This is a genomic window from Erwinia persicina (assembly GCF_019844095.1).
GTDB classification, from domain to species: Bacteria; Pseudomonadota; Gammaproteobacteria; order Enterobacterales; family Enterobacteriaceae; genus Erwinia; species Erwinia persicina.
Map to the genome: position 1 here is coordinate 4252273 of NZ_CP082141.1, position 115343 is coordinate 4367615.

At 55.7% G+C, this 115343-nt stretch carries 87 protein-coding genes, 5 tRNA genes, 3 rRNA genes, 1 pseudogene and 2 riboswitches (1 of these 98 running past the window's edge); of the genes and pseudogenes, 27 read left to right on the forward strand and 69 right to left on the reverse strand.

Going from position 1 to position 115343, the window contains the following annotated elements:
• The 3 genes from K6L24_RS19670 to K6L24_RS19680 form a co-directional block, all read left to right on the forward strand.
• Nucleotides 1-420: the 3' portion of a lipid kinase gene (locus K6L24_RS19670; protein WP_404997986.1), read on the forward strand. Its footprint begins 483 nt before the window's first position; only the last 420 of its 903 coding nucleotides appear in the window; its start codon lies beyond the left edge, outside the window; the stop codon is at nt 418-420.
• 33 nt (nt 421-453) lie between these two features.
• Nucleotides 454-780, forward strand: a complete 327-nt coding sequence (locus K6L24_RS19675; protein WP_222681768.1) for a hypothetical protein — start codon at nt 454-456, stop codon at nt 778-780.
• A gap of 118 nt (nt 781-898) precedes the next feature.
• Nucleotides 899-1045, forward strand: a complete 147-nt coding sequence (locus K6L24_RS19680) for a hypothetical protein (RefSeq protein ID WP_222681769.1) — start codon at nt 899-901, stop codon at nt 1043-1045.
• A 49-nt stretch (nt 1046-1094) separates the two neighbouring features.
• On the opposite strand, the gene K6L24_RS19685 is transcribed toward K6L24_RS19680, so the two are convergent.
• The 4 genes from K6L24_RS19685 to K6L24_RS22340 form a co-directional block, all read right to left on the reverse strand.
• Nucleotides 1095-1370: a hypothetical protein gene (locus K6L24_RS19685; protein WP_062748138.1), complete on the reverse strand. Its 276-nt coding sequence runs from the start codon at nt 1368-1370 to the stop codon at nt 1095-1097.
• On the reverse strand, nt 1360-2583 hold the full coding sequence (locus K6L24_RS19690) for a VENN motif pre-toxin domain-containing protein (RefSeq protein ID WP_245006698.1): 1224 nt from the start codon (nt 2581-2583) through the stop codon (nt 1360-1362). Before K6L24_RS19690 ends, K6L24_RS19685 begins: the two co-directional genes overlap by 11 nt.
• Before the next feature lie 320 nt (nt 2584-2903).
• Nucleotides 2904-3284: a hypothetical protein gene (locus tag K6L24_RS19695; protein WP_245006699.1), complete on the reverse strand. Its 381-nt coding sequence runs from the start codon at nt 3282-3284 to the stop codon at nt 2904-2906.
• A gap of 198 nt (nt 3285-3482) precedes the next feature.
• Complete coding sequence (locus K6L24_RS22340; RefSeq protein ID WP_245006700.1) at nt 3483-4277, reverse strand: VENN motif pre-toxin domain-containing protein; 795 nt, start codon at nt 4275-4277, stop codon at nt 3483-3485.
• A 17-nt stretch (nt 4278-4294) separates the two neighbouring features.
• Here K6L24_RS22340 and K6L24_RS19710 point away from each other — a divergent pair, with 17 nt between their 5' ends.
• Nucleotides 4295-4753: a SymE family type I addiction module toxin gene (locus K6L24_RS19710; protein WP_191935742.1), complete on the forward strand. Its 459-nt coding sequence runs from the start codon at nt 4295-4297 to the stop codon at nt 4751-4753.
• A gap of 9 nt (nt 4754-4762) precedes the next feature.
• Here the strand turns inward: K6L24_RS19710 and K6L24_RS19715 are convergent.
• The 6 genes and pseudogenes from K6L24_RS19715 to ssb1 form a co-directional block, all read right to left on the reverse strand.
• Nucleotides 4763-5885 (reverse strand): annotated as a pseudogene (locus K6L24_RS19715) (IS3 family transposase).
• A gap of 130 nt (nt 5886-6015) precedes the next feature.
• Nucleotides 6016-6399 (reverse strand): DUF6911 family protein, encoded by a 384-nt coding sequence (locus tag K6L24_RS19720; RefSeq protein ID WP_137270307.1) that lies wholly within the window; start codon nt 6397-6399, stop codon nt 6016-6018.
• Nucleotides 6400-7308 carry a cytidine deaminase-like fold-containing protein gene (locus K6L24_RS19725; protein WP_245006701.1) on the reverse strand — a complete coding sequence of 303 codons (909 nt, stop codon included), beginning with the start codon at nt 7306-7308 and terminating at the stop codon, nt 6400-6402.
• A gap of 271 nt (nt 7309-7579) precedes the next feature.
• Nucleotides 7580-17800 carry a hemagglutinin repeat-containing protein gene (locus tag K6L24_RS19730; protein WP_222681770.1) on the reverse strand — a complete coding sequence of 3407 codons (10221 nt, stop codon included), beginning with the start codon at nt 17798-17800 and terminating at the stop codon, nt 7580-7582.
• 68 nt (nt 17801-17868) lie between these two features.
• Nucleotides 17869-19593 carry a ShlB/FhaC/HecB family hemolysin secretion/activation protein gene (locus K6L24_RS19735; protein WP_062748283.1) on the reverse strand — a complete coding sequence of 575 codons (1725 nt, stop codon included), beginning with the start codon at nt 19591-19593 and terminating at the stop codon, nt 17869-17871.
• 337 nt (nt 19594-19930) lie between these two features.
• The gene (gene ssb1, locus K6L24_RS19740) at nt 19931-20485 is read right to left on the reverse strand and encodes a single-stranded DNA-binding protein SSB1 (RefSeq protein WP_062748286.1); all 555 of its coding nucleotides are present in this window, start codon (nt 20483-20485) and stop codon (nt 19931-19933) included.
• A 251-nt stretch (nt 20486-20736) separates the two neighbouring features.
• Between ssb1 and uvrA the strand changes: the two genes are divergently transcribed.
• Both uvrA and K6L24_RS19750 read left to right on the forward strand, forming a co-directional pair.
• Nucleotides 20737-23565 carry an excinuclease ABC subunit UvrA gene (gene uvrA, locus K6L24_RS19745; RefSeq protein WP_062748288.1) on the forward strand — a complete coding sequence of 943 codons (2829 nt, stop codon included), beginning with the start codon at nt 20737-20739 and terminating at the stop codon, nt 23563-23565.
• A gap of 252 nt (nt 23566-23817) precedes the next feature.
• Nucleotides 23818-24870, forward strand: coding sequence for an NAD(P)-dependent alcohol dehydrogenase (locus K6L24_RS19750; RefSeq protein ID WP_062748290.1), 1053 nt, complete (start codon nt 23818-23820; stop codon nt 24868-24870).
• Nucleotides 24871-24960: 90 nt separating this feature from the next.
• On the opposite strand, the gene K6L24_RS19755 is transcribed toward K6L24_RS19750, so the two are convergent.
• On the reverse strand, nt 24961-25608 hold the full coding sequence (locus tag K6L24_RS19755; protein ID WP_062748292.1) for a TenA family protein: 648 nt from the start codon (nt 25606-25608) through the stop codon (nt 24961-24963).
• Complete coding sequence (locus K6L24_RS19760; protein ID WP_062748294.1) at nt 25605-26450, reverse strand: BtpA/SgcQ family protein; 846 nt, start codon at nt 26448-26450, stop codon at nt 25605-25607. The genes K6L24_RS19755 and K6L24_RS19760 overlap by 4 nt, the downstream gene beginning before the upstream one ends.
• Before the next feature lie 26 nt (nt 26451-26476).
• Here K6L24_RS19760 and K6L24_RS19765 point away from each other — a divergent pair, with 26 nt between their 5' ends.
• Nucleotides 26477-27358: a ribokinase gene (locus tag K6L24_RS19765; protein WP_222681771.1), complete on the forward strand. Its 882-nt coding sequence runs from the start codon at nt 26477-26479 to the stop codon at nt 27356-27358.
• On the opposite strand, the gene K6L24_RS19770 is transcribed toward K6L24_RS19765, so the two are convergent.
• Nucleotides 27351-28301, reverse strand: coding sequence for an ABC transporter substrate-binding protein (locus K6L24_RS19770; protein WP_137270019.1), 951 nt, complete (start codon nt 28299-28301; stop codon nt 27351-27353). The genes K6L24_RS19765 and K6L24_RS19770 overlap by 8 nt on opposite strands.
• A 344-nt stretch (nt 28302-28645) precedes the next feature.
• Here K6L24_RS19770 and K6L24_RS19775 point away from each other — a divergent pair, with 344 nt between their 5' ends.
• From K6L24_RS19775 to K6L24_RS19800, 6 genes are all read left to right on the forward strand, one after another.
• A complete protein-coding gene (locus tag K6L24_RS19775) occupies nt 28646-29668 on the forward strand; it encodes a LacI family DNA-binding transcriptional regulator (RefSeq protein ID WP_222681772.1) in 1023 nt (340 codons plus the stop codon).
• 376 nt (nt 29669-30044) lie between these two features.
• On the forward strand, nt 30045-30791 hold the full coding sequence (locus K6L24_RS19780) for an ATP-binding cassette domain-containing protein (RefSeq protein WP_161975976.1): 747 nt from the start codon (nt 30045-30047) through the stop codon (nt 30789-30791).
• An 18-nt stretch (nt 30792-30809) separates the two neighbouring features.
• Complete coding sequence (locus K6L24_RS19785; protein ID WP_161975975.1) at nt 30810-31811, forward strand: ABC transporter permease; 1002 nt, start codon at nt 30810-30812, stop codon at nt 31809-31811.
• A gap of 3 nt (nt 31812-31814) precedes the next feature.
• Nucleotides 31815-32894: a phosphotriesterase family protein gene (locus tag K6L24_RS19790; RefSeq protein WP_222681773.1), complete on the forward strand. Its 1080-nt coding sequence runs from the start codon at nt 31815-31817 to the stop codon at nt 32892-32894.
• Nucleotides 32895-32907: 13 nt separating this feature from the next.
• On the forward strand, nt 32908-33663 hold the full coding sequence (locus K6L24_RS19795; protein WP_062748306.1) for a glutamine amidotransferase: 756 nt from the start codon (nt 32908-32910) through the stop codon (nt 33661-33663).
• Nucleotides 33663-34784 carry a M20 family metallopeptidase gene (locus tag K6L24_RS19800; RefSeq protein ID WP_062748308.1) on the forward strand — a complete coding sequence of 374 codons (1122 nt, stop codon included), beginning with the start codon at nt 33663-33665 and terminating at the stop codon, nt 34782-34784. Before K6L24_RS19795 ends, K6L24_RS19800 begins: the two co-directional genes overlap by 1 nt.
• 72 nt (nt 34785-34856) lie before the next feature.
• On the opposite strand, the gene K6L24_RS19805 is transcribed toward K6L24_RS19800, so the two are convergent.
• From K6L24_RS19805 to dnaB, 6 genes are all read right to left on the reverse strand, one after another.
• Complete coding sequence (locus K6L24_RS19805; protein ID WP_062748311.1) at nt 34857-35174, reverse strand: MmcQ/YjbR family DNA-binding protein; 318 nt, start codon at nt 35172-35174, stop codon at nt 34857-34859.
• A gap of 2 nt (nt 35175-35176) precedes the next feature.
• Nucleotides 35177-35596, reverse strand: coding sequence for a secondary thiamine-phosphate synthase enzyme YjbQ (locus K6L24_RS19810; protein ID WP_062748313.1), 420 nt, complete (start codon nt 35594-35596; stop codon nt 35177-35179).
• A 115-nt stretch (nt 35597-35711) separates the two neighbouring features.
• Nucleotides 35712-36905: an amino acid aminotransferase gene (locus tag K6L24_RS19815; RefSeq protein WP_222681774.1), complete on the reverse strand. Its 1194-nt coding sequence runs from the start codon at nt 36903-36905 to the stop codon at nt 35712-35714.
• 74 nt (nt 36906-36979) lie between these two features.
• Nucleotides 36980-37597 carry a YitT family protein gene (locus K6L24_RS19820; protein ID WP_062748317.1) on the reverse strand — a complete coding sequence of 206 codons (618 nt, stop codon included), beginning with the start codon at nt 37595-37597 and terminating at the stop codon, nt 36980-36982.
• Between the two features lie 255 nt (nt 37598-37852).
• On the reverse strand, nt 37853-38332 hold the full coding sequence (locus K6L24_RS19825) for an Lrp/AsnC family transcriptional regulator (protein ID WP_062748319.1): 480 nt from the start codon (nt 38330-38332) through the stop codon (nt 37853-37855).
• A gap of 199 nt (nt 38333-38531) precedes the next feature.
• Nucleotides 38532-39959, reverse strand: a complete 1428-nt coding sequence (dnaB, locus tag K6L24_RS19830; protein WP_062748321.1) for a replicative DNA helicase — start codon at nt 39957-39959, stop codon at nt 38532-38534.
• Between the two features lie 101 nt (nt 39960-40060).
• Between dnaB and K6L24_RS19835 the strand changes: the two genes are divergently transcribed.
• Nucleotides 40061-41041, forward strand: coding sequence for a quinone oxidoreductase (locus K6L24_RS19835; RefSeq protein WP_062748323.1), 981 nt, complete (start codon nt 40061-40063; stop codon nt 41039-41041).
• A 225-nt stretch (nt 41042-41266) separates the two neighbouring features.
• Here the strand turns inward: K6L24_RS19835 and pspG are convergent, their stop codons facing one another.
• The 3 genes from pspG to K6L24_RS19850 form a co-directional block, all read right to left on the reverse strand.
• Nucleotides 41267-41500 (reverse strand): envelope stress response protein PspG, encoded by a 234-nt coding sequence (pspG, locus tag K6L24_RS19840; protein WP_062748325.1) that lies wholly within the window; start codon nt 41498-41500, stop codon nt 41267-41269.
• Between the two features lie 157 nt (nt 41501-41657).
• Entirely contained in the window at nt 41658-42653 is a 996-nt protein-coding gene (gene dusA / locus K6L24_RS19845; protein WP_222681775.1) for a tRNA dihydrouridine(20/20a) synthase DusA, read from the reverse strand.
• 244 nt (nt 42654-42897) lie between these two features.
• Nucleotides 42898-44139, reverse strand: a complete 1242-nt coding sequence (locus K6L24_RS19850; protein ID WP_118664965.1) for a conjugal transfer protein TraF — start codon at nt 44137-44139, stop codon at nt 42898-42900.
• 468 nt (nt 44140-44607) lie between these two features.
• On the opposite strand from K6L24_RS19850, the gene zur reads away from it, so the two are divergent.
• The gene (gene zur, locus K6L24_RS19855; protein WP_062748331.1) at nt 44608-45117 is read left to right on the forward strand and encodes a zinc uptake transcriptional repressor Zur; all 510 of its coding nucleotides are present in this window, start codon (nt 44608-44610) and stop codon (nt 45115-45117) included.
• Nucleotides 45118-45225: 108 nt separating this feature from the next.
• Here zur and K6L24_RS19860 read toward each other — a convergent pair whose 3' ends face one another.
• The 4 genes from K6L24_RS19860 to K6L24_RS19875 all read right to left on the reverse strand — a co-directional run bounded on the left by K6L24_RS19860 (nt 45226) and on the right by K6L24_RS19875 (nt 48142).
• On the reverse strand, nt 45226-45435 hold the full coding sequence (locus K6L24_RS19860; protein WP_062748333.1) for a CsbD family protein: 210 nt from the start codon (nt 45433-45435) through the stop codon (nt 45226-45228).
• A 214-nt stretch (nt 45436-45649) separates the two neighbouring features.
• Nucleotides 45650-46972 (reverse strand): MATE family efflux transporter DinF, encoded by a 1323-nt coding sequence (gene dinF / locus K6L24_RS19865; protein ID WP_062748335.1) that lies wholly within the window; start codon nt 46970-46972, stop codon nt 45650-45652.
• Nucleotides 46973-47058: 86 nt separating this feature from the next.
• Nucleotides 47059-47667, reverse strand: a complete 609-nt coding sequence (gene lexA / locus K6L24_RS19870; RefSeq protein ID WP_062748337.1) for a transcriptional repressor LexA — start codon at nt 47665-47667, stop codon at nt 47059-47061.
• A gap of 106 nt (nt 47668-47773) precedes the next feature.
• On the reverse strand, nt 47774-48142 hold the full coding sequence (locus tag K6L24_RS19875; RefSeq protein ID WP_062748339.1) for a diacylglycerol kinase: 369 nt from the start codon (nt 48140-48142) through the stop codon (nt 47774-47776).
• A gap of 127 nt (nt 48143-48269) precedes the next feature.
• Here K6L24_RS19875 and plsB point away from each other — a divergent pair, with 127 nt between their 5' ends.
• The gene (gene plsB, locus K6L24_RS19880; protein ID WP_062748385.1) at nt 48270-50693 is read left to right on the forward strand and encodes a glycerol-3-phosphate 1-O-acyltransferase PlsB; all 2424 of its coding nucleotides are present in this window, start codon (nt 48270-48272) and stop codon (nt 50691-50693) included.
• Nucleotides 50694-50746: 53 nt separating this feature from the next.
• On the opposite strand, the gene ubiA is transcribed toward plsB, so the two are convergent.
• The 8 genes from ubiA to pgi form a co-directional block, all read right to left on the reverse strand.
• Nucleotides 50747-51610 carry a 4-hydroxybenzoate octaprenyltransferase gene (ubiA, locus tag K6L24_RS19885; RefSeq protein ID WP_062748341.1) on the reverse strand — a complete coding sequence of 288 codons (864 nt, stop codon included), beginning with the start codon at nt 51608-51610 and terminating at the stop codon, nt 50747-50749.
• A 1-nt stretch (nt 51611) separates the two neighbouring features.
• Entirely contained in the window at nt 51612-52145 is a 534-nt protein-coding gene (gene ubiC, locus K6L24_RS19890) for a chorismate lyase (RefSeq protein ID WP_062748343.1), read from the reverse strand.
• Nucleotides 52146-52250: 105 nt separating this feature from the next.
• Nucleotides 52251-52667, reverse strand: a complete 417-nt coding sequence (gene psiE / locus K6L24_RS19895) for a phosphate-starvation-inducible protein PsiE (protein WP_062748345.1) — start codon at nt 52665-52667, stop codon at nt 52251-52253.
• A 146-nt stretch (nt 52668-52813) separates the two neighbouring features.
• Entirely contained in the window at nt 52814-54907 is a 2094-nt protein-coding gene (locus K6L24_RS19900) for a YjbH domain-containing protein (protein ID WP_118664969.1), read from the reverse strand.
• Nucleotides 54907-55662 carry a capsule biosynthesis GfcC D2 domain-containing protein gene (locus K6L24_RS19905; protein WP_118664971.1) on the reverse strand — a complete coding sequence of 252 codons (756 nt, stop codon included), beginning with the start codon at nt 55660-55662 and terminating at the stop codon, nt 54907-54909. The genes K6L24_RS19900 and K6L24_RS19905 overlap by 1 nt, the downstream gene beginning before the upstream one ends.
• Nucleotides 55659-56306: a YjbF family lipoprotein gene (locus tag K6L24_RS19910; RefSeq protein ID WP_062748351.1), complete on the reverse strand. Its 648-nt coding sequence runs from the start codon at nt 56304-56306 to the stop codon at nt 55659-55661. Before K6L24_RS19910 ends, K6L24_RS19905 begins: the two co-directional genes overlap by 4 nt.
• Before the next feature lie 77 nt (nt 56307-56383).
• A complete protein-coding gene (gene yjbE / locus K6L24_RS19915; RefSeq protein WP_062748354.1) occupies nt 56384-56650 on the reverse strand; it encodes an exopolysaccharide production protein YjbE in 267 nt (88 codons plus the stop codon).
• 648 nt (nt 56651-57298) lie between these two features.
• Entirely contained in the window at nt 57299-58942 is a 1644-nt protein-coding gene (pgi, locus tag K6L24_RS19920; RefSeq protein ID WP_062748357.1) for a glucose-6-phosphate isomerase, read from the reverse strand.
• A 369-nt stretch (nt 58943-59311) separates the two neighbouring features.
• A riboswitch (Lysine riboswitch) is annotated at nt 59312-59501 on the forward strand.
• Nucleotides 59502-59592: 91 nt separating this feature from the next.
• On the opposite strand from pgi, the gene lysC reads away from it, so the two are divergent.
• Both lysC and panS read left to right on the forward strand, forming a co-directional pair.
• Nucleotides 59593-60945 (forward strand): lysine-sensitive aspartokinase 3, encoded by a 1353-nt coding sequence (gene lysC / locus K6L24_RS19925; protein ID WP_062748359.1) that lies wholly within the window; start codon nt 59593-59595, stop codon nt 60943-60945.
• Nucleotides 60946-61158: 213 nt separating this feature from the next.
• Nucleotides 61159-62073, forward strand: coding sequence for a ketopantoate/pantoate/pantothenate transporter PanS (gene panS / locus K6L24_RS19930; RefSeq protein WP_062748362.1), 915 nt, complete (start codon nt 61159-61161; stop codon nt 62071-62073).
• Nucleotides 62074-62167: 94 nt separating this feature from the next.
• Here the strand turns inward: panS and K6L24_RS19935 are convergent, their stop codons facing one another.
• From K6L24_RS19935 to metH, 3 genes are all read right to left on the reverse strand, one after another.
• Nucleotides 62168-63793 carry a Na/Pi cotransporter family protein gene (locus K6L24_RS19935; protein ID WP_118664973.1) on the reverse strand — a complete coding sequence of 542 codons (1626 nt, stop codon included), beginning with the start codon at nt 63791-63793 and terminating at the stop codon, nt 62168-62170.
• A 181-nt stretch (nt 63794-63974) separates the two neighbouring features.
• Complete coding sequence (locus K6L24_RS19940) at nt 63975-64784, reverse strand: alkaline phosphatase family protein (RefSeq protein ID WP_062748366.1); 810 nt, start codon at nt 64782-64784, stop codon at nt 63975-63977.
• 189 nt (nt 64785-64973) lie between these two features.
• Nucleotides 64974-68657: a methionine synthase gene (gene metH / locus K6L24_RS19945; RefSeq protein WP_222681776.1), complete on the reverse strand. Its 3684-nt coding sequence runs from the start codon at nt 68655-68657 to the stop codon at nt 64974-64976.
• 197 nt (nt 68658-68854) lie between these two features.
• Between metH and iclR the strand changes: the two genes are divergently transcribed.
• Nucleotides 68855-69688 carry a glyoxylate bypass operon transcriptional repressor IclR gene (gene iclR / locus K6L24_RS19950; RefSeq protein ID WP_062748370.1) on the forward strand — a complete coding sequence of 278 codons (834 nt, stop codon included), beginning with the start codon at nt 68855-68857 and terminating at the stop codon, nt 69686-69688.
• Nucleotides 69689-69876: 188 nt separating this feature from the next.
• Here the strand turns inward: iclR and aceK are convergent, their stop codons facing one another.
• The 4 genes from aceK to metA all read right to left on the reverse strand — a co-directional run bounded on the left by aceK (nt 69877) and on the right by metA (nt 75817).
• Entirely contained in the window at nt 69877-71607 is a 1731-nt protein-coding gene (aceK, locus tag K6L24_RS19955; protein ID WP_222681777.1) for a bifunctional isocitrate dehydrogenase kinase/phosphatase, read from the reverse strand.
• Nucleotides 71608-71651: 44 nt separating this feature from the next.
• Nucleotides 71652-72956: an isocitrate lyase gene (gene aceA / locus K6L24_RS19960; protein WP_062748375.1), complete on the reverse strand. Its 1305-nt coding sequence runs from the start codon at nt 72954-72956 to the stop codon at nt 71652-71654.
• A 21-nt stretch (nt 72957-72977) separates the two neighbouring features.
• Nucleotides 72978-74576: a malate synthase A gene (gene aceB, locus K6L24_RS19965; RefSeq protein WP_191928032.1), complete on the reverse strand. Its 1599-nt coding sequence runs from the start codon at nt 74574-74576 to the stop codon at nt 72978-72980.
• A gap of 311 nt (nt 74577-74887) precedes the next feature.
• Nucleotides 74888-75817, reverse strand: a complete 930-nt coding sequence (metA, locus tag K6L24_RS19970) for a homoserine O-acetyltransferase MetA (protein WP_062748377.1) — start codon at nt 75815-75817, stop codon at nt 74888-74890.
• 241 nt (nt 75818-76058) lie between these two features.
• Here metA and K6L24_RS19975 point away from each other — a divergent pair, with 241 nt between their 5' ends.
• Nucleotides 76059-76643 (forward strand): hypothetical protein, encoded by a 585-nt coding sequence (locus K6L24_RS19975; protein WP_062748379.1) that lies wholly within the window; start codon nt 76059-76061, stop codon nt 76641-76643.
• A 46-nt stretch (nt 76644-76689) separates the two neighbouring features.
• Here the strand turns inward: K6L24_RS19975 and rrf are convergent.
• The 4 genes from rrf to K6L24_RS19995 form a co-directional block, all read right to left on the reverse strand.
• Nucleotides 76690-76805, reverse strand: a 5S ribosomal RNA gene (gene rrf, locus K6L24_RS19980).
• 117 nt (nt 76806-76922) lie between these two features.
• Nucleotides 76923-79827, reverse strand: a 23S ribosomal RNA gene (locus tag K6L24_RS19985).
• Nucleotides 79828-80048: 221 nt separating this feature from the next.
• A tRNA-Glu gene (locus tag K6L24_RS19990) sits at nt 80049-80124 on the reverse strand.
• Nucleotides 80125-80196: 72 nt separating this feature from the next.
• A 16S ribosomal RNA gene (locus tag K6L24_RS19995) occupies nt 80197-81737 on the reverse strand.
• Together the 16S, 23S and 5S rRNA genes with 1 tRNA gene alongside form the textbook arrangement of a ribosomal RNA operon.
• Nucleotides 81738-82372: 635 nt before the next feature.
• On the opposite strand from K6L24_RS19995, the gene purH reads away from it, so the two are divergent.
• Together purH and purD are read left to right on the forward strand one after the other, a co-directional pair.
• Nucleotides 82373-83962, forward strand: coding sequence for a bifunctional phosphoribosylaminoimidazolecarboxamide formyltransferase/IMP cyclohydrolase (gene purH / locus K6L24_RS20000; RefSeq protein WP_062749124.1), 1590 nt, complete (start codon nt 82373-82375; stop codon nt 83960-83962).
• A 14-nt stretch (nt 83963-83976) separates the two neighbouring features.
• Nucleotides 83977-85257 (forward strand): phosphoribosylamine--glycine ligase, encoded by a 1281-nt coding sequence (gene purD, locus K6L24_RS20005; protein WP_222681778.1) that lies wholly within the window; start codon nt 83977-83979, stop codon nt 85255-85257.
• Between the two features lie 75 nt (nt 85258-85332).
• On the opposite strand, the gene K6L24_RS20010 is transcribed toward purD, so the two are convergent.
• The 7 genes from K6L24_RS20010 to nudC all read right to left on the reverse strand — a co-directional run bounded on the left by K6L24_RS20010 (nt 85333) and on the right by nudC (nt 91043).
• Entirely contained in the window at nt 85333-85998 is a 666-nt protein-coding gene (locus K6L24_RS20010; RefSeq protein WP_222681779.1) for a DUF1481 domain-containing protein, read from the reverse strand.
• 164 nt (nt 85999-86162) lie between these two features.
• A complete protein-coding gene (hupA, locus tag K6L24_RS20015) occupies nt 86163-86435 on the reverse strand; it encodes a nucleoid-associated protein HU-alpha (RefSeq protein ID WP_002438605.1) in 273 nt (90 codons plus the stop codon).
• 188 nt (nt 86436-86623) lie between these two features.
• Nucleotides 86624-87214 (reverse strand): YjaG family protein, encoded by a 591-nt coding sequence (locus K6L24_RS20020; protein WP_118664981.1) that lies wholly within the window; start codon nt 87212-87214, stop codon nt 86624-86626.
• A 62-nt stretch (nt 87215-87276) separates the two neighbouring features.
• Complete coding sequence (gene nfi / locus K6L24_RS20025) at nt 87277-87942, reverse strand: deoxyribonuclease V (protein WP_222681780.1); 666 nt, start codon at nt 87940-87942, stop codon at nt 87277-87279.
• Nucleotides 87943-87962: 20 nt separating this feature from the next.
• Nucleotides 87963-89027, reverse strand: coding sequence for a uroporphyrinogen decarboxylase (hemE, locus tag K6L24_RS20030; protein WP_062749134.1), 1065 nt, complete (start codon nt 89025-89027; stop codon nt 87963-87965).
• Nucleotides 89028-89180: 153 nt separating this feature from the next.
• On the reverse strand, nt 89181-89903 hold the full coding sequence (locus K6L24_RS20035; RefSeq protein ID WP_084344229.1) for a bactofilin family protein: 723 nt from the start codon (nt 89901-89903) through the stop codon (nt 89181-89183).
• Nucleotides 89904-90269: 366 nt separating this feature from the next.
• Nucleotides 90270-91043, reverse strand: coding sequence for an NAD(+) diphosphatase (gene nudC, locus K6L24_RS20040; RefSeq protein WP_062749173.1), 774 nt, complete (start codon nt 91041-91043; stop codon nt 90270-90272).
• Nucleotides 91044-91118: 75 nt separating this feature from the next.
• Here nudC and K6L24_RS20045 point away from each other — a divergent pair, with 75 nt between their 5' ends.
• The 3 genes from K6L24_RS20045 (at nt 91119) to thiE (ending at nt 94591) form a co-directional block, all read left to right on the forward strand.
• Complete coding sequence (locus K6L24_RS20045; protein ID WP_062749138.1) at nt 91119-91625, forward strand: Rsd/AlgQ family anti-sigma factor; 507 nt, start codon at nt 91119-91121, stop codon at nt 91623-91625.
• 190 nt (nt 91626-91815) lie between these two features.
• Nucleotides 91816-91916: riboswitch (TPP riboswitch) on the forward strand.
• An 84-nt stretch (nt 91917-92000) separates the two neighbouring features.
• Nucleotides 92001-93950, forward strand: a complete 1950-nt coding sequence (gene thiC / locus K6L24_RS20050; RefSeq protein ID WP_137270100.1) for a phosphomethylpyrimidine synthase ThiC — start codon at nt 92001-92003, stop codon at nt 93948-93950.
• A complete protein-coding gene (gene thiE, locus K6L24_RS20055; RefSeq protein WP_222681781.1) occupies nt 93947-94591 on the forward strand; it encodes a thiamine phosphate synthase in 645 nt (214 codons plus the stop codon). The genes thiC and thiE overlap by 4 nt, the downstream gene beginning before the upstream one ends.
• Before the next feature lie 163 nt (nt 94592-94754).
• Here thiE and K6L24_RS20060 read toward each other — a convergent pair whose 3' ends face one another.
• On the reverse strand, nt 94755-96242 hold the full coding sequence (locus K6L24_RS20060; RefSeq protein ID WP_062749144.1) for an aminotransferase-like domain-containing protein: 1488 nt from the start codon (nt 96240-96242) through the stop codon (nt 94755-94757).
• 176 nt (nt 96243-96418) lie between these two features.
• Here K6L24_RS20060 and K6L24_RS20065 point away from each other — a divergent pair, with 176 nt between their 5' ends.
• Nucleotides 96419-96607, forward strand: a complete 189-nt coding sequence (locus tag K6L24_RS20065; protein ID WP_062749146.1) for a DUF1127 domain-containing protein — start codon at nt 96419-96421, stop codon at nt 96605-96607.
• An 84-nt stretch (nt 96608-96691) separates the two neighbouring features.
• On the opposite strand, the gene uraH is transcribed toward K6L24_RS20065, so the two are convergent.
• From uraH to K6L24_RS20145, 16 genes are all read right to left on the reverse strand, one after another.
• Nucleotides 96692-97114, reverse strand: coding sequence for a hydroxyisourate hydrolase (uraH, locus tag K6L24_RS20070; protein WP_062749148.1), 423 nt, complete (start codon nt 97112-97114; stop codon nt 96692-96694).
• 132 nt (nt 97115-97246) lie between these two features.
• Nucleotides 97247-98308: a DUF1176 domain-containing protein gene (locus K6L24_RS20075; RefSeq protein ID WP_137270102.1), complete on the reverse strand. Its 1062-nt coding sequence runs from the start codon at nt 98306-98308 to the stop codon at nt 97247-97249.
• A 100-nt stretch (nt 98309-98408) separates the two neighbouring features.
• Nucleotides 98409-99470, reverse strand: coding sequence for a DUF1176 domain-containing protein (locus tag K6L24_RS20080; protein WP_187510505.1), 1062 nt, complete (start codon nt 99468-99470; stop codon nt 98409-98411).
• Nucleotides 99471-99551: 81 nt separating this feature from the next.
• Nucleotides 99552-103775, reverse strand: coding sequence for a DNA-directed RNA polymerase subunit beta' (gene rpoC / locus K6L24_RS20085; protein ID WP_062749154.1), 4224 nt, complete (start codon nt 103773-103775; stop codon nt 99552-99554).
• Nucleotides 103776-103860: 85 nt separating this feature from the next.
• On the reverse strand, nt 103861-107889 hold the full coding sequence (rpoB, locus tag K6L24_RS20090; protein ID WP_062749156.1) for a DNA-directed RNA polymerase subunit beta: 4029 nt from the start codon (nt 107887-107889) through the stop codon (nt 103861-103863).
• Between the two features lie 326 nt (nt 107890-108215).
• On the reverse strand, nt 108216-108581 hold the full coding sequence (gene rplL, locus K6L24_RS20095) for a 50S ribosomal protein L7/L12 (protein ID WP_048914311.1): 366 nt from the start codon (nt 108579-108581) through the stop codon (nt 108216-108218).
• 71 nt (nt 108582-108652) lie between these two features.
• Nucleotides 108653-109156, reverse strand: a complete 504-nt coding sequence (gene rplJ, locus K6L24_RS20100; protein WP_062749159.1) for a 50S ribosomal protein L10 — start codon at nt 109154-109156, stop codon at nt 108653-108655.
• A 346-nt stretch (nt 109157-109502) separates the two neighbouring features.
• Entirely contained in the window at nt 109503-110207 is a 705-nt protein-coding gene (gene rplA, locus K6L24_RS20105) for a 50S ribosomal protein L1 (protein ID WP_062749162.1), read from the reverse strand.
• 3 nt (nt 110208-110210) lie between these two features.
• Nucleotides 110211-110639, reverse strand: coding sequence for a 50S ribosomal protein L11 (gene rplK / locus K6L24_RS20110; RefSeq protein ID WP_062749165.1), 429 nt, complete (start codon nt 110637-110639; stop codon nt 110211-110213).
• A 198-nt stretch (nt 110640-110837) separates the two neighbouring features.
• Nucleotides 110838-111383, reverse strand: coding sequence for a transcription termination/antitermination protein NusG (nusG, locus tag K6L24_RS20115; RefSeq protein ID WP_062749168.1), 546 nt, complete (start codon nt 111381-111383; stop codon nt 110838-110840).
• A 1-nt stretch (nt 111384) separates the two neighbouring features.
• Nucleotides 111385-111768 (reverse strand): preprotein translocase subunit SecE, encoded by a 384-nt coding sequence (gene secE / locus K6L24_RS20120; RefSeq protein ID WP_062749170.1) that lies wholly within the window; start codon nt 111766-111768, stop codon nt 111385-111387.
• 270 nt (nt 111769-112038) lie between these two features.
• Nucleotides 112039-113223, reverse strand: coding sequence for an elongation factor Tu (gene tuf, locus K6L24_RS20125; protein WP_222681782.1), 1185 nt, complete (start codon nt 113221-113223; stop codon nt 112039-112041).
• 114 nt (nt 113224-113337) lie between these two features.
• Nucleotides 113338-113413, reverse strand: a tRNA-Thr gene (locus K6L24_RS20130).
• A gap of 6 nt (nt 113414-113419) precedes the next feature.
• A tRNA-Gly gene (locus K6L24_RS20135) sits at nt 113420-113494 on the reverse strand.
• Nucleotides 113495-113708: 214 nt separating this feature from the next.
• Nucleotides 113709-113793, reverse strand: a tRNA-Tyr gene (locus K6L24_RS20140).
• Nucleotides 113794-113813: 20 nt separating this feature from the next.
• A tRNA-Thr gene (locus K6L24_RS20145) sits at nt 113814-113889 on the reverse strand.
• Nucleotides 113890-114377: 488 nt separating this feature from the next.
• Between K6L24_RS20145 and coaA the strand changes: the two genes are divergently transcribed.
• Nucleotides 114378-115328, forward strand: coding sequence for a type I pantothenate kinase (gene coaA / locus K6L24_RS20150; RefSeq protein ID WP_062749625.1), 951 nt, complete (start codon nt 114378-114380; stop codon nt 115326-115328).
• The last annotated feature ends 15 nt before the right edge of the window (nt 115329-115343 follow it).

A 115343-nucleotide genomic window follows, 5' to 3' on the forward strand; every position in this document is an offset into this window, starting at 1 on the left:
TGGGGGACATTTGGCTATGCACTGGCGGCCTTCCGGCTGCTGAAGCAGAGCCGTCCGTTCAGCGCCACGCTGGAACATGACGGCATCGTAGAGAAAGTAAAAACCGTGCAGGTTTCCGTTGGCAACGGGCGCTTTTACGGCGGGGGAATGACGGTGGAACAGAGCGCCGCCCCGGATGACGGCCGGCTGGACGTGTACAGTCTGGAGGTGGCGCACTGGTGGGAAATGATAGCCCTGCTGCCCGCACTCCGGCGAGGAACGCACGGTCGCTGGCGTAAGGTGCGCACCCTGTCCACCACCGCCATGACGCTGAGCACGCGCCGCCCCCATGATATTAACGCCGACGGCGAACTGATTGGGCAGACGCCCGCCCGGTTTACCATTAAGGCACATGCAATAACTGTTTTTGCCCCGTCCTGAGCAACATCTGATAAAGGTTTAATAAGGGTTAATATGATGAATAAATTTAGCATTCTGGCCTTAACGGCAATGATGACGTTAATTACCGCCTGTGACGATGCGACCAAAGAAAATATTAAAGAAGAAGCGGATAAACGCACAAACAGTCTGGTGGAGTCGGCACAAACCCAGTGGGATGAAACCAGAAAGCAGGCGACGGACCTGGCCGATGCTAAAGTGGCAGAACTGAATGCGGCGCAGCCCCTGGAAGACGCCAGGAAAAAAATGGATGAACTGGGGGAGATGAAGCTGTCTGATTTGATTTCGGGCAGTGGGGAAGAGAAAGAGGGTGAGGAAGGGGAAGAGGCGGAGAATAATTAACGGCCGGTAAAGACACCTTCAGCCCGTCAGGGACGGCCAGACTGTAAGCAGACTCTTAAAGATCGCAGCCAAATAATATTGTCACCGGCACGCCGGCTGATGGGCGGGTGATGAACGGTTGTCTGGTGCTGACGACGGAAATACCGCCACCGGAGCCGGAATTGATGCAGGCCAGCGCTGCCCGAGGCTCTCGGCCCGCAATAAGCGTGAGCTGATGGATGTGATTCAGGTCATGGCGAAGCCGAAGAAGCGGGGCGCTGGCTAACCGAGTAACAGGCAAAAAAATCCCGGCGCGATGGCCGGGATTGATGGGGTTACTCTGGATTGGATGGAGGCGATTTACGGGCTTTTCGCTCGTCTATTTTGGCAAAGATCCATATTCTTGCTCCTGATGCTATCCCAATAATTAAACTTACAGCAGATAGATAGCTCAAGGACTTTTTGGAGAAATCAATTTTACCTGAGGTAACTAGTTCGATAATTACATTGTTAACCAAGAAGATAAATGCGAAAAAGCAAAAGCCGTAGTAAATTGTGCTTAAAAGGAAAGCAGTAAATGTTGCTCTATTCTGCCTATTTTTAATTTTCATTAATTTTATCCTTAACCTTATTGCTTATTATTTCTCCCCCGATGCCACCAAACAGATCATTTATTTCCCCAGGGAAAGGAGCTAACTCCCCGAACTTTCCTCCTGACCAAGCCCCTAAAGCAGCACCACCAACAGATCCTATGTCAGGCCCATCAGTAAACACCGAGCCACCTGCTGCCATTCCGACGTTCTGCCAGACCCCGCGCCCCGGTGCTAATGCTCCTGTAATTCCTGTCGAGAGACTTCCCTTATAATCCCAGGTTTTATTTTCATTTCCAGGCTGACTCAGATCGAACCACTGATAAGAGCCATTGGCGATTTCCGCTATTACTGCACCGCCCACAGCTTTACCCACCGATGCCGCTGGACCTAAATAAGCAGCTCCTGCAATCAATACGCCATCCTTATACCCATTCACGATAACTTTGGTGATATTCGCACCTTCCGGTAAATCACCCTGCGCCAGCTTATCTAATCCAGCCTGTTTCTGTTCCGGCGTCAAATTGTTATCCTGGGCGTACTGGTCCCATGATGCCACCGCCTGACCATAATTCATCAGGCCCGTTGGCAGACTCAGTGCATTATTCTCAACCGCATTCTTACCCGCCTGGCCGGCCGTCACTGCTCCGCCAGTATCGCCCGTCGCCAGGCCGCCCGCAACTCCTGCGGCCAGTTCGCTCAGCGCGCTGACCTGCTGTTTTTCGCTTTCGCTCAGCTGGTCTGCCGCCCTGCCCGGGAACAGCTGCCCGGCAATGTAGCGCGCCGCCAGCTCTCCCCCGCCGGCACCAAGCCCGCCTGCTACAGCCGACTGATTGTTCAGCTGCGCCGTCACCGCCCCCAGCACCGCGTGCGCCATCGCGTTGCTGGCCACGTCCACCTTACCGGTCAGCGCTACCTTCATATAGTCCGGCATCGCCTGGTAAATCGCTCTGGCGCTGTCTTCGTTCTCTGCCAGCACAAAGCGATCAAGCTGAGACAGGTCATCGCTGCTCAGGTCGGAGAACAGCGGCAGACGTTTCAGGCTGTTCGCAATATCAGAACCCGCAGCGGCTTCTGACAATGCCCCGTTGGCACAGAATGGATTGCCGGAACAGCCTTCAGCTACCGCCTCTTGGCGGTTCTTCTTGCTGACTTCGGCGTATTTCTCGTAGATATCCTGCTTATCAGTGCCGTCTTTCTCTGCTTTCTCAAGTTCCTTGTGCAGATTAACCACATCTTTTGAACTGAGGAAGTTATTCTCAACAACAACGATCCCGGTGCAAGGGCTGAGATCGTTGTTGTGCTATCTGCTTCGGTTTTTCCTGTAGTGCTGATAGTAGATCCACCAACTGCCTATTGCTATCAACGATCCAGCGAAAGATGCCGCTTTAGTATATTTCCATATGTCAGCCCAAACCAACTCAAATGGAATTTGATACATCAGCAGGATATAGCCTCTTATAAGAACATATAAAAATAAAAAAATTAATGTCATTGCTATGTTACATGCAACAAATAAGTAGAGAAAAATGATGAACCACGATTCTTTTTTCATCACTGCTTCTTCCCATTACTATTTACGGTCTTACCAAGCTGATCATTGAGGATTTCTGTAGCTGCACTGCCTGATGCATTGCCTGCTATACCAAGTACTGGATTAACTGGTAAAGACTTCGATATCCCCATTCCGACATCAACCCAGATCCAGTCTTTCCATGGTTTCATTGGGTTTAAGAATTTATCAAGCTGTCCCTGAGCCACTTTACCAACACCATAACCCAGCCCGGATGCAGCGCCACTCATCGCCCCACCTTTCAAAGGATCATCACCTTTCTGACTGACGTAGATAATAAAATCCCGGCCCGATAGCCGGGATTCGTTATTACTTATTTTTCCTGTAATTTCGATAGTAGAGTGACCAACAACCACCGCCACCTATAAGACCACAAAATAAACTTACCTTAAAAAGCTTATTAAAATCATATGAATACATATCTATACTTATTCCCTTATCAATATATAAATATATATCCATCAACAAAGACATTAATAAAACCGTTACAAAAACAGTGATTGCACTACCTACTACCATATATATAAAAATGGATAAAATCTTTTTACGCTCAGAAAATATCATTTCTTATCTCCTGAGTTATCACTTAAAGATTTTCCCAATCGATCATTTATATATTCCGTAGAGGCAGACCCTCCCATATTCCCAACAACCCCAGGCAACGGATCTAACGGTAAAGGCTTCGATATACCCATCCCAATATCAATCCATTTCCAGTTCTTCCAGTTTGGATTAAGTACCTTATCAAGCTGCCCCTGAAGCACCTTACCGGCACCATAGCCTAGACCCGATGCTGCACCATTCATCACGCCGCCCTTCAACGGATCATCACCTTTCAGATAGCTTGATGTGGCTCCGCTGGCCGCATTCACGCCTATTGTGCCCCACAGCCCTGTCCCTGCTGTAAATGCCCCGGTCCAGTACCCCAGAATCACATCATTTGGATTCACTTCGCCGTTAATCAGATAACCCACTCCGGCATTAGCTCCCGCACCTATGAGACTTGTCGTTGCAGCGGCTCCCGGCAACAGCGGCCAGGCGATAACGCTGCCCACCGCCGCCATCGCTGTCTCACAGGACACCGGTGTCCCACCGCTGCAGGCTTCCTTAATAGCGGCCTGGGTTCCCGATTCATAATTTGCTGTGGTTCCGGGTTTGTGTTTATTTGCCGCTGCCAGAACACTCCCCAGCGCATTATTCTCAACCGCATTCTTACCCGCCTGGCCGGCCGTGACTGCTCCGCCAGTATCGCCCGTCGCCAGGCCGCCCGCAACTCCTGCGGCCAGTTCGCTCAGCGCGCTGACCTGCTGTTTTTCGCTTTCGCTCAGCTGGTCTGCCGCCCTGCCCGGGAACAACTGTCCGCCAATGTAAGTTGCTGGGTCGCCGGGTCACGGATGACTATCGTGCCCTTGCTCACCGCCGCCTTCGTCGTCGAACTCCCGCTGCTGTTTATTCCCACCAGCAGGCCGTTGGCCACGCTACCGCCCGAGCTGATGCCCACGCTCTGGTGCTCGACCTGGTACTCAGCCCGGTCCTCAATGTTGCTGAAGCCTGGCGGTTGAAGGAGATGGGATTTGAGACCGGGACGGCGCTGGAGGTGAAGGTTTTGCCGGGCTGCCTGATACTGGCCGCGCAGGAGCCGCAGCCGGAACCGCCCGCAGAGCCGGAGGTGGTGACCACGCTGCGTAAAGCCTGCAAAAAACTGTCGGCCCGTAAACAGCGTGAAATAGCGGTGTTTATTGAACTGGTTGCCACCCCGCAGAAGCGGCCACGCAAGATCCCGGAAGGAACGGTGGAGTGGCGGTCCGCCTTGACCTGCCCCCAGGATTAGATACAACCTTCAGTTAGTAATGTCAGTTGGTTTTTCTTCATATTTCCCGTTTCGCCAGCCCGCTGCAAATTCAGCCGGCGTCAGGTAATTCAGCGATGAATGTGGTCGACACTCGTTATAACCCTGCCGCCAGTCATTAATGATTTCCCGGGCATGTAGAATATCGCTGAACCAGTGTTCATTCAGGCATTCATCCCGAAAGCGGCCATTGAAACTCTCAATAAATCCGTTCTGCGTTGGCTTGCCCGGCTGGATTAAGCGCAACTCAACACCATGTTCAAAGGCCCATTGATCGAGCGCGCGGCAGGTGAATTCCGGGCCCTGATCAGTTCTTATCGTTGCAGGATAGCCACGAAACAGCGCAATGCTGTCCAGAATACGTGTCACCTGAACGCCTGTAATCCCGAATGCCGTGGTGATCGTCAGACACTCCTTCGTAAAATCATCCACGCAGGTCAGACACTTAATCCTGCGGCCGCTGGCAAGTGCATCCATGACAAAATCCATCGACCATGTCAGGTTCGGCGCATCCGGGCGAATAAGCGGAAGCCGCTCAGTCGCCAGCCCCTTGCGGCGTCGCCTGCGCTTTACACTCAGGCCGTTGAGATGATAGATGCGGTATATACCCGCTTGTGGTTGACGTGAAGGCCCTCCCGACGCAGTAGTTGCCAGATGCGCCGGTAACCAAAGCGGCGGCGCTCAAGTGCCAGCTCTGTGATGCGTAGAGACAGCTGCGCGTCAGCAGCCGGACGCTGAGCCGAATAACGGTAAGTCGACAGAGACAAACCTGCCAGCCTGCAGGCACGACGTTGCGACAGACCTGCGGCCTCACACATGACTTCCACTGCTTCCCGCTTCTGGTCTGTCGTCAGAACTTTCGGCCAAGAGCCACCTGAAGCGCCTCCTTATCCAGCATGGCTTCAGCGAGCAGCTTCTTGAGGCGGGCGTTCTCCTCTTCAAGCGACTTGAGCCGCTTCACTTCAGGGACTTCCATGCCGCCAAACTTCTTGCGCCAAGTGTAAAACGTGGCATCGGAAATGGCGTGCTTACGGCAGAGCTCACGGGCAGAAACTCCGGCTTCGGCCTCGCGGAGAATACTGATGATCTGTTCGTCGGAAAAACGCTTCTTCATGAGGATGTCCTCATGTGGCTTATGAAGACATTACTAACATCGCGGTGTGTTAATCAACGGGGAGCAGGTCAGCCTGAGGTAACTCGTTGGTTATAAAATAAAATCCCGGCTTGTCGCCGGGATTTGTGTATTAATTCAGAAGATCTGTTGATACATTACCGGTATCGAAGAACTCTTTAAATATCTTGACTACAAGATCAAAGTCTTTCGTTATTTGACGAAGAGGCCAATGATCACCAAGTATCATTATTTCATCATCCGGCCCTAAAGGATTCCAGTAAGTTCTAACCTGATATTCATCCTCAAGGATTTCACCTAAGGTCATTAGGTAATAATCGTTTTCAGTTCTTACCTGTAGCATTTCCACTCCATTCCCCACCGTACTCAACGCATCAAGTGTGAGAGTACCTTCTCTTCCCTGAAGTTGTACTAATTGATTAAGTATGTCATTCCAGGTTGAGACTTGTTGATTCCCACCATATTCATTCAATGTCCAACCCATTTTAAATTTCATTTAATCACGAGCCTTAAGAGATTTCATTCCGGGCTGCCAGTAGAGGACGGTTCCTGTAGTCTCTTCATAGATTGTTAATGATTTTAATCCTGCTTTATCAGCCATAGCGGCTATATCACCCCGGCAATAACCACATACAGGTTCTTTAGAAACACTCATTGTCATCTCACGTCCTTGAGACATACCCTTTTCAAAAGCTTGCTGGATAACACCTACTTCGGCATGAGCAGTAGCCATATTCCCATTGGGAAGAGGTTTGTTTTGCTTCTCTATTTTGGCCTGGATACGTCCATCAATTAGCGTTGGCTTATTTATATCAGCCAAATTAGAAGGCCGTGCTCCCTGATTGGTATCTGAGAATTTAGCCCCGTCAACATTACCTTTCGCCACAACCTTAATATTAGCATCAACGATTTTACTGAGCTGTTTTGCTGCTGCCGAACCTAATACTGGCGTCACCGAAGCAACAATGATATCCATGCCCTGTTTGGTTTCGGCATAGCCCTGAGCCGTCTGGCGATCCACGCCCAGCACATCCATTGCATACTGCGTCAGCGCATCCTTCACCTGCTGCTGATTCTGTGCATCAACGCTGGTGATATTCAGCAGGTTCACTATCTGGCCGTAAGAGTTCGCATACATCTCACTGACTTTGTTATTGTACTGCCCGGTGTCGTACTCACCTTTGGCCGCGATAACCTCCAGTCTTGCACTGGCACAAGCCGCACTTCCGGCATTACCGTTTCCACAAGCATCAATGACCTTCTGGTCGCTGGCGATATCCTTTTCACGCAGTTCATTAACTTTCTGCTGGGCCTGCTCACGCTCTGCCGGGTCTTTGCTGTTGAGTTTCTGCTTCGCTATCTCAAGCTCGGTCTTCTCTGACACGCTCAGATAGTTATTCTCCACAACTGTCTTACCAGTTGCGCTCCTGCGATGGCGTCATCACCACTGTCACCAATCACTCTACATCTTTCGGTAGTAAAAGAACCAGTAGGCAAATCCAATTCCAATCCCCACTGAACCTGTCTTCAATACCTTATGCAAGTTATCCCTCAAGTATTCCAGCATCTGCTCACCTCCACCAACCCAATACCCAAGGACCTGGAAAATAAAACTTACACAAATAAGCATCAGCGAGAAGGCAATGCATAAGTATAGTAATGCCAATAATGATTTTTTACTTATTAACATTATTATTGTCCTTATTTTTTATAGAGTTTTGCAATGCATCAGAGAACCCCCCTGACGCAGCTGAGTCGGCAATATTTCCTGAAAGTGAAGGCAGATTATTTTGAGGCGCTGGTTTTGTGATAGTCCATACGCCTGTGGGAACCCATTCATATTGTTTAGAGATTGGGTTTAGTTTTTTATCCATTGGTATTTTTATAATATTACCAGCGGTATAACCCACTGAAGCGCCTGCCTTACTCAGCAACGCCCCCATAAACGGATCATCACCTTTTATTTCTGCAGTATAATAACCACCGGCGGCATTCCAGGTGACTGTTGGATTATAACCTTTACCTGCAGTAATTAGACCGATAACTCCTGACCCTATTACGTCAGATAATTTTACCTCACCAGTTTTGCTTGTTCCATATTGGATAGCTGTATTAGCCGCACTTGAAACTCCCGCTGCGATTAATTGCTCCTTAACACCTGCACTGTTAGTAATAATAGCCTTCCCACCCATTATCGCTACCGGCCAGGAAGTTGGGGTCATTACCACATCCATAACCCGATCACCGGTCGTAATATTATCCTTCAGGAATTTCAGGTCGGTGCCATTAAGATATTTTACCAACGCTGCCGCATCCGGGTCCTTCAGTTTCTCACTCAGCCTTATCTGATGTTTATCAGCATCCAGCGCAACGTTGGTTTCCGCCTGAACCATTTCTTCCCAACTTACGCAGACCACACCGCCACCCGTACAGGCTTCGGCCAGTTCTTTACTGTTTTTATTACTGATTTCGATATATTTTTCAACAACAGATTTGCAGTCACCTCCGGTGGATTTACAGGCGGAGAGTTCCTTATCAAGCTGCCGGGACTCCTTCTCACTCAGATAATTATTCTCCACCGCATTCTTACCCGCCTGGCCGGCCGTCACTGCTCCGCCAGTATCGCCCGTCGCCAGGCCGCCCGCAAGTCCTGCGGCCAGTTCGCTCAGCGCGCTGACCTGCTGTTTTTCGCTTTCGCTCAGCTGGTCTGCCGCCCTGCCCGGGAACAGCTGCCCGGCAATGTAGCGCGCCGCCAGCTCTCCGCCGCCGGCACCAAGCCCGCCAGCGACAGCCGACTGACTGTTCAGCTGCGCCGTCACCGCCCCCAGCACCGCGTGCGCCATCGCGTTGCTGGCCACGTCCACCTTACCGGTCAGCGGGTTGGTGGTCAGCTTCCTGATTTCCGTCGCCAGATACGGCGACGCGCCGCTCGCCAGCGCACCGGCCAGGTTGTTGCCCGCCAGCGCCGTCAGCGCGCCCGTTACCGCCTGCGCCGCCTTCTGCAGGTCGCTGCCGGTGCCGTACTGCCGCATCGCGTTGTCATAGGCGCGCTGCATCACCGCCGCGCTGCCGGCCGGTTTACCGTCTTTCGCCAGCTGCTCCCGCGCCTGCGCCAGCGCCGCCGGGTCTGTCTGGGCCTTCAGCCCCGCGATGTCGCCCTGCGTGCGGATAACGTCCATCGCCTGACCGCCGATTTCACCTATCAGCTGGGCCTGTTTGAGCCGGTTCTGCTCCTTCTCCCTGTCAAATATCGGGCTGATGCTGCCGGCGTTGGCGTTATCCGTATCCCGGTTCAGCTGTGTGATGTCCTGCTGCTGTTTATCAGTATCACGGACTGTCAGAGTCCCTTCACTGACCCCGGCCTTCGTCGTGCCCTCTGCATGGCCGCCGTTGTTGGCACCCGACAGCATGCCGCCGGCCATGTTGGTCAGCAGGTCCTTGCCCACCGGCCCGCCGGTGCTGAGGCTGCCGCCGCTGTGCGTGGCCTTAAAATCGGCCTGGTTGTGGATGTCGCTCCAGCCCAGCGTGCCGGTATCGAGGCGGTTCCTGTCGCTCTCCGCCGTGCTGGCTATCACCGCGCCGTCGAGCTGGGTGTGCTCTTTGACGGTGACGTCATAGCCGCCTTTGCCCGCAAACAGCCCGGTCTGCTCTTTAACGCTGTCGAAGTTGCTGTGCAGCCTGTCCCGGCTGGCGCTGACGCTGGCGGAACCGGTCATCGAACCGAAGGTGAAGCTGCCGCCCGCGCTGACGTTCTGCTGCTTCGCATCATAGCGGTCGCTGTCCCGTTCGCTTGCCAGCGTCAGGTTGCGCCCTGCGTCAACGGTGATTTTTTCCCCACTGGCCTGCGCCCCTTGCAGAGCGGTGTCGCGGCCGCTGGTCAGGCTGAGATGGCTGCCCGCATCGAGCGTGGTTTCGCTATGGGTCAGGCCGTTGCCGTTCTCATGCCCTTTACCGGCGTTTACCCCGGCAGAGACGCTGATGCCGTAGCCGCCAGTGCCGGCGCCGATACCCACGCCGACGTTGCCGCCTTTACTGCTGTTAGTGCCTGTTGTGGATTCGCTATTCTGCGCGGAGTGCAGGGTAATATCCCGCGCCGCATCAAGCGTCAGGTCTTTGCCCGCCTTAAGCTGACTGCCGGATATCGCGATATCGCCGCTTTGCGCGGCGTTATTCTTACCGGTTGCCGTTATCGACAGGTTTTGCCCGGCGTTGAGCGTGCTGCCCTGCGACTGGTGGCTGTCGGTGCGGGTTTCGCTCTTCGACGACTGGCTGCCCCAGGAGGCAGTGACGCCAACGGTGTTGGTGGCTCCCTGCGCGGCACCTTTATCACCCGACTGCAGGCCGGCTGCAGCATTCTTCGCGTCCGCCGCCCCGGTCAGGGCGTCGTCACGCGCCCAGGCCTGTGCAGCCTGCACGCCGGACAGCGCCGCTTTGGTGTTTTGCAGCGCGTTCAGGCGTCCGTCGCCTTCCTTTCTCGCCTGCTGCGCAGTGCTGACGGCGGCGTTGAGCGCGCTGCCCACGCTGCCCGACAGCGCCACGCTCAGCCCGCTCTGCTTCTGCTCGAAGGTTTCCTTGCGGGTGCGCTGGTCGTAGCCCGGGTCGATAGCCACGCTGTCGCCAGTAAGGTTCAGGTCCCTGGTCGCCACCAGGTCGGCACCGCCGATGTGCAACTGGTTGCCTGCGGTGATACTGACATTGCCCTGGCTGCTGCCGATAGTGCTGACACTCTGGCTCTGGGTCGTACCTTTTTCGTCGACTTCGTGCTTGCTCGACTGCTTACCAACCGTAAAGCCGATGCCGCCGCTGCCCAGCAGTCCGCTCTTTTTCTTCTCATCCAGCCGGTAGTGCGTGTCGGTCTCGGTGGCTGCAATGATATCCACGTTGTGGCCCGCCGCCAGAGCCACGTCATTATCGGCGGCGATGGCAGACCCGACCACCGCCAGATCGCGGCCGGCCGTGATGCTGACGCTGTCACCACTCAGCAGGGAGCCCTGCTCAAGCGTAGAACGGTCATCCTGTACCGTATGGCTGCTGCTTTTCGACAGAAGGCCTTTTTTCTGCGAATGCTCTTCACGGAACTGCGATTCGCGATCGGTAGCGCTGTTAAGCAGCACATCCCGTTTTGCCTGTAACGCAATAGCCCCTTCTTCGCTGTGCAGGGTACTGCCCGCCAGCGCAATATCGTTGTCGCGGGCGATCACCGTGACGCCATTCTTACCGCTAAGGGTGCTGCCAACGCCGCTATCGCGCTCCGTCAGTTCCTCACGATGGCTTTTGGTTTTGCCCCCACGCTTGTTTTCGCTGTCCTGATCGACCACCACCTGACGCGCCTCTTTGATCGTCACGTCCTGCGCGCTCACGCCCACCTGTCCCTGCTGGCTGTCGACCTGCGCGCCCTCCATCCGCAAATTTTTACCGGCCACCAGGGCCACGCCCTGATCACCGCTCAGGGTACTCAGCAGCAGGCGATCTTCCTGGCGGGTATTGCTGACCGATGAGGTGCGGCTGTTCGCCGTCAAATGGGTGGTATTGGTGGTTTTGTCCGCGAGGAGTTTGACATCACCACCTGCCTCTATCCGAGTATTGCCCCCGGCTTTCGCCTGGCTGCCCTGCAGTGTGATGTCCTGTCCGGCACTGAGGCTGAGGTTACCCCCGGCATTAAGCGTGCTGCCCTGCGCCTGCTGCCACTCGCCGCTGACCTGTGCCATGCGTGCCCCGGCTTCTTCCATACCTGCGCCGGTACGGTTGCCCATCGAGCCGGAGATAACGTCGACGCTGGCGGTATGGCTGCTGCGGGCCGTGCCGATCTCCAGGCTGTTCTGCGCGCTCAGGCTGAGGTTGCGGCTGGCATCCAGCTTCGCCCCCTGCAGTTTCACGTCGGTGCCGCTCAGGCTGATATCGCCGGCCGTCATTGAAGCCTGACGCAGCGCATCCTGCAGATTGGTACTCAGTGTCAGGCTGGCCGCCTGAACGTGAATACTGTCCGCGCGAATATCGCCCCCCTGATGCTGGAAACGGCTGGCGTCAATGTCCAGCGTCCGGTCGGCCACCAGATTGCCGGCATTGCTGAGGCTGCCGGCAGAGAGTTGCAGTTGTCCCCCGGCCATCAACGCCCCATCGCCAGAGAGTTGCAGCGTGGTGTTGGCCAGGTACACTTTAGGTACCCAGACGGTCTGTGGGCCATCGGCACTGTCGACCGTTTCGCTCACCAGCCAGACAATGTCCTGCTGTAGCGCGGCGATCTGGGCCGGCGTCAGCGCCACGCCAGGCACCAGCTTAAAGTCCTGCGCTACCGTGCTGCCGTTGTTCATCAGGTTCTGGTACTGCGTCATCGCGTCATCGCCCTTCACCGAGGGCCGACCGGTCAGCGCCAGTACCTGCTCGCGCACCAGACGCTGCTCGTAGAACCCGTCTCCCAGGCGTTTGATCACCTGGGCAGGATCGTACCCCACCCGGTCCAGCAGATAGTCACTGCTGATAAATTTGCTGCGGCTGGTGAAGCGCTCGTCTGTCACCACCAGGTACGGGCTGCCTGCGGCCGGATTCTGGCGAAACAGTCCGTTATTCGGGATCGTCGTTGCCACACGGTCAAGATGTTGTTTATCGGTCAGCGCCAGTTCACCCGGCGTTAAGGGGCGCGTTCCCGGAGCCAGCTGGGTGCCGACGGGTTGCAGGGTGCCGTCCTCTACCGTTACCGCCAGGGGATTTCGCTGCTGTTCGGCACGCCCGGCTTCAGCGGCTTTTCCGGCCGCCGCGACGCTGCCGATCTGGGCCTGGTTCACCGTAACGTTCTCAATGCGGGTGCCCTGAATGGTCACGCTGCCGTTGCCGGTCATGATGGCATCAACGGTGGACAGCGCCGTGGTCTCGTCATGGTCAAAGGTGGGATACCAGTGACTTTCTGCCCTGTCATAGTGATCGACAAGATGTTCCTGACGCCGCTCGTTAACCGAATAGCCTTTGTTAACGATATTTTGTGCGCCCGACACGTTCAGATCACCGTTTGCGCTCAGGGTACTGGCATCGTTGAGCAACTCACCGGCCACGCGCAGTATCATATTGCCGCCCGCAAGAATTTGCGCGCCAGTGCCCGCAGAAACGAGTTTATCCGTTGTCACCGTGCCGGTGGCAGTGCGCTCACGCAAGTTACTGTAATCACTAACATAAGGCGCATTGTCGATATCAAGATAGCGCTCAGGATCCCACTGAACGAGCTGGCCAATATCATGTTCCCGTCTGAAAGTGTGTTGATAGGGCGTTGGCACCACGTTCTGATTCCAGCCACGGGTTTCATAAAATGTCAGGTCGTAGCTGCCATCGCTGGCAGGCTTCAGCGCAAGATAATGAATCCACATATCGGTCAGTTGTCCGACGTTGTTTTTTACCCGAACCTGAGCCCGTTTTGCGCCAGCATCAATAGCCAGCAGGGTGCCGTAACGGTTGGTCTGTGCCGCCGCGTCATTCTGGAACGTTAAGCGCTGGGTGGTGGAGGCTACCGTGCTCTTGTCGGTATTGACATCTTCCCCGTATGAGCGCCAGTAATAGTTATAACGATGCCATTTATAGTTGCTGGACTCAGCATTGCGGGTAATTTCCAGCCCTTCGCGCAGGTTGTTCAGGCGCCGGGCATCCACCTGGATATCCCCGTCGGCTTCGATGCTGCTGGCACGGTTTTCAATCAGATCATCACTGCCCAGCAGCAGGTTACCGCTGCTGTAAAGCAGGCTGCCGTCGCGGTTGAGCAGGCTTGCCCCGGCATGCAGATCCAGCCGCTGCGTGGCCGCCATCACGGCGGCACGTCCGTGGTTATCGATCACCCCTCCACGTACCTTAATCTCATCTCCGATCAGGGTCGCCGCATTGTCCAGCGTATCCACATTCAGGGTCATACTGTCGGCTTCCAGCCGCCCCTGGTTAAGCAGCTTACCGGTGGTCAGCTGCAGCGTTTTCCCCACCAGCGATCCCTGATTGGTAAAGTGCTGGCTGTTAAGGGTCAGGCTGCCGGGCAGTAACCAGTCAGTCAGGTTGGTGAGTACCCCCGACACAGAAAGCGTCATGTCGCCGTTGCTGCTGAGGGTATCGCCTGCCCGGTGGGTGTAGTCCTGCTGCACCGTAAGATCCATCCCCCGCTGGCTGAGGAGGGTACCGCCCTGGTTGTTGAGGGAGCGGGCCTGAACGGTCAGCACGTCACCGCTGCGGATCTCGCCGCTCTGGTTAAGCAGGTTCAGTGCGGGAGCCAGAACGCTGCGCGCCTGCGGATTACCGCTCTGAATCTTCAGCGCCTGGTTCGCCAGAATATGCCCCTGGCGGTTATCCAGCGTCTCCAGCAGGGTCAGGGTCATTGCTCCCGCACCTGACAGACGTCCGCCCCGGTTATCCAGGGTCCGGGCTGTCACCTGCGTGAGTGTGGTACCGAGCAGCAGGCCACCGTCACGGTTGTTCAGACTGTCCGTCTGCACCCTCAGCGCGTCCTGGCTGGTCACACTCCCCTGCCCGCTGTTATCCAGTTGCGTGGCATGCAGATCCAGCGCGCGGGTGGCCACCAGCTGCCCCGCCTGGTTATTCACCGTCTGCGTCTCAAGCGTAAGCGCATCGCCACTGTGTATTCTGCCCTGCTGATTATTCAGCGTATCGACACGGTACTCACCCGCCCCCTGGCCGATCACCGTACCATCCTGGTTGTCCAGCTGCCGGGCAGTCAGCATCAGGCCGCCGCCGCTGCTGAACACGCCCTGCCGGTTATTTATCTGATCTGCCGTGATGGTCTGATCGCCATTGCTGCGCACCGCCCCCCCGGTATTGTCCAGACCGGCATTCAGATTCACTGCCAGCTGCTGCAGGCTGCTGACCGACCCGCTCTGATTGTGAAGCGATCCTGCGGCCAGCGTCATACCGCTGCCGCTTTCCAGGTGCCCCTGGCGGTTATCCAGCGCGTTTTTGACGTCCAGCTGCAGCTGCCGGGCAGCGGAGATTGCCCCGTCCTCACCATTGTGAATGGCCTGCGCCGCCACCGTCAGCCCTTTCCCGGCCAGCAGCTGACCTGCGCCATTGTTCAGGATGCCGGCCGCCGCGCCTGCGGTCTGGCCCTGAAGGGCAAGCTGCCCCAGCGCACTGATTTTGCCGGCGCGGTTGTCGGTGTCCTGGCTGACGTTAAGTGTCAGATCGGCCCCGGATATCAGCGTTCCCTGCCGGTTGTTCAGGGTGGTGGCCCTCAGCGACGCATCCTGCTGGCTTTGCACGCTGCCGTCACGGTTAACAAACTGCCCGCCGGTCGCTGACCAGCTTCCCTGCGTGCCCATCCATCCGCCGGTATTGAAAATATCGCCAGCACTCAGGGTTTGCGTCCGCTGACTGAAGATACGGCCGCTGCTGTTGTCCAGCGCCCGGGTGAGCTGCATGTCCAGGCTATCCAGCGACTGAACCGAGCCCCGGCCGTTGAGCAGATTGCCGGCGCGGATCTGTGCGGGGCCGGTTGCCGTCAGCGCGCCGTCCTGGTTATCAAATTCGCCCGTCAGATCCAGCGTCAGCGACTGCTGGCTCTGAATCGTTCCCTGCTGTCGGTTGGTCAGTTGCCCACCGTGCAGCGACAGCGCCCCGTCAGCGATCAGCTGGCCGCCGTCATTGCTGAACAGGCCGTCTGCGCCCTGCCAGCTGAGTGCGTCTGCTGCCGTCAGCTTCCCGGACTGATTGTTCACCACCCCCTCGCTGTTCAGGGTCAGCACGCCGCCAGACTGTAATCTTCCTGCCGTGTTGTTCAGGCTGCCGGCCGTGGCCTGCACTCCGCTGCCACCCCGGGCATTCCCCGCCTGGTTATCCCATTCGCCGCCGGTCTGGACGCTTAATACACGCCCGGCTTCTATCAGCCCCTGCTGGTTGTTCAGCGACTGACGCGCGGAGAGCGTCAGATCCTGCTGGCTGACCAGTTCTCCGCCGGTGTTATTAAACTGCTCTGCACTGAGCGCCAGCTGCGTGCTGTCGATCCGGCCCGAAACGTTATCAATACGGCCTGCAGCGTCCAGCGTCATGGCATCGCCCGCCAGCAGACGCCCACCGGCGTTGTTGATATCCGTTTCAGCGCGGACTTGCAGAGCCGACTGGCTTTGCAGCGTCCCGTCCTGGTTATTCAGCGTTCCGGCGGACAGCGTCAGGTTGCCGTTGCTGCCCAGCGCGCCACTGCGGTTATCCAGCAGCCCCTGCACCTCCCAGCGTTGCGCCGTGTTATCCAGCGCGACCAGCCGTCCGTCCGTGTTCGCCAGGGAGCCTGCCGTCAGCGCCAGCTGGCGGGCTTCCATACTGCCACCGGTGTTATCCAGCTGCCCGGTCAGGGCGAAACGACTTTCCCCCCCGGCTGTCTGCGACCAGACCCCGCCCTGAGCGGACAGGCTGGCGGCTTCGATATCCCAGCGTCCCGCCCCGACCTGCGCCTGCCGGGCGGTGATATCTCCGGCGGTACTGACCGCCAGCTCGCCGGCATCGACTCTGGCCTGCTGCAGCGCTACACCTTCTGCCCCGGCATCAATACTGGCGCGGCGTGCTGCCAGCGTACTCTGGCTCAGGTCGACGCGCTTCCCGCTGATCTTCACGTCCTTTTTGCTTAACAGGCTACCGCTGGCGCGCAGGGTTCCCTGGCTGGTCAGCGTTAAGTCTGCTTCCCGCGTCAGGGTGCTGTCAGCGTCACTGCCTGCCAGCAGATGGCCGCTGCTGCTGATGCCGCGTTTCGCCCGCAGGGCCACATCCCCCGCCGCAGCAAGCGTGCCGGACTGTTTAATCTCACCTTCCCGGCTTTCTACCGAAACGGTACCGCCGCCGTGCAGTTTGCCGTGATGTTCAAGGGTGTCTCTGGCCGCCAGGCGGATATCGCCTCCCGCCTGAGTCACTGCGTCCTGGCTCCCGGACTGCCAGGTGAGCTTCCCTTCGCTGCTGACGGTCAGCGTTTTAGCCGCCTGGATATGCCCCCCCTGATTGCGCACCCCGACGCCAGCCTCTGTGCCGATCATGCGGATCTGGCCGCTATACATGCCGCCCATCTGGCCCATATCAATCGCCAGCTCAGGGGCTTTACCGTCGGTGGCCAGCGCCGTCACCGTTTTACCATCGGCACTGATGCGATTGCGTCCTGCGACCACGTTGAGACCCTGCCGGGCCCAGACGCCCGCGTTGATATCAACCGCACGCGCCAGCACATCAACATATTCAGTATCATGCCGCGCGTCGCCGTTCAGGCCGCCGCCTTCAATGCGCACGGTGCCGCGCTCGACCTGATAACCGGCGAGGCTGCCGTCCGCATTCAACTGGGGCTTACCCGTGGTCAGCGTCATCCGTCCGGCATTAATGGTGCCGCAGCCGTTGCAGACGATCCCCGCCGGGTTAGCCACAATGACCTGTGCCCGCCCACCCGCAACTTCAAGAAACCCGCGCAGCTCGCTGGGGTTGTTGCTGTTGACTTCATTGAGAATGACGCGGGCCGGGGCCGATTTGGGATTGAGATTCGGGTTACCCTGGATCATCCCTGCCAGCTGCGTGGAGGTCATTGAGGCGGAGTTATTGAGGATGGCCCCCTTCTTATCGACGTCGAACTGGCGGTACTGGTTATGGGAGACCCCGGCCTGGTTGGGGGCGGTAATATTCACCTGCGGCAGGCCGTTCTGGGTCGCGATCACCTGCGGGCGCTGCGCCCCCGCCTGTCCGTCGGCAACAATCCCTCCGGCTGTCGCCGTGCCGGCACAGAGTGTCAGACCCAGCATCCATATCACCCTGCGCACCGTTACCCACAGGCGAGGCGCTCCGGTGGCACGGGTTTGTCCGGGTTCGCTGCTGCAGCTACGGGCCAGTTCCGAAACCACCCGCAGCTCCCCGTGAGTGCGGCTGAAAATAAGACGATAGCAATGCTTGTTCATGGGTTCGTCCTTGAAGGCGTAAGATCCGTTCAGTGAAGTATGCGGCTGTCGCTCAGGCGGCCGGCCGGTTAAATTTCCAGGTTAACGCTGAAGCCCGCCGTGGCGCCTGATGTGTGGAATTGTTCAGGTTTATACAGCGGCACGCCGGCAAACAGGTCGTAACTGAACCGTCGCCACAGCGCCCCGCGCACGCCCACGGCGCTGCCCGCCAGCTGATGCCCGGACAGATAACGGGTGCCGGGCCCGTCAACGCGGCCGTAGTCCAGCGCGACGTAAAGCTCATGCCCGCGCGACAGCACATTCCACGCCATCTCATTGCGCCAGATCAGCCCTTTCTCACCGGAGAGGATCTGCTCCCCGTCAAAGCCGCGCACGGTGTAGCGCCCGGCAATCGCCAGACGTTCCTGAGGGGTAAGCGGGTTTGCGCTCCACTGCCCGCGCAGGCTGGTCACATAGCGCCACGGCTCTTCACCCAGGGTAAACGGCTGGTTCAGGCTGATATCCCCGAGGGCAATGCCGGTACGGGCGCTGCCGCTGTGGGTGTCCTCTTCCGGGGAGCGCAGCGCGCCGAAGGCCCCGGTGCCGCGCCGCCAGTTAATGCTGGCATCCAGCGTGGCATCGCTGAGGTAGCTGCGCTGGCTGAGTCCCAACTCCCAGCCCGCCGTCCGGCGGTGTTGCTGTTCGATATCAATGCCGTCGACGGCGTTAGTCGAGTGCTTGCGCCAGACACGCATATTCAGTGTGGTTTTATGCAGCTGATTGCGGAACAGCAGGCGGGACAGCGTCAGTTGCACGTTATCGCTCTTCCCGCTGTAACTGAGCACCTCGTTGGCGTTGGCAATGTTCTGGTGATAGGTGTAGTTGTTATAGTTGGCGGCCAGCCCCCAGTAGCCGAACGGCACAGAATAATTCAGGGTATGGGAACGGTTGCCAAACGGGCCGTGATCGAAGAGATCTTTGCCGATGTTGGCATAAAACAGGTCGTTCTGGGCAAACGGGGCGTCCACGGCCAGCGTGGCGGACCCGAGATAGCGGCCGGTGCTTTTGGAACCGCTGTCATCCAGTCCCAGGCTGAGGCGCACCGGGCGTCCCTCTGCCCAGTTCACCTGCAGATCGCTGGTGCCATCCCGCCCGCCGGGCAGGATACTGATATCGGCCGATGCACTCGGTACGCGGCGAAAGTTTTCCAGCCCCTGTTCAATATCGCGCAGATTCAGTACGTCGCCGGGTGAGGCGGGGACGGCATTCCACATGCGGGCACGCCAGGACACCGGCTGGCTGAAACGAACATGGTCAATGCGCCCCGGCTGGAGCGTCAGCGTCAGCACGCCGGTTGTCAGATCCTGCTCCTGTGCCATTACGCGCGTGGTGACATAACCCGCAGCGAGAATGGCGTTCTGCACCTTATTAAGAGCCAGCATAATCCCCTGTCCGCCGAGGCAACGGCCTTTTGCCCCGTCTGCCGCCGCCAGCGCCCACTGAAAGCGGGGCGCAAGATCGCCGTTCAGACGCAGAGTCTGGATCGGGAAACAGGGTTTTTCATTCGCGGGGTAGTCCGGCAGTACCTCACCGGGGCGCGTCAGACGGACATCACTTTCCGGCGCATTTTGCTGCTGTAACGCTCGTTCCCGCGCCTGTTGTCGAAGCTGCTCCCGGGCATCCAGGCTGGCAGCCTGGCGGGCATCACTGTCGGGCAAAAGGGCAGCCAGAGTGGGGGAAGAATAAGCCAGCACCGCACCCATAAGGACAGGCACGATTTCCCTGCGCTGAATAAAGCGAAAAGATAAAGTCATTCTAATGAAAGTCCGTTTACAGAGAAATTAGACGTTATAATTTTCGGACATTATCCATTCAAAAAAGGGGATATCAAGCAAAAGTAGCGTGAAATTGCTTTTTTAATTATCACCCTCCGCGCTGTGATAAGTTAATTCTGATTATCATTCCGCGTAAGGCTGGATATAAGTTACTCCTTAGAAATTTATACTTACAAACCCGCTTTGGACAAAATAACGCCCTGGCAGATACGTCTTCGCTCTGCCTGAAGGTTTATTCAGGCCCTCTCTTAATTCAGGGCATAAAAAAAGCCCCGCAGTGCGGGGCTTATTCAGCGATATTAATCGCGATCCTTTCTTAGAAAGGAATATCGTCATCGAAGTCCATCGGAGGTTCGTTATTTGCCGGTGCACTGTTCTGCTGTGGGGCCTGCTGCGGACGGGACTGCTGCGCGCCGCCGCTGAACTGGTTGTTGCTGCCGCCCTGTGGCTGCTGTGGCTGACCCCAACCGTTGTTGTTGCCACCGCTCTGACCGCCGCCCGCTGGTGCGCCGCCGCCCTGAGCACGACCGCCCAGCATCTGCATGGTGCCGCCGACGTTGACAACCACTTCAGTGGTGTACTTCTCTACGCCTGCCTGATCAGTCCATTTACGGGTCTGCAGTGCGCCTTCAATGTAAACCTGAGAACCTTTACGCAGATATTCGCCCGCCACTTCGGCCAGCTTGCCGAACAGCACAACACGGTGCCATTCGGTTTTCTCTTTGGTTTCACCGGTCTGCTTGTCACGCCAGCTTTCGGAGGTCGCCAGAGTAATGTTGGCAACGGCACCGCCATTCGGCATGTAGCGAACTTCCGGGTCCTGACCCAGATTTCCGACTAAAATTACTTTATTTACGCCTCTGCTGGCCATGTTGCTCTCTCCGGTTAATGTTCGTTCTGTAAGTCTAGGCGCAAAATTCTATCATGGGCTACCCTGAGATCCTACATTTAGGCGCTGCCTCGAAAAACGGGGCTGTTGTTGCAGTATGACATCGTTGCGCATGGCATTCTACGGCAAAACACTGGTTATCCATTCAGGTTTTTTTGTGCCATAATAATGCGTTTCTTTCTGGCCGTGCCGGGCAGGCATGGTGAGGTTTTGTGCTAATCCGGGAATTGTGAATGGATAAGATAGAAGTACGGGGTGCCCGCACCCACAATCTGAAAAACATTAACCTGACCATTCCGCGCGATAAGCTGATTGTCGTCACCGGTCTGTCAGGTTCTGGTAAGTCCTCGCTGGCGTTCGATACGCTTTACGCGGAAGGGCAACGTCGCTATGTAGAGTCGCTTTCTGCCTATGCGCGCCAGTTCCTCTCACTGATGGAAAAACCGGACGTCGATCATATCGAAGGGCTGTCACCGGCCATTTCGATCGAACAGAAATCCACGTCGCATAACCCGCGTTCCACCGTCGGTACCATCACGGAAATTCATGACTATCTGCGCCTGCTGTTTGCCCGCGTGGGCGAGCCGCGCTGCCCGGATCATGACGTCACACTGGCTGCCCAGACCGTCAGCCAGATGGTGGATAACGTGCTGGCCCAGCCGGAAGGCCGCCGCCTGATGCTGCTGGCACCGATTGTGAAAGATCGTAAAGGTGAGCACACCAAAACGCTGGAAAACCTGGCCAGCCAGGGCTATATCCGCGCCCGTATTGACGGGGAAGTGTGTGACCTGTCGGATCCCCCGAAGCTGGAACTGCAGAAGAAGCACACCATTGAAGTGGTGGTTGACCGCTTTAAGGTGCGTGAAGACCTGTCGCAGCGTCTGGCAGAGTCGTTTGAAACCGCCCTTGAGCTGTCCGGCGGCAGCGCGGTGGTGGCCGATATGGACGACACCAGCGCCGAAGAGCTGCTGTTCTCCGCTAACTTCGCCTGCCCCATCTGTGGCTACAGCATGAACGAGCTGGAACCGCGGCTGTTCTCCTTCAACAACCCGGCCGGGGCCTGTCCAACCTGTGATGGTCTGGGCGTGCAGCAGTATTTTGACCCGGATCGCGTGGTACAAAACCCGGATCTGTCACTGGCGGGGGGTGCCATCCGCGGCTGGGACCGCCGTAACTTCTACTACTTCCAGATGCTGCGCTCGCTGGCGGAGCACCTGAAATTTGATATCGAAGCGCCGTTCAGTTCCCTGCCGGATGAGAGCCGCAAGGTGATCCTCTACGGGTCAGGCAAAGAGAATATCGAATTTAAATACGTCAACGACCGGGGCGATACCTCCGTGCGCCGTCACCCGTTTGAGGGCGTGCTGCACAATATGGAACGCCGCTATAAAGAGACGGAATCGTCTGCCGTGCGTGAGGAGCTGGCGAAATATATCAGCAACCGCTCCTGCACCAGCTGCGGCGGCACGCGCCTGCGTCGCGAAGCACGCCACGTCTTTGTGGAAAACACCACGCTGCCAAGCATCTCTGATATGAGCATTGGCCATGCGATGGAATTCTTCCAGAACATGAAACTCAGCGGCCAGCGTGCGCAAATCGCAGAAAAAGTGCTGAAAGAGATTGGCGATCGCCTGAAGTTCCTCGTCAACGTTGGCCTGAACTACCTGTCGATGTCCCGCTCCGCCGAGACGCTTTCCGGCGGGGAAGCCCAGCGTATTCGTCTGGCCAGCCAGATCGGTGCCGGTCTGGTCGGTGTGATGTACGTACTGGATGAGCCATCCATTGGCCTGCACCAGCGCGATAACGAGCGCCTGCTGGAAACGCTGGTGCATCTGCGCAATCTCGGCAACACGGTGATTGTGGTCGAGCACGACGAAGATGCCATTCGCGCCGCCGACCATGTGATCGATATCGGCCCGGGTGCCGGGGTGCACGGCGGTCAGGTTGTCGCCGAAGGCACCGTCGATGACATTATGGCAGTCGCGGACTCGCTGACCGGGCAGTACCTCAGCGGTAAACGCGGCATCGCTATCCCCGAGCAGCGCGTCAAAGGCGACCCGGCGAAAGTGCTGAAGCTGACGGGGGCCAGCGGTAACAATCTCAAGGATGTCACCCTGACGCTGCCCGTCGGGTTGTTTACCTGCGTGACCGGGGTCTCCGGCTCCGGGAAATCGACGCTGATCAACGATACGCTGTTCCCGATTGCCCAGCGCCAGTTAAACGGTGCAACCATTGCCGAAGCCTCACCGTACCGTGATATCACCGGTATGGAGCACTTCGACAAGGTGATCGATATTGACCAGAGCCCGATTGGCCGCACGCCGCGCTCTAACCCGGCGACCTACACCGGGATCTTTACGCCGGTCCGTGAACTGTTCGCCGGGGTGCCGGAGTCTCGTACCCGTGGCTACACGCCGGGCCGTTTCAGCTTTAACGTGCGCGGCGGGCGTTGCGAAGCCTGCCAGGGCGACGGGGTGATCAAGGTTGAGATGCACTTCCTGCCGGATATCTATGTGCCGTGCGACCAGTGCAAAGGCAAACGCTATAACCGCGAAACGCTGGAAGTGAAGTACAAGGGCAAGAGCATCCACGAAGTGCTGGAGATGACCATTGAAGAAGCCCGAGAGTTCTTCGATGCCGTGCCGGCGCTGGCGCGTAAGCTGCAAACCTTGATGGATGTTGGCCTGTCCTACATCCGGCTCGGTCAGTCTGCCACCACGCTGTCCGGCGGCGAAGCGCAGCGCGTGAAGCTGGCGCGTGAGCTGTCGAAGCGCGGGACGGGCCAGACGCTGTATATTCTGGATGAACCGACCACCGGCCTGCACTTTGCCGATATCGAACAGCTGCTGGCCGTACTGCACCAGCTGCGCGACCAAGGCAACACCATCGTGGTGATTGAGCACAACCTTGACGTGATCAAAACCGCTGACTGGATCGTTGACCTGGGGCCAGAGGGCGGCAGCGGCGGCGGCGAGATCCTGGTGTCCGGCACGCCGGAAACCGTGGCAGAGTGCGAACGATCGCACACCGCCCGCTTCCTCAAGCCGCTGTTACAGGGCTAAATCAGACGGGCCGGTTCCTTACCGGCCCGTTTTTTTCTGCCATAGCTTTTCCCGCTATTTACTGCACTTTTGTTACCATCTCCACAAAATCTTGCAGAATCAGGCAAGACTTAGCGAGTTTTGGACATACCCCCCACCCCATTATCTGACTATGCTTAACCTTCATCATTTTGCGGATACGGCGAGGCATTTCCACGGCCGGCTCCCACCCTCACGGCCACTGCGCCACATCATCAATAACTGGAGAATCCAATGAATATTACGCATGCTTATGCAGCCCAGGACGCGAAATCGAAGCTGGCTCCGTTTGAATACCAGCCACGCGAACTGCGTGAACATGATGTGCAGATTGAAGTGATGTACTGCGGCGTTTGCCACTCTGACCTGCACCAGGCGCGCAATGAATGGCGCAACACCATCTTCCCGGTGGTGCCTGGCCACGAGATTGTTGGCCGCGTGACGGCCGTCGGCGCACACGGTCACAAATACAAAGTGGGCGATCTGGTCGGTGTAGGCTGCATGGTCGACTCCTGTCGTACCTGTGACAGCTGCAAAGAAGATCTGGAACAGTATTGCGAAGAAGGCTTTGTCGGCACCTATAACGGTCAGGATCGTATCAGCGGCGACATCACCTTTGGCGGTTACGCCACGCAGGTGGTCGTGCATGAAGACTTCGTGCTGCGCGTTCCGGAAAACCTGGATCCGGCCGGTGCTGCTCCGCTGCTGTGCGCCGGTATCACCACCTTCTCTCCACTGCACCACTGGGGCGTCGGCCCGGGTAAAAAGGTCGGTATCGTCGGTCTGGGTGGCCTTGGCCACATGGGCGTTAAGATTGCGCATGCGATGGGCGCGCACGTTGTCCTGTTCACCACCTCACCGTCAAAAATTGAAGACGGGAAGCGTCTGGGTGCAGATGAAGTGGTGATTTCGAAGGATGCCGACCAGATGGCGCAACACGCCAACAGCTTCGACTTCATTCTTAATACCGTTGCTGCACAGCATGACCTGAACCCGTTTATCACGCTACTGCGCCGTGATGGCACCATGACGCTGGTCGGTGCGCCAGAACATGACCATCCATCACCGCAGGTGTTTAACCTGATCTTTAAGCGTCGCAGCATTGCCGGTTCACTGATTGGCGGCATTAAAGAAACCCAGGAGATGCTGGATTTCTGCGGCAAGCACAACATCGTCTCGGATATTGAGATGATCAATATCAACGAGATCAACGAAGCCTACGAACGTATGCTGAAAAGCGATGTGAAATACCGCTTTGTCATTGATATCGATACGCTGCGCGCGTAACGGTGACGATCACGGGCGGACCGGGAAAGCAGGTCCGCCCCTGCTGCCACGGGGAGGCCCTTTATTCCGGCCGGCCCCGTCCTTCCCCCTTCACCCGGGGTACGCCGCCGTGTGAAAATCGATCTCCCACTGCAGCACTCTGCCGTAAAGCGCCGAAAGCGCCTGCTTTTCTGCCTCACTCAACGCATCTGCACAGCGGTCCAGCTCCTCTTTCAGCCAGCATGCCTGCTGGTAAAAGGCCTCTCCGGCATGCATCGATACCCAGCATCGCACGTCGTCATCCTGCAGCGTCTGTTCATTCACCCGGTGACACCAGTGGTAATACATCCATTCCGCGCCAAACATCAGGGTAATAATTTCCGCATAGCTGCCCTCCTGCGCCGCCTGTCGCATCCCGTCGTCAAAGCGGCGAACCCCGGGCAGATCGCCCGGATAGTCGGCAGGATTGATCTGCCGCCGGGCCAGCACAGCGTCAAACCAGGCGATCTGGGTATCTACCAGCGCATTGAGGACGCCGATCAGCCAGCGCTGTGAGCGAATATCCGGCGCTTTACTGACACCCAGGGCAAAGATAGCGATCGCCGTGGCGACAAATTGCCCCTCAAACACCAGGTAACGATTAAACACCGCCGCCGGCAGCTGTTGCCGCTCAATATCCGTGACGAAAGGATGCTGCTGCATGGCCTGCCACGCGGGCTGGTGCTCGCGCAGCAGACGTTCGCTGAATGCCTCTGTCATGCCTCCTCCAGCACCGCCTGTGCGACGGACATAAAGTGTTTTACCCGCGCCAGCTCTACGTCATTCCACCACACGCCGTCTGATTTCAGCGCGCTGGCCACGATCACGCCCTGGGTACGGCTGAGGATCTGGCACACGTTAGCCGGCGTAACCCCGGACCCGACTAACAGCGGCAGCTCCGTTGCCGCACGGATCTCATCAATTTCGCCCAGCGTCGCGCTGTCACCGGTGCGCTGCCCGGTGGCAATCACCGCATCGGCTTCGAAAAAATCGACATCGCGGGTTAATTCCTGGATTGAGCGGTCGGCAACAATCGCATGGCTGCCGTGCTTCACATGGCTGTCGGCAAACACGCGGATATGTTCCGCACGCAGCTGGCTGCGGTAGCGAAGGGCTTTGGCTGCCGCACCTTCAATAAACCCTTCGTTGGCAATGTAGGCATTCGCCCACTGGTTGACGCGCACAAAGTCCGCGCCGCCTGCCAGCGCCGTTGCCAGCGCGGGGATTGCGGCATTCGCCAGCACGTTAATGCCCAGCGGCACGCCAAAACGCTCACGGACTTTTTCGGTGATCACCGCCATCAGAGCAGAGGTTTCCGGGCCGATATCGTCAGGTTTAGAAAAAGGAATATCGCCATGATTTTCAATAATCAGGCCATGAACGCCGCCATTAATATAATTTTCCGCATCACGTAAGGCGCGCTCAATAATATCCTTCACTGATTTACCACGATATTTTGGTGACCCCGGAAAGGGATCGCAGTGAATAACGCCTATCACGGCTTTCTTACGTGAAAAAATAGCTTGTATTGCGTCAGTTTTTTCTGCTGAGATAGAAACCATCTTCTTCATCCTTTTAAGGAAACACGATGCGTGTTTATGTGGCTGGTAATATTACCGTCGATGAAACCTGGTCCATTGCGGATATTCCGCAAAAGGGATCATCGATTCATGGAAATAAAGTGTCGCAGGATATCGGCGGAAAAGGCGCGAATCAGGCGATCATATTGTCCCGCTGCGGTATCGACACGCGATTAATTGCCGCCACAGGAAATGACAGCAACGGATCGTGGATACGCGAGCAGATCATCAAAGAATCCCTGACGCTGTTACCCTCTCAACCTGTTTATCGCCATAGCGACACCTCAATTATTCTCAATAGTGCTGACGGCGATAATGCCATTATGACCACCACCGCCGCTGCCGATGCTTTTCACCTGGAAGCTATCGAGCCGTTGCTGGCCGATGCCCGCGCCGGGGATATCCTGCTGCAACAGGGGAATTTTTCTCTGGAGAAAACCCGTGCCCTGTTCCGGCTGGCGAAAGCGCGTGGTTTAACCACCGTATTTAACCCTTCACCGGTCAACCCGGATTTTGCTCAACTGTGGCCGCTGGTTGATATCGCCGTCGTCAACGAATCGGAAGCCGGACAGCTACAGCCACAGGGCGTTGCCACGCTGGTGATCACGCAGGGGGCTGCCGGTGCCTGGCTGATCCGCCAGGGTCAGCGCCAGTTCTGCCCGGCGACCGCCACCAGCGTGCTGGATACGACCGGGGCGGGCGACACCTTCCTGGCGGTGATGCTGGCTTCCGCCCTGCTGCGCGGCGTGGCGCCCGATGCGTTAGCCCTGACTCACGCCAGTCAGGCTGCCGCCATAACGGTCAGCCGCAGGGGCACGCTTTCTGCTTTCCCCCGGTGCGCTGAACTCGCCGCGCTGTTAGGGACGCGCGGCGAGTCAGTCATCATTTAAACAGCGTACGGTAACGGTCAACGTTCGCTTTGGTCACCACCGTGGCCGGAACCAGAATGGTTTTCGGCACACTTTTACCCGCCGTCAGGGTGTTCAACGCTTTCAGGGCTTCCGACCCCATTTTTTCCGGGTCCTGCTGCAGTACGGCAGTCACGTAGCCGCCATCCATGCCGGCAATCGCTTTTGCCGTCAGATCCCAGCCAAAGACCTTAATCTCTTTCTGTCGCCCCTGGTTTTCTACTGCCGCAATGGCTCCCAGCAGAGCCGGTTCACCCGTGGCATAAATCGCCGTCAAATCGGGATTACCGGTGATAAGATTTTCCGCCGCTGTCATGGCGTTATCCTGGACGTTCTGGCCATCCACCACATCGGCTATGGTGATGCCCGGGTGGGCTTTCAGCGTCTCTTCAAAACCTTTCTGTCGCTGATTCTGAATTGCCGAGTTCAGCGCCCCGACGATGCCCAGGCGCGCCTTGCCACCCATCTCTTTTCCAACATACTCAACAAAGTATTTGCCCAGAATTTTACCGCCTTCGCTATTATCCACACCGACCTGTGCAGCCTGCGGCCCCGGCGGTAATACGGCATCAATCGCAATAACCGGAATATTGGCGGCGGCGGCCTCTTTGATCGCAGGCATAATGCCATTCACATCAATGGCATCAACCAGAATGCCCTTCACGCCTTGTTGAATATAGTTTTCGATAGCATCACTTTGCGCCACCGGGTTATCGGTAGCATTAAAGATGACTAATGTTTTACCGCTGGCTTTTGCCGCATCCTGTGCGCCTTTGTTCATCAGATTAAAGAACAGTGCCTGTTGGTTAATCTGCACCAGCGCATAAGTATCTGCCGCCTTTGCCGCTGAAATCACCAAAGCTGAAGCCAGTAATGCCGAAGCCATTGCCATCAAATGCCATTTTCTGGTGTTAAATATCATCATCAGTACCCTCGAAAAAGAATGAGCGAAAAACAGCTGTGTCCGCGTCGCCAGGCAGCGCAGAGGGATTTTTTTTGGCGGGCAAATATCAGATGAATGCGCCGGACAGGATCCGGTTGCAACAAAGACCTGCTTTTCCCTCATTTCGGCATCCGGTCCGTTGCGGTGCACGACTGAAATGGGGTCTGGCCGGTTTGGGAATGACTTCCCGGGTAAGGCGGTAAACTGGTTATACAATTCTCCGCTGCGAAATTTTTGTCAAGCGTTTATTTTATCCACAGCCGGCTCGGATAAAAGACTACTGGCATCACGCTAACTTATGTTACAGATAGCCTTCCTGGAGAAAAATGGCGTGGAAAATGAGCATAAAACGCGTGTTGTTATCCGATGTGGCCAGGCGGGCTTCACTGTCGAAAGCGACGGTGTCTCGCTATATGAATCACAGCATTGTGTTGCCGCAGGAGACAATCGACCGCATTGAAACGGCCATTCGCGAACTGGATTATCGTGGCAACAGCCTGGCGCGTCGCCTGAGTAAAGGCGGCAGTGAAACCCTCGGCCTCGTGCTGCCCGATATTACTAACCCCTTCTTTGCCGAACTGGCCGATGCCGCCGAAGAGGCAGCCTCCGCCAGTGGCTACAGCCTGGTACTGTGCATCACCCGCAATAATCCTGACAAGGAATGCCAGTTTATCCGCTGGCTGGATACCTGCCAGGTTGATGGGCTGCTGTTCACCACTAACCGACCGGATAACGGATTGTTACGTAAAGAGATCCAGCGCCACCAGCGCATTGTGTTACTGGATGAAGATATCCCCGGCAGCAGCGTGCCCAAGGTGTTTGCGGACAATGTGCAGGGCGGACGCATCGCCACGGAAAAGCTGATCGCGGCCGGTCACCGCCACATTGCCTTTGTCGGCGGGCCGGATGAGCTGATGAGCGTGCGCGAGCGTTATCAGGGCTTTTGCACCGCCATGAAGCAGGCCGGATTAAGCTGGCCGCCGGAGTGGGTGATGTACGGAGAGTATCAGCGCGAGTTCGGCCAGCAGGCTCTGCAGCGCCTGTTCAGCCAGCCCACCCGCCCTACCGCCGTGTTCGCCGCCAGTGACTATCTGGTGCTCGGACTGCTCGACGGCCTGCGCGCCTGCGGGCTGCAGGCTCCCGAAGCGTTATCTCTGGTGGGCTTCGATGATGCCAATTACGCCGACTTCACCCAACCACGCATCTCCACCATCCGCCAGCCCGCGCGGGAGCTGGGCCGCACCGCTGTCGGGATCATGCTGCGCCTGCTGAATAATGAGAGTGATATCCCTGCTGAAACACGTCTTCCCGTCGAATGGATTGGCCGCGATTCTATCCAGCAATGTTAACCGTGTCTCAAAATGGCGCAAAACTGCACAGTTTTGGCGCAAATTTCGATCACTTTTTTTACTTTTCAGTATACTAAGTAAACCGGTTTACCTGATAATCCTGCTTAAAACCCTTGCATTACAGAGACTTAAATCGGTGGCGCACGCAGTATTTTGCGCCTGGCACGGAAGCTGCAATGTTCTGACTGGCGAACAAATATCTTTGTAGCGTTTGTCCTGAGGGTGAGAGTAAAGCTTCATTTTGCAGGTAAACCGGTTTACTAGACTGTAAACCGTGCTGAATGAGGCCTTTTTCGCCGGACGGCAAACATTTCCCTGCCACACCGATGGGAGTTATCAGATGCAGCAGTCACAACCTGCCCCGGCTCGGGTAGAGATGGTCAATATCACCAAGACCTACGGGTCGATACGTTCACTGCGCGGCGTGAATCTGCAGCTGGCCCCGGGCGAAGTGCTCGGCCTGGTGGGGGATAACGGCGCGGGAAAATCCACGCTGACCAAAGTCCTTTCCGGGGCGGTGGTGCCCACCAGCGGTACCATCCGCATCGACGGTGAACAGCAGCATTTTTCCAATCCGGCGGACTCACGCCGCTGTCATATCGAGATGGTCTATCAGGACTTATCCCTGTGCGACACGGTGGATGTGGCTGGAAATCTTTTTATGGGCCGCGAGCCGATGAAATCCCTGCTCGGCATTCCGTTTCTCGACCAGAGCAAAATGCACGCTGATGCGCGTGACATGCTGAAAGGGTTGGGCATTTCGATTCCGGATACCCGGATGCTGGTCCGCAACCTCTCCGGAGGTCAGCGCCAGGCGATTGCTATTGCCCGGGCGGCGGCCTTCGACCCGAAGGTACTGATTATGGATGAACCGACCGCGGCGCTGGCGGTGGCGGAAGTGGAAGCCGTGCTTGAGCTTATCCGCCGCGTCTCTGCGCGCGGGGTCAGCGTGATCCTGATTACGCACCGCCTGCAGGATCTGTTCCTGGTCTGCGATCGGATCATGGTGATGTACGAAGGCACCAACGTCGCGGATCGCCGGGTGGCTGACACCAGCCTGAGCGATATCGTCAATCTCATTGTGGGTGAGAAATTTACCGCCCACTCTGCGGCTGCACACTGAGGTAACAGGATGAGTATCATGAACGTAAGCGGCTCCCGCACGATCCGGCATTCCCTGCCGCGCCGACTGCTGCACAACCACTCGGGTGTGGTCAGCATTGCGCTGTTTTTCATCTTCTGCTGCGTGGTGTTTTCCCTGATCACCAGCCACTTTCTCAGCGGCACAAACTGGCTGAATATTATCCGCCAGAGTGCGCCCCTGCTGATTGTCGCCACGGCGATGACCCTGGTGATCACCACTGGCGGCATTGATCTCTCGGTCGGGTCGACCCTTGCCCTAGTGGGGGCGCTCTCGGCCATCGCTCTGAACAACTGGGGGCTGCCGTGGCCGGTCGTGCTGCTCGGCGGGCTGCTGCTCGGTGGCCTGGTCGGCGCGATTAACGGCTTCTTTATTGCCTATGAAGGTATTCCGGCATTTATCGTCACGCTGGCCACGCTGGCGGTGGTACGCGGTGTGGCGCTGCTGGTCACTCAGGGCTATTCCATCCCGATCCCGGCCGACAGCCTGTTTACCTTTATGGGGCGGGCCTGGGTGATGGGCATTCCGATGCCGGCGCTGATCGGTATCGTCATCCTGGTTATCGGCCATATCGTGCTGAATCATATGCGCTTTGGCCGCTACGTAACCGCCATCGGTGCCAATGCTGAAGGCGCCCGCCGCAGCGGTATCAACACCAAAGCCGTCACCATGAAGGTGTATATCCTCAGCGGTATGGCGGCAGCGCTGGCCGGGATGATCATCACTGCCCGTCTGGGCAGCGGCTCCTCCAACCAGGGCGAAGGCTTTGAACTGCAGGTTATTGCTGCGGTAGTGCTTGGCAGCACCAGCCTGTTTGGCGGCTTCGGGACCATTATTGGCACCCTGCTCGGCGCGCTGTCCATTGCGGTTATCCAGAACGGATTGATCCTGTCGCATATCTCGCCGTTTTACACCCAGATCGCCACCGGCACCATTATCCTGCTGGCCATCTGGCTGAACACGCGCATTCTCAACCCTACCCGCTCTGCAGCGAAAGGATAGCTGATGAAAGGTTCGATTTTTCGTCACCCGGAGCCGCTACCAATCGGTATCCGCAGCGGCTATGTGATGACGGTGCTGGGCCCGCTGCCGCTGGCAGACATGGGCGTAACGCTGATGCATGAGCATATTCTGCTGGATGCCTCGGGCAAATGGGTACCGCCCTGCTGCTGTAGCGATCGTCATCTGGCCGAAATGCCGGTGAAAATGGAAAACCTCGGCGAGCTGTCGCTCAACCCGCTGATGAGCCGCGATAACTGCCAGCTGTTCGATGTCGATGTGGCCATCGACGAGCTGATGAAGTTCCGTGCCCTGGGCGGTGAAACGGTGGTGGATCCGACCAATATCGGCATCGGCCGCGATCCGAAAGCGCTACAGCGCATCGCCCGCCTGACCGGCCTGAATATCATTATGGGCACCGGGCTGTATCTGGAGCCGTCACATCCTGAATGGGTGAAAACCACCAGCGTGGAGCAACTGGCCGACAGGCTGATTTACGACCTTGGCGGTGCGGAGGAGAAACCGGAGGTGATGGCCGGGCTGATTGGCGAAATCGGCGTTTCCAGTCGCTTTACCGCTGATGAAGAAAAATCGCTGCGCGCCGCCGGCCGTGCCAGTGCGGCAACCGGCGTACCGATTGAGGTGCATCTTCCGGGCTGGGAACGACTGGGGCACAAAGTGCTGGATATTCTGCAAGAGGAAGGGGCCGATCTCCGCCATACGGTGCTGTGCCACATGAATCCCAGCTTTGCCGACAAAACGTATCAGCGGGAGCTCGCCGGGCGCGGCGCATTTCTCGAATACGACATGATTGGCATGAGCTTTTACTACGCCGATGAATCGGCCCAGTCGCCCTCCGATGAGGAGAACGCGCGCGCCATTCGCGAGCTGATTGACGACGGCTTTATTAATCACATCCTGCTGTCGCAGGACGTGTTTCTGAAAACCATGCTGACCCGCTACGGCGGCCATGGCTATGGCTACATTCTTAAACATTTTGTTCCCCGTCTGAGGCGTCACGGCGTCAGCGGCGAACAGCTTGAGACCTTAATGATGGCAAATCCGCAGCGCGTGTTTGGCGGGTAAAAGAGGAACAATGATGCAGAAGAAAATTTTACTGGTAGGTGAGTCCTGGACCAGCACCTCAACGCACGTAAAAGGCTTCGACCAGTTTGCGACAGCGACCTGGCACAGCGGAGCAACCGATTTTATGGCAGCACTGGCAGACAGTGACTACGCCATTACCCATATGCCCGCCCATGCCGCAGCCACCGATTTCCCGCTGACGCTGGCGGAACTGCAAAGCTGGGATGCAATCATCCTGTCCGATATCGGGGCTAACACGTTACTGCTGCACCCGGATACCTGGCTGAAAAGCCGCCGAACCGCTAACCGTCTGACGCTGATCCACGACTATGTCGCAGCCGGCGGCGCGCTGATGATGATTGGCGGCTATTACAGCTTCCAGGGAATTAACGGCGGCGCGCGCTATCGCAATACTGCCGTGGAGAAAGTGCTACCGGTCAGGTGCCTGGCGTGGGACGACCGCATCGAAACGCCGGAAGGCTGCTATGCCAGTGTGACGGAAACGCATCCTCTGTTTAACGATCTGCCTCCTGAATGGCCATGGCTGCTGGGCTATAACGAAGTCGAGATGCAGCCAGAGGGCAAACTGCTGGCCACCATTGCCGGGACTGCGCATCCACTGGTTGCAGTACGCGAATATCAGCAGGGCCGCTCGCTGGTATGGACCAGCGATATGTCGGCGCACTGGCTGCCGGAGGAGTTCGCCAGATGGCCGGGCTACCGCCAGCTGTGGATCAACTGCCTTGACTGGCTGACGGAGCGCGGCTGATGGAAGCCGTCAGCACCCGTGAGCTGGCGCAGCAGTTGCTGCGCTTTGATACCATCAATCCGCCGGGTAACGAAGCGGCCTGTATGCAGTTTCTTGCCGACTGGCTGCGTGAACAGGGTTTTGAGGTCAGCCTGACGTCGTTCGGTACCGGTCGATGGAATGCAGTCGCCCGGCTGGTCGGAACAGGGCCCGGCAAGCCGCTGGCGTTTACCGGCCATCTCGATACGGTTCCCCTCGGTAGTGCCGCATGGCATTACGATCCTTTCGGTGAGATCGAAGAGGATCGACTGTACGGACGCGGATCGAGCGATATGAAGGCGGCGATCGCAGCGTTTGCCGTCGCCTGCGTTCGCGAAAAGCAGACCATTCTTGCCGGTAGCGGGGTAGTGATGCTGCTCACCGGCGGCGAAGAAACGGGCTGCGACGGGGCCCGCGCACTGACTGAAGCGGGACAGCTTCCCGGGGTGGGTGCGCTGATCGTCGGCGAACCGACGGCGAACTACCCGGTTATCGGGCATAAAGGCGCGCTGTGGCTGCGCTGTGAAACGCGGGGAAAAACCGCCCACGGGGCAATGCCGGAGCTGGGGATCAATGCAATTTATCTGGCGGCAGAGGCCATCGGTAAAATCCGTACTTTCTCGCCGGGAGCCCCCCACCCGCTGATGAAGCAGCCGACGCTGAACGTCGGGCGCATCGAAGGCGGGCTGAATATTAATTCGGTGCCGGATCGCACGCGTTTTGATGTGGATATCCGCAGCGCGCCTAATCTGCAGCACGCCACCATTCGCCAGCAGCTCACCACCCTGCTGGGAGAGACGGTGACGATATCGACCCTGGTGGATCTGCCTGCGGTATTAAGCAGCGACGCGCATGCGTGGATCCAACAGGTGTATCAGCGCTGCCAGCCGCGGCACGACCGGCCGCTGCAACCCAGCATTGTGCCCTACTTTACCGATGCCTCGCTGCTGCTGCCGGCGCTCGGGCATCCGCCCTGTATTATTCTCGGCCCCGGTGAACCCTCGATGGCGCACCAGACCGATGAATATTGCCTGCTGTCTCGCCTGGAGGAGGCGGAGCGGCTGTATGGCGAGATTATTCAGGACTGGATGGGACAGACCTGAAGCGGCCGGATCACACCTTTGGTCAAGAAGAGCGACCGTGGCCGCCCTTGTTTCAGCCCTCTGGCCCGGGCGTTACTTCTGCACCTGCTGAAAAGAGGCATCCACCAGGTAATAAATCTGTGAATCCTTTAACGATCCGTCCAGCAGTACGGTGTTCCAGTGCGAGGGATTCAGATGCTCACTGGGCTGCACGTCGCTGTGCTGATCGCGGATCAGTTCTGCCAGCGCGGGCGTGCTTTTCAGCGCCACCGCAGGCCGGCCATTCAGGTCGTACAGCATGGCAAACAGTACGCCATCTGCTTTGATTTGCGTCGCCTGCCACTCCTCGTGTTCACTCTGCTCTGCCCCGCGCTTGGCCATGCAGTACGTCAGTAGATCGGATACCTTCATGCTTAATCGTCCCCCTGTAGCGTCGCCACAATCCGTCGGGCGCCGCCGCGAACGCGGTGTTCACCCAGATAAATACCCTGCCAGGTGCCCAGCATCAGACGCCCACGGCTAATCGGCAGCAGCAGCGAGGTGCCCAGCAGAGAAGATTTTATATGGGCAGGCATATCATCCGCCCCTTCATAGTCATGCTGATACGGCGCATTTTCCGGTACGGAACGCAAAAAATGCTGCTCCATATCCGCGCGGACCGTCGGGTCACAGTTCTCATTCAGCGTCAGAGAGGCAGACGTATGCTGCAGCAGCAGATGCAGCAGCCCGGTCTGCACATCACTTAACCGACGCAGTTCGCTGAGGATTTCATCAGTAACCAGATGAAAACCGCGAGGTTTTTCGCTCAGAGTGAGGGTTTGCTGATACCACATAGTACGACTCCTTAACTAAACCGATGCGTTAAGTGTGCAGCAAGTGGCGAAAAGGTAAACCTGAAAAGTAAAAAAGCGGAGACTGCCGGCCGTTTTACTCCGGCCGGCAGGGGGATTACATCACGGCGGCCATCGCTTCTGCGACCTGACGCACATTGTTGTGGTTCAGACCGGCGATGCAGATACGGCCGCTGGCAATCAGGTAGATACCGAACTCATTACGCAGCCGATCCACCTGCGCCGCGCTGAGGCCGGTGTAACTAAACATACCGCGCTGCTGCAGCAGATAGTCGAAGTTTTTACCCGGCACGGCCAGGCTCAGCCCTTCCACCAGCGCCTGACGCATTGCCAGAATACGCGTGCGCATGGCTTCCACTTCGGCCAGCCAGCTGGCTTTCAGCTCAGGATTATTCAGCACGCAGGAGACCACCTGCGCACCAAAGTTTGGCGGGCTGGAGTAGTTACGGCGTACGGTCGCCTTCAGCTGACCCAGCACGCGGGAGGCTTCCTCCGCATCATCGCAGACGATCGACAGGCCGCCTACACGCTCACCGTACAGGGAGAAAATTTTCGAGAACGAGTTACTGACCAGCGCTGGCAGGCCCGCCGCCGCTATCGCCCGGATGGCGTAAGCGTCCTCTTCCATGCCTGCGCCAAAGCCCTGATAGGCGATGTCGAGGAACGGGATCAGCTCGCGTGATTTCAGCACGGCGGTCACTTCATCCCACTGGGCAGGAGTCAGATCGGCGCCGGTCGGGTTATGGCAGCAGGGATGCAGCAGAACGATGCTTTGTGCAGGCAGCGTATGCAGTTTTTCCAGCAGCGCCGTAAATTTCACGCCGTTGGTCTCTGCGTCATACCACGGGTAGGTGTTCACCGTAAAACCGGCACCGGCGAAGATGGCGATGTGGTTTTCCCAGGTCGGATCGCTGACCCACACCTGGGAATTCGGGAAGTAATACTTCAGGAAGTCCGCACCGACTTTCAACGCGCCTGACCCACCCAGCGTCTGGATGGTGGCAATGCGTCCTGCTTTCAGCACCGGATGTTCCGCGCCAAACAGCAGCAGGGCGATGGCGCTGCGGTAAGGCGGCAGTCCTTCCATCGGCAGGTAGAGCGAAGCGCTCTGTGGCTGCGCGTTCAGCAACGCTTCCGCGTCGGCCACCGCCTTCATCTGCGGGATCACGCCCTGGGCGTCGTAATACAGACCAATGCTCAGGTTCACCTTGTGCGCCCGGCTGTCCTGCTTGAAGGTCTCCATCAGGGAGAGAATAGGGTCGCCAGCATAGGCATCAACGTTTTGAAACACGGTGCACGTCTCCATTAAATAATCAGTGATATCCTTCGACGCCCCGGCGGACGTCGCGGTCAGTTCAGGCAGGGCTAAACGGCGTAGCGGCCCGGACGATGGTTCATCGCAATAATCAGATTCAGCACCACGGCCCCCGCCACAGAAGCAATGAGCATTTCGCGCGACACCACAAACAGCGATGCCAGTACCACGCAGGTATCCACCACCATTTGCAGCTTTCCGGCACGGATCCCGTAGCGGTCCTGCAGCCAGAGCGCCAGGATATTGATCCCGCCCAGGCTGGCTTTATGGCGAAATAACACTATAAACCCAATCCCCATCACCACGTTACCGAACAGTGTCGCATAAAAGGGATCCAGCGCGGAAAAATGGATGAATAAGGGGTGCAGGTGGCTGAACAGTGACACCAGCGCCACGGCGGAGAAGGTTTTGACCGTAAACGCCCAGCCCATACGTTTTACCGCCAGCCAGTAAAACGGAATGTTGATCAGAAAAAAGGCGAGGCCAAAAGAGGCTTTACTCAGATAGCTGATCAGAAAGGCGATACCGGCGGTACTGCCGGTCAGTGCTCCGGCCTGCTTCAACAGCGTGACGCCAAACGAGACCATCAGCGTCCCGAGCAGGATAGCCAGCACATCTTCCAGCAGGGTATGGGGGATTTTTACAGATTGTGGTGCGACGTTATCCATCGGAATGATTCTCTGGTGATGTTTGCTCTGTTAATAACTGAATACATTGCAAAAATCGCACCAGAACTTTGGTCGCAGGCGTACCCCGCAGGAGCCAAAACATTAACCCATTGAATAGCAGACACTTTATGTGTCGATGTCGCGCACAAAAACCGAGTTATTCCGTTATGTTACGCATGTTTTCGTCATTAACTGCGTGAGTTGCGCATGAAAACCACCAAACATGCACAAAAACAGGGCGGCTCGCGCACTGTTTTAGCGCAGCGGCGTTTCGTTTACCGACATGATGCCATTCTCTTTCAGACGGTTAAGCACCACCGACGTTTTCACATGCGATACGCTCTGATGCCCGGCGACCAGCTGGCTGATCAGCGCGCTCAGACCGGGCAGGTCTGCCACCGCCACTTTCAGCAGGTAGTCGGCATCTCCGGTGGTTTTGTAGGCATCGACAATGGCGGGTTGCTCTGCAACCATCCGGTGGAAGCTTTCGACGTAGTCGGCCGTGTGGTTGATCAGCCGGACTTCGATCAGGCCAATCATGCCCAGGCCAACGGCATCCGGCGACAGCCGGGCGTGGTAGCCGAGGATCAACCCGGCCTGCTCCAGGTTAATGCGGCGGCGGGAGCACTGGGAAGCCGACAGCTTCACAATATCACTCAGTTCCTGGTTCGTCAGGCGGCCATTGGCTTCCAGTAACGTCAGTATTTTAAGGTCAAAATCATCAATCTGGGTCATCATTCATCCGTGCCGGTGTCAGTTCAGGCGACTGCTGACAGACAGATAACCGCATTCATGGCGTTGTTGTCCAACACTATTTTTCGATGGCCGGGGTGGGCGTCAGGGGCAACCGGGAGAAGAGTCGCCCCTGCACTATCAGGCGGGCAAACACTGATATGGCCGACCGACTTGGCTATCGGCCGACCACAGCGTGGTGTTATTCGTCGTCGTACTGCGGACCGGCATAGTTGTCAAAGCGTGACCACTGGCCGTTAAAGGTCAGGCGCACGGTTCCGATGGGGCCGTTACGCTGTTTACCAATGATGATCTCAGCAATGCCTTTATGCTCGCTGTTCTCCTCATACACCTCATCGCGGTAGATAAACATGATCAGGTCAGCATCCTGCTCAATGGAGCCGGATTCACGCAGGTCGGAGTTAATCGGCCGCTTATTGCTGCGCTGCTCCAGGGAACGGTTGAGCTGCGACAGCGCGACCACCGGTACCTGCAGCTCTTTCGCCAGCGCTTTAAGCGAGCGCGAAATTTCCGCAATTTCCAGCGTACGGTTATCGGACAGCGCCGGCACGCGCATCAGCTGCAGGTAGTCGATCATAATCAGGCTTAAGCCGCCGTGCTCACGGAAAATGCGGCGCGCGCGGGAGCGGACGTCGGTGGGGGTCAGGCCAGAAGAATCATCGATGTACATGTTCTTCTTCTCCATCATGATCCCCATGGTGCTGGAGATACGTGCCCAGTCCTCGTCATCCAGCTGTCCGGTACGGATACGCGTCTGATCCACCCGGGACATGGACGCCAGCATACGCATCATGATCTGTTCGCCGGGCATCTCCAGGCTGAAAATCAGCACCGGCTTGTCCTGTTCCATGGCGGCATTTTCACACAGGTTCATGGCGAAGGTGGTTTTACCCATCGACGGACGTGCCGCTACGATAATCAGGTCGGAGCGCTGAAGTCCGGCGGTTTTCTTGTTCAGGTCGCCATAGCCGGTATCCACGCCGGTGACGCCGTTTTGCGGCGTCTGGTAGAGAGCCTCAATACGCTCAATGGTCGATTCAAGGATCTGATCGACGCTTTTCGGCCCTTCATCTTTATTGGCACGGCTTTCCGCAATCTGAAAGACGCGGGTCTCGGCCAGGTCAAGCAGATCTTCGCTGGTGCGGCCCTGCGGATCGTAGCCTGCGTCGGCAATCTCGTTGGCGACCGAGATCATCTCACGCACCACTGCGCGTTCACGGACGATATCCGCATAAGCGCCGATGTTGGCGGCACTTGGCGTATTTTTCGATAGCTCGGCCAGGTAGGCAAAGCCGCCCACCATACTCAGTTCACCCTTCGTTTCCATCGACTCGGACAGGGTGATCAGGTCGATGGGTTTCCCCAACTCCAGCAGTCGCTGCATCTCTGCGAAGATCATCCGGTGCGGACGGCTGAAGAAGTCTTTCGCCACCACGCGCTCGGCAACGTTATCCCAGCGTTCGTTATCCAGCATTAAACCGCCCAACACCGACTGCTCAGCTTCCAGCGAGTGCGGAGGCAGCTTCAGACCTTCCATCTGGCGGTCACGCGGCTCACGGTTCTCAGCGGATTTTTCGTAGGATTTGTTGGTGGGTTTATTTCCTGCCATAGTGATGCGATACCAAAAATCTTGTGGGGGGACGCGCAAGTATACCCGTTTGCATGGCTGCCGTCCTCCCCCTCATCGCGGCGAAATCCACAGGAGTGAACATGGCGAAACGTATACAAATCAGCCAGCACGGCGCACCCGAAGTGATGCACCTGGTCGACTTTGATGTGCCCGATCCGGCCCCGGGCGAAGTGCAGGTTGAGAACAAAGCGATTGGCATTAACTATATCGATACCTACGTCCGCAGCGGCCTGTATCCGTCTCCGCTCCCTGGCGGACTGGGCACCGAAGCGGCCGGTGTGGTCACCCGCGTTGGCGAGGGCGTCAGCGTGCTGAAACCGGGCGATCGCGTGGTGTATGCTCAGTCAGCGCTCGGCGCCTACAGCGAGCTTCACAACGTGCCGGTGGATAAGGTAGCGCTGCTGCCCGATGTCATCTCCTTTGAGCAGGCGGCCGCCTCGTTCCTGAAGGGGCTGACGGTGCATTATCTGCTGCGTCAGACCTATGTGGTACAGCCTGACGAGGTGTTCCTGTTTCATGCCGCTGCCGGTGGCGTCGGGCTGATTGCCTGCCAGTGGGCGAAGGCGCTCGGCGCGCATCTGATCGGGACGGTGGGCTCGGCAGAGAAAGCCCAGCTGGCGAAAAATGCCGGTGCCTGGGCAACGATTAACTATCGTGAAGAAGATATTGCCGCACGCGTCAGCGAACTGACGCACGGCAAGAAGCTGCGCGTGGTGTATGACTCGGTCGGCAAAGATACCTGGGAAGCCTCGCTCGACTGTCTGCAACGTCGCGGCCTGATGGTCAGCTTTGGCAACGCTTCCGGCCCGGTGACCGGCGTCAACCTGGCGATCCTGAATCAGAAAGGCTCCCTGTATGTCACCCGGCCCTCGCTGAACGGCTATATCACCTCCCGTGATGCGCTGGTGCAGGCCAGTAACGAGCTGTTTTCGCTGATCGCCAGCCGGGCCATCAAGGTGGACGTGCCGGAAGCGCAGAAGTTCGCTCTCGCCGATGCGCAGCATGCACACCAGGTGCTGGAAGGGCGTGGCACTCGGGGTTCCAGCCTGCTGATCCCGTAAGCCACAAATAGTAAGGGCCTCCCGTAGGAGGCCCTTTTTTCTTTCTTTTTATTGTTCGCACTGAGTGTAGGGTCAGCGGCGATGAATGCGTGTTGATTCAGTGAAACCATCCTGGCAGAATTCATAAGTAAAAAATATGTTTAATTGCAAAATGGCACTGAGCAATTTCCTGTGATGTGATCCACGCCGCATTACGCCGCTAAAAAACTCTACAACCCGTTGATATTACCGGGATAGCCACGGTTTATCCTTCACCGCAGGTTTGCGGAATGCGCGGTACAGCCACACGCCAGCGATCGCCAGCAGCAGCCAGGGCAACAATTTAATAACAATCGCGAATAAGCCGCCAACGACCATCACCACGGTGGCGACCAGTAACGCCACGATGATACCCAGCAGCGAAATACCGGTCAGCAACAGCATCATAAAAAAGCCGATGACAAACAGGATCTCTAACATATCGGTACGCTCCATAAAAAGGGACTCTGAAGGAGTTATTACAAGAAACGTGCCAGGACGGCAGGAAATCTAACTTATTGAAAGTTAAGGAAGGAGTTCACCAGGACGGATTGAATCCTGGTGAATTTAATCATCAATTAGTGAAATTTTGACGATGTTATACGCTGGCTGGCACCCTGTCCGCGACCAGCTGTAAGGCCGTTTCGACGACAGCAACGCCCGCGCCAGGTTTGTGGGCGTTTTCACTCAGGTACCGACGCCACTGACGTGCCCCGGGAATCCCCTGGAACAGGCCCAGCATATGGCGGGTCACATGGCCCAGCCAGGTGCCGTTCGCCAGCTCCCGTTCTATGTACGGATACATCGCCCGCACCACCGCGACAGAGTCCGCTACCGGAGCACTGCTGCCGAAAATCATCTGATCCACCTGCCCTAGCAGGCCAGGATTCTGGTAGGCTTCGCGCCCCATCATCACCCCGTCCAGATGCTGTAAATGCACACGGGCTTCCTCCAGGGTTTTGACACCGCCGTTAAGCGACAGCGTCAGCTGCGGAAAGCCACGCTTGAGCTGATAAACACGCTCATAGTCGAGCGGCGGGATCTCGCGATTCTCTTTCGGGCTGAGGCCGGAAAGCCAGGCTTTGCGGGCGTGGATAATAAACGTCTCGCAGCCGCCCTGCTCCGCAACGCGCTGGATGAAATCGCACAGAAATTCATAGCTGTCCTGATCGTCAATGCCGATACGGGTTTTTACCGTGACCGGGATCGATACCACGTCGCGCATCGCCTTGATGCAGTCGGCAACCAGCTGCGCTTCACCCATCAGGCAGGCACCAAAACGGCCATTCTGCACGCGATCGGACGGGCAGCCCACGTTGAGGTTCACCTCGTTGTAGCCCCGCTCTTCAGCCAGCTTCGCACACTGCGCCAGCGCCGCCGGGTCGCTACCCCCCAGTTGCAGAGCGACAGGCTGCTCCTCAGGGCTCCAGGCCAGGTAGTCACCTTTGCCGTGTATGATCGCGCCGGTGGTGACCATTTCCGTGTACAGCAGTGTCTGCCGCGTCAGCTGGCGGTGGAAGTAACGACAGTGACGATCGGTCCAGTCAAGCATCGGGGCGATGGAAAAACGATGTGCAGGGTATGTTTCGGTCATGAAAAGCGCTAACTCTGTATCAGAAAAGGAGGTGACGATATTGTGCGCAATGATAGCACGGCGGTGGGAGATCCTGTAGCGGATGGCCTTTTTTCTGTCATCCCTGCACAGGCTGCACGGGTTGCGCGGACAAAAAGATCGGCCCCTGCGTGAAAGAAGGCAGGCGGAAAAGGATATGACAACGACTGAAGGGAAAACAGGCCAGCCTCTGCGAGTGCAAAGGCCGGCCCGCAGCAAACGCGGATCAGAAGGTAAAGTTCAGCTGCGCAACGGCGCCCCAGGTATTGTCTTTACCCACCATTCCCGCCAGGTCCAGATGCACCTTGTTAAACGGTGACAGGCCAAAACCGCCGGTAAAGACATTGGTGTCGTTGGACTTCACGTCGGCACGATAACCGCCGCGCAGCTGCAGCCAGTCCAGCAGGCGGTACTCTGCACCCACGGCAGCATACTGGCTGTCATCCTGCGTTTTGAAGCGTTTGGTGGGGGTCAGGTCCACATCCAGCGCGGTGGTCAGGCGCTCGGTATGGAAGGAAACACCGGAGGTCACCAGCGGGCGGATCTGGTAGGTATCTTTGTAACCGCTGACTTCTTTGGTGTCGATATCCCGTGAGATCAGGTTCTGTGCGCTCAGGCCCAGCGTCCAGTTGTCACCCAGGTCGGTTGAGGCCCCGGCATCGATGTTGAAACCAGTGTTGGTGTTTTTGTAGTTGCCGTTGGTGAAGTCGGACTTGTCATAGCTGTAAACCGAGGCGCTGTAGTTATACAGAGTGGTTTTTTGCAGCTTTGGCGTCACGCCCAGTGACACTGGCTGACCGGCGATATCAAACTCGTGGGCCACCGCAATCCCCATATCGTAGACCACGGCAGCACGCCCCAGTCCTTCAGAGGTCAGCCTGTCCTGATCCCCCGGCAGCGGGATACGGGTACCATCCGCCACTTGCTGTAAATAATCGATATCACTTTGGGTCACGTTCGCCACCACTGATGCCGTACCGTAGGCTTTAGTGACAAACGCAAAAGGCAGAACCTCATTCGGCACCGTGACCGCAAACGCGGCCCCGGCTTTTGCCCAGGCTTTTTCGCCCTGGATCTCCCGCAGGCGGTTAGCTAAATCGCCTGCTGCACCCTGCAGGCGTGGAATATCGTTGGGGAAGACAAAGTTATTCGCCAGGTCCTTATATCCATCCACGGCATCCGTCAGGTCATCCACTTTATCGACCAGCTTGCCCTTATCGCTGATCTGCGCACCGACTGCAGGCAGAATAATACTCACCGAGTCTTCCGGCTGCGCTTTGGTCATCAGAGCCGGGTTGGCCAGCACGGCTGAACCATAAGAGGACGAGGCCACGCCGGTTCCCCCCATGGCATCATTGCGGGCATCAAAATAGTTACCGGCAGCCAGGCCACTGAGTGGCGCCAGCAGCAGAGCGGGCAAGACGACCGGACGGTAAAAACCGCTGAGTGCATTAAATTTATGTGCCATTGACCCGAAACCCACCATAGATAATGAAAAAGAAAGTGCGTGTAAAACGCATAACTGAATGCCTGAATAATGAACATAAAGGCGACATTTCATTGCTGTGAATTAAGAGAAGATGAGTGGGCTTATCAGGTCATTGCCATTTTCTTAATCTGTTATCATGCTAACAGTTGAACGTTCTGCATCTGTTATTCCAATGCCAAACGCAACGAGCCCTATGCAAAAGGTAGTCATGAAGCTTAAGCAGCGCAAATAAGATTAGCCCGACTGAATCATTACTGACTGGCCCTGGCACCTGGACGCCAATGGTTAAATTTTCTTTACCTTATGCGCTTATCAGCAATACCACTCTTTTCTGGAGTGTGCCCTTTCCACCCTTCGCCCTGGCGGCTGCCGGAAGGCACGACTCGGTGTTTTGTTACAGATGTGATAAAATAACATCCTGTTATGGCCTGAGGGGGAACAATCAATATGACCAGCGCTGAAAAAATCCTGTCGCAGGCGGAAGCCATTTGTCAGGAACGCAGTGTGCGCCTGACGCCACAGCGTCTTGAAGTTTTACGGCTGATGAGTGAGCAGAACGGGGCCATCAGTGCCTATGATTTGCTCGATCTGCTGCGCCACTCTGAGCCTCAGGCGAAGCCCCCCACCATTTACCGCGCGCTGGATTTTCTGCTGGAACAGGGCTTTATTCACCGCGTGGAGTCGACCAACAGCTATGTTGTCTGCCATCATTTTGAAGAACCCTCGCACACTTCTGCGATGCTGATCTGCGATCGCTGTGGTTCAGTGGCTGAACAGCACGCCGATGGGGTGGAAGATATCTTGAAATTGCTGGCCCTGAAAACCGGTTTTACCCTGGCTCACAGCGTCATAGAAGCACATGGTTTCTGTCAGCAATGTGGGGAAATCGAAGCCTGCACCCATCCGGATGCGTGCCAGCACGATCATACCGTGCAGGGAAAAAAGCGCGGACGCTAGCGTAGCAATGTGAAGGAGAGTACGGGAATAACGGGGCGAGAGCTTTGGTAAAAGGGTTGGCACAATCCTTGTGCCGGGTAGGAGCCTGGAGCTTAACGTCCCGCTGTGTTACCAGCGATGGTCGTTACGTGTTTCCCAGTCTTTCAGTTCTTTTTCGGCCTGATCTTTTTGATAGCCGTAACGCTCCTGAATTTTACCCACTAACTGATCGCGTTTACCTTCAACCACGGTCAGGTCATCGTCAGTCAGCTTACCCCATTGTTCTTTCACTTTACCTTTCAACTGTTTCCAGTTACCGCCGGCTTCGTCTTTATTCATAATGTGATTCCTCTACCTTGGGTTAAAACAGCTTTAACAGCCTGGAGTTGGGCCGATTAGCCAGATAATTATCTGGTTAATTGCCTGACACAGAGATAATTGTAGTAGAGAAATCGCACCTGAGCCGTTAACGCCCTGGCTATTGGTGTTAAACACCCTAAAAAAACAGCCAAATCAGCGAGCTAGCGAAGCGGTACTTACGTAAGTAAATGTTTCAGGGAATAAACCATGTGCCGTGACGCCAGTGCCGCCGCCAGATCGCCCACAGCGTCACGCCGCGCAGTAGGAGAAATAACGTAATCGCCAGCCACAGGCCGTGATTGCCCAGCCAGGGGACGCTGCACAGCGTCAGTCCGAAACCCAGCGCGGCGACGGCCATACTGTTACGCATCTCGCTGGCGCGGGTCGCGCCAATAAACATTCCATCCAGCAGATAGCAGCCTACTCCCGCCAGTGGCATCAACACCTGCCACCATAAATACTGGTCGGCAAGCTGGCGCAGCGGTTCAAGGGAGGTCAGTAGCGCAACAATGTGCTCACCCGCCAGGGCATAAAGCAGGGAGAACCCCAGCGCAACGACCAGAGACTGACGGCAGGCAGCGTGCCACACGCTCAGTAACTGCTGGCTGTTGCGTGCACCATACGCTTCACCGGAACAGGCCTCCACCGCATAGGCAAAGCCGTCCAGCGCGTAGGCGGTGAAGGTAAGAAACATCAGCAGTACGGCATTGACCGCCACGATGTCATTACCCAGGCGCGCGCCAACGAGGGTCAGCGAGGCGAAGCAGATCTGCAACAGGAGCGAACGCAGCATGATGTCGCGGTTCAGACGCAGCAGTCGCGACACATCTCCCCGCCAGGCCCTTAACATCAGACGCAGTGACAGGCCCCGCATCACCATAACCCGCCATACCAGCAGCAGGCCGACGATCAGACTGGTGTATTCCGCGATTACCGTTGCCGCTGCGGCCCCCTGCACGCCCCACTTCAGCCCGATGACAAACCAGAGGTCGAGCACGATATTCACCAGATTACCGACGACCAGCAGGATGACCGGTGCCCGGGCATACTGCACACCAAGCAGCCAGCCCAGCAGCACCAGATTTGCCAGCGTCGCCGGCGCACTGAGCCAGCGTATCTGCATAAACAGTGCGGCCTGATGCAGGACGTCGTCACTGCCGCCCGTTATCCCCAGCGCCAGATGCGTGATCGGCTGCTTCAGGACAATAAACAGCAGCCCGGCAGAAACGGCCAGCAGCAGCGGCTGCATCAGCGCACGCGCCAGGGCCTGTTTATCGTTAGCGCCAAAGGCCTGTGCCGTCAGCCCGGTGGTGCTCATGCGTAAAAACAGCAACAGCATAAACAGGAAACTGGTAATGGTCGTGCCAATCGCGACACCGCCCAGATAAGTGGGGCTGTCCAGATGGCCAATCACGGCCGTATCGACCAGGCCTAGCAGAGGCACGGTGATATTAGAGAGGATCATCGGCAGCGCGAGCCGCCAGAGGCTTTTATCTGCGGGGGTCAGCAGTGTCATCAGAGTCCATCAGCGGAAAACCCTCACTGACGATGCTGCGCGCCGCTTAAGCAGCACACAGCATTTAGCGGGGAGTGAAGTACCGGTTACAGCCAGTTGCCGTTGCGGATCACACCGACAGCCAGGCCTTCAATCGTCAGTGTCTGCTGACGCAGGTCAACGATGATCGGTTTGAAATCCGGGTTTTCGGGCAGCAGCTGCACCGTATTCCCCTGCCTTTTCAGGCGTTTTACCGTCACTTCGTCGTCAATGCGCGCCACCACGACCTGGCCATTACGCACATCTTCCGTTTTATGCACGGCTAACAGGTCGCCGTCCATAATACCGATGTCTTTCATCGACATTCCGCTAACACGCAGCAGGAAGTCTGCGCCGGGTTTAAAGAGGTCAGGGTCAACCTTATAGTGGCCTTCAATATGCTGTTCTGCCAGCAAAGGTTCACCTGCTGCCACGCGACCAATCAGTGGAAGACCGTCTTCTTCTTCCATCATCAGGCGAATACCGCGCGAAGCGCCGGATACGATCTCAATTACGCCCTTACGCGCTAACGCCTTCAGGTGTTCTTCAGCCGCATTCGGGGAACGGAAACCGAGCTGCGCAGCAATCTCCGCGCGCGTTGGTGGCATGCCGGTTTGATTAATGTGGTCGCGAATCAGGTCATAGACCTGCTGCTGCCTTGCCGTTAGTGCTTTCATCCCGCCCCCTGGTTGTTTATACAGTCGACTGTGAGTATATACAGGTATTTAGACATTGAAAACCTAAAGTTGGGCGAAATACCGTTTGTGGCGATTTTTGGAAAACTCATCGCAAATGCGGCACTAACAGCATGATCCAGACAAACATTGCCAGCAAGATAGCCAACAGCACCGCCGCTGACCCCATATCTTTCGCCCGCCCGGCCAGCGGATGAATTTCACTGCCGATACGGTCAACGACGGCTTCGATGGCGCTGTTGAGGATTTCCACAATAATCACCATCACCACCGACCCTATCAGCAACACCCGGGTAACCGCATCGACGTCCAGCCAGACGGCGATGGCAATAGCGATAATGGCCGCCACGGCTTCCTGGCGAAAGGCCGCTTCATGCTGCCATGCCGCGCGGATGCCTTTCCACGAGTAGCCAGCCGCTTTTATGATTCGTGTCAGTCCAGTGACATTATTTGCCATAATCAGGGAACCCTTTGAGAAGTTTAACGTCAATGAGTGGAACTACAGGTTTTTCAACACCACAGATTCTGTTGGCGCTTTCTGGTATGCTTGCGGCGCTTTGCTAACAAGAGGCTTCATGTTATCTATGTCAGGTTGGCGTAATTTATATTATAACTTATTGAATCTGCCAGTTAAATTACTGGTAAAAAGTAAGGCAATCCCGGCTGAACCGGTTGCCGAACTCGGGCTTGATACGTCGCGCCCTATTATGTATGTGCTGCCTTATGATTCAAAGGCGGATCTCCTTGCCCTGCGTGAGCAGTGTCGCAAACAGGACCTTCCCGATCCCCTGGAACCGCTGGAGATTGACGGCACAGTTCTGCCCCGCCATGTGTTTATCCATGATGGCCCACGCGTTTTCCCGTATTTTGTGCCGAATCTGCAGTCGGTCAAGCTGTTCCACGAATATCTCGACCTGCACCGTAATCATCCCGAACTGGATGTGCAGATGGTGCCGGTATCGGTGATGTTTGGCCGTGCCCCTGGCCGCGAAGTTCAGGGTGACGATCAGCCGCACCTGCGAATGCTGAACGGCATTCAGAAATTCTTTGCGGTGCTCTGGCTGGGCCGCGACAGCTTCGTGCGCTTCTCGCCGATGGTATCTCTGCGCCATATGGCGACTGAACACGGCACCGATAAAATCATTGCCCAGAAGCTGGCACGCGTCGCCAGGATGCACTTCGCCCGCCAGCGTCTGGCCGCCGTCGGCCCACGCCTGCCGGTGCGTCAGGATCTGTTCAACAAGCTGCTGCAGTCCAAGGCTATCGCCAAAGCGGTAGAGGATGAGGCACGCAGCAAAAAGATCTCCCATGAAAAAGCCCAGCAGAATGCCGTTGAGCTGATGGAAGAGATCGCCGCTGACTTCTCTTACGAAGCGATTCGCCTGACCGACCGCATTATGGGCTGGACCTGGAGCAAATTATACCAGGGAATTAATGTTAACGGCGGTGAACGCGTGCGCCAGCTGGCGCAGGACGGGCATGAAATTGTCTATGTTCCCTGTCACCGCAGCCACATGGATTACCTGCTTCTCTCCTACGTGCTTTATCACCAGGGACTGGTGCCGCCGCATATCGCAGCCGGCATCAATCTGAACTTCTGGCCTGCCGGCCCGATCTTCCGCCGCCTGGGCGCCTTCTTTATCCGGCGAACCTTTAAGGGCAACAAGCTTTACTCCACGGTGTTCCGCGAATACCTGGGTGAACTGTTCACCCGTGGCTATTCCGTTGAGTACTTTGTGGAAGGGGGCCGTTCACGTACGGGCCGCCTGCTGGACCCGAAAACCGGCACGCTGTCGATGACCATCCAGGCGATGCTGCGCGGTGGCAATCGCCCTATCACCCTGGTGCCGATTTATATCGGCTACGAGCATGTGATGGAAGTGGGCACCTACGCGAAAGAGCTGCGCGGCGCGACCAAAGAGAAAGAAGGCTTTATGTCGATGGTGCGCGGGCTGCGTAAGCTGCGCAACCTGGGCCAGGGCTATGTCAATTTTGGTGAACCGCTGCCGCTGATTGCCTACCTGAATAATCAGGTGCCGGAGTGGCGTGACGCCATCGATCCGATTGAGGCGCAGCGCCCGGCATGGTTGACCCCGGCCGTCAACGACATCGCGCAGAAAGTGATGGTGCGGATCAACAATGCCGGGGCGGCCAACGCCATGAACCTCTGCGTGACCGCCCTGCTGGCCTCGCGTCAGCGCTCCATGACCCGTGAACAGCTGACCGAACAGCTTGATTGTTACGTACAGCTGCTGCGCAACGTCCCCTACTCGCCTGACTCAACCGTGCCGGATATGACCCCGGAAGCGATGCTGGAACATGCGCTGAGTATGAACAAGTTCGAGCTGGAGCAGGACAGCATCGGTGAAATCGTGGTGCTGCCGCGCGAGCAGGCGGTACTGATGACCTATTACCGCAACAACATTCACCATATGCTGGTGATGCCTTCGCTGATTGCTGCCATCCTGATGCAGCATCGCGAAATCAGCCGCGCCGAACTGCTGCGTCAGGTCACGGTGATTTATCCGATGCTGAAGAGCGAACTGTTCCTGCGCTGGAACAGCGATGAGCTGGCGCAGGTGCTGGACTCACTGGTGGCAGAAATGGCCCGTCAGGGACTGCTGGTGGCTGAAGAGAGCAGCCTGCGTCTCAGTGCCGGTCGTTTCCGTACCCTGCAGCTGCTGGCAGCGGGCGTACGTGAAACCCTGCAGCGCTATTCAATCACCTTCTCGATTCTCAGCGCAAAACCGGCCATTAACCGCGGAACGCTGGAAAAAGAGAGCCGGACCATGGCACAGCGTCTGTCCGTACTCCACGGCATTAATGCGCCGGAGTTCTTCGACAAGGCAGTATTTACGTCGCTAGTGTTAACGCTGCGGGATGAAGGCTATATCAGTGATTCCGGTGATGCCCAGGTTGAACAGACACAGCAGGTTTACCAGCTGCTGGCCGACCTGATCACTCAGGACGTCAGAATGACCATTGAGAGTGCGGTAGAGCTCGACTGATACGGTAAGGATAGCGGGCCGATTCCATAGTGGATCGGCCCTTCAGTTTACTCTCAGATACCCAGTACCACGCCCATAAACAGTACCAATCCTACCCAGTTATTGTTCAGAAACGCCTTAAAGCACAGCTCACGGCGCCGCCTGGCAATCAGCTTCTGCTGATGCACAAAGAACACACCCGCCACCAGCACCGACCAGTAAAAGATACCGTTGAGATGCAGCTGCCAGCCCACCAGCGCCATCAGGCACAGCGTGGCCAGCTGAAGCAGGCCAATAATCAGCTTATCGTAACGACCAAAGAGAATGGCGGTGGATTTCACCCCAATCTTCAGGTCGTCATCACGGTCAACCATCGCATACTGGGTGTCGTAGGCCACCGTCCAGCAGATATTGGCCAGGAACAGCAGCCAGCAGGTCAGCGGCACGCTCTCGCTGACCGCCGCCCAACCCATCGGGATCGCCCAGCCAAAGGCCGCACCCAGTACCACCTGCGGCAGATGGGTGTAGCGTTTCATAAACGGATAGAGCCAGGCCAGGCCCAGGCCACCCAGCGACAGCCAGATGGTCATGCTGTTCATGGTCAGCACCAGCGCAAAGGAGATCAGCACCAGGCCGGCAAACAGCAGTTTGGCTTCACGCGGGGTCACCGCGCCACTGGGTAGCGGGCGCTCACGGGTACGCTTTACAAAGCCATCAATTTTTCGGTCAGCAAAATCATTCACCACGCAGCCGGCTGCACGCATAAAAAATACGCCCAGCACAAACACCAGCAGCACGTTAAGCGGCGGTGCCTGCCTTCCTGCCAGCCACAGCGCCCACAGCGTGGGCCACAGCAGCAGTAGTGATCCTATCGGTTTATCAATACGCATCAGACGGCTGTAGGCCGCCATTTTACTCATTGGCACGCTCTTCTCCACGCTATGCTCCCCCTTCTGCCGCCACGCTGGCATAGAGCGGGGAGGCAGGTAAAAACAGTTCGGTCAGTAACAGTGGCTTGCCTGACAGACGCAGGCGCGAACGCCGGCCCCACAGCGTATCGCTGTGGCCAACATCAATAAAGTCACGCGTCAGCGTTGAAGAGGCAAAAAGATAGCGGCCCAGCGGTACCGTGCCCAGCTGTTGCAGCTTCTGTTCGGGGCCGTTGAGGGTGGATTCCGGCACCAGCGTGCGGGCGACCAGCCAGGGGACGCCGTCGCCACAGAGTTCAATTTCCCGCAGCCAGTAACGCGGCTCGGCAGGCAGCAGCACGATATCTTTATCGTCTGCCGCTTCCTGCGCACTGATAAATCCCTCACGCAGCAGGTTCACCGTCACCGCCTGGCAGTGACGCTCAAAGCGACGCGTCATGGAATCGACTTCCATCAGCCAGTCAAGCAGGGGGGCCGTTAACAGAGGGGATGAATCCGGCAGCCAGTTGATCGCGCGCAATTGCGACAGCGCGTTCTCAGCCATAACACTTCTCCGCAAAATCTTCGATGCGTCAGTGTAACGCAGACCCTGGCGGCAAACCTATCAAAGCCGGGCAAATAGCCGTGAATTTATGGCGCGTTTACAGACTTATTCGCGCTTCAGGCGGTTGCTGTTTGCCAGCCACAGGGTGATCACCAGAATCAGGATGGCGATAGCATAGGCCAGGGTATCAAAGGGGTTTTTATGGTCGACAATGATCAGGCGAATGATGGCCGTAATGCCGATATAGACAAAGTAGCGCAGCGGGAAATGGTAACCAGACTGGAAATACTTAATGATCAGCGCGATAAACTCAAAGTAGAGGAAGTAAATCACGATACCTTCGATAAGCAGATAAGACGACGTCTGCTCGCCGGTATTCAGCAGCACGTTACCCAGATGGATGGTCTCTTTGCCAAGAAAGATGATCAGAATGCAGGCCAGCACAATCAGGCCGGTGTTTAAAACCATTTGCAGGGCAAAGGCCAGCCGGGTGGCGGGCGTGTTACGTTCCTGGGACGTCATGATACACCTCAAAGTCACTGTTATCCGTCGGGAATGCCGACGGATAACAATATGCTTGAGTGTGATGCAGATCACAACATTTCGATGAGGCTTACCGCATGACGGGGCGACCGGGAAAAAAGGCCGCCCCGCCGTAACGCCGGGATTTAACGGTAATTTGCGTCGCGGTCGGTGGTCATATCGTACAGCTGGTACTTACGACCCAGCATCTGACCACCATCACGCGTCAGCGGAGTCCAGTTCACCTGCGCACGACCGCGGGTTGGTGACACGCTGAAGACATCCATCGGCACGGAGATATAGAAGCCCTTGGTGAAGTCACCCTCGCCGTACTCTTCCGCAGAGACGTTGGTTTTGGTGGCGTAAGCCCCGACGGTAATACCGCTGTCGAAGCGCTTCGAAATATCCACCGTCACGCCTTTATCTTCCGCCAGGTACTGCCCGACGCTGGCTTTCACCAGTACGTTGCGCATAAACCACGGCTGCCAGTAACCGGTAATGTTGCCCACCTTCGCGCTGTAGTCGGTGAATTTCATCATGTTGTCCCAGTCACGCTGTTTGACGTAGTTGGCGTCCACCCCCACGGCCCAGCTGGCATCCAGCGGACGATAAAGCACTTCGCCGCCGGCCCCGCCATACATGGTTTCCAGATAGCCACCGTACACCTGTCCGTAGAACCCGTTGCCGAGCTCATGCATGTAGTTGGCCTGCAGGTTATTCACATAGACGTTATTTTCAACGTAGTCACGAATATGGGTACGCACCCGTGGCAGGGAGGAGTCCGCCGGCGCACCGTTGTAATTAAACTTGTCGTAGTTGTTGGCCAGGTTGCCAAACAGGCTGCCGTCCAGCAGCAAGTGGTCCGTCAGCCAGAAGCTGGCGTTCGCCATTACGCCCACCTGGTAAAGGTAGAAGCTCTCCGGCCCACCGACTGACTGGTTGAGCACCGGTGACAGGCTGTAGCTCAGACGGTCGCCGTCGATACGGAAGCCCTGCTCAGTATGCCCCGGATCGCGCGGATCCACTCGCTGCTGCTGAAGCGTCTCTTCCCGTCCCAGCGGATATCCCGCCAGCTGGCGTTGCAGGCTGCCCACATTGGTTTCCGTGGTCACCTGTGGCATATGGCTGCGCGTTTGTGTCACACGCAACGTATCCACGCCTTCCGGCAGGTGGTTGGCAAGGATGACGTTGGCGCGGTCGACGCCGCGCTGCGTATCACGGTATTTATACTGCTCCCCGGTGACGGTCATCGTGCTGCCGTCCACCTGAAGATTTGGCGCATTCAGACCGGCGTTGTACTTCAGGTCGGTCAGTTGGTTGGCGGTCAGCGTGGGCTCAAGGAAGCGGTCCTGCGGCTGCGGATTGTATTCCGGCTTCGGCATATCCCGCTGATTCTGGTGCAGATCGTTAAAGTTAGTGCGCAGGGTGAAACCGGCCATAAAGGTGTTGCCACGCTCATAGCTGACATTGACATCCGCCCAGTCGGTAAGCCGGTAGATTGCCCCGACGTTAAGTTTGCTCTTCTGTTCCAGGCGCCCGGCAAAGTCATCTTTATAATCGTTGCCTTCATACTCCATCTTCAGGCGCAGCGGTTGCCACGGGGTCTGATACTCAATGCCGCCGAAAATGGCTGTTGGCCCTTTAAACATATCGCCACCGCTCACCGACCCGGCGGTGCCGCTGCCCTCTGCACGGTAGCAGTATTTTTCGCTGGCAGAACAGAACGGGTTCTTGACGGTCCCGCTGTTACCGATGTAGCCCCAGCCCATGCCGAGGGTGAAGTCAAACGGCCCCCAGGCCTTGGTGGCCACCAGATATTCGCTGTCAAACAGGCCGGTACCGCCAAGGTCACGCGTTCCTACAGAGACTTCCGGTAGCCAGAACCCCTCTTCCCACAGGCGCAGCTTAAGGTCGAACGCTTTATCTTTGTAAGTCTGATCGCCAGAGAAGCTGGATACGGCGCTGTATTCCCGGGTTTTGACGTCGGTGTAGCGGATGGTGGCTTCCAGCCACGGGAACAGCTGCACCGAGGAGGAGTAAAAGTGGTACTGATCGTTATAGCGGTAGTTAAGGCTGAACTCGCCCTCTTTGGCCATACGCGCCGTCGGCACCTGCATCAGGCCCACGCCGCCGAAGTCAGACTGAGACGGGCCAATCGGGTCCGGATAGGTGGCAGCCTGAGCCTGGCAGGCACAGGCAACGGAGAGTGACAGCAGGCTGAGAAGATAACGTTTTTTCATCAGTCAGGGATCCGGTGCGTCAGTACAGAAATGATCTGCTGGTTGAGATCGGCATAGGTGGCCGGTAGCGTCCACGAGGAGAAGCCAACGAAGAGGATGCTGCCCGGTTGCGGCTCGTAGTGACGACGGTTCCAGTACGCCACCGGCACGTCGGTGACCTCCCCCCCGGGGGAGATCACCTGGGCGATGTTGCGTTCACCGCCGCTCATGCGCGGGTGTGCATCCAGATACTCAACGGCGGAACGTCCCGCTGCCCACGGGATTTTACCTGCTTTTTCCACCGCCCCCGCCAGGGTAATGGAGGTCGGTTTTGCCAGGGTATACACGCTGTACTCCCCCTGCAGCGTGCGGTTGGCCTGTGGACGTAACCGCACCCAGTCCGGATCCAGATTGACCTTCTGCCGCCCTGTCACCTTCACGCCGGCGATCTGCTGGCGCACGTTTTCAACCACGGCGGCCTGTTGCGCATCATTGTCGCTTTTCAGTTCATCGCGCCAGGCCTGAAGCCGCGCCAGCAGCTGTTGCTGCTGCTGTACTGCGACAGCGGTCGCCTGTCGTTCAGCGATCACCGTTCCCGGCCACCACGTTTTTTCCATCAGTGCCGGGCTGGTGACCAGCTGTGACAGATTCGCCGCGTGGGCAACCACAACCGGCTGCGTCTGCCCGGGATAAAAGATATTCACCCGGCCATCGGCCTGAGCGTGCAGCGACAGCGATGCCACCATCCCTGCGAGAATAAGGGTTAATTTTTTCATGATTTCGCAGGCTTCAGAATGGTGAATTCAACAGGAAGGTAGTCGGCTCCCAGCGTCTGCCGTGCCTGACGCACCTGCCCGCTGGACATATCTACCCAAAACGTATTGCGCCACGAACGGCCATTTTCCGCCGTCGTCACCTCTTCCTGCCAGACGCGACAGGCAACAGCCTGCCCGCCAATTTGCAGCACCTCGTCTTTCCCCCGCGTGAAGTGGGAAACCGCCGTGTCCGCCTGAGGTTTACCGTCCTGCGTCCAGCTGAGCGTTCGGGTCCAGCTGGCCCCCTCGGTCAGGCGCAGCGCATCACGCAGCGGGTCGTTTTCCAACTGACTGACGTCATTGAGGTTATCCGCCAGGCCAAGGGTTTTGACCAGGCGACCGTGCCGGGTGACCAGCATCGCTTTATCGCGCGTGATCCATTTCTGCTGTCCGTCTTCATTGAAGCCCAGCACCACAAAGATCTGCTGGCCGCCGTTGACCCGCAGGTACATGCTGGCATAAGGCATCGCGTCGATTTGTTCGTTAGTCATCTGGATGTCGTCAGCGCCGAGAAAGGCCAGCTTGACGGTTTCACCCAATCCTTTTTGCGTTTGTGTACAGGCCTGAAGCAGCAGGCAGAGCAGCAGAAGTGGTAGGTTTCGCAACTGTGAGTGTCCCTGAGCAAAGGAGAACAAGGCGGAAAATAACCACACAAATGTGTGGTTATGATTAATTTTTGTACTTAGCGGGTCGTGCCTGTGGTGGTGGTGGTCGTGGTTCCGGTGTTGGAACCATTTCCGCCGCTGCTTGCGGCCAGCGCAATGCCAGCCAGCGCGCCAACGGCACCAATACCTACAGCAGTTGTCGCACCAGCTGACATTGAACCCGCATCAGCACCAGCAGCAGCACCGGTTTCTACCGGTGGAGCGCCAGCAGCTTCAGCGGCAAACGCGCCGGTTGCACTCGCTAAGTACACTATGGCTGCAGTAGCCCATATGACTTTTTTCATCACACTTTCCCTTCATTAAATGAATGGATACCAGGACCTGGATGGTGCCTGGCGACTCCAGTATGGGGAATTAATTTCCAGAAAGCAGCGCAGCGGGCAGAAGGTCATGGCATGGCGGTGAGTATTGATAAAACCCTGTAAACCGGTTAATTGTTAATATATATGACCAAGAAAAACCGATTAACAGAGGTTAATACCAATGTTTACTGGATTCGGGGGAAGTGCGGCTTAAAATGGCGGGTAGTGAAGAGTAGCGTGACTTTGCGTGATTAATTTGCAAAATACTGTGAATAAAACATTAAAAATCAGTTAGATAACAGATAAGTTATTCGTGTTTTTTTGCCATTATCGCGCCATTTATTTAAGAATTATCTGTCTCAAAACGAGGCGTTTTATGGCATTTTTAGGAATAAGCCCATCCCTGTTACGACCATTTTACTCATCGTTGGGGTGAAAAAAGGCGACAGAATCCGTTGGCGGACAGCCACTCAGCCTTCGCAGTCCAAGGGAGATAGAAATATCTCCCTGTCAACCAGGTCCAGTTATTTCCAGAAAATAAAAAACCCCCAGAAACCGGGGGGCAGCACCGGACACCGTGCCGGTGAATGTGGCGGGCGGCAGGGAAAAAAGCCGCCCACGCCCTGGCGGTTAGCGCCAGGATTTATAACGGTTAATCAGACCATTGGTCGAGCTGTCATGCGTACTGACCGCATCCGCACTTGCCAGTTCTGGCAGGATACGGTTAGCCAGCTGTTTGCCCAGCTCAACGCCCCACTGGTCGAACGTGAAGATGTTGAGAATAGCGCCCTGCGTGAAGATCTTATGCTCGTAAAGCGCAATCAGCGCACCCAGGCTGTACGGCGTGATGTCACGCAGCAGGATGGAGTTCGTCGGGCGGTTACCTTCGAACACTTTATACGGAACAACGTGTTCGACGGACTGTGCGTCCTTCCCGGCATCGGCAAACTCTTTTTCGACCACTTCACGCGATTTACCAAACGCCAGTGCTTCGGTCTGCGCAAAGAAGTTCGACAGCAGCTTGCTGTGATGGTCGCCCAGTTTGTTATGGGAGACCGCAGGCGCGATAAAATCGCACGGCACCAGTTTGGTGCCCTGATGGATCAGCTGGTAAAACGCGTGCTGGCCGTTAGTGCCAGGCTCACCCCAGATGATCGGGCCAGTCTGGTAAGTCACCGGTTGGCCGGCGCGGTCAACGTATTTACCGTTAGACTCCATGTTGCCCTGCTGGAAGTACGCAGAGAAACGATGCATATACTGGTCGTAAGGCAGGATGGCTTCGGTTTCTGCACCGAAGAAGTTGTTGTACCAGATGCCGATCAGCGCCAGCAGGATCGGCAGATTTTTCTCTTCCGGCGTATCGGCAAAGTGGCGATCCATCGCATGCGCACCGTCCAGCAGCTTTTCGAAGTTTTCGAAGCCAACGGAGAGGATGATGGACAGACCAATAGCCGACCACAGGGAATAACGGCCACCGACCCAGTCCCAGAATTCGAACATGTTGTCGGTATCAATACCAAACTCAGCGACGGCCTGGCCGTTAGTCGACAGCGCAGCAAAGTGCTTCGCCACGTCTTCCTGATGACCCGATGTCAGGAACCAGTCGCGCGCGCTGTGGGCGTTGGTCATGGTTTCCTGCGTGGTGAAGGTTTTTGATGCCACGAGGAACAGGGTTGTTTCCGGGCTCAGGGTCTTCAGCGTTTCGGCAATATGCGTGCCGTCCACGTTGGAGACAAAGTGCATGTTGAGATGGTTTTTAAACGGACGCAGCGCTTCAGTGACCATAAACGGCCCCAGGTCTGACCCGCCGATGCCGATGTTCACCACGTCGGTGATCGGTTTGCCGGTGAAACCTTTCCACTCGCCGCCGATAATACGCTCAGAGAAGGCTTTCATCTTCTGCAGCACGGCGTTCACTTCCGGCATGACGTCTTTGCCGTCGACCACGATTGGGGTGTTGCTGCGGTTACGCAGGGCCACGTGCAGAACCGCGCGATCTTCCGTACGGTTAATCTTTTCCCCGGAGAACATTGACTTGATCGCGCCCTGCAGGTCGGTCTCTTTGGCCAGCGCCAGCAGTTTATCGAGGGTTTCGCGGGTGATGCGGTTTTTCGAAAAGTCCACCAGCATCTGATCGTCGAACGTGGCAGAGAAGGCAGCAAACCGGTCGGCATCGTTAGCGAACAGGTCAGCAATCTGAACATCTTTCATTTGTTCATAATGCTGGATCAGTGCCTGCCAGGCAGCGGTTTGTGTCGGATTGATATTTTTCATAGCAACACTCTTTTTATTTAAGAACAGTCAGTCAGACCGGACGATATCTTACCTGTTACGGGCGTTCGGCTCCCCTTTTCCTGCAACAGGTTACAGCTATCATCCCGCCACGATTCGGTATCCGGCGGTGCGGACGATCCCGCCAGGGGATATAAGTATGACTATTCATACCCTTTTCCGGGTAAAAATTATAGCCCGGACATGGCTTATAAGAATTGACGCTTAGGGTCTAAACGGTGATTTTTGTAGCAAAAGTGATTAGCGTGGGTGATACCGTACCGATCATAACGAAAATGCATAATCATCGGCCGACAGGCGTTGACAGCTGCACCATAACCCGATATTCCTATGCGCAACTTATGCACCGCATAAGCCAGAAGAGGCGCGTCGCCCAGGCAGTGTGTTGGAGGAACCGTATCCTTTGATAATGCATGATGGGGAGCGACGCCGAGGTATTAACCACACGGAGTGGGGCATATCGACCGCAGGGGCTGAATCCTCTGGGTTGTCACCAGCAACGTCCGGTAGTCGGGCGGCGAGGTGGGGCGCTTCTGGGTGACGCGTAGCCTTTCTTCTACGTCCTCTCCCGTTGCGTTCTTCCCTTGTGCCAAGCTGATGGAATAAATCCTGACACGAAGGTAGTCATCGTAATGTCTCAAAATCTGATCGTGGCGAAATTTGGCGGCACCAGTGTCGCTGACTTCACTGCTATGAACCGCAGCGCCGATGTAGTGCTGTCTAATCCCGATGTGCGTCTGGTTGTCCTGTCTGCCTCCGCAGGCGTCACCAATCTGCTGGTTGAACTGGCGGCGGGCCAGCTCCAGGAGCAGCGTGCGTTCCTGCTGGACGAGATCCGCCGAATTCAGTACGCCATTATCGACGCGCTGGATCAGCCCGCGGTGATCCGTGACGAAATTGACCGCATGCTGGAAAACATCACCATGCTGTCCGAAGCTGCCGCACTGGCCACCTCCACGGCCCTGACCGATGAACTGGTCAGCCACGGTGAACTGATGTCGACGCTGCTGTTCGTCGAGATCCTGCGCCAGCGTGACGTGGCGGCAGAATGGTTCGACGTGCGGAAAGTGATGCGCACCAATGACCGTTTTGGCCGTGCCGAGCCGGACGTGAGCACGCTGTCCGGGCTGGCGGCCAGCCAGTTGCAACCCCGCATTGCGGAAGCGCTGGTCATCACCCAGGGCTTTATTGGCTGTGAAGAGCAAGGCCGCACCACCACGCTGGGCCGTGGCGGCAGTGACTATACCGCTGCGCTCCTGGGCGAAGCACTGCATGCGCAACGGATTGATATCTGGACCGATGTACCGGGTATTTACACCACCGACCCGCGTGTCGTTCCCGCCGCGAAACGGATTGACGTGATTACCTTCGAAGAAGCCGCTGAAATGGCGACCTTTGGTGCCAAAGTACTGCACCCTGCTACGCTGCTGCCGGCAGTACGCCGTGATATTCCGGTGTTTGTGGGCTCCAGCAAGGATCCGGCGGCGGGCGGCACCATTGTCAGTAATAAAACAGAGAACCCGCCGCTGTTCCGCGCGCTGGCCTTGCGCCGCAAGCAGACCCTGTTAACTCTGCACAGCCTGAGCATGCTGCACACTCACGGCTTCCTCGCCGAGCTGTTCAGCATTCTGGCGCGCCATCAAATCTCGGTCGATCTGATCACGACCTCCGAAGTAAGCGTGGCGCTGACGCTGGATACCACCGGTTCAACCTCAACGGGGGCCAGTCTGCTGACCCAGGCCCTGCTGACTGAACTGTCTTCGCTGTGCCGGGTGGAAGTGGAAGAGAACCTGGCGTTAATTGCCATTATCGGCAACAAGCTCTCGCAGGCCTGCGGCGTGGGTAAAGAGGTGTTTGGCGTCCTGGATCCGTTTAACCTGCGTATGATCTGCTACGGGGCCAGCAGCTATAACCTCTGCTTCCTGGTGCCGGGCAACGATGCTGAAAAAGTCGTGCAGACGCTGCATCACAATCTGTTCGAGTGATTGCAAAACCGGGCCTGGCCCGGTTTTTTTCGCCGGGCGCAGAAGAAGAATGCTGTGCTGCCTGAACCCCACTGCGGTGGGGTTTTCTGCTTTATATCACGCCAATGTCGCTGACTTTTCACCCCGTTTTTAATGCTATGATCCCCTGTTCATTATCTTGTGCTATGGCAATTTTCTCCGCTTCATCAATAACGCTTATAAGGATCCACGGCTATGCTCGCCACTGTCACCCGACTGTTCCCACTCTGGGCCGTCCTGCTCTCTGTCGCTGCCTATTACACCCCCACCACGTTCACCGGCATGGGGCCGTACGTTCCCTATCTGCTGATGCTGATTATGTTTGGTATGGGCGTAACGCTGAACGTCGGCGATTTTAAACGCGTTCTGACTCGCCCGGCACCGGTGGTCGCCGGGACCTTTCTGCACTACCTGGTGATGCCGCTGGCAGCCTGGGGCCTGGCAAAACTGTTTCATATGCCACCGGACCTGGCGGCAGGGATGATTCTGGTGGGCAGCGTGGCCAGCGGCACGGCGTCAAACGTGATGATCTACCTGGCGAAGGGGGATGTGGCTCTGTCAGTAACCATCTCTTCTGTTTCGGCCCTGGTGGGCGTTTTCGCCACCCCGCTGCTGACCAAATTCTACGTGGATACGCATATTCAGGTCGACGTGGTCGGGATGCTGCTGAGTATTGTGAAGATTGTTGTTGTTCCGATCGGTCTTGGCCTGGTGATCCACCATACGCTGAATGGCGTTGTCAGACGCGTGGAGCCTTACCTGCCGGCGTTTTCGATGGTGTGTATTCTGCTGATTATCAGCGCCGTGGTTGCGGGCAGCCAGAGCTTTATCGGTTCAGTCGGCCTGATGGTGATTGTTGCGGTGATCCTGCATAACGCCATTGGGCTGCTGGGAGGCTACTGGGGGGGCAAGCTGTTTGGCTTCGATGAGTCCACCTGCCGCACGCTGGCGCTGGAAGTGGGGATGCAGAACTCCGGTCTGGCGGCGGCGCTGGGCAAGATGTACTTCTCGCCGCTGGCGGCCCTGCCGGGTGCGCTGTTCTCCGTCTGGCACAATCTGTCAGGCTCGCTGCTGGCGGGGTACTGGTCCGGTAAGCCGATTAAGAAGTAACGTCCCGGTACGGTCAGCCTGACTGCCGCCGGAAGGCGGCAGTCAGGCTGAAGGCGCTGTGGCGGCGTCCCGCCGTCACAGCCCTGCTGGCAGGTTAATCCTCGTTTTTATCATCATCCGCCTGCTCAAGAACGCTGTACGCCACCGCGCAAAACAGTGAGTTCAGACGTTTCATATCGCCCAGTAACCCCAGATGCAGCGAGCTGGTTTCAATGCTCTGCACGTTTTGCTGATGCAGGCGGTCAACGTGCGCATGCGAGTAACGACGGTTGGTAATGCGAAAACGGTGCTTGGCACGGCGCAGACGCTTCGCGCTGGTGATATCGCGTGACAGGAACACCGACAGGCTGAGACGCAAATTGCTGGTCAGCAGTTCAAGCTGGGCATCCAGCTCCTTCATCCCCTCGGCAGAGAACGCCCGCCCCGCGGCCAGGGATTTATCCGCCACGTCACCGCTCATACGCTCCAGAATATCCCCCGCCATTTCGAGGTTAAGCGCCATCTCGATGGTTTCTGCCCAGCGACGCGAGTCTTCTTCCGGCAGGTCTTCCTTCGGCATCTGTGCCAGATAGAGCTTGATGGCGGTATAAAGCACATCGACGTCATCATCCAGCTTACGGATCTCGCGGTCTTCACGCAGTTCACCGTGCACCACCTTGCCGAAGGTTGCCAGCATCTGCTCCAGCACATCGCCCATGCGCAGGGTTTCACGGGAGGCATTGGCCAGCGCCAGCGCCGGGGTATCCAGCGACCCGGGATCCAGGTGGCGCGGCTTCAGACGCAGGTCTGTTTCCGGTTCTTCACGGATCAGCTGGCAGCAGAGGCTGGCCATCAGTCCGGCAAACGGTACCATCACCACGCAGCGGATCAGGTTGTAGAAGACGTGGAAGAAGATCACCAGCTCTTCATCGTTTACCGGCAGTTCGTCCAGCCAGCCCGCCAGCGGGTCGATAAAGGGCAGCACCATCAGCGAACCGATAAATTTAAACAGCAGGCTGCCCAGCGCCACCCGCTTGCCGGAGGCATTCGATGCACTGTTATTCAGCATCGCCAGCAGTCCACTGCCGAGGTTGGCCCCGACCACCAGACAGAGCGCCACTTTGAACGAGATCACGCCGCTGGCCGTCAGCGTGGCAGTCAGCAGCACGGCTGCCAGGCTGGAGTAACTGATAATGGCAAACAGGGCCCCGATCAGCGAGTCGAGCATCACGTCGCCGGTCAGCGAGGAAAACAGCACCTTGACGCCTGCGGCCTGAGTGATAGGCGTGGCGGCGGTGACGATCAGCTGCAGCGCCAGCAAAATGAGGCCCAGCCCGATGCTGGCGCGGCCCAGTTGCCCCGCACGGGTCTGCTTACGGCCGAGGAAGAACACCACGCCAAAGAAGATAAACAGCGGCGAAAGCCACGAGAGGTCAAAGGTGAGGATACGCGCCATCAGCGCCGTACCGACGTCGGCACCGAGGATAATCACCAGCGCAGGCGTCAGCCCCACCAGCTCCTGCGCAACAAAAGAGGTCACCAGCATAGTGGTGGCATTGCTGCTTTGAACCAGCGCGGTTACGCCAATACCGGAGAGGAAGGCCATCGGTTTTTTGGCCACGCTGCGGCTGAGTACCCGCCGCAGGTCGGCACCGTAAACGCGCATGATGCCGGTCCGCACGATATGGGTTCCCCATACCAGCAGCGCCACGGCAGAAAGAAGGTTAAGCAGGGTTAACAACGGTCGCGATCTCCATGATGACAATATGATGACGGCACGCCTGTGCCACATACCGTTAATCTTAGCCGATCTTGTGCCGTTCTCCGCCGATTAAAACGCCGGGATGGCGGGTCACCCCACATTCTTTATCGGGCCACTTCACACAGCGTCCGCTGACCCGGCAGGGCCTGCCTTTTTCCTTTCACGGTGCGGCTGCCAGCAGCGCGGCGCAGTAGGGCTTATCATGCGCCACCCCGAGGATCTGACAAAGGGTGCCGCAGAGTTCAGTCTGCTGCGGCAGGGCATCCATCGTTCTGGAGAAGGCGCTGCCGAAAACAAACAGCGGTATCTGCGTCTCCTCCGGCAGGGTGCCGCCGTGGCTGCGGTCATCGTTCATGCCGTGGTCGGCAGTGACGATCACCTGATAACCCTGCTGTAACCAGCCCGGCATCCAGTGCGACAGATAGCCATCGGCCATGCGCGCCCGGTTGCGGTACTGCGGGGTGGAGAAGCCGTGCTTGTGCCCGGCATCGTCAATATTCATGGGATGGATCAGTAAAAAATCGGGATCATGGCGCAACCGCAGGCTCTCGGCATCTTCAAACAGATGTGAGTCCGGGTAGCCGTCATCAGAATAAAAATGGCCGAACTGGACAGGCAGCTCCGGCGCATCGGTGTGACGGTCTCTCGGCGCGTCAAACGGCGTGCGGTTGTACAGTTCGCTCACCCAGTAATACGCCGCCGCTGCCGTGGTCAGCCCTGCCGCCCGCGCATAGTGAAACACGCTGCGCTGCTGGCTGAGACGGCTGACACCGTTGTGAATAATACCGCTGTTCACCGGCGTCACACCGGTGAGGATGCACTCATACAGCGGGCGCGAAAGTGACGGCAGTTCGCAGGTCATCTGGTAACACTGACCCCGGCCCTGTGCGCACTCCGCCTGCAAGTAGCCCATCGCGTGCCGGGCCACCTGAAAGTTCAGTCCGTCCAGTACCACCAGTATTGTTTTCATCGCCTCGCCTTATCACTTCATGTTGATGATGACGTTTTCCCGCCCTCACGCGGCGGTATTGGCAATCGGCTGCGCGCTTTTGTATTCAGAAGCTGGCTTCAGTCTGGCCTGTCCGTCAGCTTCGCACCCCTTTGTGGCTTATTTGTGATGAAAAAATTAACGGTGGATGTCATCAGCCGGGCACTGATCTTAATCCGCGTCATACCCCAGGTTCGGCGCTAACCAGCGTTCGACTTCGCTGACCGGCATCCCTTTGCGTCTGGCGTAGTCTTCAATCTGGTCGCGTTGCAGCTGGGCAACAGCGAAATATTTACTGTCCGGGTGGCTGAAAATCCAGCCAGACACGGCCGCTCCGGGCCACATGGCGAAAGATTCGGTGAGCTTCATACCGGTGTGGTTTTCCACATCCAGCAGTTGCCAGATGGTGGCTTTCTCGGTGTGTTCCGGGCAGGCCGGGTAACCGGGCGCGGGACGAATGCCCTGGTAATTCTCGCGGATCAGCGCGTCGTTGCTGAGGTTCTCGGTAGCGGCAAACCCCCAGATCACCTTACGCACCCGCTCGTGCAGGTATTCGGCGAAACCTTCAGCCAGCCGGTCAGCCAGCGCTTTGACCATGATCTTGTTATAGTCATCATGCTTTGCGTCCCAGGCCTCTGCCAGGGCGTCCTCTTCCAGCCCACCGGTGACGGCAAAGGCACCGAGGTAGTCCGCTTTGCCGCTGGATTTTGGCGCAATAAAATCGGCCAGACAATAGTTGGCAAACCCCGTTTTTTCTGTCTGCTGGCGTAAGTGATGGCTCACTTTCAAAACCTGTGTGCGTGATTCATCTGTGTAGATCTCGATATCATCGCCGACGCGGTTAGCCGGGAAAATCCCGACCACGCCGCGTGGATTGAGCGCGCCGTCACGGCTCAACTGATCCAGCATCTCATTCGCGTCGGCAAACAGGCGTTTCGCTTCTTCACCCACCACCTCATCTTCCAGAATGCGCGGATATTTGCCCGCCAGCGACCAGGTCATAAAGAAAGGTGTCCAGTCGATATAGTTGCGCAGCACATCGATGTTAGCGCTCACTTCGCTCAAACCCAGCCTGTGCGCTACCGGTGGCGTGTAGTTTTCCCAGTCAAATGTAAAGTCATTGTCGCGGGCGACCGCTAAACTCACCGGCGGCGTGCGCGGTTTTTTACGCCCGTGCTGAATACGCACGGTGTCGTACTCTTTGCGCGTGCGGGCAACAAATTCATCACGCTGGGTGGACGACAGCAGTGCCGATACCACGCCAACGGTGCGCGAGGCATTCTGAACATACACCGTTGGCCCGCTGTAGTTCTGCTCGATTTTCACCGCCGTGTGGGCTTTCGAGGTGGTCGCCCCGCCAATCAGCAGCGGCAGGGTAAAGCCCTGGCGCTCCATCTCTTTCGCCACGTTCACCATCTCGTCCAGCGATGGGGTGATCAGTCCGGAGAGTCCGATAATATCGGCGTTATGCTCGCGGGCGGTTTTGAGGATTTTCTCGCCCGGCACCATCACGCCAAGATCGATAATTTCATAATTATTACACTGCAACACCACGCCAACGATGTTTTTGCCAATGTCATGCACGTCGCCTTTTACCGTGGCCAGCACGATTTTACCGTTAGTGCTGCCCTTCTCTTTGCTGGCTTCGATATAGGGTTCCAGATAAGCCACCGCCTGTTTCATCACGCGCGCCGACTTCACCACCTGCGGCAGGAACATTTTGCCCTCGCCAAACAGGTCACCGACCACGTTCATCCCGGCCATCAGCGGGCCTTCAATCACCTCTATCGGGCGGGTGGCCAGCTGACGGGCGGCCTCCGTATCGGCTTCAATAAATTCGGTAATACCTTTCACCAGCGAGTATTCCAGCCGTTTATCCACCTCCCAACTGCGCCACTCCGCCTGCGGTTTGGTGCTGTCGTCGTCGGCTTTGCTGCCGCGATATTTTTCTGCCAGCTCCAGCAGGCGCTCGGTACCGTCATCGCGACGGTTCTGCACCACATCTTCCACCGCTTCACGCAGGTCGGCCGGCAGATCGTCGTAAATCGCCAGTTGCCCGGCATTAACGATCCCCATATCCATGCCGTTGCGGATGGCGTGATAGAGGAAGACCGCGTGGATCGCTTCGCGTACCGGGTCGTTGCCGCGGAAGGAGAACGACACGTTGGAGACGCCGCCGGAGATCATCGCATGCGGCAGCTCGCGCTTGATGTCTTCACAGGCTCCGATGAAATCCATCGCGTAGTTGTTGTGCTCTTCGATGCCGGTGGCGACCGCGAAGATATTCGGATCGAAGATAATATCTTCTGGCGGAAAACCCACCTCTTCGGTCAGCAGTTTGTAGGCGCGACGGCAGATTTCGATTTTGCGCGCGCGGGTATCGGCCTGGCCTGCCTCGTCGAAGGCCATCACCACCATCGCGGCTCCGTAGCGTCGCACCAGGCGGGCATGGTGCAGAAACTGCGCTTCACCCTCTTTCATTGAAATCGAGTTCACAATGCCCTTGCCCTGGATGCACTGCAGCCCTTTTTCAATCACGCTCCATTTAGAGGAGTCGATCATAATCGGCACGCGGGCAATGTCCGGTTCCCCGGCAATCAGGTTGAGGAAGCGCACCATCGCCGCTTCCGCGTCGAGCATCCCCTCATCCATGTTGATATCGATAATCTGTGCGCCGCTCTGCACCTGCTGCAACGCCACTTCCAGCGCTTCGTGATACTTTTCTTCTTTAATCAGTCGCTTAAATTTGGCCGATCCGGTGACATTGGTACGCTCACCGACGTTAACAAACAGGCTTTCTGCACTGATGGTCAGCGGCTCCAGCCCCGACAGGCGGCAGGCAACTGGCAGTTCCGGCAGCTGGCGCGGAGCGACCCCGTCGATGGCGCGGGCCATCGCCGCAATGTGTTCTGGCGTGGTGCCGCAGCAGCCACCGACGATGTTGAGGAAACCGGCCTGCGCCCATTCTCCAATCTGTTCCGCCATGATCTGCGCATCCAGATCGTATTCACCAAAGGCGTTGGGCAGCCCGGCGTTGGGGTGTGCGGTGACATAACCCTCGGCTATGCGCGCCAGCTCCGCCACGTACTGGCGCAGTTCATCCGGGCCGAGGGCGCAGTTCAGCCCAAAGGAGAGCGGTTCGGCATGGCGCAGGGAGTTATAGAAGGCTTCCGTGGTCTGGCCGGACAGCGTACGGCCGGAGGCGTCGGTAATGGTGCCGGAAATCATCAGCGGCAGCTCAATCCCCAGCGCGTCAAACTCTGCTTTCACGGCAAAGACGGCCGCTTTGGCGTTCAGGGTGTCGAACACCGTTTCGATCATGATGATATCCGCGCCCCCTTCGACCAGCGCACGCGTCGATTCGCGGTAGGCGTCCACCAGCTGACTGAAGGTGACATTACGGAAAGCCGGATCGTTGACATCAGGAGAAATGGAGCAGGTGCGGTTAGTGGGCCCTAACACACCGGCGACATAACGCGGACGACCGGGCGTGCGTGCCGTCCACTCATCGGCACAGGCGCGTGCCAGTCTGGCCGCCACGTAGTTAATTTCAGCCGACAGCGACTCCATCTGATAGTCGGCCATGGCAATGGAGGTCGAGTTAAAGGTGTTGGTCTCAAGGATGTCAGCCCCTGCCGCCAGGTAGCCGTTATGGATTTCGCTAATAATATCGGGTTTGGTCAGCACCAGCAGATCGTTATTGCCCTTCAGATCGCTCGGCCAGTCGGCAAAACGTGCACCGCGAAAATCCTCTTCTTCCAGCCTGTAGCTCTGGATCATGGTGCCCATACCGCCATCCAGCAGCATAATGCGTTTTTTCAACTGCTGATGCAGTGCTTCAATCCGGTTACTCACCACGTTTCCCCTTCAGCCTCACCTCTGGCACCACTGCCAGCACGCCATACTGGCACAACTTTTGTGCGGGTAACAGTGATGCCAGATGAGACATTTTCAGCTGGTGGTGACCTCATCCGACCAGTCAGGCTGTCGTTGCAATATGGCTCAATAAAACGAAAATGATTTCCACATGGTGAAAAATTAAGGATTCTGTTATGGCTACCCCCGCGCCGGCTAAACGTGGCAAGAAGCCCCGTGCCGCTGCAGTATCAACAGCAGCGCCGGCGGGTCAGGTGCAGTCGCTGACCCGTGGTCTGAAGCTACTGGAATTTATTGCCGAGTCCCACGGTAATGTGGCGCTGACCGAACTGGCCCAGCAGGCCGGGTTGCCAAACTCCACCACGCACCGCCTGCTGACCACCATGCAGCAGCAGGGGTTTGTCCGTCAGGTCGGGGATTTAGGGCTGTGGACAATTGGAGCCCATGCCTTTGTGGTGGGCAGCAGCTTCCTGCAGAGCCGTAACCTGCTGGCGCTGGTACACCCGATGCTGCGCACGCTGATGGAACAGTCAGGCGAGACGGTGAACCTGGCAGTACTGGATCTGAGCGATCACCAGGCGGTGATCATTGACCAGGTGCAGTGTACCCAACTGATGCGGATGTCGGCCCCGATTGGCGGCAAGCTGCCGATGCATGCCTCCGGCGCGGGCAAGGCGTTCCTGGCAAACCTTGACGATGAGCAGGTCAGCGAGCTGTTACACCGCCAGGGCCTGCATCACTACACGCCAAAAACGCTGATGTCACCGCACAGCCTGAAGGAGAACCTGGCGCTGGTCCGCAAGACCGGTTACTCCTTTGATGATGAAGAACACGCGCTGGGACTGCGCTGCGTTGCTGCCTGTATCTATGACGAGCATCGTGAACCCTTTGCCGCTATCTCCATTTCCGGGCCGATTTCACGCATCACCGACGACCGCGTGACGGAAATCGGTGCGCTGGTGATCAAAGCGGCAAAAGAGATCACCCGTGAATATGGCGGCGTGCGCTGACGCCATTCAGGCGTAAAATAACGGGAGCGTCCTCCAGGCAGCAGGGGCGTGAAAAATCAGTCGGGAACCGATTTGAACAGCCCTCGCGCTGGCCGCAGGCTGAGCTTCAGGAACCAGGCTCATTCGGCCCGATGCGCTTACACCGCCAGGCAGTCGGGTGAACGCGCGTAGCCAATACCGAGGCCGCTTCAGGCAGGAAGGGAATAGCGCTGGCAAAACCGCTGGCGACGGCGGTAAGCAAAGACATCTTCAATGTGACCGTTACGGATCCGCTGCTGCAGCTCACGCCAGAACCCGGCGCAGAACAGCTCACCGTGCATTTCATCAAACAGCGTGGCAATCGCCGGATCGGCACACAGGTAGTGGCGAAACTCTTCCGGGAAGACATCCTCTGGTGACACACTGTACCAGGGTTCATGACTCAGCTCATCTTCCGGGTAACGCGGCGGCGGGATATCGCGGAAGTTCACTTCGGTCATGTAGCTGATCTCATCATAGTCATAGAACACCACCCGCCCGTGCCGGGTAACCCCGAAATTTTTATACAGCATGTCGCCGGGGAAGATATTAGCCGCGGCCAGCTGCTTCACTGCGTTACCGTACTCTTCTATCGCTTCGCGCCGCTGTTGCGGGTTAGCCTGCACCAGCCACATATTGAGCGGCGTCATACGACGCTCCATATACAGGTGGCTGATAACCAGCTGCCCGTCCTGATCGTGCAGCTTTTCCGGCACCTCACGCCGCAGCAGCGCCAGCAGTTCAGGACTGAGGCGTTGCCGCTCTATCGCGAAGTTTTCAAATTCCTGGGTGTCGGCCATCCTCCCGACGCGGTCATGCTCTTTCACCAGCTGGTAGCACTGGCGCACGCGTTCCGGGGTCACCTCTTTCTGTGGGGCAAAACGGTCTTTAATCACTTTAAATACCCGATCGAATCCCGGTAGCGTAAACACCAGCATCACCAGCCCCGGTACGCCAGGTGCAACAACAAACTGCTCCGTGGTCGCCGCCATATAGTTAAGATATTCCCGGTAGCTTTCGGTTTTACCGTGCTTCTGACAGCCAATGGCCATATACAGCTCAGCGGTGGTTTTGCCGGGCAGGATTTCCCGCAGCCATTCAACCAGCGCCCCCGGAAGCGGGGCATAGACCATAAAATAGGAGCGGGCAAAGCCAAAAACGATGCTCGCTTCGCGATTGCTGGTCAGGCAGGTATCGATAAACAGCTCGCCCTCTTCACTGCGGTGTATCGGCAGCAGGAACGCACAGACGCCAGAGGGGGCATAGAGTTTGGCGACCAGCCATGCGGCTTTGTTACGATAAAACAGTTCATTCGCGACCTGTAAGGTCGCCTGTTGCAGCGCGTCTGCGGGAAAGTTTTCCCGCAGGTGTCGCAGAATAAAATCAATATCACGCGGCAGATCCTGCCACGGCAGGCGCAGCGGGAGGTCGTGCAGTACGCGATGGAGTAAGGGCCGCCAGCCTTCTGCTGCGCGAAATGTTTTTGCCAGCGGGCGTGGGGTACTGCGAAAACGCCGCGGCGGTTGTGAACTGAAAATAAACAACCGCTCCGGCGTCAGCGCCTGATGGCTGAACAACCGGCAATAGACAGAGTTAAAGAAGCTTTCCGCAATTTCAAAGCGCGGATAGTCCGGCAGCAGATCGGTGTAGATCGTTTTGACCCGCTGCAGGAACGCTCGATCGTCCGCCTGAGGGGCCGTAATACAGCGCAGCTGCTCCACAACCAGACCGACGTGACGATCGTAAAGATGAATACGTGCTTTCATCGCCTGCTGTACCGCCAGCCAGTCAGCCTGTTCAAAGCGCTGCTGTGCTCCGGCGGTCACTTCCAGAAAACGGCCATACTGTGCGTCAAATCCCTGCAGGATGGTGCGGGCAATCAGGGTTTCCAGCATCGACATGTTTCACCTCCACCGCAGGGGCAGGCCTGACGGCCCGCCCGGCATCAGAACTGGTCTTCTTCCGTAGATCCGTTCAGCGCGGTCACTGACGACACGCCCCCCTGGATGATGGTTGTGACATGGTCGAAATAGCCGGTCCCCACCTCCTGCTGGTGCGAAGAGAACGTATAGCCCTGAGGGATGGCATCAAACTCAGGCTGCTGAACTTTCTCCACGTAGTGACGCATCCCTTCACCTCCGGCATAGGCCTTCGCCAGGTCGAACATGTTGAACCACATGCTGTGGATGCCTGCGAGGGTAATAAACTGATATTTGTACCCCATCTCTGACAGCGACTGCTGGAAGTGGGCGATGGTGCGATCGTCAAGATTCTTCTTCCAGTTAAACGACGGCGAACAGTTATAGGCGAGCAGCTTACCCGGAAAACGGGCGTGGATGGCGTCGGCAAACCGCCGCGCCTGCTCCAGATCCGGTTTCGAGGTTTCGCACCAGATCACGTCGGCATACGGCGCATAAGCCAGACCCCGACTGATCGCCTGTTCAACCCCGGCATGGGTGCGGTAGAAGCCTTCCGGCGTGCGCTCACCGCTGATAAATTCGCGATCGTATTCATCGCAGTCGGAAGTGATAAGATCTGCCGCGTCAGCGTCGGTCCGTGCTATCAGCACGGTTGCCACCCCCATGACATCCGCCGCCAGTCGTGCGGCTACCAGTTTCTGGATTGCTTCCTGAGTAGGCACCAGCACTTTGCCCCCCATATGTCCGCACTTCTTCACTGAGGCCAGCTGATCTTCAAAGTGCACCCCTGCCGCTCCGGCCTGGATCATCGATTTCATCAGCTCAAAGGCGTTAAGCACCCCACCGAAACCGGCCTCTGCATCGGCGACAATTGGCAGGAAATAATCCACGTACCGGGGATCGCCCGGTTCGATGTCGGCCGACCACTGGATCTGATCGGCGCGCCGGAAGGTATTATTGATGCGTTCTACCACTGACGGTACTGAGTTCGCCGGGTACAGAGACTGATCCGGGTACATGCTGCCCGCGAGGTTGGCATCAGCCGCCACCTGCCAGCCGGAAAGGTAGATCGCCTCAATGCCGGCCTTAGCCTGCTGCAGGGCCTGCCCGCCGGTCAGTGCGCCGAGGCTGTTGATATAACCTTTCTTCGCCCCGCCGTTGAGCAATGCCCAGAGTCTGTGTGCGCCGTTTTCCGCCAGGGTGCAGACCGGGTTTACCGAGCCACGTAGTTTCACCACCTCTGCCGCGCTGTACGGGCGGATAATGCCGTCCCAGCGTGCATCGCGCCAGGCCTGTTCTGTCTGCTGAATCTGTAGGGTACGAGAAGTCATCGTGGTGCTCCTTGTCAGGGTTCAGGGAAGTAAGCGATAGCCCGGCAGTGTCAGAAATTCCACCAGTTCGGGCTCCGTGGTGATTCGTTCCATCAAGGCGGCAGCTTCAGCGAAGCGCCCGCCGTTAAAACGTGTGTCGCCCAGCTCCTGGCGGATGACCTGCATCTCCTCTCGCAACATCTTGCGGAACAGCGCTTCGGTCACCCCCTCGCCGCTTTGCAGGGTTTTGCCGTGTCGTATCCACTGCCAGATTGAGGTGCGTGAAATTTCTGCCGTGGCAGCATCTTCCATCAACCCGTAGATCGGCACACAGCCGTTGCCACTAATCCAGGCTTCGATGTACTGCACCGCCACGCGAATATTGGCGCGCATACCGTTTTCTGTCCGTTCTCCGGCACAGGGAGCCAGCAGCTGTTCAGCCGTAACCGGCGTATCCTGCTCGCGCAGGACGTGGAGCTGGTTAGGACGATCGCCCAGCACCTCGTTAAAAATCGTCATGACCGTGTCGGCCAGACCCGGATGCGCAATCCAGGTACCGTCGTGACCGTTGGCGGCCTCACGCTGTTTATCAGCCTGCACCTTGTCCAGTACCCACTGGTTACGTTCAGCATCCTTATCCGGAATAAACGCCGCCATACCGCCCATGGCAAAGGCGCCGCGCCGGTGGCAGGTTTTGATCAGCAGGGTTGAGTATGCGTTGAGAAACCCCTGGTCCATCGTCACCGACTGACGGTCCGGCAGAACGCGGTCCGGGTGGTTCTTCAGCGTTTTGATATAGCTAAAGATGTAATCCCAGCGTCCGCAGTTCAGCCCGACGATGTGATCGCGCAGGTGCCAGAGGATCTCGTCCATCTGGAAGACGGCGGGGAGCGTTTCGATTAACAGCGTGGCCTTGATGGTGCCACGCGGCAGATCGAAACGATCCTCTGCGTAACTGAAAACATCACTCCACCAGGCGGCTTCCTGATATGACTGGGTTTTTGGCAGGTAGAAATAGGGGCCACTGCCTTTGGCCAGCAGCGCATCAACGTTATGAAAGAAGTACAGGGCAAAATCAAACAGGCTTCCGGGGATCGGTTCATCACGCCAGGTGACGTGTTTTTCCGGCAGGTGCAGGCCGCGTACACGACATATCAGTACCGCCGGGTCGGGCTTCAACTGGTAAATTTTGCCGGCTTCGCTGGTATAGCTAATCGTACCGTTAATCGCATCGCGCAGATTGATCTGACCGGCGATCACCTTGTCCCAGGATGGCGCCAGAGAATCCTCAAAATCCGCCATAAAGACGTTAACGTTGGCGTTGAGCGCATTGATCACCATTTTACGATCCACAGGCCCGGTGATCTCCACCCGCCGGTTCTGCAGATCGGCCGGAATCCCGCGGATCTTCCAGTCTGCTTTTTTAATGGAATCCGTTTCCGAAATAAAATCAGGCAGTTTACCTGCGTCTATTTGCTGCTGAACTCGCTTGCGCTCTGCCAGTAAATGATCGCGTCGTGGTGTGAATTTCACCACCAGTTCGCTGAGAAAATTGACCGCCTCTTCTGTCAGGATCTGCTGTTCAGCCTGACCGGACGGGCGCTGAAAGGCCAGTTCACTGCTAATGGTCTGTTGCGTCATCTGTTTGCTCCTGTCACCGATACGGTCAGGTAAGCGTTGCGTTACCTGACGATCTTCTTTGAACATTCTTTGAACTGCCGGATCAAAATAGCATCAGTTAAAAATCAAAATCAAAAACTATTTCCATTTTTATCATTTAAACGACATAACTCATTGAACAAAAACAGATTAAACAGGGGTCATTAAAGGAAGGGGTTTTCAGTTAAAAATGAGATCGCGATCGGGTGACTGGATTCAGCAAATAAAAGGCAGGCAGGATATATCAGAAAGCCGGTGGATCGCTGATCCACCGGTGGGAAAACAGAAAGGAATTACTCTAATGTTGGGTTCATATGACGCAGATCGAAAGGTGTGATCTGGTAAACGTAATAGTTGAGCCAGTTAGAGAACAGCAGGTTACCGTGGCTGCGCCAACTGGCACGCGGTGGCAATTCAGGGTTGTCATGCGGGAAATAGTTGAACGGTACTTCTGGCTGCAGGCCAGCGTCATAGTCACGGTGATATTCACCGGAGAGCGTTAGCGCATCGTACTCCGGGTGCCCGGTGACAAAGGCCAGTCGCTTGTCCTTGCTGGCAAACAGGTAGGCCCCTGTCTGCTCTGATTCGGCAAAGATTTCGAGGTCGGTGTAATCACGCAATAGCTGGGTTGGGAAATCAGCGTAGCGTGAATGCGGCGCCAGGAACGTGTCGTCAAAACCGCGCGTCAGCAGCGCATGCGGATGCAGTATCTGGTGCTCAAAGACGCCTGACAGTTTGTTTTCTCGTGTCTGCTTGGGAATACCATACAGAATGTTTAACGCGGCCTGAACCGCCCAACAGACAAACAGCGTGGAGGTGACGTGCTCTTTCGCCCAGTGCAACACCTGCTGGATTTGCGGCCAGTAAGCCACATCACAGAAGTCGACCAGGCCCAGCGGAGCACCAGTGACAATCAGACCGTCGTAGTTGTCATTCTGAATGTCTTCAAAATTACAGTAAAAGTTATTCAGGTGTTCAGACGGCGTATTACGGGATTCACGACTGTCGATACGCAGTAGCTGAACATCGATCTGCAGCGGTGAGTTAGAAAGCAGACGCAGAAACTGGTTCTCAGTTTCGATCTTTTTCGGCATCAGATTGAGTACCAGCACTTTTAACGGGCGGATCATCTGCGTACTGGCACGCGTGGACGTCATAACAAAGACGTTCTCGTTGCGCAGAAAATTCACGGCGGGTAATTCATCGGGTACCCTGATCGGCATAACCTGCTTCCTCACTACATACGTTCATACGTTTAGACATCCAGACAGCTAAAGATAACGTGCTACTGCGCGGATGTCGAGTACTCATCGGATAGTTGAAAATGTTTCATCTCACTGGGGTGATTAACGGCAAAAGATGTGGTCACCGCAGGATCGGTTAAAGATAGCTAGAATAGTTAAAGGCTACTCACCCTGTATTTGTTAGATTACACAATTCTAATTAGTGAATGTGTTCAGGGATATGCAGAAAATAAAGGAATACCTCGCGCTGGCAATTTTGATGTGCCTGCCATATATCATTGTAATGTTTGATAATTACATATTAAAAAATGAAGTGAATAAGCATTCTTTAACCGCCATCTCTCACTCTGTTTTTTTGATGATTAATATTATTCTACTGTACAAAATCAAACGAAATAATAAAGAACTGTCAGGGGGAATACTGCTAATTACCGGTCTTTTTGCTGCCATGCTGATTCGTGAGAACAGGGAAAATATCCGTGAATTATTTAGCGGAACCGTTCACTGGTCATGGCTGGCGTTAGCCGTTTCTTTGTATTACCTGTGGCAGGGCACGAAGAATGGCGTCAGGAAAGCCTTTATTGACCTCCGGGAGATGCACCGTTTCAGCGACTATAATTACCTGATTTGTGGCCTGATACTGGTGCTGGTGTGGTCAAGATTGTTCGGAAATCGCTTTGTCTGGAAGGGAATTGAGCATATTCACTACAGCGAAGCCCTGAAAAATACCGCAGAGGAGCCGACACAGAGCCTCGGGTATCTGATTATTATGTTCGGGCTGGTGAAGATATTGAAAAGTAAATAACAAAAAAGCCTCATGCTTTCGCATGAGGCTTTTTTGCTTATTTGATGCCTGGCAGTTCCCTACTCTCGCATGGGGAGACCCCACACTACCATCGGCGCTACGGCGTTTCACTTCTGAGTTCGGCATGGGGTCAGGTGGGACCACCGCGCTAAAGCCGCCAGGCAAATTCTTTGTGCACGAAACGAATAATCTTTCGTTTCCGCTAATTCTTTATCCGGTACAGGCTGAAAATTGTTTTTGCGTCTCTCGAACGCCACGCCAGAACGCTTCTGGCGTTGTAAGGTTAAGCCTCACGGGTCATTAGTACCGGTTAGCTCAACGCATCGCTGCGCTTACACACCCGGCCTATCAACGTCGTAGTCTTCAACGTCCCTTCAGGGGTCTCAAGGACCCAGGGAGAATTCATCTCGAGGCAAGTTTCGCGCTTAGATGCTTTCAGCGCTTATCTTTTCCGCACTTAGCTACCGGGCAATGCCATTGGCATGACAACCCGAACACCAGCGGTGCGTTCACTCCGGTCCTCTCGTACTAGGAGCAACCCCTCTCAATTCTCCAGCGCCCACGGCAGATAGGGACCGAACTGTCTCACGACGTTCTAAACCCAGCTCGCGTACCACTTTAAACGGCGAACAGCCGTACCCTTGGGACCTACTTCAGCCCCAGGATGTGATGAGCCGACATCGAGGTGCCAAACACCGCCGTCGATATGAACTCTTGGGCGGTATCAGCCTGTTATCCCCGGAGTACCTTTTATCCGTTGAGCGATGGCCCTTCCATTCAGAACCACCGGATCACTATGACCTGCTTTCGCACCTGCTCGAGCCGTCACTCTCGCAGTCAAGCTAGCTTATGCCATTGCACTAACCTCACGATGTCCGACCGTGATTAGCTAACCTTCGTGCTCCTCCGTTACTCTTTAGGAGGAGACCGCCCCAGTCAAACTACCCACCAGACACTGTCCCCACGCCGGATTACGGCGCCAGGTTAGAACATCAAACGTTAAAGGGTGGTATTTCAAGGTTGGCTCCACGCAGACTGGCGTCCACGCTTCAAAGCCTCCCACCTATCCTACACATCAAGGCTCAATGTTCAGTGTCAAGCTGTAGTAAAGGTTCACGGGGTCTTTCCGTCTTGCCGCGGGTACACTGCATCTTCACAGCGAGTTCAATTTCACTGAGTCTCGGGTGGAGACAGCCTGGCCATCATTACGCCATTCGTGCAGGTCGGAACTTACCCGACAAGGAATTTCGCTACCTTAGGACCGTTATAGTTACGGCCGCCGTTTACCGGGGCTTCGATCAAGAGCTTCTCCTTGCGGATAACCCCATCAATTAACCTTCCGGCACCGGGCAGGCGTCACACCGTATACGTCCACTTTCGTGTTTGCACAGTGCTGTGTTTTTAATAAACAGTTGCAGCCAGCTGGTATCTTCGACTGCCTTCAGCTCCAGGAGCAAGTCCTTTCACCTACCGGCAGCGTGCCTTCTCCCGAAGTTACGGCACCATTTTGCCTAGTTCCTTCACCCGAGTTCTCTCAAGCGCCTTGGTATTCTCTACCTGACCACCTGTGTCGGTTTGGGGTACGATTCGATGTTACCTGATGCTTAGAGGCTTTTCCTGGAAGCAGGGCATTTGTTACTTCAGCACCGTAGTGCCTCGTCATCACGCCTCAGCCTTAAAGAGTTCCGGATTTGCCTGGAACTCAAGCCTACACGCTTAAACCGGGACAACCGTCGCCCGGCTAACATAGCCTTCTCCGTCCCCCCTTCGCAGTAACACCGAGTACAGGAATATTAACCTGTTTCCCATCGACTACGCCTTTCGGCCTCGCCTTAGGGGTCGACTCACCCTGCCCCGATTAACGTTGGACAGGAACCCTTGGTCTTCCGGCGAGCGGGCTTTTCACCCGCTTTATCGTTACTTATGTCAGCATTCGCACTTCTGATACCTCCAGCAGACCTCACAGTCCACCTTCGACGGCTTACAGAACGCTCCCCTACCCAACAACACTTGCGTGTCGCTGCCGCAGCTTCGGTGCATGGTTTAGCCCCGTTACATCTTCCGCGCAGGCCGACTCGACCAGTGAGCTATTACGCTTTCTTTAAATGATGGCTGCTTCTAAGCCAACATCCTGGCTGTCTGTGCCTTCCCACATCGTTTCCCACTTAACCATGACTTTGGGACCTTAGCTGGCGGTCTGGGTTGTTTCCCTCTTCACGACGGACGTTAGCACCCGCCGTGTGTCTCCCGTGATAACATTCTTCGGTATTCGCAGTTTGCATCGGGTTGGTAAGCCGGGATGGCCCCCTAGCCGAAACAGTGCTCTACCCCCGAAGATGAGTTCACGAGGCGCTACCTAAATAGCTTTCGGGGAGAACCAGCTATCTCCCGGTTTGATTGGCCTTTCACCCCCAGCCACAAGTCATCCGCTAATTTTTCAACATTAGTCGGTTCGGTCCTCCAGTTAGTGTTACCCAACCTTCAACCTGCCCATGGCTAGATCACCGGGTTTCGGGTCTATACCCTGCAACTTAACGCCCAGTTAAGACTCGGTTTCCCTTCGGCTCCCCTATACGGTTAACCTTGCTACAGAATATAAGTCGCTGACCCATTATACAAAAGGTACGCAGTCACCTAACAAGTAGGCTCCCACTGCTTGTACGTACACGGTTTCAGGTTCTGTTTCACTCCCCTCGCCGGGGTTCTTTTCGCCTTTCCCTCACGGTACTGGTTCACTATCGGTCAGTCAGGAGTATTTAGCCTTGGAGGATGGTCCCCCATATTCAGACAGGATGTCACGTGTCCCGCCCTACTCATCGAACTCACAGTAAGTGCATTTTTGTGTACGGGAGTATCACCCTGTACCCTGCGACTTTCCAGACGCTTCCACTAATGCACAAACTGATTCAGGTTCTGGGCTGTTCCCCGTTCGCTCGCCGCTACTGGGGGAATCTCGGTTGATTTCTTTTCCTCGGGGTACTTAGATGTTTCAGTTCCCCCGGTTCGCCTCATGCCACTATGTATTCATGACATGATAGTGTGACGTATCACACTGGGTTTCCCCATTCGGGTATCGTCGGTTGTTGCGGTTCATATCACCTTACCGACGCTTATCGCAGATTAGCACGCCCTTCATCGCCTCTGACTGCCTAGGCATCCACCGTGTACGCTTAGTCGCTTAACCTCACAACCCACAAGCGTCCCATACGGAACACGTGTTGTCGTTGCGAGCATTTGAGAGACTCGAACATATCGTAGATTTCATTCTTATTACGGAGAATGAAAACGACATGTCGTTTCAATTTTCAGCTTGTTCCGGATTGTTAAAGAGCAAATATCTCAAACGTGACTCGTTAAAGTCAGTTTTGAGATACGGTGATAACGACTTTCACTTCGTTACCGGTATGGCGTCCCCAAGGGGATTCGAACCCCTGTTACAGCCGTGAAAGGGCAGTGTCCTGGGCCTCTAGACGATGGGGACTCTGATACTACTATTGCTCGTTACTTCTATCAGACAATCTGTGTGGACACTACGCGGGAAGGTATCTTCAGGTAAGGAGGTGATCCAACCGCAGGTTCCCCTACGGTTACCTTGTTACGACTTCACCCCAGTCATGAATCACAAAGTGGTAAGCGCCCTCCCGAAGGTTAAGCTACCTACTTCTTTTGCAACCCACTCCCATGGTGTGACGGGCGGTGTGTACAAGGCCCGGGAACGTATTCACCGTAGCATTCTGATCTACGATTACTAGCGATTCCGACTTCACGGAGTCGAGTTGCAGACTCCGATCCGGACTACGACGCACTTTATGAGGTCCGCTTGCTCTCGCGAGGTCGCTTCTCTTTGTATGCGCCATTGTAGCACGTGTGTAGCCCTGGCCGTAAGGGCCATGATGACTTGACGTCATCCCCACCTTCCTCCGGTTTATCACCGGCAGTCTCCTTTGAGTTCCCACCATTACGTGCTGGCAACAAAGGATAAGGGTTGCGCTCGTTGCGGGACTTAACCCAACATTTCACAACACGAGCTGACGACAGCCATGCAGCACCTGTCTCACGGTTCCCGAAGGCACTAAGGCATCTCTGCCGAATTCCGTGGATGTCAAGGCCAGGTAAGGTTCTTCGCGTTGCATCGAATTAAACCACATGCTCCACCGCTTGTGCGGGCCCCCGTCAATTCATTTGAGTTTTAACCTTGCGGCCGTACTCCCCAGGCGGTCGACTTAACGCGTTAGCTCCGGAAGCCACGCCTCAAGGGCACAACCTCCAAGTCGACATCGTTTACGGCGTGGACTACCAGGGTATCTAATCCTGTTTGCTCCCCACGCTTTCGCACCTGAGCGTCAGTCTTTGTCCAGGGGGCCGCCTTCGCCACCGGTATTCCTCCAGATCTCTACGCATTTCACCGCTACACCTGGAATTCTACCCCCCTCTACAAGACTCTAGCCTGCCAGTTTCGAATGCAGTTCCCAGGTTGAGCCCGGGGATTTCACATCCGACTTGACAGACCGCCTGCGTGCGCTTTACGCCCAGTAATTCCGATTAACGCTTGCACCCTCCGTATTACCGCGGCTGCTGGCACGGAGTTAGCCGGTGCTTCTTCTGCGGGTAACGTCAATCGACGAAGTTATTAACTTCATCGCCTTCCTCCCCACTGAAAGTACTTTACAACCCGAAGGCCTTCTTCATACACGCGGCATGGCTGCATCAGGCTTGCGCCCATTGTGCAATATTCCCCACTGCTGCCTCCCGTAGGAGTCTGGACCGTGTCTCAGTTCCAGTGTGGCTGGTCATCCTCTCAGACCAGCTAGGGATCGTCGCCTAGGTGAGCCGTTACCCCACCTACTAGCTAATCCCATCTGGGCACATCCGATGGTGTGAGGCCCGAAGGTCCCCCACTTTGGTCCGAAGACGTTATGCGGTATTAGCTACCGTTTCCAGTAGTTATCCCCCTCCATCGGGCAGTTTCCCAGACATTACTCACCCGTCCGCCACTCGTCACCCGAGAGCAAGCTCTCTGTGCTACCGTTCGACTTGCATGTGTTAGGCCTGCCGCCAGCGTTCAATCTGAGCCATGATCAAACTCTTCAATTAAAAGTTCGATTTGCTGCAACAAGTGCAGCGATGCTCAAGTGTAAAACGTCATAATGAATTTCATTATGTGTTCACTCTTAAGACTTGATATTTTTTGTCACCCGGAGGTGACTGATATCAATCCTGCGAGTGCCCACACAGATTGTCTGATAAATTGTTAAAGAGCGTTGCGAGCAGTGCCGGAGCTTCCTGCCGCGAGGTGGCGTATATTACGCTTTCCTCCTTCGGAGTCAACTTCTTTTTGAGAAGTTTTTCCGGCGGTTCAGATACTTCCTGAACCTCCTGAGCCGCTGGCCTGTAAGCCGTTGTGCCGTCTCAGTGGTTGCGCATTATAGGGAGTTCTGGGCGGGTGACAAGGGCTAATTTGCGATAATGAGACTGTTCGCTGCAATCCCCAGCAAAACCCCGCTTTATACCTGCTTATGCACAAACTTATCCACAATCCAGGCATCGCGCTAATTTTGACGAGCATCGCGCAATCGTTTTCGCTACAATGCCCGCGCATAATGGAAGCCCCTTCAGGGGCGTTACACGAACCTTAGTCACGCTTCTTTCTTCTTATAAGGAAGAAGAGAATGTCTAAGCTTCCTATAACGCTCTTTATATGCGATCCAAAGCCAAGGGATAAAACCACCATGCAACAACATCGTCCTGTACGCCGCGCGCTACTCAGCGTGTCTGACAAAGCCGGTATCCTCGAATTCGCTCAGGCGCTTTCCCAGCGTGGCGTCGAGCTGCTCTCCACCGGCGGCACCGCACGCCTGCTGGCAGACGCCGGTCTGCCCGTCACTGAAGTGTCCGACTACACCGGTTTCCCGGAAATGATGGATGGACGCGTTAAAACGCTACATCCGAAAGTGCATGGTGGCATTTTAGGACGCCGCGGTCAGGATGATGCCATCATGGCCGGGCACAACATCTCTCCGATTGATATGGTTGTGGTTAACCTCTATCCCTTCGCCCAGACCGTTGCCCGTGAAGGCTGCTCGCTGGAAGACGCAGTTGAGAACATCGATATCGGTGGCCCGACAATGGTACGGTCCGCTGCCAAGAACCACAAAGACGTGGCGATTGTGGTGAAGAGCAGTGACTACCAGACTATTATTGCGGAACTGGACGCCAACGATAATTCACTGACGCTGGCCACCCGTTTCGACCTGGCCATTAAGGCGTTCGAACATACCGCCGCCTACGACAGTATGATTGCCAACTACTTCGGTAGCCTGGTTCCGGCCTATCACGGTGAAACCCAGGCACCTTCCGGCCGCTTCCCGCGCACCCTTAACCTGAACTTCATCAAGAAGCAGGATATGCGTTACGGTGAGAACAGCCACCAGGATGCCGCTTTCTATATAGAAGAGAATGTGGCAGAGGCCTCAGTGGCGACGGCACAACAGGTGCAGGGCAAAGCGCTCTCTTATAACAACATTGCGGATACCGACGCAGCACTGGAGTGTGTGAAAGAGTTCGACCAGCCCGCCTGCGTTATCGTTAAGCACGCTAACCCGTGCGGCGTGGCGGTGGGAGAGTCGATTCTGGCCGCTTACGAACGTGCGTATAAAACGGATCCGACCTCAGCTTTCGGCGGCATCATTGCTTTTAACCGTGAGCTGGATGAAGCGACCGCGCAGGCGATTGTCAGCCGCCAGTTTGTCGAAGTGATCATTGCCCCCTCTGCGACTGAAGCCGCCCTGAAGATCACCGCCAGCAAACAGAACGTGCGGGTACTGACCTGTGGTCAGTGGCAGCAGCGTCAAACCGGTCTGGACTTCAAGCGTGTTAACGGCGGCCTGCTGGTACAGGATCGTGACCTCGGGATGGTGAATGAAAGCCACCTGCGCGTGGTCAGCCAGCGCCAGCCAACCGCACAGGAACTGCGTGATGCCCTGTTCTGCTGGAAGGTAGCGAAGTTTGTGAAGTCAAATGCCATCGTGTATGCGCGTGACAGTATGACCATCGGCATAGGTGCCGGCCAGATGAGCCGCGTGTACTCCGCTAAAATCGCCGGTATCAAAGCTGCCGATGAAGGCCTGGAAGTGAAAGGCTCTGCCATGGCCTCTGATGCCTTCTTCCCGTTCCGCGACGGTATCGATGCCGCCGCCGCTGTCGGCATCACCTGTGTGATCCAGCCGGGTGGTTCCATTCGTGACGAGGAAGTGATTGCCGCCGCTGACGAACACGGTATTGCAATGATCTTCACCGACATGCGCCACTTCCGCCATTAATAACGGAGCCTCTGATGAAAATTTTAGTGATTGGTAATGGCGGCCGTGAACACGCGCTGGCCTGGAAGGCCGCGCAGTCCCCGCTGGCTGAGACCGTCTTTGTTGCACCGGGTAACGCCGGTACGGCCCTGGAGCCTGCACTGCAGAATGTGGCCATCGGCCCAACGGATATCCCTGCCCTGCTGGCCTTCGCCCGCGATGAGAAAATCGATCTGACCATCGTCGGCCCGGAAGCCCCGCTGGTCATCGGCGTGGTGGATGCTTTCCGCGCAGCGGGCCTGAAGATCTTTGGCCCGACTCAGGCGGCTGCGCAGCTGGAAGGTTCAAAAGCCTTCACCAAAGACTTCCTGGCGCGGCATAAAATTCCTACCGGCGAATACCAGAACTTTACCGAGGTTGAACCGGCTCTGGCGTATGTGCGTGAAAGAGGTGCCCCGATCGTCATTAAGGCCGATGGGCTGGCGGCAGGTAAAGGGGTCATTGTGGCCATGACGCTGCAGGAAGCCGAAGACGCCATCCAGGATATGCTGGCAGGTAACGCCTTTGGCGATGCGGGACACCGTATCGTGGTGGAAGATTTCCTCGACGGTGAAGAAGCCAGCTTCATCGTGATGGTCGACGGTGAGAACGTGCTGCCGATGGCCACCAGCCAGGACCACAAACGCGTCGGCGATGGTGATACCGGCCCGAATACCGGCGGGATGGGGGCTTACTCCCCGGCTCCGGTGGTCACCGATGCGATCCACCAGCGTGTGATGGATGAAGTGATCTGGCCGACCGTGCGCGGTATGGCCGGTGAAGGCAATGTCTACACCGGGTTCCTGTATGCGGGTCTGATGATCGACAAAAGTGGTCAGCCCAAAGTGATCGAATTCAACTGCCGCTTTGGCGATCCTGAAACCCAGCCGATCATGCTGCGTCTGCAGTCGGATCTGGTCGAGCTCTGCCTGGCCGCCGTTGACGGCAGGCTGGACGAAAAGGATTCTGTCTGGGACCCACGTCCGTCGCTGGGTGTGGTTCTGGCCGCAGGCGGCTACCCGGGGGATTACGTCAACGGCGAGCAAATCCACGGACTGCCGCTGGAAGAAGTGGCGGACGGCAAGGTGTTCCATGCCGGAACCACGCTGCAGGGCGACCTGGTGGTCACTAACGGAGGGCGCGTACTCTGCGTCACGGCGCTGGGTGACGATGTTGCCGCTGCGCAAAAACGTGCCTATGAACTGGCCAGACCAATCTCATGGAAGGGCAGCTTCTGCCGTAGCGATATCGGTTATCGCGCCATAGATCGCAAATAGTCTCCCCGGGCGGCGCGTTAATCCGCCCGGCGCAGAACAGCCTCAGGGGCGATCGTCGATCGCCCTTTTTTTAGATTAAAAATCCTGTTCTTTCGGCTCCGTCTTGCAGAGATCGCTGGCGGTCACCAGCAGCAGCTGAGTTCCCCCCGGTGCCTCCAGCCAGGCAACACTGACCGGGCCTGCCGCCTCCCGCTGCTGACGCGCAATCTGGCTCAACTCAACGCTTTCAAGCGCCGGCTGCACCTTTTTGCCCTGACAAGTGCTGACGCTGCCATCCTGCTGCCACCTGCCCTGCCTGAGCAACACACTTCCCGACAGCAGGTCATCACTGATTTTCAGCATCCGCTGCCCGTCAAAGCGGTAGAGAGCCACCTCGTCCTCCGTCAGTGCCTCACGCCGGCCAGACAGCTGGCGCTGCATAAAACTCAGTCCACCGCTCTGGTCGAAGCGCAGCGTAACATCATCAGGTTTATCACCCGCGACATGCCGCTCAACCGAGAGCAGTTGATCCTGCTGCCAGAGATAGTCGGTTGTTTCCGTCGCCGCGCCGTTAAACGGGGTGTAGACCGTCATCAGATGCGCGACCTGCTGCTGGTGATTTTTGCGCCAGATACGCACCACGCCGCGATCGGCCAGATAGCCGCTTGCGGTAAAGTCGGGTAAATCAGAATGCGAACTGCAGCCTGCCAGTAGAATCAGGGTGGCAAGAGAGAGCGTTCGGGCGAAGGAGGTCAGTTTCATGCAGAAAAGAGTATCACAACCCGCAGGAAGCGCGAGAAACCGTTAAGGGGGAAAACGACGTAAGGTAAAATGATTCGGGAGGAGAGCAACATAACCTCTGCAGCAGGCGGTTTAAACAAAAGGGGCAGAACGCCCCCCTGTTTAAACTCTTCACCGTCAGACGATTACTTAACAGCGTCTTTCAGTGCTTTACCAGAAACAAATGCCGGTACGTTTGCAGCAGCAATTTTGATTTCTTTGCCAGTCTGCGGGTTGCGGCCAGTACGCTCAGCACGGTGGTTAACTTTAAAGGTACCAAAACCAACCAGTTGTACAGCATCACCTTCTTTCAGAGACTCAGTAATCGCAGCCAGGGTGGATTCCAGAGCAGCTTTAGCCTGGGTCTTTGACAGGTCCGCTTTGTCCGCAATTACATCAATCAGTTGAGTCTTGTTCATAAGTTATCCTTACAGTGTATTTATCGCTTGCTAAGCATCGAGTGCGAGGGAAAAACCAGTTTCTGGCACTCTCCTGCATACACGCACCGATAGCCACATTTTTCAGCCCCCCAAATGTAGACCAGACTGGGGGCGAATGTGAAGCCCAAAGGCGCTACAAATCAGGCCTGAAGTCACGTTTTGTCGCCTTACTGCTGAAAATTTATACCGATATTACTAATACCGGATTCACGCAGGTCAGATCGCAGTCCTTTTATCAGCTCGAGGTCCCGGTCTTCACAGGCTGCAAGCAGGCGAAATATCTCCCACTGGATGTCCCACTCCTCTTCAACGGCGGGATTCACTTTTAACTCTTCTTCGGTCATTTCGCGACCGGCCTGGGTCATTTCCAGCATCGCCACCGTGGTAATGGAGGTTTCGCTCACGGCAATCGCATGGGTCAGTGTTTCGCCGCTAAGGCGAGAGTGCAGCAGTTCGCTCAGCGCGACGCACGCATCGATCGCCGGGTATACGCCGTACAAATCGTAGTCGTCTGCAGAAGGAATAGCTTCTTCCAGTTTTTCAAGCTGGCTGTCAAAATTCACTTTCGCGTCTTTCACCACCAGCGTTTCCCACAGCAGATCAAGGATACGGCGGTAAAGCTGGCCGTCACCAAATCCTGTCTGCTGGCAAAACTCGCGGTAGTTAGGCGCCATGCGTTCGCACAGGCAGGCCATAAAAGTAACGTGCTGCCAGCTTTCCAGCTTTTCCAGCCGCAGATGAATCGGGTTACGTAACATATCGGGATCTCAGTATTAATGCGCTTGCCGCAGTGTACCTGAAAAGCCACTGAGCGGCACGGTTAACCCGACGGCAACCCGGTAAAAGCGGCGCGGCGTGAGGCAACTGCATCAGCCCAGCGTGTAGGCTCGGGCAGACGATAACCCTTGAGGCAGCGCTGTACCCATTCCAGGGCGGTGGCGTGACTGACCCGGTGCCCCGGTGAGATAAACAGCGGATTACAGCGTACCTTGCTGCGCAGCACCCAGCCCAGCAGTTCCTCTTTATCCCTCAGTGCTTCACAGCTGCCAGGTTCAGCTCCTGGCGGTTCAAACTTGCCACAGAGCCGTTTTTTCGCCACACCAATCGTCGGTACGTCCACCAACAGGCCGAAATGACTGGCCACGCCAAGACGACGCGGATGCGCCACGCCGTGGCCATCGACCAGCAGCAGGTCAGGATGATGCTCCAGCTGCTGCCACGCAGCCTGCAGTGCGGGTGTCTCACGGAATGACAGAAAGCCGGGGATATAGGGCATCGTGGTGGCGATACGGGCCACCTGATACTCCACCATCTGCAGGGAGGGATACTCAAGGATCACCAGTGCGGCACGGGTCACTTCACCGCCCTGTTCAAACCCGACATCGGCCCCGCCAATAAATCTGGGGGGCATCACATCAAAGTCATCCTGGCAGAGGATTTCTGCCGCGCGCTGGCGCTGCTCATTACGTAAAGCTGCAATATCCATTTTTTCCCCCTTGCGGATTATTACTGGTGGTAAGGACGCGAGAGCTTGTGTACTGCCTCCACAAACACACCCGCGTTTTCTGGTGGAACATCCTGATGAATACCGTGGCCGAGGTTAAAGACATGCCCCTCGCCCTGACCAAAGCTTTCCAGGATACCTGCGACTTCCTGCTCAATTCGCGCTGGAGAAGCATAGAGCATCGACGGATCCATATTCCCCTGCAGCGCCACCTTATGGCCTACGCGACGACGGGCGTCAGCCATATCGGTCGTCCAGTCAAGGCCCAGGGCGTCACAACCGGTGGCAGCCATCGCCTCCAGCCACTGTCCGCCGCCTTTCGTGAACAGCGTAACCGGCACACGACGTCCCTCATTTTCATGCAGCAGCCCATCGACGATTTTGTGCATGTAGTGCAGGGAGAACTCCAGATAATCACGCCCGGTCAGCACGCCACCCCAGGTGTCAAATATCATGACCGACTGCGCGCCCGCCCGGATCTGTGCATTGAGGTACAGCGTCACGCTGTCAGCCAGCTTGTCCAGCATCAGATGCAGCGTCTGCGGGTCGGCATACATCATCTTTTTCAGTTTAGTAAACGCTTTGCTGCTGCCGCCTTCCACCATATAGGTCGCCAGCGTCCATGGACTGCCGGAGAAGCCGATCAGCGGCACGTCGCCATTAAGATTTTTACGGATGGTGCGCACGGCGTTCATCACGTAACCCAGTTCCTGCTCCGGATCCGGGATGGGCAGCTTTTCGACATCAGCACGACAGGTAACCGGCGAGGAAAAACGTGGGCCTTCACCGGTTTCGAAATACAGTCCAAGGCCCATTGCGTCGGGAATGGTCAGAATATCGGAGAACAGGATCGCCGCATCCAGCGCATAGCGCCGCAGGGGCTGCAGCGTGACTTCACAGGCCAGCTCGGCATTTTTGCACAGCGACATAAAGTCGCCGGCGACCGCACGGGTGGCCTTGTATTCCGGCAGATAACGCCCGGCCTGACGCATCATCCATACCGGGGTAACATCAACGGGCTGACGCAGCAGCGCACGCAGATATCGATCGTTCTTCAGTTCATTCATCACGAGACTCTCTCACCATACAGACTGCCAGTGTAACATTTATTGGAATTGACGATGATCGACCGCTCAAAAAATTGAGCGGTCGGCGCGAGCAACCCGGCTGAGCGGGAACAGGCAGAATCAGGGGCGGGGAAAACAGAAAGAGGGTATGGCTTATTTTTTCTCACTGACAGGGGGGATTTTAGCGGCTTTTTGATCGACTGCGGTAAGAACAGGAGTGCGGTCGCTGTTAGCCGCCAGCAGTTTTTTATCTTTTTTATCTGGCAGCGCCTGCGGCTCCTCAATCTGATGAGAGTTTCCAATGAACACCCCACCCTTCTCAATGGAAAACTCGTTCGCATACACTTCACCTTCAATCCGGCCACGCGACATAATAATCACCGTTCTGGCATAACAGCTTCCCTTAAGCAGTCCGTTAACCACCAGTTTAAGGGATTTTATCTTGCCGATAACTTTCCCCTCTTTCCCTATTTGTGTGCTTTTCTGGCTGGTCAGGTCACCTTCGACAACGCCGTTGATGGTAATATTGTTTTCATTGGTCACTTCGCCGCGTAATACCGTCCCGATAGAAATAACGGTTTCTTTCGTACTGTTATCGTCGTTTAAAGAAGAAGGGAACAGGGTACTGGGTTCTACTTTGACGGGTGAAGGCAATTTTTCATTGGCTCGGTCTTCTTCTTTCCTGTTGAAATTAAACACGTTTGTAAACATCCTTTTTGTATGTAGACTCGAAATTATTAGCAGCAGGCTAAAGCACGCCATGCCAGCCAAAGAGAGCAATAAGACCGTCCTTGTCGAAAGCAGAAAGGCACTAATGCTCACCCCCCAGCAGAGCCAGATGCCCCACAGGCAACCTTGTTTTTTTGTTTCAGACATTAGCGTAATTCGCCACCTACGGAAACACTATGACATGTTTCAATTATGGCCCTTAATAATTAAATGCAAGACGGCGTTGTTCAGCATTTCCTGCAAAACAAATACACATCCAGATAAATAAGAAAAAACTCACATGACACTACAGTCGAAATAGTAGTTACTTAAGCCTGACTTAATATAACCATTTGAATAGCACAGGCTATCAACCGTTTTCATCACAGAATGATATTTGAAATTCCCCGCGAGATAAAGTCAGTTAATCTTCTCTACTTAAATTAATCCAGGGGCTCCTGGCAGGAGGCTGATATTGCCAGGAGATTATATCGCAAATAAAAACAATTCCTAAAAGACATATTCCCAGCGTGATTATTCCGCCTCTGCGCGACATAAAACAACGGTGTCCTCAATCAACCTGCGCGCAACGGTTCCGGCAGGCGGTAGCAGTGGCAGAGCATCAAAACGATACCAGCCAGCGGATAACAGCTCTTTCGGATCGATATTGATCTCGCCAGCGTCATAATCAGCCATGAAAGCCATCATTAATGACTGTGGAAAGGGCCAGGGCTGTGATGAAACATAGCGCAGATTTTTTACCGTGATCCCACTCTCTTCCATCACTTCACGCGCTACCGTCTGCTCAAGGGTTTCCCCGACTTCCACAAAACCGGCCAGCACGGTGAATACGCCGTTCCGGTGCCGGGTATGCTGCGCCAGCAGTATTTCTTCGCCACGCCGGATAGCCACGATAATGCAGGGAGCGATTTGTGGGTAGTAACGCTGGCGGCAGTGGCTGCACAGGCAGGCCCATTCTGTTTTACTGTGGTGCATTTCATGGCCGCAGTAACCACACCAGCGGTGAGAGCGGTAAAATTCAGCCAGCTGGATGCCACGACCAACCAGCTGGAACAGGCCGCTATCCTGATCGAGCAACTGCCGCAGCGATCCCATTTCCTGGGGACGGGTATCCCGGATCAACCATACCGTCTCGCCCTGCCACTCCCCAATCGGGGATCCCAGGGATCCTTTCAGGCCGAGTGAATCTGCGCTCCCTCGTGGAAGTTCGCCTTTTGGTAACCAAATTTTATGTTCCATGCTGACAATCCACCAGCCAGCGTCTACGCTTAAAATTTCCTGTTCCATCATTTTGCTCATCATCCTCAGCTTAAAGACTGGATTGAGGTCAGACGTTAAAATATAACACTCACGGAGTAGAACATGCTTAACCAGTTGGAAGTCCTCACCGCGCGCGTTGGCGGGTGCAGTGAACTGGTAGACTTTTGTCTGCGCTCACGCAAGCAGTTGCTGATTGCCTATTATCACATGGCTGGTATCAAGCCTAACAAGGATACGCTGACGACGCTCGATGAAAACGCGCTGGATATGTTCTGCCAGAATCTGGTGGATTACCTTTCAACGGGCCACTTCACTGTCTACGAACGATTTATCAAAGAGTTGGAAGGCACAGAGCAGTTGGCTAAAGCGTCGCTTATTTACCCTTCATTAAAAGCCAATACCGACCTGATTATGCAGGTTTATGATTCTCATCTGGAAAGCGCTATCGATCACGATAACTATCGGGAATTCCAGCATGCTCTGTCGGTTGTCGGTGAAGCGCTGGAGGCACGTTTTACATTGGAAGATAAATTCATCAAGCTGGCGCTGGAAAAAAACGCGGAAAATCAGGAAGCGGCTAACGCCTGTACGCTCGCGCGCCCGGCCTGACCTGCAGCGGTCATTTAAACTTCTTGTCGTTTCCAAAAAGCCCCTTTATGCTGAATGGGCTGTCAGGGTGAAGTCTGCTTAGCCCTTTCAGTGCCCATTTTGTGGTTTAAGCGTCGCCCGGTCGGCGCGCTTACGTCTGGTGCGTGAGCATCCAGGCTGGCTGGCTATAAAAGCCGCTTAAAAGACACTATTCTTCTTGTCGGAGTGCCCTTAGGGGCTGAGACCGTTAATTCGGGATCCGCGGAACCTGATCAGGTTAGAACCTGCGAAGGGAACAAGAGTAAAATCTAAAACGCTGTGAAATGAGTTTTCTCACAACGTTCTTATTACTCCCGCCTCCAGGCAAGCAAACTTCCCTTTTATCAGGAAATTGCTATGTCTACTCATGAAAAACCTGTCGTTGAAAAAAAAAGCCGTCGTCGCGAGCAGCGGGCGGAAGCGCAACAGTTTATTGATTCCCTGCGCGGTACCGCTTTCCCGCATTCAAAACGGATCTACCTCAGCGGGTCACAGCCGGATATCCGTGTACCAATGCGTGAAATACAACTCAGCCCAACCACCGTGGGCGGCAGTCAGGATCGGCCGTTGCTGGAGGAGAATGAGCCGGTGCCGGTATACGATACGGCGGGCCCTTACGGCGATCCGGACGCCACCATTAATGTTCATGCCGGACTGCAAAAATTACGCAGCAACTGGATCCTTCAGCGCAATGATACCGGGCAGGTCAGTGAGGTCAGTTCGACATTTACGCAGCAACGCCTGGCCGACGAAGGACTGGATCATCTCCGCTTTGAGCATCTGCCACGTCCACGCCGTGCACTACCGGGTCGCTGTGTGACTCAGATGCACTATGCCCGCCAGGGCATAGTGACGCCGGAAATGGAGTATATCGCCCTGCGTGAAAATATGGGCCGCGAGCGGATCCGCAGTGAAGTGCTGCTGCAACAGCATCCCGGGCACAGCTTCGGCGCGCATCTGCCCGACAACATTACCCCCGAGTTTGTCCGTCAGGAGGTTGCCAGCGGACGTGCCATTATCCCGGCCAATATTAATCACCCGGAATCAGAGCCGATGATTATTGGCCGAAACTTTCTGGTGAAGGTAAACGCCAATATCGGTAACTCTGCGGTCAGCTCTTCTATTGAGGAGGAAGTGGAAAAACTGGTGTGGTCGGTTCGCTGGGGGGCCGATACGGTCATGGATCTGTCTACCGGCCGCTATATTCATGAAACCCGCGAGTGGATCCTGCGCAACAGCCCGGTTCCCATTGGCACGGTGCCCATTTACCAGGCGCTGGAAAAGGTGAACGGCGTGGCGGAGGATCTGAGCTGGGCTATCTTCCGCGATACCCTGCTTGAACAGGCTGAACAGGGCGTAGATTATTTCACTATCCATGCTGGCGTCCTGCTGCGCTACGTGCCCATGACGGCAAAACGCCTGACCGGCATCGTCTCGCGCGGTGGATCCATCATGGCAAAATGGTGCCTGTCACACCACCAGGAGAGCTTCCTCTATCAGCATTTCCGCGATATCTGTGAAATCTGCGCGGCCTATGATATCTCACTGTCACTGGGGGACGGACTGCGTCCGGGCTCCATCCAGGATGCTAACGATGAAGCGCAGTTTGCCGAACTGCGCACGCTGGGCGAGCTGACCAAAATCGCCTGGGAATATGATGTTCAGGTAATGATTGAAGGACCCGGCCACATCCCGATGCAGATGATCCGCGTCAATATGACAGAACAGCTCGAACACTGTCATGAAGCCCCGTTTTACACCCTGGGCCCTCTGACCACAGATATTGCTCCGGGTTACGACCATTTTACCTCCGGCATCGGTGCCGCGATGATCGGCTGGTTTGGCTGCGCGATGCTATGCTACGTGACGCCGAAAGAGCATCTCGGCCTGCCGAATAAAGAGGATGTGAAGCAGGGGCTAATCACCTATAAGATCGCTGCCCATGCAGCCGACCTTGCCAAAGGCCACCCCGGGGCGCAGATCCGTGATAATGCGATGTCAAAAGCTCGCTTTGAATTTCGCTGGGAAGATCAGTTTAATCTGGCCCTCGATCCGCATACCGCCCGTGCCTATCACGATGAAACCCTGCCGCAGGAGTCAGGGAAAGTGGCCCATTTTTGCTCAATGTGTGGCCCTAAATTTTGCTCAATGAAGATCACCCAGGAAGTGCGTGAATATGCTGCCCGCCAGGAGGCCGAAGCGCATCCGATCGCGGTCGGCATGGCACAGATGTCTGGAGCATTTCGTCAACGTGGCGGCGAACTTTATCATCCTGCCGACGCCCTGAAACCAGAGGAAAAAATATGAGTCGTGGCGCTTTCCCCCCTACCGCAGCACAGTTAGGCCTTTACCCTGTCGTGGACTCGGTGGAATGGATTGCGCGCCTGCTGGATGCTGGCGTGCGTACATTGCAACTGCGCATTAAAGACCGCGTAGAACATGAAGTCGAGCAGCAGATTATTGATGCCATTGCTCTTGGCAAGCGCTATCAGGCGCGCCTGTTTATCAATGATTACTGGCGGCTGGCGATAAAACATCAGGCTTACGGTCTCCATCTCGGTCAGGAGGATCTGGATATTGCTGACCTGGATGCGATTCACGCAGCCGGGCTGCGGCTCGGGCTGTCAACGCATGACGACGCCGAACTGGAGAGAGCACTGGCTGAACAGCCTTCTTATATTGCTTTGGGGCATGTGTTTCCCACCCGGACAAAAGTCATGCCGTCTGCGCCACAGGGTCTGGCAGAATTGACCCGCCATCTGGCGCGGTTGCAGGGGATCTCCACCGTGGCGATCGGTGGTATCAGTCTCGATCGCGCACCACAGGTACTTGCCACGGGCGTAGGCAGTATTGCCGTGGTAAGTGCTATTACCCAGGCCAGTGACTGGCGGGCTGCCACTCACCAGTTGCTCGAGCTGGCGGAACCACAGACTGCCCCCCGGCGTTGACGTTTTTCCTTGATCCGGACGCATGGCCGCAAAAAAATGTCGCCGCCGGTAACGCCGTTAAACAAGGTGGAAGACGCTACGCAGGCTGAGTGATGGCCACTTTTCACTGTCGCCTGACCCGCTATAGTGACAGCGCGGGTGACAATCCGGTCAGCCGCCAGGGTCAGTACCCTTCCTTCTCGCTGACCCTGCCTTCTCCCGCCTCTCCACGGGCGGAGGGCTCCGCCACCGCTGGACAGCAGAGCATGGCACGTTCAACGGCCTCGCCCAGAATTTCCAGAGCGCGATCGGTTTTATCGGTAAACGGCTGGGCATAGCTGAGGCGCAGGCAGTTGCGGTATTTGCCTGATGCGGAGAACAGGGAGCCGACGGCAATCTGAATATGGGATGCCCGCAGATCCTGATTGAGCCGCAGCGCATCAAAGGGCTCCGGCAGTTCAACCCAGAGCAGAAATCCTCCCTGTGGCCGCGTCAGGCAGATGCCACAAGGGAAGTGATGGCGAACCCGCCGCGTGAAGACCTCAAAGTTGCGCTGATAGTCACTGCGCATTCGCCGCAGATGGGGCTGGTAATAGCCCTGACGGATAAACGCGGCCACGGCCATCTGCGTCTGCGTGACCGTGGAGCCGGTGCTGATGTATTTCATATGCAACACGCGGTCAAAATAACGCCCTGGTGCCACCCAGCCCACGCGCAGGCCCGGCGCCAGCGTTTTAGAAAAGGAACTGCACAGCAGCACGCGACCATCCATATCCAGCGACTTGATGGTTATCGGGCGCGGATACTCAAATGCCAGTTCGCCATAAACATCGTCTTCAATAATGGCGGCATCAAAGCGCTGCGCCAGCGTCAGTAAGGCCTGCTTACGCTGTGCCGGCATCACGAATCCCAGCGGATTGTTACAGTTGGGTACCACTACCACCGCGTTGATTGGCCACTGCTCAAACGCCAGTTCCAGCGCTTCCAGACTGATGCCGGTGACCGAATCCGTCGGGATTTCGATTGCGCGGATGCCAAATCCGCGCAGCGTTTGCATGGTGCCATGAAAAGCCGGGGACTCGACGGCAATAATATCGCCTGGCTGACAGATTGCTCGGATCGACACGGACAGGGCTTCATGGCAGCCCGTGGTGATCACAATATCATCTGCCGTCAGCTGACAGCCGCTGTCAATCATCAGGCGTGCGACCTGTTCGCGCAGCTCCGGCACGCCATAAAGATTGTCATAACTCAGCAGGCGCGGATCCTGCTGCTGGCCCAGGCGGCTGATAATTTTCCACAGTGGCTTGAGCGTAGGGGCGTCGATACAGGGCATACCGCTGCCCAGCTGCAGCATATCTTTATCCAGCCGGGCGTTGAGCAGGTCCATCACCGCATCCCACTGGGTGATCTCTACCGGACGCTGAACCGGACGGGTGATCGGCGGCAGCGGGGGCGCAGCTTTACGGGGGGTAACAAAATAACCGGAGCGCGGCTGCGGGGTAATCAGCTGTTTCTCCTCCAGCAGATAATACGCCTGCTGGACGGTACTGATGCTGACGCCGTGTTCGCCGCTGAGCGTTCGCACGGACGGAAGCCGCTCGCCAGCCTGATACAGCCCCTGTTCAATTCGCTGTGCCAGTAACTCTGCCAGCCGTTGATAACGCGTCATTGTATCCCGTCCTCCCGGTTACTTTTCATTAAAGCAGTACAGATTGCGGTAATTATCACCATTCAGTCACACTATCGCGCAATCTGTATGTCAATAAAAGGTGTTTTTTGCATCTGTATCATCAGCACGGTTAGCGACAGAATAGTCGGCATACACACGGTGATGAGGAGTCAGTGATGGAGTTTGAAGAGAACAGAGCAGCGAAGCCCTTGAGTTGGTCGCTGATTAAAACGGTTTTTCTCCTGCCTTATCATCGCTGGCAGGCAAGGCGTATACGCGCCTGCACGCGCCGGATCCTGTCGCAGTTGAGTGTCGCGCAGCTGAAGGATATCGGACTGACCTGCGAGGACGTGCGTAACTTATAGTGATGTGGCCTGGGTCGAAGGATGCACCCGAGGGCAACGCGGACGTTCCACTGCGTTGCCCTTTTTTTATGCTGTGACGGACGATCAGTTACCGCGGTAGGTAGAGTAGCCGTACTGACTCAGCAGCAGGGGAATATGGTAATGGCTGTCGCTGTTTTCCACATGGAAGATCACCGGGATTTCCGGGAAGAAAGTCGGCTGCTTTTGCTGTTTGTAATAATCACCGGTTTTGAAGACCACTTTGTAGTCACCCGCCGCCATCGTTTTCCCTGCCGGATAGAGCGCCGGGATACGTCCGTTTTTGTCCGTCACGCCGGAAGCCAGTTTTACCCATCCCTGCTTTTGCTGCTGTTCGAGTTCAACCGTCACGCCGGAGGTCGGCACGCCGGTCTGCAGGTTCAGCACATGCACGCTCAGCGGATTCTTCATCCCTTCATCACCGGCAGCCAGTACAGGCAGAGAAGCACTGACCAGGCTGGTCATTAGCAGGGCTTTAACAATCTTCATGTCGGACTCCTTAGGATTAATGTCGGCATGAAGATAACAGCTGTCCTGTTTAACCACGATTTTACTGCGGAAAATATGAAATTTCCCAGAGGGACAGGGGCGGGAAAAGCGGATACCCTCCCCGTTTTCCCCTTACTCTTTACCTTCTGTTACCCAGACAGAGGGCCAGTCAGCCGGTTGACCGCCATTGCAGCCAGGCTGGTTTTTAAAACGTGCCAGGTGGAATGTCTTGCCGTCATAGATCCAGCCGCCGTTATTACCGCACTCGGCAGCCTCATTACCCCGATCGGAGAAATAGAGATGGCCGACAGCTGAATCATACCCGCCCTGGGCAAACATCGTTTCCTGCATCGGCTTGCCATCCGTGCCGTTCAGCGGCAGGGGCAGCGTCAGTCGCCGGGTGTCTTTCGGGTTATCACGTTCACTGATGAACACGACGTTTAATGTTTTGAAGTCTCCCGGTCCGCAGTTGACCATCACCAGTGCCTGGGTGTTATTCAGCGGTTCGGCATAGCTGCGTGCGCGGGTATCCTCATCCTGAGGGCACTGCAGTTGCTTCAGCAGCTTGCCATTGGCAGCAATGGCTCCGTCCACCAGTGCGGCAGGATCGGTCAAAGGCACCACGGCAGGCACCGGGAAGTTCAGTGCCACAGGTGCGGGCCGGGGCAGAACCGCTGAAGAGGGTTTATCGCCCACTTTCAGCAAGGCCGTCTGATTATCCAGACGCCCCTGTCGCTCATCCACCAGCAGTAGTGCGGCGGTCAGCCCCTCAAGAGAAGCGCTTTCAGGCCCGGCTGAAAAGGCTATCGTCTCCGCATTTTTGGCCTGCGTCACCCACGCCTGAATCACTGCCAGCTTATCGCTACTGCCCACAACGTGCTCATCACTGCTCTGCGGTGTGGCAATCTGGATATCTGAAGACCAGGCCTGACCATCCAGCCAGATCCCGTCTGCTTTCAACGCAGCCCACTGCTGAAAACTGAGCGAAGGCTGTGCCTCCGCCCCTGCCTGACGTTTGAGGATGATACGCAGCGTCTTGTCCGTGTTACGGACATCGCAGTCATTCACGTTATTACAGGTGACCTGCCAGTTTTTAAAGACCTTCTGTACCGGCGCGTTAACCCACTCGTCTGCCTGAACGCCCGTACTTAAACCCATCAGCATAAACGCCAACACTAACTTGTTATTATTCATTATTATTCTCTGAACTCATCGGAAAAAATGCCTGAGCACGCTTTAACGCTGCCCAGGCGGCGGATCAGCAGGGTGAAGCCATCGCCCCCCGACTACAGGGTTACTTTGCTCCGGCCGTCACCCAGAGGGATGGCCAGTCGCCCGGTTCACCACCGTTGCACTCCGGCTGGCTGTTATAGCGTGTCAGATGGAAGACTTTCCCGTCATATTTCCAGCCACCACTGTCCCCGCAGTCGGCAATACCGCGTCCGCGGCCGGCCCAGGAGAGTTCACCGCTTTGCGGATCGTAGCTGGCTTCCGTAAACCAGCTCATGACGAGCGGTTTACCCTGGTCATCTTTATCGGGTAAGGGCAGCATCAACGGCGTCACTTCAGCAGGGTTATCGCGTGAACTGACAAACAACAGGCTGGCTGACTGATAAGCTCCCAGCCCACAGTTGACCAACACCAGCGCCTGTTTATCATTCAGCGGCAGCGCCTCACTTCGTTCACGCGCAGCCGTATCGGGCTCACAGCTCTCACTGGCGAGCAGTTTATGGTTAGCAGCAATGGCCGCGTCGATCAGTGCAGCCTGGTTTTTGAGGGGTACCACCTTTGGCACCGGGAAGTTCATCACCTCGGGGGCCGGACGGGCAGGCACCATCGACGGCTCGTTGTTGCCCACTTTCAGCAGCGCTGTCTGATTTCCCAGACGCCCCTGACGTTCATCCACCAGCAGCAGCGCCGCATTCAGCCCGCTGAGTGAGGCGGCTTCAGAACCGGGGGCAAGGGCGATGGTCAACGCATTTTTACTCGCCTGCACCCACTGCTGGATATCGGCCAGTTTATCGCTTCCACCCGCGCTGTCATCACCACTGATTTTTGAGGGCGCAATCTCAATAGCGGAATGCCAGGGTTTGCCATCCAGCCAGATACCCTGTGGTATCAGATCGCCCCACTGCTGGAAACTGAGCGAAGGTTGCGCATCTGGCCCGGCCTTGCGTTTAAGAGTAATACGCAGCGCCTCGTCGGTATTGCGTACATCACAGTCATTGAGGTTGTTGCAGGTCACCTGCCAGCTTTTAAAGACTTTTTGTACCGGAGCGTTCACCCACTCTTCTGCCTGTACTCTCGCGCTCAAACCCAGCAGTACCAGCGCTATCACAACCTTATTATTTGGCATTTTTATTCCATGTGATTTTGTTGAGTCGAAAAAAAACCCCGCCGAAGCGAGGTTTTTTATTATGCCACAGGTGGTTGACGATTAATCGTCATTACCGCCCAGGTTTCCTGCATTAAGCAGTTCAGCCAGGCTGGCAGAGGCTTCATCGGCAGTGACAACTGGCACGACTGGCGCTTCGCCCGCAGCTTTACGACGCATACGATCCTGATGATACGCGTAACCGGTACCGGCTGGGATCAGACGGCCAACGATAACGTTCTCTTTCAGACCGCGCAGTTCGTCGCGTTTGCCCGCAACGGCAGCTTCGGTCAGCACGCGCGTGGTTTCCTGGAACGAAGCCGCAGAGATGAACGACTCGGTTGCCAGGGAAGCTTTGGTGATACCCAGCAGATCGCGTGCAAATGTTGCAGAGATCTTGCCGTTAGCTTCCAGTTCGCGGTTAGCGATCTTAACGCGTGAGAACTCAACCTGCTCACCGTCGAGGAAGTCAGTGCTTCCTGCGCTGGAGATGGTTGCTTTACGCAGCATCTGACGAACGATGACTTCGATGTGCTTATCGTTAATCTTAACGCCTTGCAGACGGTAAACTTCCTGCACTTCGTTAGTGATGTAACGGGTCACCGCATGCACGCCACGCAGACGCAGAATGTCATGTGGAGACTCAGGGCCATCGGAAACCACGTCACCGCGCTCTACGCGTTCACCTTCGAACACGTTCAGCTGACGCCATTTCGGGATCATCTCTTCGTAATGATCGCTACCGTCAATCGGAGTGATCACCAGGCGACGCTTCCCTTTGGTTTCTTTACCGAAGGAAATGATGCCGCTGATCTCAGCCAGGATTGCCGGCTCTTTCGGACGACGGGCTTCGAACAGGTCAGCAACGCGTGGCAGACCACCGGTGATGTCCTTGGTACCGCCTGATTCCTGAGGAACACGCGCCAGGGTATCACCCGAACTGATCTTGATGCCATCTTCCAGCTGCACAATCGCTTTGCCCGGCAGGAAGTACTGAGCTGGCATATCAGAGCCAGGGATCATTACGTCGTTACCGTTCGCATCAACGATTTTCAGCGCTGGACGCAGATCTTTACCACCCGCAGTACGTTCTGCACTGTCGAGGATAACCAGTGAGGACAGACCGGTCAGGTCATCCGTCTGGCGGGTAATGGTCTGGCCGTCAATCATGTCAGTGAAGCGAATGAAACCGCTCACTTCGGTGATGACTGGCATGGTGTGTGGATCCCAGTTTGCTACGGTCTCGCCCGCTGCAACCTGCTCGCCGTCACCTTTCGCCATGGTAGAACCGTAAGGAACTTTATAGCTCTCTTTGGTACGACCAAATTCGTCGATCATTTTCAGTTCAACGTTACGTGAAGTGATCACCAGTTTGCCAGCGGAGTTGGTTACCGACTTGGCGTTGATCAGTTTCAACGTACCTTTGTTCTTGACCTGAATGCTGGATTCAGCAGCCGCACGAGATGCCGCACCACCGATGTGGAACGTACGCATCGTCAGCTGTGTACCCGGCTCACCGATGGACTGTGCCGCGATAACGCCGATGGCCTCACCTTTGTTGATGATGTGACCACGTGCCAGGTCGCGACCGTAGCAGTGAGCACACACACCGAAGTCAGTTTCGCAGCTTACGACGGAACGGACTTTCAGGCTGTCAACAGAGTGTTCTTCTAACAGGTCACACTGCTGTTCGTGCAGCAGGGTGTTACGTGGCAGAAGGATATCAGCGGTACCCGGCTTGATAACGTCTTCTGCGGTCACACGACCCAATACGCGCTCACGCAGTGGCTCTTTCACGTCGCCACCTTCGATGACCGGAGTCATCATGATGCCTTCGTGCGTACCACAGTCATCTTCAGTCACCACCAGATCCTGCGCGACGTCAACCAGACGACGGGTCAGGTAACCGGAGTTAGCTGTTTTCAGTGCGGTATCCGCAAGGCCTTTACGCGCACCGTGCGTGGAGATGAAGTACTGGAGTACGTTCAGACCTTCACGGAAGTTCGCAGTAATTGGCGTTTCGATGATGGAACCATCGGGTTTCGCCATCAGACCACGCATACCGGCCAGCTGACGAATCTGCGCTGCAGAACCACGCGCACCGGAGTCGGCCATCATAAAGATGCTGTTGAAGGAAACCTGACGCTCTTCCACACCATCGCGGTTGATCACGAGTTCGGTAGAGAGGTTTTCCATCATCGCTTTAGCAACGCGTTCGTTGGCCGCAGCCCAGATATCGATCACTTTGTTATAGCGTTCGCCAGCGGTAACCAGACCAGACTGGAACTGCTGCTGGATCTCAGCCACTTCCGCTTCCGCTTCGGTGATGATTTCCACTTTCTTCGCTGGGATCACCATGTCGTCGATACCGACAGACGCACCAGAGCGTGCCGCATAGGCAAAGCCGGTGTACATGGTCTGGTCAGCAAAGATAACGGTCGGCTTCAGGCCCAGGATGCGGTAACAGGTGTTCAACATCTTGGAGATCGCTTTCTTACCCAACGCCTGGTTGACGATGGAGTAAGGCAGACCTTTTGGTACGATCATCCACAGGATGGCGCGACCAATGGTGGTGTCGATGATGCTGGTCTTAGCAACCCACTCGCCCTGCTCACTTTTCTCGTGTTCGGTGATACGCACCTTAACGCGAGCGTGCAGAGACGCATGGCCGGCGCGGTAAACGCGTTCAGCTTCTTTCGGGCCAGTCAGCACCATGCCTTCGCCTTTGGCGTTAACACAGTCACGGGTCATGTAGTACAGACCCAGTACAACGTCCTGAGAAGGAACGATGATTGGCTCGCCGTTCGCTGGTGACAGGATGTTGTTGGTCGACATCATCAGCGCACGCGCTTCCAGCTGGGCTTCCAGCGTCAGCGGTACGTGAACGGCCATCTGGTCACCATCGAAGTCGGCGTTGTAGGCCGCACAGACCAGCGGGTGCAGCTGGATAGCTTTACCTTCGATCAGTACTGGCTCAAACGCCTGGATGCCCAGACGGTGCAGTGTTGGTGCACGGTTTAGCAGGACCGGGTGTTCGCGGATCACTTCATCCAGGATATCCCAGACGACAGATTCTTCACGCTCAACCATTTTCTTGGCGGCTTTGATGGTGGTAGCAAGACCACGCAGCTCCAGCTTGCCGTAGATAAACGGTTTGAACAGCTCCAGTGCCATTTTCTTCGGCAGACCACACTGATGCAGACGCAGGTATGGACCTACGGTGATAACCGAACGACCAGAATAGTCGACACGTTTACCCAGCAAGTTCTGACGGAAACGACCCTGCTTACCTTTGATCATATCAGCCAAAGATTTCAGAGGACGTTTGTTAGAACCGGTGATCGCACGACCGCGACGGCCGTTATCCAGCAGCGCATCGACCGCTTCCTGCAGCATACGTTTTTCGTTACGTACGATGATATCAGGAGCAGCCAGATCCAGCAGGCGCTTCAGACGGTTGTTACGGTTGATCACGCGACGATACAGATCGTTCAGATCTGACGTAGCGAAACGACCGCCGTCCAGCGGCACCAGCGGACGCAGGTCCGGTGGCAGAACAGGCAGCACGGTCAGGATCATCCACTCTGGTTTGTTACCAGACTGAACGAACGCTTCCAGCAGCTTGATGCGCTTGGTCAGTTTTTTACGCTTGGTTTCGGAGTTTGTTTCGTTCAACTCTTCACGCAGAGTTTCACACTCTTGTTCCAGGTCCATGTTTTTCAACAGAGCCTGGATCGCTTCCGCGCCCATTTTAGCGTCGAATTCGTCACCAAACTCTTCCAGCGCGTCAAGATACTGCTCTTCAGTCAGGATCTGGCGCTTTTCGAGGTTGGTCATGCCGCCTTCAACAACAACGTAAGATTCGAAGTAAAGAACACGTTCGATATCACGCAGTGGCATATCCAGCAGTAAACCGATGCGCGAAGGCAGCGATTTCAGGAACCAGATGTGCGCAGTCGGTGAAGCCAGCTCAATGTGGCCCATACGCTCACGGCGAACTTTGGTCTGTGTAACTTCAACGCCACACTTCTCACAGATCACACCGCGATGTTTTAAGCGCTTGTACTTACCGCACAGGCACTCATAGTCTTTTACTGGCCCGAAAATACGTGCGCAGAAAAGCCCGTCACGTTCAGGTTTGAACGTACGGTAGTTGATGGTTTCTGGCTTTTTAACTTCACCAAAAGACCATGAACGGATCATATCTGGCGAGGCCAGAGCGATCTTGATCGCATCAAACTCTTCGGTCTTAGTTTGCGCTTTCAGAAACTTAAGTAAGTCTTTCACGGATTAGCTCCCGTCGGAGTGAGACTTCTCAGAGACGCCCGGAGTGACCCGGGCGCCCTGTAACCAGTACAGCAGATGCGAGTTATTACTCGTCTTCCAGCTCGATGTTGATACCCAGCGAGCGGATCTCTTTCAACAGTACGTTGAAAGATTCCGGCATGCCCGGTTCCATCTGATGGTTGCCGTCAACGATGTTTTTATACATCTTGGTACGGCCGTTAACGTCATCAGACTTCACGGTCAGCATTTCCTGCAGGGTATACGCGGCACCGTATGCTTCCAGTGCCCACACTTCCATCTCACCGAAGCGCTGACCACCGAACTGCGCCTTACCACCCAGCGGCTGCTGAGTAACGAGGCTGTAAGAACCGGTAGAACGCGCATGCATTTTGTCATCAACCAGGTGGTTCAGCTTCAGCATGTACATGTAGCCAACGGTAACCTGACGTTCGAACTGCTCACCGGTACGACCATCAAACAGCGTGATCTGGCCAGAAGAAGGCAGGCCGCCGAGCTGTAACAGCTCTTTGATTTCGCTCTCTTTCGCGCCGTCAAACACCGGTGTTGCAATTGGCATACCTTTTTTCAGGTTCTCTGCCAGGCGCAGCACTTCGTCATCGGTGAAGGTGTTCAGGTCAACTTTCTGACGCAGATCGCTGCCCAGATCGTAAGCACGCTGAATGAATTCACGCAGCTTGGACACTTCTTCCTGCTTCTTAAGCATAGCGTTAATTTTCTCGCCAATGCCTTTCGCAGCCATACCCAGGTGGGTTTCAAGAATCTGACCAATGTTCATACGTGATGGAACGCCCAGCGGGTTCAGTACGATGTCGACCGGCGTACCGAACTCATCGTATGGCATATCTTCGATCGGGTTGATCTTGGAGATAACACCTTTGTTCCCGTGACGACCTGCCATTTTGTCACCAGGCTGGATCTGACGTTTAACGGCCAGATACACTTTCACGATTTTCAGCACGCCAGGTGCCAGGTCATCGCCCTGAGTGATTTTACGGCGCTTGGCTTCAAGTTTTTTCTCAAACTCGTGCTTCAGCTCGTCGTACTGCTCGGCCAGCTGTTCCAGCTGATTTTGCTTCTCTTCGTCGGTCAGGCCCAGTTCGAGCCAGCGCTCACGTGGCAGCTTCTCCAGTTTTTCCGCTTCAACACCGCCGGCAACCAGCAGGTAGTTAATACGGCTGAACAAGCCGGCTTCGAGGATCTGCAATTCTTCAGACAGGTCTTTCTTCGCCTGCTTCAGCTGCATCTCTTCGATTTCCAGCGCACGCTTGTCTTTTTCCACGCCATCGCGGGTAAAGACCTGAACGTCGATGATTGTCCCTGACACACCGTTTGGTACGCGCAGAGAAGAGTCTTTAACGTCAGACGCTTTTTCACCGAAGATCGCACGCAGCAGTTTCTCTTCTGGCGTCAGCTGGGTTTCACCTTTAGGTGTTACCTTACCAACCAGAATGTCCCCACCGGTCACTTCCGCACCGATATACACGATACCGGACTCATCCAGTTTAGAGAGCGCAGCTTCACCCACGTTAGGGATGTCAGCGGTGATCTCTTCTGGCCCCAGCTTGGTGTCACGAGACACACACGCCAGTTCCTGAATGTGGATAGTGGTGAAGCGATCTTCCTGAACAACGCGCTCCGAGACCAGAATGGAGTCTTCGAAGTTGTAGCCGTTCCACGGCATGAACGCGACGCGCATGTTCTGACCGAGTGCCAGTTCGCCGAGATCGGTTGAAGGGCCATCAGCCAGCACATCACCACGTTCGATTGGCTCACCCAGGTTCACGCAAGGCATCTGGTTGATGCAGGTGTTCTGGTTAGAACGGGTATATTTGGTCAGGTTGTAAATGTCGATACCGGCTTCGCCCGGATACATTTCGTCTTCGTTAACTTTAATAACGATACGGGATGCATCCACGTACTGCACGGTACCACCACGTTTCGCTACGGCAGTAACACCGGAGTCAACCGCAACCGCACGCTCCATACCGGTACCTACCAGCGGCTTATCAGCACGCAGAGTAGGAACCGCCTGACGTTGCATGTTTGCACCCATCAATGCGCGGTTGGCGTCATCGTGCTCCAGGAACGGGATCAGTGACGCACCGACGGAAACCACCTGCTGGGTGGAAACGTCCATGTAGTCAACTTGATCGCGGTTGAAGAGACTCGATTCGCCTTTGCTACGGCAGGTGACCAGGTCGTCTACGAAGTGACCTTCGTCGTCGAGATTGGTGTTTGCCTGAGCGATAACGTAGTTACCCTCTTCAATAGCAGAGAGGTAATGAATTTCGTCGGTCACCACGCCTTCGCGAACGCGACGGTATGGGGTTTCCAGGAAACCGTACTCATTGGTCTGTGCATACACAGACAAGGAGTTGATCAGACCGATGTTTGGACCTTCCGGCGTTTCGATTGGACATACGCGACCGTAGTGCGTCGGGTGTACGTCTCGAACTTCGAAGCCTGCACGCTCACGCGTCAGACCGCCCGGACCCAGTGCAGAGATACGACGCTTATGCGTGATCTCAGACAACGGGTTGTTCTGGTCCATAAACTGTGACAGCTGGCTGGAGCCGAAGAACTCTTTCACTGCCGCAGAAATTGGCTTGGCGTTGATCATGTCCTGTGGCATCAGGGTATCCAGATCGCCCAGGGACAGACGCTCTTTCACCGCACGCTCTACGCGCACAAGGCCAACACGGAACTGGTTTTCAGCCATTTCGCCAACGGAACGGATACGACGGTTGCCGAGGTGGTCGATATCATCCACTTCGCCAATACCGTTACGGATACCGATGAGCTTCTTCATCACCTGAATGATGTCGTCTTTGCTCAGGATACCGGAACCTTCGATCTCGTCGCGCAGCAGAGAACGGTTGAACTTCATACGACCAACCGCAGACAGATCATAGCGGTCTTCAGAGAAGAACAGGTTCTCAAACAGGTTTTCAGCCGCTTCACGCGTTGGTGGCTCACCAGGACGCATCATGCGGTAGATCTCAACCAGAGCGCTCAGGCGATCGCTGGTTGGGTCGACACGTACCGTCTCAGACATGTACGCACCGTGATCCAGATCGTTGGTGAACAGGGTTTCAATGCGCTTGTGACCGGACTGGCTGAGTTTAGCCAGCAGATCCAGTGACAGTTCCATGTTCGCTGCGATCAGCAGTTCACCGGTGCTCTCATCAACGTAGTCTTTAGCAACTACTTTACCGGCAATGTACTCAACCGGCACTTCGATGTGGGCAACGGCATCTTTCTCAAGCTGGCGAATATGGCGCGCAGTAATACGGCGGCCTTTTTCGACGTAAACGGTGCCGTTCGCTTCAATATCAAATGAAGCGGTCTCACCACGCAGGCGCTCAGGAATAAGCTCCATCTGCAGCTTGTTGTCGCGAATTTGGTAAACCACTTTATCGAAGAACAGGTCGAGGATCTGTTCAGTGGTGTAATTCAACGCGCGCAGAATGATGGTCGCTGGCAGTTTACGGCGACGGTCAATACGGACGAACAGGTTGTCTTTCGGGTCGAACTCGAAGTCCAGCCATGAACCACGGTAAGGGATGATACGTGCGTTATACAGCACTTTACCGGACGAGTGGGTTTTACCCTTATCGCTGTCGAAGAAGACACCAGGACTACGGTGGAGCTGAGAAACGATAACGCGCTCAGTACCGTTGATAACAAAGGTACCGTTATCCGTCATGAGCGGAATTTCGCCCATGTAAACTTCTTGTTCTTTGATGTCTTTAACGGTGCCTTCCGGCGCTTCGCGCTCGTAGATCACCAGGCGCAGTTTTACGCGCAGAGGAGCAGAATACGTGACGCCACGAATCTGACACTCTTTCACATCAAAGACGGGTTCGCCTAAACGGTAGCTGACGTACTGCAGCTCAGAATTACCGCTATAGCTTTGGATTGGAAATACGGAGCGGAATGCTGCTTCCAGACCATATTGACCTTCCGGATCTTGCTCGATGAACTTCTGGAACGAGTCAAGCTGGATAGAAAGGAGATATGGAATGTCCAGAACTTGTGGACGCTTTCCAAAATCCTTACGAATACGTTTTTTCTCGGTATAGGAGTAAACCATAGGGTTCCTCAGCTCGCTGAAATGTAGAACCTCGCTGTCCATCCAGGAGGACAGTTCATGCAACGCTGTTTTTGTGTTGTGCGAAAAACAGAAGGTTTTTCGTAATACCTCTTTCTATCACGCTTAAATCATTTCGTTGCCGGTGTCTGAGCAGGGAACCCAGTCAGGAAGGCAGTATATTAAGTCGTCGATAGAGAAAGATATTAAGCTAATCAATGACTAAACAGTGTGAAATATCATTGATGCTGTAGAGCGCAAAAAGGCTGGTGACCAAAAAGTCACCAGCCATCAGCCTAAAAGACTAGGCTGCAACCTGAAAGGTTGGCTTATTTAACTTCAACTTCTGCGCCAGCTTCTTCCAGTGCTTTCTTCAGTGCTTCTGCGTCGTCTTTGCTGATGCCTTCTTTCAGGGCAGCAGGTGCAGACTCAACCAGATCTTTAGCTTCTTTCAGGCCCAGACCAGTTGCGCCACGTACTGCTTTGATCACGGCAACTTTGTTAGCGCCGATAGCTTTCAGTACAACGTCGAACTCGGTTTTTTCTTCTACAGCTTCAGCAGCAGCAGCAGGACCTGCAACAGCAGCAGCAGCTGACACGCCGAATTTCTCTTCCATAGCGGAGATCAGTTCAACGATTTCCATTACAGACAGGGCTGCAACGCCTTCAATGATTTGGTCTTTAGTGATTGACATTTCGTGTTCCTAAATTCAGAAAGTAATTTTGTACGTTAGCAAATGAACGGATAAGAAGAGCATTGCAGCTATTAAGCAGCAGTTGCTTCTTTCTGATCGCGTACTGCAGCCAGAGTGCGAACCAGTTTGCCAGCAGAGGCTTCTTTCATGGTTGCCATCAGGCGTGCGATTGCTTCATCGTAAGTAGGCAGAGTTGCCAGGCGGTCGATCTGAGCCGCACTGATCAGCTCGCCTTCAAAGGCCGCAGCTTTAACCTCAAATTTTGCATTCGCTTTCGCGAAATCTTTGAACAGACGAGCAGCAGCGCCCGGGTGTTCCATAGAATATGCAATCAAGGTTGGACCGGTTAACGTGTCTTTCAGGCACTCAAACTGAGTACCTTCAACGACGCGACGCAGCAGGGTGTTACGAACAACACGCATGTATACGCCAGCTGCACGTCCTGCTTTACGCAGTTCGGTCATTTTGTCTACGGTAACGCCACGAGAATCCGCAACTACCGCAGACAGCGCGCCTTTGGCTACTTCGCTGACTTCAGCAACAATCGCTTGTTTGTCTTGAAGATTTAAGGCCATTAGCTTGTGCTCCTGGATTTTTGGCCGGGGATGGATTTCCCCGGAACTCACTTCACCTGAACAGTGTTACCACCGACAGGCGCTGAAACACGGTGAGCAGAATCCAGCAAAGACTATAAAAAATATTCTTTTGGTTCTGTCACCGTCTACGCAGGAGATTAAGTTTCTTACGAAACACCTGCGGTCTTGGACGGAGGCCTGGATAAGGCCAGGCTCCAACCTAAAAAAGGGTCTAACGCGTCATTGATGTATATGTCGCACGAATGACGCGATTAGAGGCTTTGTATATTTACAAAGCAACGGGCGTAAGATTCTAGATGAATTTTTCGCCCGCGTAAAGCACAGATTAGCTTGCAACAGCGTTCAGGCCAGCCTGATCAACTGCAACGCCTGCGCCCATGGTGGTGGACAGGCTAACTTTCTTGATGAAAACACCTTTCGCCTGAGAAGGTTTGGCTTTTTTCAGCGCAACCAGCAGGGATTCCAGGTTTTCTTTCAGTTTATCTGTGTCGAAATCAACCTTACCGATAGTGGTATGGATGATACCGTTTTTGTCGTTACGATAACGAACCTGACCTGCTTTAGCGTTTTTCACTGCTTCAGCAACGTTAGGGGTTACAGTACCCACTTTCGGGTTTGGCATCAGACCGCGTGGGCCCAGAACCTGGCCCAGTTGGCCAACAACGCGCATTGCATCTGGAGATGCGATAACAACGTCGAAGTTCATTTCGCCTTTTTTGATCTGGTCAGCCAGATCTTCCATACCTACCAGTTCAGCGCCGGCTGCTTTAGCAGCTTCAGCGTTTGCGCCCTGAGCAAATACGGCAACGCGAACAGAACGGCCAGTACCGTGTGGCAGTACAGTTGCACCGCGAACGTTCTGGTCAGATTTACGAGCATCAATGCCCAGGTTCACCGCTACGTCAACGCTTTCTACGAACTTAGCAGTCGCCAGTTCCTTCAGCAGAGCAACAGCTTCGTTGATGTCATACTGTTTAGTTGAATCAACTTTGTCACGGATCACGCGCATGCGCTTGGTCAGCTTAGCCATTTCTTAGTCCTCTACTACCAGGCCCATGGAACGAGCAGTACCTTCGATGGAGCGAGTCATCGCTTCCAGGTCAGCACCAGTCATGTCCGCAGCTTTGGTTTCTGCGATTTCACGTACCTGAGCACGCGATACTTTACCTACTTTGTCTTTGTTCGGCTTGCCAGAACCAGACTTAATACCAGCCGCTTTCTTCAGCAGTACTGCTGCAGGAGGGGTTTTGGTAACGAAGGTGAAAGAACGGTCAGAGTAAACGGTGATCACAACTGGCGTTGGAAGACCTTTCTCCAGGGATTCTGTTTTGGCGTTGAACGCTTTACAGAATTCCATGATGTTAACGCCCTGCTGGCCCAGTGCCGGACCAACCGGTGGACTTGGGTTCGCCATACCAGCTGCAACCTGCAACTTAACGTAGGCTTGTACTTTCTTAGCCATGATAATTCCTCTATTGGGTGATAGCGCTCCTGGAGGAGCTCCCCGTGATTAATATTCACACGCTGAAAAAACAGCGTATAAAAACAAAAGGCGCGAAATTGTAGTGCAATTTCGTGCCTCTCGCAACCACTAGATGACAGTGATCGTCTCTTTTTTACGCGCCCCGCATCGACACCAGGGCGGCTTCAAAAAGGGTGGTTACCCTTTTTCTACCTGACCGAAGTCCAGTTCGACCGGTGTTGCACGGCCAAAGATGGAAACAGATACTTTCAGGCGGCTTTTTTCGTAGTCGACTTCTTCCACCACGCCGTTAAAGTCAGCAAATGGACCATCGCTTACGCGCACCATCTCACCAGGCTCAAACATAGTTTTAGGACGTGGCTTATCACCTGCCTGCTGCAGGCGGTTCATGATCGCGTCAACTTCTTTGTCGCTGATCGGCGCCGGGCGGTCAGACGTCCCGCCGATAAAGCCCATAACACGTGGCACGCTGCGCACCAGGTGCCAGCTGGCATCGTTCATCACCATCTGGACCAGCACGTAGCCTGGGAAGAACTTGCGCTCGCTCTTACGACGCTGGCCACCGCGGATCTCAACCACTTCTTCGGTTGGAACCATGACATCGCCAAACAGCTCTTCCATGTTATGTAACTTGATGTGCTCGCGCAGCGACTGTGCTACACGGCCTTCAAAACCGGAAAACGCCTGAACGACGTACCAGCGCTTTTTTGGAGCTTCAGACATCTCAGAACCTCAGGCCAGTGATAAACGATACCAGACGAACCAGAATTCCATCCAGTCCCCACAAAATCAGTGACATCACGGCAGTGACCGCGGCAACGATTAACGTGGTGTGCAACGTTTCCTGACGAGTCGGCCAGATGACCTTACGAACTTCAGTGCGCGCTTCACGGGCGAATGCCACCGTTGCTTTACCTTTAGTGGTCAGCAGGGCGATGCCGGCTGCTGCTGCCATCAGGACCACGACGGCGAGAGCACGCAGAGGCAATGTGACATCGCGATAATAGGAGTTACCGGCGACAGCGGCGACCAGAAGCACCACCACACCTAACCACTTCAATATTTCCAGGCCGCGCCCGTTTCCTTGAGCTTCGGTATTAGCACTCATAAACCAACCTGCCACAATAAATCAGAAACACTTTTGCCGCGTCAGACGAGGCAACCGAACCGAATGATGCTGTTAGGCGTAACTCGGCATATCCTTTAATTCCAAGCCGTAGCTTGAAAACTATTGGCTTAAACGCCGTGCTACAGAGCCTGCCTCAGCAATGATTATGGTCGAAAAAATCACTGATGAGTCAGGTTCTATGTTACAGCGCGCAAAAAGGGCATCAAATGATGCCCTTTTCATGTGCATTGCGTCAAATATTATCAGCGATTAAGCGATAACTTTAGCAACAACACCAGCACCAACGGTACGACCACCTTCACGGATTGCAAAACGCAGACCGTCGTCCATCGCGATTGGGTGGATCAGGGTAACAACCATCTGAATGTTGTCGCCTGGCATTACCATTTCCACGCCTTCTGGCAGTTCGATGGTACCGGTCACGTCAGTTGTACGGAAGTAGAACTGTGGACGGTAGCCTTTGAAGAACGGAGTATGACGGCCGCCTTCATCTTTAGACAGAATATATACTTCTGACTCGAACTTGGTGTGTGGCTTGATTGAACCTGGCTTAGCCAGAACCTGGCCACGCTGGATATCTTCACGCTTGATGCCGCGCAGCAGGATACCACAGTTCTCACCCGCACGGCCTTCGTCCAGCAGCTTACGGAACATTTCAACGCCGGTACAGGTTGATTTCACGGTATCTTTGATACCAACGATCTCAACTTCTTCACCGACTTTAACGATACCGCGCTCTACACGACCGGTCACAACAGTACCACGGCCGGAGATTGAGAAGACGTCTTCGATTGGCAGCAGGAATGGCTTATCAATCGCACGCTCTGGCTCTGGGATGTAGTTATCCAGGTGACCAGCCAGTTCGATGATTTTTGCTTCCCACTCTGCGTCACCCTGCAGGGCTTTCAGTGCAGAACCACGAACAACCGGGATGTCGTCGCCAGGGAAATCGTAAGCAGACAGCAGCTCACGGACTTCCATTTCAACCAGCTCCAGCAGCTCTTCGTCGTCAACCATGTCGCATTTGTTCATGAATACGATCATGTACGGAACGCCAACCTGGCGACCCAGCAGGATGTGCTCACGGGTCTGAGGCATTGGGCCGTCAGTCGCAGCAACAACCAGGATAGCGCCGTCCATCTGAGCAGCACCGGTGATCATGTTTTTCACATAGTCGGCATGGCCTGGGCAGTCAACGTGCGCGTAGTGGCGAGTTGGGGTGTCATATTCAACGTGAGACGTGTTGATGGTGATACCACGTGCTTTTTCTTCTGGCGCGTTGTCGATCTGATCGAACGCACGAGCAGAGCCACCGTAGGTTTTAGCCAGAACGGTAGTAATAGCAGCAGTCAGGGTAGTTTTGCCGTGGTCAACGTGGCCGATAGTACCAACGTTGACGTGCGGTTTGGAACGTTCAAATTTTTCTTTAGACATCGCTTGTCCCTCTAAGACACGGATTAATCGGTGATATCACCACATCAACCAGGCATTGCCTGAATCGTTGAATTTTAATGCACAGAGATGAAGCAGGGAGGGAGATTTTGAAAGTGGTGCTGATACCCAGAGTCGAACTGGGGACCTCACCCTTACCAAGGGTGCGCTCTACCAACTGAGCCATATCAGCACGGCTTGGAGCGGGCAGCGGGAATCGAACCCGCATCATCAGCTTGGAAGGCTGAGGTAATAGCCATTATACGATGCCCGCATCCTGGAACTCGGCTACCTGTTCTGTCTGTAGCTTGTGAACAACTCAGAAAAAGCTTTCTTCGTTGCTCTAGTCAACACGCGTTTGCCTGATGACCCTGACTGTGCTTGAGCTCAGTCTGAAATCGTGATGAACAACCTTGTGGTGGTTGCCATCTTTCCGGTCGAGAGGTTTATTTCTCTGCCGGTTTCAACTCCTGACTGCTGAGTCAAAATGGTGGTGGGGGAAGGATTCGAACCTTCGAAGTCGATGACGGCAGATTTACAGTCTGCTCCCTTTGGCCGCTCGGGAACCCCACCTGGGGTACTTTGTTACTTGATGGTGCCGGCTACCGGAATCGAACTGGTGACCTACTGATTACAAGTCAGTTGCTCTACCAACTGAGCTAAGCCGGCATCAAGTGGTGCGCATTCTAGGAAGACCTGAGGCATGATGCAACAAAAATATTGCGATAATTGTTCTTATGCTCACTATTTGTGCAACTCTTCGCAAATTAGCGCTTTTACATACAATCTTCGTTCAAAGAAGCATCAACCCTCTGCGTTTTTACAGGGTGCGCTAATGTGCACGCTGTCCGCGTCTTACTATGTAATATCACTCGTATGCACAAAAAACAGACGAAAAGGTTATGTTTCTGTCCTGGACGTGTCCATGGGAAAGAAACATCTATAAACAACAGTTAAAAATATCATTAATGCGGGTGCGGTTACGTTTGCATTGGCTAACTATCATTTTTCCTTCTTTTTCATGCCCGTCTGGTGGTAACCTCCGACCATTGTTTTCGAAATTTCCCTTAGTATCTAAGCCTGACAACAACCGGAACCTGTTGACACAGAATGGCTAGCCTATTGAAGGGCAAAAAATTGCTGGCAGAAGCACGCATATGAGCAAAAAAGACGCCTTGTTAACCACACCTTATCTGCATTTTAACCGGACCCAATGGGCCGCGCTGCGTGATTCGGTACCCATGACGCTTTCTGAAGACGAAATTGCCCGTCTGGAGGGAATTAACGACGATCTCTCAATGGAAGAGGTGGCAGAGATTTATCTGCCGTTATCTCGTCTGCTGAATTTCTATATCAGCTCTAATTTACGACGTCAGGCCGTTCTGGAGCAGTTTCTCGGCACCAATGGTCAAAAGATTCCGTATATCATCAGCATCGCAGGCAGCGTAGCCGTTGGGAAAAGCACTACAGCGCGCGTATTGCAGGCGCTATTGAGTCGCTGGCCTGAACATCGTAAGGTTGAACTCATCACGACTGACGGCTTCCTGCACCCTAATGCGGTGCTGAAAGAACGTGGGCTGATGAAGAAAAAGGGCTTCCCGCTCTCCTACGACATGCATCGTCTGGTTAACTTCGTTTCAGACCTGAAGTCTGGCGCAGCTCAGGTGACCGCGCCTGTCTATTCACATCTGATTTATGACGTCATTCCAGATGGAGATAAAGTTGTTCAGCAACCGGATATCCTGATTCTGGAGGGACTGAATGTTCTGCAGAGTGGAATGGACTATCCTCACGATCCTCATCATGTTTTCGTATCAGACTTCGTGGATTTTTCCATCTATGTCGACGCCCCGGAAGAGTTACTGGAGCGCTGGTATATTAATCGTTTTCTGAAATTCCGTCAGGGTGCATTCACTGATCCGGACTCCTACTTCCATCACTATGCTCAACTGCCTGAAGAAGAGGCTGTAGGGATTGCAACCCAACTGTGGAAGGAGATTAACTATATGAATTTGAAAGAGAATATTATGCCAACGCGAGAGCGTGCAAGTCTCATTATGACCAAGAGCAGCGATCATGCCGTTGACCTTGTCAGACTAAGAAAGTAACAAGAAAAGGGGCCC

Coding starts and splice junctions, on each gene's coding strand:
- K6L24_RS19730 (WP_222681770.1), bottom strand. CDS start 17,800: ATGAACAAGCATTGCTATCGTCTTATTTTCAGCCGCACTCACGGGGAG.
- aceB (WP_191928032.1), bottom strand. CDS start 74,576: ATGACGCAACAGACCATTAGCAGTGAACTGGCCTTTCAGCGCCCGTCC.
- K6L24_RS20080 (WP_187510505.1), bottom strand. CDS start 99,470: ATGCCAAATAATAAGGTTGTGATAGCGCTGGTACTGCTGGGTTTGAGC.
- K6L24_RS19720 (WP_137270307.1), bottom strand. CDS start 6,399: ATGAAATTTAAAATGGGTTGGACATTGAATGAATATGGTGGGAATCAA.
- K6L24_RS20035 (WP_084344229.1), bottom strand. CDS start 89,903: ATGTCTGAAACAAAAAAACAAGGTTGCCTGTGGGGCATCTGGCTCTGC.
- aceA (WP_062748375.1), bottom strand. CDS start 72,956: ATGACTTCTCGTACCCTACAGATTCAGCAGACAGAACAGGCCTGGCGC.
- K6L24_RS19780 (WP_161975976.1), top strand. CDS start 30,045: ATGGTCAATATCACCAAGACCTACGGGTCGATACGTTCACTGCGCGGC.
- panS (WP_062748362.1), top strand. CDS start 61,159: ATGCTCGCCACTGTCACCCGACTGTTCCCACTCTGGGCCGTCCTGCTC.
- pgi (WP_062748357.1), bottom strand. CDS start 58,942: ATGAAAAATATCAATCCGACACAAACCGCTGCCTGGCAGGCACTGATC.
- nfi (WP_222681780.1), bottom strand. CDS start 87,942: ATGGATATTGCAGCTTTACGTAATGAGCAGCGCCAGCGCGCGGCAGAA.
- uvrA (WP_062748288.1), top strand. CDS start 20,737: ATGGATAAGATAGAAGTACGGGGTGCCCGCACCCACAATCTGAAAAAC.
- metA (WP_062748377.1), bottom strand. CDS start 75,817: ATGCCGATCAGGGTACCCGATGAATTACCCGCCGTGAATTTTCTGCGC.
- hupA (WP_002438605.1), bottom strand. CDS start 86,435: ATGAACAAGACTCAACTGATTGATGTAATTGCGGACAAAGCGGACCTG.
- K6L24_RS19675 (WP_222681768.1), top strand. CDS start 454: ATGATGAATAAATTTAGCATTCTGGCCTTAACGGCAATGATGACGTTA.
- psiE (WP_062748345.1), bottom strand. CDS start 52,667: ATGACGTCCCAGGAACGTAACACGCCCGCCACCCGGCTGGCCTTTGCC.
- K6L24_RS19975 (WP_062748379.1), top strand. CDS start 76,059: ATGCAGAAAATAAAGGAATACCTCGCGCTGGCAATTTTGATGTGCCTG.
- iclR (WP_062748370.1), top strand. CDS start 68,855: ATGGCTACCCCCGCGCCGGCTAAACGTGGCAAGAAGCCCCGTGCCGCT.
- thiE (WP_222681781.1), top strand. CDS start 93,947: ATGAGTCGTGGCGCTTTCCCCCCTACCGCAGCACAGTTAGGCCTTTAC.
- lexA (WP_062748337.1), bottom strand. CDS start 47,667: ATGAAAGCACTAACGGCAAGGCAGCAGCAGGTCTATGACCTGATTCGC.
- lysC (WP_062748359.1), top strand. CDS start 59,593: ATGTCTCAAAATCTGATCGTGGCGAAATTTGGCGGCACCAGTGTCGCT.
- dinF (WP_062748335.1), bottom strand. CDS start 46,972: ATGACACTGCTGACCCCCGCAGATAAAAGCCTCTGGCGGCTCGCGCTG.
- K6L24_RS20045 (WP_062749138.1), top strand. CDS start 91,119: ATGCTTAACCAGTTGGAAGTCCTCACCGCGCGCGTTGGCGGGTGCAGT.
- K6L24_RS19785 (WP_161975975.1), top strand. CDS start 30,810: ATGAACGTAAGCGGCTCCCGCACGATCCGGCATTCCCTGCCGCGCCGA.
- zur (WP_062748331.1), top strand. CDS start 44,608: ATGACCAGCGCTGAAAAAATCCTGTCGCAGGCGGAAGCCATTTGTCAG.
- hemE (WP_062749134.1), bottom strand. CDS start 89,027: ATGAATGAACTGAAGAACGATCGATATCTGCGTGCGCTGCTGCGTCAG.
- K6L24_RS19685 (WP_062748138.1), bottom strand. CDS start 1,370: ATGAAAATTAAAAATAGGCAGAATAGAGCAACATTTACTGCTTTCCTT.
- nusG (WP_062749168.1), bottom strand. CDS start 111,383: ATGTCTGAAGCTCCAAAAAAGCGCTGGTACGTCGTTCAGGCGTTTTCC.
- plsB (WP_062748385.1), top strand. CDS start 48,270: ATGTCAGGTTGGCGTAATTTATATTATAACTTATTGAATCTGCCAGTT.
- K6L24_RS19750 (WP_062748290.1), top strand. CDS start 23,818: ATGAATATTACGCATGCTTATGCAGCCCAGGACGCGAAATCGAAGCTG.
- dnaB (WP_062748321.1), bottom strand. CDS start 39,959: ATGGCAGGAAATAAACCCACCAACAAATCCTACGAAAAATCCGCTGAG.
- K6L24_RS19760 (WP_062748294.1), bottom strand. CDS start 26,450: ATGGTTTCTATCTCAGCAGAAAAAACTGACGCAATACAAGCTATTTTT.
- K6L24_RS19860 (WP_062748333.1), bottom strand. CDS start 45,435: ATGAATAAAGACGAAGCCGGCGGTAACTGGAAACAGTTGAAAGGTAAA.
- K6L24_RS19900 (WP_118664969.1), bottom strand. CDS start 54,907: ATGAAAAAACGTTATCTTCTCAGCCTGCTGTCACTCTCCGTTGCCTGT.
- ssb1 (WP_062748286.1), bottom strand. CDS start 20,485: ATGGCCAGCAGAGGCGTAAATAAAGTAATTTTAGTCGGAAATCTGGGT.
- K6L24_RS20060 (WP_062749144.1), bottom strand. CDS start 96,242: ATGACGCGTTATCAACGGCTGGCAGAGTTACTGGCACAGCGAATTGAA.
- K6L24_RS19790 (WP_222681773.1), top strand. CDS start 31,815: ATGAAAGGTTCGATTTTTCGTCACCCGGAGCCGCTACCAATCGGTATC.
- tuf (WP_222681782.1), bottom strand. CDS start 113,223: ATGTCTAAAGAAAAATTTGAACGTTCCAAACCGCACGTCAACGTTGGT.
- aceK (WP_222681777.1), bottom strand. CDS start 71,607: ATGTCGATGCTGGAAACCCTGATTGCCCGCACCATCCTGCAGGGATTT.
- K6L24_RS19755 (WP_062748292.1), bottom strand. CDS start 25,608: ATGACAGAGGCATTCAGCGAACGTCTGCTGCGCGAGCACCAGCCCGCG.
- purD (WP_222681778.1), top strand. CDS start 83,977: ATGAAAATTTTAGTGATTGGTAATGGCGGCCGTGAACACGCGCTGGCC.
- K6L24_RS20075 (WP_137270102.1), bottom strand. CDS start 98,308: ATGAATAATAACAAGTTAGTGTTGGCGTTTATGCTGATGGGTTTAAGT.
- K6L24_RS19735 (WP_062748283.1), bottom strand. CDS start 19,593: ATGACTTTATCTTTTCGCTTTATTCAGCGCAGGGAAATCGTGCCTGTC.
- K6L24_RS19770 (WP_137270019.1), bottom strand. CDS start 28,301: ATGATGATATTTAACACCAGAAAATGGCATTTGATGGCAATGGCTTCG.
- thiC (WP_137270100.1), top strand. CDS start 92,001: ATGTCTACTCATGAAAAACCTGTCGTTGAAAAAAAAAGCCGTCGTCGC.
- K6L24_RS19820 (WP_062748317.1), bottom strand. CDS start 37,597: ATGGATAACGTCGCACCACAATCTGTAAAAATCCCCCATACCCTGCTG.
- yjbE (WP_062748354.1), bottom strand. CDS start 56,650: ATGAAAAAAGTCATATGGGCTACTGCAGCCATAGTGTACTTAGCGAGT.
- rplJ (WP_062749159.1), bottom strand. CDS start 109,156: ATGGCCTTAAATCTTCAAGACAAACAAGCGATTGTTGCTGAAGTCAGC.
- K6L24_RS19810 (WP_062748313.1), bottom strand. CDS start 35,596: ATGTGGTATCAGCAAACCCTCACTCTGAGCGAAAAACCTCGCGGTTTT.
- K6L24_RS19800 (WP_062748308.1), top strand. CDS start 33,663: ATGGAAGCCGTCAGCACCCGTGAGCTGGCGCAGCAGTTGCTGCGCTTT.
- K6L24_RS19850 (WP_118664965.1), bottom strand. CDS start 44,139: ATGGCACATAAATTTAATGCACTCAGCGGTTTTTACCGTCCGGTCGTC.
- K6L24_RS19805 (WP_062748311.1), bottom strand. CDS start 35,174: ATGAAGGTATCCGATCTACTGACGTACTGCATGGCCAAGCGCGGGGCA.
- purH (WP_062749124.1), top strand. CDS start 82,373: ATGCAACAACATCGTCCTGTACGCCGCGCGCTACTCAGCGTGTCTGAC.
- nudC (WP_062749173.1), bottom strand. CDS start 91,043: ATGGAACAGGAAATTTTAAGCGTAGACGCTGGCTGGTGGATTGTCAGC.
- K6L24_RS19875 (WP_062748339.1), bottom strand. CDS start 48,142: ATGGCAAATAATGTCACTGGACTGACACGAATCATAAAAGCGGCTGGC.
- K6L24_RS20020 (WP_118664981.1), bottom strand. CDS start 87,214: ATGTTACGTAACCCGATTCATCTGCGGCTGGAAAAGCTGGAAAGCTGG.
- uraH (WP_062749148.1), bottom strand. CDS start 97,114: ATGAAGATTGTTAAAGCCCTGCTAATGACCAGCCTGGTCAGTGCTTCT.
- rplK (WP_062749165.1), bottom strand. CDS start 110,639: ATGGCTAAGAAAGTACAAGCCTACGTTAAGTTGCAGGTTGCAGCTGGT.
- K6L24_RS19835 (WP_062748323.1), top strand. CDS start 40,061: ATGGCGAAACGTATACAAATCAGCCAGCACGGCGCACCCGAAGTGATG.
- coaA (WP_062749625.1), top strand. CDS start 114,378: ATGAGCAAAAAAGACGCCTTGTTAACCACACCTTATCTGCATTTTAAC.
- pspG (WP_062748325.1), bottom strand. CDS start 41,500: ATGTTAGAGATCCTGTTTGTCATCGGCTTTTTTATGATGCTGTTGCTG.
- ubiC (WP_062748343.1), bottom strand. CDS start 52,145: ATGGCTGAGAACGCGCTGTCGCAATTGCGCGCGATCAACTGGCTGCCG.
- rplA (WP_062749162.1), bottom strand. CDS start 110,207: ATGGCTAAGCTGACCAAGCGCATGCGCGTGATCCGTGACAAAGTTGAT.
- K6L24_RS20010 (WP_222681779.1), bottom strand. CDS start 85,998: ATGAAACTGACCTCCTTCGCCCGAACGCTCTCTCTTGCCACCCTGATT.
- rplL (WP_048914311.1), bottom strand. CDS start 108,581: ATGTCAATCACTAAAGACCAAATCATTGAAGGCGTTGCAGCCCTGTCT.
- dusA (WP_222681775.1), bottom strand. CDS start 42,653: ATGACCGAAACATACCCTGCACATCGTTTTTCCATCGCCCCGATGCTT.
- K6L24_RS19825 (WP_062748319.1), bottom strand. CDS start 38,332: ATGACCCAGATTGATGATTTTGACCTTAAAATACTGACGTTACTGGAA.
- rpoB (WP_062749156.1), bottom strand. CDS start 107,889: ATGGTTTACTCCTATACCGAGAAAAAACGTATTCGTAAGGATTTTGGA.
- secE (WP_062749170.1), bottom strand. CDS start 111,768: ATGAGTGCTAATACCGAAGCTCAAGGAAACGGGCGCGGCCTGGAAATA.
- K6L24_RS19775 (WP_222681772.1), top strand. CDS start 28,646: ATGGCGTGGAAAATGAGCATAAAACGCGTGTTGTTATCCGATGTGGCC.
- K6L24_RS20065 (WP_062749146.1), top strand. CDS start 96,419: ATGGAGTTTGAAGAGAACAGAGCAGCGAAGCCCTTGAGTTGGTCGCTG.
- K6L24_RS19940 (WP_062748366.1), bottom strand. CDS start 64,784: ATGAAAACAATACTGGTGGTACTGGACGGACTGAACTTTCAGGTGGCC.
- K6L24_RS19765 (WP_222681771.1), top strand. CDS start 26,477: ATGCGTGTTTATGTGGCTGGTAATATTACCGTCGATGAAACCTGGTCC.
- K6L24_RS19905 (WP_118664971.1), bottom strand. CDS start 55,662: ATGAAAAAATTAACCCTTATTCTCGCAGGGATGGTGGCATCGCTGTCG.
- K6L24_RS19795 (WP_062748306.1), top strand. CDS start 32,908: ATGCAGAAGAAAATTTTACTGGTAGGTGAGTCCTGGACCAGCACCTCA.